Source organism: Pseudoduganella violacea, assembly GCF_014191875.1.
Classification (GTDB): Bacteria; Pseudomonadota; Gammaproteobacteria; order Burkholderiales; family Burkholderiaceae_D; genus Rugamonas; species Rugamonas violacea_A.
Genome location: NZ_JACHXD010000011.1, coordinates 1 through 112563, shown reverse-complemented (window position 1 = coordinate 112563; position 112563 = coordinate 1). Strand labels below are relative to the sequence as shown.

Genomic DNA, 112563 nt, shown 5'->3' with positions numbered 1-112563 from the left:
GCCAGCGCCTGCGCTGGCAGCTCGACCTGCTCGACCAGCGCGGCCGCAGTCTGCGCCGCTGGCGGGGCCAAGCCGCCCTGCGCGGCGCGGAACTGCAACTCGATCCCGCCTGGGCAGCGGGCCGGACCAGCAATGCCGCGGCAGCGCGGCCACCAGCCGGTCTCTACCATCTACGCTTACGCGCCATGCCCGAGCCGCCGGCCCGCGCCGCGCGCGGCAAGGCGACATCGCCAGCACGTCTGGCGTGGCGGGCGGAACAGGCCATCGAACAAAGCTGGCCCATCGCCATCGGCCAGCCGCCGCTGCTGTGCATCGCGGGCGGCAAGGCGCTGCCGCTGGCCGGCCAGGCCGCCGCCGCGCCGCCCGCCGCTGGCCGCGCCGACAAGCCGCTGGCTGAGCTGCCCAGCGCGGACCGGCCCTACACCGTCTACCTCGGCAATCTGCACAGCCAGACCGGCCACAGCGACGGTGGCGGCGAGCTGCCCGGCTGCCACGGCGCGCAGGAGCCGCAAAGCGCAGCAGCCGGTCCGGCGCAAGCTTTTGCCTACGCGCGCGCGCACGGCCTGGACTTCCTTATGACGTCCGAGCATAACCATATGTACGACGGTTCCGAAGGCAGCGATCCGAACGCCGACGCGAGCCGCGCGCGCCAGCTCTACCAAAGCGGGCGGGAACAGACGACGGCTTTCAACGCCGCCCATCCCGGCTTTCTCGGCATCTATGGCATGGAATGGGGCGTCATCAGCAAGGGCGGCCACTTGAATATTTTCAACAGCCCCGAGTTGCTCGGATGGGAGCGCAATGGCGCGGGCGAACTGATGGCCGACACCTTCACCGCCAAAGGCGATTACGCCAACCTGTACCAGTTGATGCGCGAGCGCGGCTGGATCGGCCAGTTCAACCATCCCGGCGACAGCCAGTTCCGCATCGGCGGCCAGGCTTTCGCCTTCAGCGGCGACGGCGACCAGGCCATGGTCTTGTGCGAGGTGATGAACAGCTCGGCCTTCTCCAACCGCAACGATGAGCAGGAGAGCCATCTCAGCAATTATGAAGAGCGTTGCCGCGTGCTGCTGGAAGCGGGCTACCACCTGGCCTTCAGCAGCAACCAGGACAACCACTGCGCCAACTGGGGCGCCGCCTACAGCAACCGCACCGGCGTGCTGCTGCCCGCCGGCGACAGCCTGACGCTGGACAATCTGGTCACGGCCCTGCGGCAGCGCCGCGTCTTCGCCACCATGGACAAGGGCAGCCAACTGGTGTTCAGCGCCAACGGCCACCTGATGGGCGAACGTTTCGACAATAGCGGGCCGCTGCAATTCCAGCTCGGCTACGCCAGCAGCGGCGGCCACTATCCCGTGCGGGTGGAAATCTTTGAAGGCGTGCCCGGCCAGAAAGCCAGCACGCGCCTGCTGGCCCAGGACCGGGACACGCTCACCATCACGCCCACCCACGGCCAGCACTTTTACTACGCTCGTCTGACCCAGGACGACGGCAAGCAGCTCTGGTCGGCCCCGCTCTGGGTGAATCAGCAAGCTCCGCCCTGAGCCGGTCAGGGCGCCACTTTGTTCAAGCGCATTGTGAATTCGCTGCGCCACTGGCCGTCGCGTTTGATCTCGTTGCTGGCCTCGTAAGCCGCGTCGCCGATGCGCTGCCAGGTGGCGCGGTAAGCGAGCTTGCCGCCCGAGGCCGAAACGAACTCCGCCTCCGGGAAGACCAGACGCCCGCCTTCGCCCAGGGCCAGCCCGCGGCCGATGCCGCCCGCGTTCTCGTAATAGATGTAGGCAATCTGCTGCCGCCCATGGTCGTAGAAATACAGGGTCTCGCCCTCATAATCGGGCCGCCCCGGCGCGCACACCACATGGCGGTCGCGCAGGTAGTGGCCGCCATACAGCCATTCGAAGCAATGGGTATCGCTGGCCTTGCCGCCCGGCATATCGCCGCGCCAGCAATGGCCGGCCAGAAAAGCCAGCGGCGCCAGCTTGGCCGCGGCGGCCGGCGCCTCGGCGGCCAGACCCGCCAGCGGCACGGCCGCCAGCCATGCGGCGCCCAAGGGCAGGAGCAGGGACAGGGCGGACGGCGTCCGCGCCAGGGTCAGCGTCTTCATTCTGATTCTCCTTTGAGCCGTCCGGCCCATGCCGGCGCCAAAGCAGTGTAAAACTGACCATTCAAAATAACAAGATTGGTGTAGAGTATCAGCCTCGTTATCCTAGAGGAGATGTGATGCACGCATACCGGAAACTGGCTGGCAGCATGGTATTGGGCCTGGCCGCCGCGAGCGCCCAGGCGCAACAGGCCGATCCCTATCAATGGCTGGAGGAAGTCGGCGGCGACAAGCCCATGGCCTGGGTCAAGGACCAGAATGCCGCCGCGCTGAAAGAGCTGGAAGCCCGCCCCCAGTTCCCGGCCATCCAGGCGCGCCTCAAAACCATCCTCAACTCCAAGGAGCGCATTCCCTTCGTCAAGAAGTACGGCAGCCATTACTACAATTTCTGGAAGGATGAGCAGCATGTGCGCGGCATCTGGCGCCGCACCACGCTGGAACAGTTCCAGAAGGCCGAGCCGGAATGGGAAACCATCATCGACCTCGACAAGCTGGCCGAAGAGGAAAAGGAAAACTGGGTCTGGGCCGGCGTCAACTGCCTCTACCCGAAAGGCGAACGCTGCCTGGTCGCGCTCTCGCGCGGCGGCGGCGACGCCCAGGTGCTGCGCGAATACGATGTGAGCCAACGCGCCTTCGTGGCCGGCGGCTTCGCCCTGCCCGAAGCCAAGAGCGATGTGGCGTGGATCGACCAGGACACGGTCTTCGTCGCCACCGACTTCGGCCCCGACTCCATGACCACCTCCGGCTACCCGCGCATCATCAAGGAATGGAAGCGCGGCACCCCGCTCAGCAGCGCGCGCCAGCTGTATGACGCCAAGCCCGAGGATCTGGCCGCCGGCGCCTACAAGGACTTCACGCCCGGCTATGAAGCCCAGTTCATCACGCGCCAGATCGGTTTCTACAGCAGCGAGCTGTTCCTGTACGAAGGCGGCCAGCTGAAAAAAGTGCCGAAGCCGGACGATGCCAATGCCTACACCGTGCGCGACCAGCTGATGATCGAGCTGCGCTCGGAATGGAAGGTCGAGGGCAAGACCTATCCGCAAGGCGCGCTGCTGGCCACCGATTTCCGCCGCTTCATGCAGGGCGGACGCCAGTTTGACGTGCTGTTCACGCCCTCGCCCACGCGTTCGCTGGACGGCGTGACCGTCACCCGCGGCGCCCTGCTGTTGAACGAGCTGGAAAACGTCAAGAACCGCCTGGTCGAACTCAAGCACGTGGACGGCAAGTGGCAGCGCCGCGCCGTCGAAGCGCCCGCCTTCGGCACGCTGGAAGCGGCCGCGCTCGACCCGGTCGAATCCGACCAGTACTTCCTGACCGTGACCGACTTCCTGAATCCGGCCACGCTCTATCTGGCCCAGGCCGGCAGCGACAAGCGCCAAGCCCTGAAGTCCATGCCGGCCTTCTTCGACGCCAAGCCCTACACCGTCAAGCAGTTCGAAGCGCGCTCCAAGGACGGCACCAAAGTGCCTTACTTCGTGGTCATGAACAAGAACGCCAAGCTGGATGGCAAGAATCCCGCCGTGCTGTATGGCTATGGCGGCTTTGAAGTCTCGCTCAAGCCCTTCTACAGCGGCGTGACGGGCGAGGCTTGGCTCAAGCATGGCGGTGTGTATGTGCTGGCCAATATCCGCGGCGGCGGCGAGTTCGGCCCGCGCTGGCACCAGGCGGCGCTGAAGGAAAACCGCCAGCGCGCCTATGACGACTTCATCGCCGTGGCCCAGGATCTGGCCAAGCGCAAGGTAACGAGCCCACGCCACCTCGGCATCATGGGCGGCAGCAATGGCGGCCTGCTGGTGGGCGCGGTGCTGACCCAGCGCCCCGACCTGTTCAACGCCGTCGTCTGCCAGGTGCCGCTGCTCGATATGCGCCGCTACAGCCGCCTGCTGGCCGGCGCTTCCTGGATGGGCGAGTATGGCGATCCGGACGACCCGGCGCAGTGGGCCTATATCAGCAAATATTCGCCCTACCATAATGTGTCGAAGGACAAGCACTACCCGCGCACCCTGTTTACCACCTCGACTCGCGACGACCGCGTCCATCCGGGCCATGCGCGCAAGATGGTGGCGCGCATGAAGGAACAGGGCCACGATGTGCTGTACTGGGAAAATACCGAGGGCGGCCACGCGGGCGCCGCCAACAACGACCAGCAGGCGCAGATGTGGGCGCTGACCTATACCTTCCTGCTGAACCAGTTGAAATAAGGCGCTGATTGCGGCACTTTGCCGGCCGGCGGGGGGCGCCAAACGTGCGCCACCCGCCGGCCGGCTGTTTTATTCTGAAAAAAATACCTGCAATAAACATTGCCCAATTGATAAAATGTCGGATTTTGTCACCTTGTCCGTCCTTAAATCTTTTGCTTGACTCGTCTTCCTGGTGGAGTATCGTGGACATTCGCAAGAGGCGCTGACAGGGCCGATCAACTTTCAATTGCCGTGGTTCCGCTGTGCAGATTCCCAAAGTCCTCCTTGTAAACGATGATCCCGCCAGCCTGTTTGCGCTGGAAAGCCTGTTGGCCGCCGAAGCCGACCGGCGCGGCTATGAGCTGCATGCCGCCGTCTCGGGCGAAGACGCCCTGCGCGCCGTGCTGCGCCATGAGTTCGCGGTGATCCTGCTCGACGTGAGCATGCCCGGCATGGATGGCTTCGACACGGCGGACGCCATCCGTTCCCACCCGCGTTCGGGCGCGGTGCCCATCATCTTCATCACGGCCCACTATGCCGACGAGGTGAACCGCCTGCGCGCCTACCAGAACGGCGCCGCCGATTACCTGTTCACGCCCCTGGTGCCGCAGATCGTGCAAGCCAAGGTGGCGGTGTTCACCGAACTGGCGCGCAAGAGCATGCAGCTGCGCGACCAGGCCGACGAGCTGCACAAACTGAACCAGAGCCTGCGCGCCCAGCGCCAGCAGGAACTGGAACGCATCGGCCATGAGCTGGAACAGGAAATGGCCGAGCGCCAGCAAGCCGAGCGCCGCGCCGCCGAGCTGCAGACGCGCGACAACCTGACCGGCCTGCTCAACCGCCGCTCCCTGGTGCAGCAGCTGGAACATGCCGTCGCCACGGCCGACCGCCAGCGCGGCGAATTCGCCCTGCTGTTCGTGAACATCAGCCGCTTCCGCCAGGTCAACGACAGTCTGGGTCACGAAGTCGGCGACGAGCTGCTGCGCCATGTGGCGGCGCGGCTGTCGGCCGCCGTGCGCGTGTCCGACGTGGTGGCGCGCCTGGGCGGCGACGAATTCGCGGTGCTCATCGAGGGCAACGGCGCCGGCGCCAATGCGGCGCGCGTGGCGCACAAGATCGGCCAAGCCCATGCCCGGCCCTTCGATATCGGCATCCACCGCCTGAAGAACGTCAGCAGCATCGGCATCGCGCTCTATCCGCATGACGCGGACAATGCCCAGCAGCTGATGAAGCACGCCGACCTGGCCCTGAGCCATGCGCGCGCCAGCCATGCCGGCGGCGACGAGGGCAGCCTGAAATTCTTCCACGATGAGTTGAACCAGCTGGAACGCGAACGCGAGCTGTGGACGTCGGAACTGCGCCTGGCCCTGGTCAGCGGCCAGCTGGAAGTGCTGTACCAGCCCCAGGTCGACCTGGCGACCGGCCGCGCCAGCGGCGTGGAAGCCCAGCTGCATTGGCGCCACCCGCACCAGGGCTTGCTGGCCGCGCCGCGCTTCCTGGCCGATATCCAGGACCGCGCCCTGCTCGACCGGCTGGACGCCTGGCTGGTCGGCGTCGCCTGCGCCCAGGCGGCGCTGTGGCGCGATGGTCCGCGTCCGCCCGGCCTGTCCCTGCCCGATTTCAACGCCGGTAGTGGGGCGCCAGTCAGCGGCGTGGCCGCCGGCTGCGCGCCGCTGCACCTGTCGCTGCGCCTGGCGACCACCCAGCTGCATACCGAAATTCCAGCGCGCCTGCTGGCGGAAATGCGCAAGCACCGCCTGCCGGCCGGCAGCATCACGCTGCAACTGGGCGAGGCCCTGCTGCACGCCCATAACGAGGCGATCGAGGGCGTGCTGCACCAGCTGCAGTCGGGCGGCGTGCGCCTGGCGCTGGACGATTTCGGCCACGCCCACTTCTCGCTGGCGACCTGCCGCAAGCTGGGCCTGGACCAGATGCGCATCGACGCCGGCTTTGTGCGCAATATCGGCACGGTGGAAGGCGGCAGCGATATGGTGGCCGCCATTGTCCACCTGGCGCGCGCCCTCGGCATGCAGGTCATGGCCCTGGGCGTGCAGAATCAGAGCCAGCTGGCCGTGCTGCAGAGCGTGGACTGCGAGCAGTACCAGGGCGACCTGTTCTGCCCTCCGCTGCCGGCGCAGGAAGTGCTGCCTACCTTGTATATGAGCGGACATACCCCTTTACCCCAAGAGGATTTCGTCAATGAATGATATGACCGAACTGCCCGAGGAACTGGACCTGCGCCTGATCTTGTCCACCCTGATGGCGCTGAAAAAAGGCGATTTCTCTGTGCGCATGCCGTCCGACTGGACCGGCGTTTCAGGCAAGATCGCCGATACGCTCAACGACATCATTGAAAACAACGAGAAGCTGGTCAAGGCCGTGACCGACGTGAGCCGCGTGGTCGGCCGTGAAGGCCGCCTGACCCAGCGCGCCGCCGTGCCGACCGTTGCGGGCGGCTGGAGCACCATCATCAGCTCCGTCAACACCCTGATCGACGACCTGGTGCGGCCGACCACGGAAATGGCGCGCGTGATCGGCGCCGTGGCGAAGGGCGACCTGTCGCAGACCATGGCGCTGGAGGTGGACGGCCATCCGCTCAAGGGCCAGTACCTGCGCGCCGCGACCACCGCCAATACCATGGTGGAGCAGCTGTCCTCCTTCTCGTCCGAGGTGACGCGGGTGGCGCGCGAGGTCGGCACGGAAGGTAAATTGGGCGGCCAGGCCCAGGTCAAAGGCGTGGCCGGCACCTGGAAGGACTTGACCGATTCGGTGAACTCGATGGCGGGCAATCTAACCTCCCAGGTGCGCAATATCGCGGAAGTGACCACCGCCGTGGCGAACGGCGACCTGTCCAAGAAAATCACGGTGGACGTGCGCGGCGAGATCCTGCAATTGAAGGACACCATCAACGTGATGGTGGACCAGCTGCGCTCCTTCGCATCGGAAGTGACGCGGGTGGCGCGCGAGGTCGGCACCGAAGGCAAGCTTGGTGGCCAGGCTTACGTGCCCGGCGTCGGCGGCACCTGGAAGGACTTGACCGACAACGTGAACTTCATGGCGTCCAACCTGACCGGCCAGGTGCGGAATATCGCGGCCGTGACCACCGCCGTGGCGAACGGCGACCTGTCGAAAAAGATCACGGTGGACGTGAAGGGCGAGATCCTGGAACTGAAAAACACCATCAATGTGATGGTGGACCAGCTGTCCTCCTTCGCCTCCGAGGTGACGCGGGTGGCGCGCGAGGTGGGCACGGAAGGCAAGTTGGGCGGCCAGGCCCAGGTGAAAGGCGTGGCCGGCACCTGGAAGGACTTGACCGACTCGGTGAACTCGATGGCGGGCAATCTGACCGGCCAGGTGAGGAATATCGCGGAAGTGACGACCGCCGTGGCGAACGGCGACCTGTCCAAGAAAATCACGGTGGACGTGAAGGGAGAAATCCTGGAGCTGAAAAACACCATCAACGTGATGGTGGACCAGTTGAACTCCTTCGCCTCGGAAGTGACGCGCGTGGCGCGCGAGGTGGGCACCGAGGGAAAATTGGGCGGCCAGGCCAATGTGCTGGGCGTAGCCGGCACCTGGAAGGACTTGACCGACGGCGTGAACTCGATGGCGGGCAATCTGACCGGCCAGGTGCGGAATATCGCGGAAGTGACCACCGCCGTGGCGAACGGCGACCTGTCGAAGAAGATCACGGTGGACGTGAAGGGCGAGATTCTGGAACTGAAGAACACCATCAACGTGATGGTGGACCAGCTGTCTTCCTTCGCATCGGAAGTGACGCGCGTGGCGCGCGAGGTGGGCACCGAGGGCAAGCTGGGCGGCCAGGCTTATGTTCCGGGCGTGGGCGGCACCTGGAAGGACTTGACCGACAATGTGAACTTCATGGCTTCCAACCTGACCGGCCAGGTGAGGAATATCGCGGCCGTGACCACGGCCGTGGCGCGCGGCGACCTGTCCAAGAAAATCACGGTGGACGTGAAGGGCGAGATCCTGGAGCTGAAAGACACCATCAATGTGATGGTGGACCAATTGTCCTCCTTCGCCTCCGAAGTGACGCGGGTTGCGCGCGAAGTCGGCACCGAGGGCAAGCTGGGCGGCCAGGCCAATGTGTCCGGCGTGGCCGGCACCTGGAAGGACTTGACCGAGAACGTCAACCAGTTGGCGGCCAACCTGACCAACCAGGTGCGCGCGATTGCGGAAGTGGCGACGGCGGTGACGCGCGGCGACCTGTCGCGCTCCATCCAGGTGGAAGCGCGCGGCGAGGTGTCATACCTGAAGGACAACATCAATGAGATGATCCGCAACCTGAAGGAAACCACGCAGAAGAATGCCCAGCAGGACTGGCTGAAAACCAATCTGGCGCGCTTCACCCGCCTGCTGCAAGGCCAGCGCGACCTGCAGGCCGTGACCAAGCTGATTCTGTCCGAGCTGGCCCCCCTGGTATCGGCCCACCACGGCGTGTTCTATATGATGGACTCGCAGGAATACGATGCCCGCCTGCGCATGATCGCCAGCTACGGCTACCGTTCCAGCCGCAAGCTGCCGACCTCCTTCCTGCCGGGCGAAGGCCTGGTCGGCCAGTGCGCGCTGGAGAAGGTGCGCATCTGGCTGACCGACGTGCCGCGCGACTATATCGTGGTGTCCTCCGGCCTGGGCGCGGCGCCGCCCACCAATATCGTGGTGCTGCCGATCCTGTTCGAGCAGCAGGTCAAGGCCGTGATCGAAATCGCCTCGCTCGACCGCTTCACCGAAACCCACCTCTCCTTCCTCGACCAATTGATGGAGTCGATCGGCGTGGTGCTCAACACCATCGAGGCCAATAGCCGCACCGAATCGCTGCTGACGCAATCGCAGTCGCTGGCCCAGGAGCTGCAGCAGACCAACCAGGAGCTGGCGGAAAAAGCACGCCTGCTGTCCGAGCAGAATATCGAGGTGGAACGCAAGAACCGCGAGGTGGAACAGGCCAAGCTGGCGCTGGAAGACAAGGCCACCCAGCTCGCGCTGTCGTCCAAATATAAATCCGAGTTCCTGGCGAATATGTCGCACGAGCTGCGCACGCCGCTGAACTCCCTGCTGATCCTGGCGCAGCAACTGGCCGACAACCCGGAGGGTAATCTGTCCGGCAAGCAGGTCGAATTCGCCAAGACCATCCACGGCTCCGGCTCCGACCTGCTGACCCTGATCAACGATATTCTCGACCTGTCGAAGATCGAATCCGGCACGGTCACGCTGGACGTGTCGGAATACCGCTTCCTCAATCTGCGCAATTATGTGGACCGCACCTTCCGCCACATGGCCGAGGCCAAGCATCTGGGCTTCTCGGTGGAGCTGGCCGACGCCCTGCCGGCTGCCCTCACCACCGACACCACGCGTCTGCAGCAGGTGTTGAAAAACCTGTTGTCGAACGCCTTCAAGTTCACCAACCACGGCCAGGTCTCGCTGGTGATCGGCCTGGTGCAAAGCGGCTGGAGCAGCGACCACCCGAACCTGGGCCACGCCGACGCCGTGCTGTCCTTCGCCGTCAGCGATACCGGCGTCGGCATCGCGGCCGACAAGCTGCAGCTGATCTTCGAAGCATTCCAGCAGGCCGACGGCTCGACCGCGCGCAAATACGGCGGCACCGGCCTGGGCCTGTCGATCTCGCGCGAACTGGCGCGCCTGCTGGGCGGCGAAATCCGCGTCGAAAGCACGGTCGGCGTGGGCTCGACCTTCACCCTCTTCCTGCCGTACAACCGCTCCGGCTTCATCAACTACGATACCGGCCGCCAGCCGCCGGTGCGCCTGCCGCCCGCGCCGCCGAAAGTGGTGTACACCCCGCCACAGCCGGCCGAACCGGCCGAAGTCGAAGGCGCAAGCGGCTTTGCCGCCGAACAGGAGGCCGACGCCGAAACCTATGGTTCGACCATCGACGACCGCGGCCTGACCGCGCCGGGCGACCCTTCGGTGCTCATCATCGAGGACGACGAACGTTTCGCTAAGATCGTGCTCGATTTCGCGCGCGAGAAGAACTTCAAGGGCATCGTCACCCACCAGGGCGATTCGGCCCTGAGCCTGGCACGCGACTACCTGCCCTCGGCCATCCTGCTCGACCTGGACCTGCCCGATATCGACGGCTTTACGGTGCTCGATCGCCTGAAACGCGACCCGAGCACGCGCCACATCCCGGTGCATGTGATGTCCAGCCTGCGCGAACGCGAGCGCGCCTTGCGCTGCGGCGCCATCTCCTACCTGAACAAGCCGGTCAGCAAGGACGCCTTGCAGGAAGAATTCGCGCGCATCCAGAAATTCCTCTTGGGCGGCAAACGCAATCTGCTGGTGGTGGACGATGAACAGAACCAGCGCGACGCCATCGTCACCCTGATCGGCGACGCCGACCTGCACATCACGGCCGTCGGCACCGGCCAGGAAGCGCTCGACGCGCTACGCACCGCGCGCTTCGACTGCATGGTGCTGGACCTGACCTTGCCCGATATCAGCGGCTTCGACCTGCTCGACCTCATCGGCAAGGACGCCAGCCTGCGCGACCTGCCCATCGTCATCAACACGGCCAAGGAGTTGAACCGCAAGGAAGTGGCAAAGCTCAAGCGCTATGCCAAGACCATCGTCATCAAGGATGCGCGCTCACCCGAACGCCTGCTCGATGAAACCGCCCTCTTCCTGCACCGCTCGCAAGCCAGCCTGCCGGAAGCGCAGCGGCGCATGCTGGAAGAGATCCACGCCGCCGACAGCGGGCTGGCGGGACGCAAGGTGCTGATCGTCGACGACGACTTGCGCAATATCTTCGCCCTGTCCTCGCTGCTGGAGCGCCAGCAGATGCAGGTATCGTTCGCCGAGAACGGACGCGATGGCATTGAGGTGCTGGAGCGCGATCCGACCATCGAGATCGTCCTGATGGACATCATGATGCCGGAAATGGATGGCTACGACACCATGCGCGCCATCCGCCGCATACCCAAGTTCAAGTCACTGCCCATCATCACGCTGACGGCGAAAGCGATGAAGGGCGACCGCGACAAATGTATCGCCGCCGGCGCCTCGGACTACATCACCAAACCGGTCGATGTGGCCCAGCTGCTGTCGCTGATGCGGGTCTGGCTGCATTGATGGCGGCGGAAGGAACAGCCATGGGCGCCTTATCGGACCTGCGCAGCGAAGCCGGCGCGGAGCTGGAGGAACTGGAATTGGACCTGCTGCTGGAGGCGCTGGTGCGCCGCTACGGCTTCGACTACCGCCTGCACGAGCGCGACGCGCTGAAACGCAAGCTGTACGCGCTGATGCACCGGCGCGGCCTGGCGACGCTGTCGTCGCTGCAGGATCGCGCCCTGCACGATCCTGCCAGCGCCAGCGCCCTGCTGCGCGCGCTGAGCGTGCCGCCCGCCACGCTGTTCGACGATCCGCAGGAAGCGTTGCAGCTACGCGGCCTGCTCGACGCCTGCCTGCGCGGCGCCGCCCTGCCGCGCGTCTGGCTGGCCGATTGCGCTGGCGCCGAGCAAGCCTGGACCCTGGCCGTGCTGCTGGAAGAAGAAGGCCTGCTGGCCCGGACCGAAATCCACGCCACTGTCGGCAGCGACGAGCTGCTGGCCGAAGCCGCCGCCTGCCGCATTCCTGTAGAACGGCTGGCGCAGTGCCAGCGCCTGTACGAATACGCGGGCGGCACAGCCAGCCTGACGGTGCACTTCCAGATCGAAGACGGCCACGCCGTATTGCTGCCGCAGCTGCGCAGCCGCATCAGCTGGGCGCAATACAATCTGGTGACGGACGCCTCCTTCAACGAATTCCAGCTCATCGTCTGCCGTCGCGCCCTTCCCGACTTCGGCCCGTTGCTGCGCCAGCGCGTACTGACGCTATTCCACGCCAGCCTCGCTCCACTCGGCATCCTCGGCCTCGACCGCCCCCTCGCCAGCGACGACGCCCACGCCCGCCACTACCAGCAACTCCTGCCCCAGCAAGCCTGGTACAAGCGCATCGCCTGAGATACAACAGAAACTCGTAGTGCGAAAGCGAACCGGCTTATAATCTAGCCATGAGCACCCTGCCCGAAACTCCCAAATTCTTGATGCCACGCGACGCTGACGCGCTAGGTCCGCAGAACGAAGCGGAGGCGCGCCTATACGAGCTCGTTATGGAAGGCATCCGCAGCGGCCCGTCATCCCAAATCAGTATTGAGGAATTGGCTGGCGAATTGCGTGCGCGTATCAACGCCAAGCGATAAGGCCGTGGATTTCAAGCTCGCACAGATCGCCAAAAGCGACGTGCTGGAAATTGCAGACTACTACGCAGATATTTCACCTGAACTGGCTGAACGGTTTGTCGCCGAACTGGAAGCAACGTTGCACGGCTTGTGCTCCCAACCCGGCGTCGGCTCACGCCGTTATGCACACTTTCTACCAGATCGCTCTCTGCGCGTTTGGCAACTCGACCATTTTCCATTCCTGCTGTTCTATCGCGTAGATGGAATATGGATTGACGTGCTGCGCATCCTACACGAGCGGCGCGATTTGTCCGCCAGTCTGATTAGCCTCTGATCCGCTCAGTCCCGCGACTGGCCCGTTTCCAGCATCTTGCGCACTTCGGCAGCCAGTTCCTCGCCTTTTTGCTCGCGCTCGTCGATGGCGCGCGACGGCGGCAGCTCGATGCCGCACTTGACGGCCGGACGCTCGCCGACCTGGGCCAGCCAGCGCTGCAGATGCGGCAAGCCTTCGGTTTCCACGCCCGACCATTTGTGCGTGCGCACCCAGGCCCAGTTGGCGATATCGGCGATCGAATATTCGCTGCCGGCCAGGTATTCGTTATCCTTCAGATGCCCATCCAGCACGCGGAACAGGCGGCGGCTCTCGCCCTGGTAGCGGTCGATGGCGGCCTGGATCTTTTCCGGGAAGTAGCGGAAGAAGACATTGGCCTGGCCCATCATCGGCCCCACGCCGCCCATCTGGAACATCAGCCATTGCAGGGCGCGCGAGCGGGCCTTGGGATCGGCGGGCAGCAGGCGGCCGGCCTTCTCGGCCAGGTAAATCAGGATCGCGCCCGATTCGAATACGGCGAAATCGTCATTGGCACGGTCGACGATGGCGGGAATGCGGCCATTGGGATTGATGGCCAGGAACCAGTCTTGCTTCTGTTCATTGGCCGACAGACTCAGCACGTGCATGGTGTACGGCAATTGCAATTCTTCCAATGCAATGGAAATCTTGTGACCGTTGGGCGTGGCGGCGGTATAAAAGTCGATCATAAATGTCCTTGTCTGCCTGCTGCAATGAAGGGGAAACAGATCATAGCGTCATTCATACACTTTTGCTGGCGAACAAAAAAAGACCGGCCGCAATCTGAGGAGGGAGCCGGTCAAAACGCTATACTTAGCGCGGGGATAGGGGTTCCAACGGGCAACCCACCCATCGGGAAGAAACTGTGCCAGTTAGGGGCAAACTGGCAGCCTGTCGCGCGACAGGGATCGCGCGCTACGGAGTACACTTTGCCATCCTTTCTTTTAAGCAGGCTTAGGACTTCATTAAAAGAAGAAAGCAATTCCCATGAGGACATTTCAATTCCGGCAACTTGGCGTAGGCGGAAAGCTCACCTTCTTTACCTTCAGCCTGGTGAGTCTGATTCTCGCCATCCTCATCGTGCTGATCAGCAGCAGCACCACCGCCCTGCTTGAAGAACGCGAAATCAAGGGACTGAACACCGAACTGCGCGGCGTGCGCGATATGGTGGAAGTCTTCAACGGCGCCGTTACCAGCGAAGCGAACAGCTTTGCCAATGTGCTAGCCGCCTCTTACAGCGGTAAATTCGCGCTCGATCCGGCCCAGACCATCGACGTCGGCGGCAAGCCCTCACCCGCGCTCAGCGACGGCGGCAAGGTGCTGAATATGGACTTCAGCATCCCCGACCGCTTTACCGCGCAAAGCGGCGCCGTCGCCACCGTGTTCGCGGCCAGCGGCGAAGACTTCATCCGCATCTCCACCTCGGTCAAGAAGGAAGACGGCGAGCGCGCCATCGGCACCCTGCTCGACCGCGCCCATCCCGGCTATGCACCGCTGCGCGCGGGCCAGAGCTATACCGGTCTGGCCACCCTGTTCGGCAAGCAGTTCATCACGCGCTACGACCCGATCCGCGACGCGGCCGGCAAGGTGGTCGGCATCCTGTTCGTGGGCGTCGATGTGTCGCGCGAGATCGCGGTGCTGAAAGAACGCATCAAGGCCATCAAGGTGGGCGAGACCGGCTACTTCTATGTGCTCGATTCACGCCCCGGTCCCGACTACGGCAAGCTGATCATCCACCCGGCGCGCGAAGGCGCGAACATCCTGAATTCCAAGGATTCGTCCGGCCATGAATTCATCAAGGAGATGCTGGAGAAGAAAAACGGCGTGATCCGCTACCCCTGGCTGAATCCGGGCGAAACCTCGGCACGCGAAAAGATCGTGGCCTATGGCTGGGTCAAGGACTGGCACTGGGTGATCGGCGGCGGCGCCTATACCGAGGAAATCACGCGCGAAGCGGTCAAGCTGCGCACCCGCTACGCCCTGTTCGGCTTCGGCGCGCTGCTCCTGTTCGCACTCGCCCTGTACTTCGTGGTGCGCAAGATCGTCACCCTGCCGCTGGCCCATGCCCAGGACGCGGCGCGCCAGATCGCCGACGGCGACCTGCGCGTGCGCCTGCGGGCCGAGGGCGACGATGAAATCGGCCGCATGGCCGAAGCGATGAACGGCATCAGCAGCAGCCTGTCCTCCGTGGTGGGGCAGGTACGCTCGGGCGCCGACCATATCGCCACCGCCTCCGGCGAGATCGCCAGCGGCAACCAGGATCTCTCCTCGCGCACCGAGCAGCAGGCCGGCGCGCTGGAGAAGACCGCCAGCTCGATGGAGGAGCTGACCGCCACCGTGCGCCAGAACGCCGACAATGCGCGCCAGGCCAGCCAGCTGGCGCAAAGTGCCTCCGACATCGCCCAGCGCGGCGGCGCCGTGGTGTCGCAGGTGGTGGAAACCATGGGTGCGATCGACGCCTCCTCGCGCAAGATCGTGGACATCATCTCGGTCATCGACGGCATCGCTTTCCAGACCAATATCCTGGCCCTGAACGCCGCGGTGGAAGCGGCGCGCGCCGGCGAGCAGGGGCGCGGCTTTGCCGTCGTGGCGGGCGAGGTGCGCAATCTGGCCCAGCGCAGCGCGGCGGCGGCGCGCGAGATCAAGGAGCTGATCGACGACTCGGTCGGCAATGTCAACGCCGGCAGCAAGCTGGTACAGGAGGCCGGCTCCACCATGGGCGATGTGGTCAGCAGCGTGCAGCGCGTGACCGACATCATGAACGAGATCCGCTCCGCCAGCGAAGAGCAGACGGCCGGCATCGAACAGGTCAACAGCGCCATCGTCAACATGGACCAGGTGACGCAGCAGAACGCGGCCCTGGTAGAAGAAGCGGCGGCGGCAGCCAGCGCCCTGCAGGAGGAAGCAGCCAAGCTGGCGCAGGTGGTGCGCACCTTCCGCATCGGCGGCGAAGCCTGAACGCGGCGCACAAAAAAACGCCCGCATCCACGATGCGGGCCAAGGGATTCAAATCGGGAGAGATTTGAAAGAGCGGGGGAATCATCTCACACGCTTGTTACGCCGGCATGACAAATGCACCATACACTGTCACAATCGGGGGGCTGCGAAACAAGCGTCTTGTTTTCAAGATAGTCCAAGTTCGCCAGGACAAACTCTCCAATACTCACAATGCCCAGTTTTTTCAGGTCGTCCGCAACATTCCTCCTTGCCTTGCTGCTCGCAGCCTGCGCCTCGGCGCCACCACCGGCTACCGACGCCGCGCCCGCGCAGCCGGAACCGGCACTGCAAGGCGCCGACGCCAGCTTCCCTCCCGCCCTCTACCGCCAAGCCAAGGCGGGCGGCCAGCCGGTATTCAAGATCAATGCGGAAGAATCGCTGATCGCCGTCACCGTACGCACCGGCGGCCTGCTGGCACGCATCGGACATGACCATGTGGTGGCTGTGCGCAAGCTGGAAGGCTACGCCGCGCCAGGCCTGCAGCGGGCCGACCTGCGTTTTCGCCTGGATGAAATGACGGTCGACGAAAGCGCCCTGCGCGCCGAAGCCGGCCTGAAAACCTCCCCGTCGGAGGACGCCATCGCCGGCACCCGCCGCAATATGCTGACCCGCACGCTGGACGCGGAACACCATCCCTGGGTGCTGCTGCAGATCTTGCGCAAGGACGATGTGCTGGACGCCGCCGTGACCCTGCACGGCGTCACGCGCAACTACCAGATCCCGGCGCGCATCGCCGTCACGCCGCGCGGCCTGAGCGCCAGCGGCACGCTGGTCTTCAAGCAAAGCGATTTCGGCATCGTGCCCTTCGCCGTGCTGGGCGGCGCGCTGGCCGTGAAGGACGAACTGGAACTGCGTTTCACCGTCACCGCCCGCTGAGGCCCACGCTTAGCGCGCCACGAGCAGGCGCAGGCCCAGACCGACGAAGACGGCGCCCGCCACGCGGTCCAGCCACATGCCGGCGCCAGGATTGCGGTTGATCCACTTGCCAACGGCGCCCGAGAAGTAGCCCAGCATGCCAAACAACAGGCAGCCCTGGGCAGTGAAGATCAGGCCCAGTTGCGCCGTCTGCCAGCTCACGCTGCCCTGCCCCGCTACCACGAACTGCGGCAGGAAGGACAGGAAGAACAGTACTACCTTGGGATTGATGGCGTTGGCAAACAAGCCTTTGCCGAACAGGCGCAGCAAGGATTCGTCCGGCAGCCCCTGTCCTTCGACGCGGGCGCCGCCCCGGCTGCGCAAGGCGCCGATGCCCATCCAGATCAGATATAGGCCACCCGCCACCTTCAGCGCCGTAAAGGCCGGCGGCGAGGCGGCAATCAGCGCGCTCACGCCCAGGGTGGCCAGCAAGGTATGGCTCAAACAACCGAGCGCGCAACCCAGGCCGAAGGCCATGCCCTGCGTGCGTCCGCGCGACATGCCGACACTGAGGACCATCAAATTATCCGGCCCCGGCGACACGGTAATCAGCAGGGCGGCGGCCAGAAAGCCGAAAAACTGTTCAGGCGAAATTAGCACAATAGCATTTCCATCCAACAAAGAAAGTGGAATCATACTAAAAACTGTGTCAGCACCGTTGGCCTTCCTGGCCGCCAGACAGCGCGATGTCGATTAAAATCCTGTCTCTTCCATATTAAAAGTCATAGTCCCAAGCCGTGTCCCGCCTTGCCCGCCGTATCCCGCCGCCAGTCTGGCTGGCCTATCTGGTGCTGTTGCAGCTGTTTTGCGGCGCCTTGGCGTACGCCGCACCGGCCGCGTCCAGCCCTGCGCCGGAACTCGTGCTGGCCGCTGGCGCCAGCCTCGAAGTCGATCTGGCCGGACGCCTGTACCAGGCGCGGGATGAAGCCATGCCGGCCGATGCCGAGCAGGCGCAAGCCTTGCTCGCGCGCTTGAAGCCCGCCGCCAAAGTCGATCTGCTGGGCGGCGCCTACTGGCTGCACGCGCGCGTGCGCAACAGCGGCAATGAAACGGCCTGGGTGCTCGATATCAATGAAACCCTGATCGACCGCATCGACATCCACATCTTCCGCGACGACGGCCAGGTCGAGCGGATGCAAAGCGGCTACCGCGCCAGCCACGAATACTTCCTCCACTACGGCAAACCCTTCACGCTGCTGCCCGGCGAAACCGTCGACGTGCTGCTGCGCTTCGACAGTCCCTACTACGCCCGCGTCCCCGGCTTCGCCTTCGTGCCGCAGGCCGAATACCGCGCCCTGGCGGCGCAAGAGAACACCCTGATCATCGGCTGCCTGGGAGCGCTGGCCTCGATGGCGATCTTTAACTTCTTCATCTATCTGATCACGCGCCAGCGCGCCTCCATCTATTACGCCGCCTATGTGGTGGCCTACGCCATCGGCTGGGCGCTGACCTTCCACCTCGGCACCGATTTGTTCGGCTGGCGCCAGCTGAATGTGCACTACATCTTCTTCTTCCTGCTGCCGGTACTGAGCACCCTGTTCTATACCAATTTCCTGCACTTGAAGGAGAACGCACCGCGCCTGTACCGCGCCAGCTACGCCAATCTGTGGCTGTCGCTGCTGATGCTGCCCAGCTGCTTCCTCGCCCTGTCGTGGGCACACACGCTGGCCACGCTGGCCATCATGATCTGGATGGTCCTGGCGCTGTCCAGCGGCATCGTGGTCTGGCGCAAGGGCTACCAGCCGGCGCGCTTCTTCGTGCTGGGCTTCCTCGCCCTGCTCATGCCTGGGCTGATCGTGCTGCCGAATAATCTGGGCCTGATGCCGCGCGTGTTCGACAATACCCAGCTGGCGGCCCTGCTGGGCGGCACGCTGGACGGCATCCTGCTGGCCTTCGCCCTGGCCGACCAGATCCGCCTGCTGCGCAACAACCTCGAACAGCGCGTGCAGGAACGCACCGCCGAGCTGACCGAGGCCAAGGAGCATGCGGAAGTGGTGAGCCGCCACCGCATCGACTTTCTGTCAGCCATGAGCCACGACATCCGCACCCCGCTGGCGGGCGTGATCGGCATGCTCAAGTTCGCGCTGCGCGACCATTCGGTGCAGGGCCGCACCGAAGAATATCTGCGCATCGGCCTGCAGAACAGCCAGGCGCTGCTCGCCATCCTCAACGACATCCTCGACTTCTCCAAGATCGATGCCGGCCGTCTGAGCATCGAAACCGTGGACCTCGATCTGCAAGCCCTGGTCGACGACGCCATCGGCATCCTGCAAGCCCAGGCCGATGCCAAAAGCCTGCTGCTGCGGCGCGAGCTGGCGCTCGACCTGCCGCGCTATGTGAGAGGCGACCCGACCCGCATCCGCCAGATCCTGCTTAACCTGCTGGGCAACGCCATCAAGTTCACCGACAGCGGCGAAGTGCGGTTGGAAGGCCATGCCACGCCCGGCGCGCAGGGCAAGATCATGGTCAGCTTCAGCATCAGCGACACCGGCCCGGGCATCCCCGCCACTACCCTGCCCCGCCTGTTCCAGAAATTCGAACAGGCCGACCACTCGACCACGCGCCGCTACGGCGGCACCGGCCTGGGTCTGGCCATCTGCAAGGAGCTGGTTCAGCTGATGGGCGGCACCATCCGCGCCGACAGCATGGTCGGCCACGGCTCCACGTTCAGCTTCCGCCTGCCGCTGGAACCGGGCATGCCACCCGAAGCCGATCCCCTCTCGGTGCCGCGCCACGAACGCCACGCCCACAAGCTGCGCGTGCTGTGCGCCGAGGACGTGCGCACCAACCAGATCATCATCAGCACCCTGCTCGAAAGCATGGGTCACTCAGTGCACATCGTCGAAAACGGCGTGCAGGCGCTGGAAGCGCTGACCGCCGCCAGCTACGACCTGGTGCTGATGGATGGCCGCATGCCGCAGATGGACGGCGAGCAGGCCACGCGCCTGATCCGGCGCGGCGGCACGGCCGACTACCCGGTGCGCGACGCCCTCATCCCCATCATCGCCCTGACCGCCAATGCCAGCGACCATGACCGCGCCCGCTATCTGGCGGTGGGCATGGATGGTTTCCTCAGCAAGCCGGTGGACGAACGCCTGCTCTACGACCAGATCGAAAAGACCATCGCCCAGCTGCTTAACTGGGGCCGGCCGTTGCCGGCGCAGGCGCCCTCGCCCTTGCGCGCCGACGCCAAGCCCGCCGGCCTGGATAGCGGCAATCCGCAGGAAGCCAAGTTGGCCGCGCAATTCGGTGTCGCCCCGGCCGAGACGGCGGCCGCGCCGGGCGCCATCCAGATCATGCCGTTGGCCGGCCTCTCGGCCCAGCACATGCTGCGCATCACCAACGCCTTCCTCGACGAAGCCCCGCGCCGCCTGGAGCTGGCGCGCAAAGCCGCCCTGGCCGGCAACGGCCCAGCCGCCTCCTCCGCCTTCCACGCCCTGAAAGGCAGCGCCGGCTACCTCAGCTCCGACGAACTGCACCGCCTCTGTCACCAGCTCGAACAACTGGCCGCCGCCGGCCAGCTCGATCAAGTGCGCGCCCGCCTGCCCGAGCTGCAAACCCGCCTCGACCAAGCCTGCGCCGACCTCCGCACCGACACCCACGTTTGACCCAAATCAAAAAAAGTCCCACCCTGGTGTCAGGCACCACGGTCGGACATTCTTTGCGCAAAATCAAAGAATGTCCACCTCAGGTGCCTGACACCAAGGTGGGACATTACTTGAGCTGGATCAAAGAAGGGGTGGGCTTGGCAGGGCTTGGCGGTGGCGTGTAGCATGCGGGGATGAAGATGAACCATGCTCGCGCCTGGGTGCGCATGCCGTCGGGGAAGCGGCTCGATTTGCTGGATCCGACACCTTTCGATTGGGATGACGCGGATTTGGCGCTGGGTCTGGCGCGCACTTACCGCTGGGGCGGGCATTCGGCTTGGCCCCTGCCTTTGTCGGTGGCCCAGCATTCGATTACGGTGATGCAGTTGCGCCGGCTGTGGTCGGTCTCGCCGCTCGATCCGGTGACGGAGCTGCGCGAGCTGCTGCATGATGCCGAAGAGGGTTTGCTGGGTTTCGATTGCATTTCCGTGCTCAAGCCTTTTCTGGGCGAGAGTTTCCGCGAATTGAGCCAGCGGCTGGAGACGGCCGTATTCCGCCGCTATGGCCTGCCGGCCTGGACCCGCGCTGAGCACCGTATCCACAAGCGCGCCGACCGCATCGCGGCCGCCAGCGAGGCGGTCCATGTGGTCGGCTGGTCGCGACAGGAGGTACGCGGCATCCTGAAGATCCGCAGCGAGCCGTTGCAGGACGATCCTTTGCTGGCTTTGTATGGGGGGCGGCCGTGGGAACCCTGGCCGCCCGATCTGGCCCAGGAGCGCTTTCTGGCCGAATTGCGACGCCTGATGGATGCGATTTGATGCACAAGTGAAAGCTTCTCCTCACAAATCGCCGCTAAGAAGACGTTTTTAAAGCGGATTTTCGAGTTATCCACTTTCGCTGTGGATAAAGATGTGGACAAGCCCATCTTGACAAGCCGGGAGGCCAGCACTGGCGCGGGTTTCAACAAATTGCCCATTCTTCGAGCAATTATTTATCCCTTTAAAATCAATGAGTTGCGCATTGCATTTGCGTTAAATCAAAGCCGTTCGCAAGCACTTGAAAATTTATTTTTCACCGCCCATCTTGGTGCACAACAGACGCTTGAACCCTTTGACAAAAATACTAGCGAGGACTAGTGTCACCACTATGGTAGCTGCGTGATTGACTAGCCAGGGATACTGCATGGACGCGAAAGCAATAGACGACGACGCCAGTACCAACTGGATGATAGAAGATGAGGCTCCCCCGGAGGAGCAAAACCCAGCCGCCAGCCCGGAACCATGGCGCGTCCTGATCGTTGATGATGATGTGGACGTGCATGTGGTCACCAAATTTTCCCTCAGCAACGCCTGCTTCATGGGCCGCCGCCTGAGTTTCCTGCACGCCTATAGCGGCGACGAGGCCATCAATATCCTGCGCAGCACGCCCGATATCGCCCTGATCCTGCTCGATGTGATCATGGAAACCAGCGATGCCGGCCTGAAGGTCGCCACCAAGGTGCGTGAAGTGCTGCACAACAAGCTGGTGCGCATCGTGCTGCGCACGGGCCAGCCCGGCCAGGCGCTGGAGCACAGCATCATCCTCGACTACGACATCAACGATTTCTGGTGCAAGAGCGACCTGACCACGCGCAAGCTGTTTACCACGGTGATTTCCTCGCTGCGCGGCTACGCCGGGCTGCAGGAATCGGAGCAGCGCAGCGCCGCCCTGCAAGCCGCACTGGACAAGGCCCAAGCCCATGAACAGCAGGCGGCGGCGGCCTTGCTGGCCCTGCAACAGGGCGAAAGCTGGTCAGGCGAGCTGAGCATCGGCGAGCCGCCCAGCCGGGTCGCCCTCAACGCCACGCCAAGCTCTGAAAACGGGCAGTTTACGGTCAGCGGGAAAATACTGTAGAATCACTGTACGGACATACAGCTCACTTTCCCCCGCTGTATGTCGTCGATTGGCTCGCGCGGCCACTCTTCTTCCTATTCCCGGCTCAGCTATCTCTTCCTAAGTGACGGATTGTAAAGCGCTTTTTGAAATATCCACATCGATTGTGGATATCTTTGTTGATAAGGCTGGCTTGACAAGGCACACAGCCCGTAACGACGCCATCTATAACAAACTGCTCGTTCGATGGGCAATAATTTTAGCCAATAAAATCAAACACTTAAATTATCACAAATTCTCACACAGCAAGAGTGGCGAAAAATTTACGCTCATTCAAAAAAAGCAATTTTTGTGAATAACATAACACTCCGCCGGAGTGGGCGGAGTGTCGGCGCGGACGGTCTCAATGGACAAGACGGCGCCTCTGTTCGGGTTGCAGCAAGACCCTTTCGATGACTTGGGGATTGATGTTGTGCGACTTCAGGTACTCGATGGCACACACGGTATTGAAGCAGTCCTGTACGGCGATGCCCTTGTCCACGATCGCGCTGCTCTGCAAATCTGTGCGCTGCTGAAACAGCTCGCTTACTTCGGCCAGGTGATGCGGGTGGAGAGTCGAAACGTCCATCATGATCCTTCCAGCGATTAAGTAATTTAGGAATGCTGCCGTTCCCGCGGCAGGTCTGAGAGGAGTATCCGATATCAATTGCCAAAGTCAATGGCAGCTTCCCATGATTCCAGGGATTTTCTTCCAATTTGCAAGCTTGCGCGAAAGCAGCAGCTCGGAATGGACATCGAGCAAGCCACAACTGATAATCCCTGTATGGAAAACAGCCCCGACCGCCCCCGCCCCGAGTCGCTTGCCGACCTCTTCATCTCCTTCACCCTGCTCGCCCTGCAAGGCTTCGGCGGCGTGGTGGCCGTGGTCCAGCGCGAACTGGTCGAGCGCAAGCGCTGGCTGACCCAGGAGGAATTCCTGGAAGAATGGTCGGTCGCGCAAAGCATGCCCGGACCGAATGTGGTCAATATGAGCATGATGATCGGGGCGCGCTATTTCGGCCTGCCGGGCGCGCTGGCGGCCATGGGTGGCATGCTGCTGATTCCGCTGCTGGTGGCCCTGGGCTTGGCCAGCCTGTATGGCGAATTCTCCAGCTATCCGCAAGTGGCGGGCGCATTGCGCGGCATGGCGGCGGTGGCGGCGGGCCTGATCGCCGCCACCGGGATCAAGCTGGCGGCGGCGCTGAAAAACCATCCCCTGCCCTTGCCGCTGACCTTGGGCTTTGCCCTGCTGGGCCTGATCTTCATGGCCGTGCTGCACCTGCCCATGCTGGCGACCCTGATCGGTATCGGCGGCCTGAGCTGCGTGCTCACGTATCGCAGGCTGAAACCATGAATGCGCCCTTGCATATCGTGCTCAGCTGGAGCGACTGGCTGCACCTGTTCGGCCAGTATCTGCTGCTGTCCTGCATGTCGGTGGGCGGCGCGATTTCGACCACGGCCGAGATGCACCGCTTCCTGGTCGAACAGCACGGCTGGCTGACCCAGACCCAGTTCAATGAATCGATCGCCATCGCCCAGGCCGCGCCGGGGCCGAACGTGCTGTTCGTGGCCCTGATGGGCTGGAATGTGGGCCTGAATGCGGGCAGTTACGCGGCCGCCGTGCTGGGTGTGCTCGTGACCATGGTGGGCATCATGCTGCCCAGCAGCGTGGTGGCCCTGCTGGCGGCCGGCTGGGGCCACCGTAACCGTGAGCTGCGCGCCGTGCGCGCTTTCAAGCAGGGCATGGCGCCGGTGGTGATTGCGATGCTGGTCGCGACCGGCTTGATCCTCGGCGGCGCCGATCAGGAGGCCGCCACGCATTGGCCTGTGTGGCTGCTGTCCATCGTGGCCGGCCTCATCGTCTGGCGCACGCGCATCCATCTGCTATGGCTGCTGGCGGCGGGCGCGCTGCTGGGCGCCCTGGGCCTGGTCTGAGACGCGGCGCCGTAAACGCCAACGGCCCGCGCGCGGCGGGCCGTTCCAGGCAGGCGGAAGCGCCCGGCCTTACTCCTTGATCGATTCGATGGCGAAGGTCAGGGTCACGTCGTCGCTGACGGCTGGCGCGTATTTGCCGGCGTTGAACTCGGTGCGCTTGATCTTGGCCACGGCATTGGCGCCACAGGCCTCGCGCTTGAGCATCGGATGCGGGGCGCAGTGGAAGGACGTCACTTCCAGCGTCACCGGTTTGGTCACGCCCTTGACCGTCAGATTGCCTTCGACCGACGCCAGCTTGTCGCCGCTGAAGTTGAATTTGGTGGACTTGTAGCTGATGGTCGGGTACTTGGCGGTGTCGAAGAAGTCCGCGCCTTGCAGGTGGCTGTTGAAGGTGTCGTTGCCGGAATCGACGGATTTGGTGTCGATGGTCACGTCAACGGAACCGGTTTTAGCGGCGCGGTCGATAACGATCTTGCCGCTGGTCTTGTCGAAACGGCCCACCTGGGTCGAATAGCCAAAGTGACTGTATTCGAAGCGCGGATAGGTGTGGTTGCCGTCGATGACGAAGGTTTCCGGGGCGGCGAAGGCGGACAGCGAGAAGCCGGCGGCCAGTGCGAGGGCGAGCAGTTTTTTCATGTGGACTCCGATTAAATGATGGAACCGATTATGCACATGGATGAATATGCGTGTAAAACGCATAATTTACCGTTTTACTATCGAAAAAATCGATAATGCGGATACGCCTGCCAAATATGGATAGCGGCAGTGCCATGATGATAACGCGGGAATGGGGAAAGCCGCCGCCCTGGCGGTTTTAAAGGTGCTCAGGCGGCGGCAGGCTGGCTCAGAGGGTATGGCGGCGGCGCCGATGGGGCGCAGGTTTGCAGCAGGCGGTCCAGCAACTGCTCTTCAAGCGCGGCGAATGCGGCGCTGCCGCGCTGGCGCGGACGGGGCAGATTCACCGTCAGGTCGAGCGCAATGCGGCCATCCTCGATCAGCAGCACGCGGTCGGCCAGGGCCAGCGCTTCCTGCACATCGTGCGTGACCAGCACGGCGGTGAAGCCGCGCTCGCGCCACAGCGTCTCGATCAGCTGCTGCATCTCGATGCGGGTCAGCGCATCGAGCGCGCCCAAGGGCTCGTCCAGCAGCAGCACATTCGGCTCGTGCAGCAGCGCGCGCGCCAGGGCCACGCGCTGGCGCTGGCCGCCCGAGAGTTCGGCCGGCCAGTCGTCGCAGCGGTCGCCCAGGCCGACGGCGGCCAGCGAGGCCGCCGCCGCATACCAGCTGTGGCGCGCGCCCAAGCCCACATTTTCCAGCACGGTCTTCCACGGCAGCAGGCGCGCCTCCTGGAACATGATGCGCAGCTCGGTCTCGACGCGCCCGCCCGCGATATCGACGCGGCCGGCGTCGGCCTGTTCCAGCTGGGCGATGGTGCGCAGCAGCGTGCTCTTGCCGCAGCCGCTGCGCCCGACCACGGCCACGAATTCGCCCGGACGGATGTGCAAGTCCACCTGGTCCAGCACGGGGCGCGTCCGCGTATAGGACTTGCTCAGGCCATGCAGCTTGACGCTGACGCCGAGCCGCGCATTCAGGCTGCGCGCACGCGGCGGCGGCGCGGTTTCGGGCGGGTCAACGTAGTAATACAGATCGGTATCGATGGAAACCGGAGACAGAAGCATCGTTTTCTCCTTAACGGTAAGCTGGATTCCAGCTCAGGAAATGGCGCTCCAAAGCGCGCGCCAGCAGATCGGCAGCCTTGCCCAGCAAGGCGTACAGCAGGATCCCGACCAGCACCACATCGGTTTGCAGGAACTCGCGCGCGTTCATCGTCATATAGCCGATGCCCGCCTGCGCCGAAATGGTTTCGGCCACGATCAGCAGCACCCACACCAGGCCAAGCGCGAAACGCACGCCCACCAGGATGGAAGGCAAGGCACCGGGCAGGATCACATCGCGGTACAAGGCCCAGCCGTGCAGACCGTAGCTGCGCGCCATCTCGATCAGGCTCTGGTCGGCGTTGCGGATGCCGTGGAAGGTATTCAGGTAGACCGGAAAGAACACGCCCACCGCCAGCAGGAACAGCTTGGCGCTTTCGTCGATGCCGAACCACAGGATCACCAGCGGAATCAGGGCCAGCGCCGGTATATTGCGGATCATCTGCAGCGTCGTGTCGAGCAGCGTGGCGGCGCTGCGGAAGCTGCCGGTCAGCAGGCCCAGCGCCAGGCCGCTGCCCGCGCCGATGGCAAAGCCGGTCGTCGCGCGCCACAAGCTCTTGCCGAGGTGCTGCCACAATTCGCCGCTGGCGGCCAAGGTATAGAAGGCCTGCGCCACCGCCCACGGTTCGGGCAGCACGCGGCTGGAGAGCCAGCCGATGCGCGAGGCCAGCTCCCAGGCGATCAGCAGCGCCGCCGGCAGCAGCCAGGGCGCCAGCGCCGCGACCGCGGCATGGTTCCTTAAGCGCCGGCCCATTACGCCGCCCTTCTCGGCAGCAGCTCGGTCGCCATCACTTCGCCGAAAGGTCCGCTCAGCGACTGCTCGCCCGCATGCCCGCCTTTGCCCAGCAGCGGGAACAGCAGCTCGGCGAAACGGTAGGACTCTTCCAGGTGCGGATAGCCGGAGAAGATAAAGGTCTCGATGCCCAGTGCCGCATATTCGCGGATGCGCTCGGCCACTGTTTCCGGATCCCCGACCAAGGCCGTGCCGGCGCCGCCGCGCACCAGGCCCACGCCCGCCCACAGATTGGGCGACACTTCCAGCTTGTCGCGCCGTCCGCCATGCAGGGCCGCCATGCGGCGCTGGCCTTCGGAATCCATGCGCGCAAACACCGACTGCGCCTTGGCGATCACCTCATCGTCCAGATGGCTGATCAGCTCATCGGCGGCGCGCCAGGCTGCCTCATTGGTCTCGCGCACGATCACATGCAGGCGGATGCCGAAGCGCACGGTGCGGCCATGGCGCGCTGCGCGGGCGCGGATGTCGGCGATCTTCTCGGCCACGGCGGCCGGCGGCTCGCCCCAGGTCAAATAAACGTCCATCTGCTCGGCCGCCAGCGCGTGCGCCGCTTCCGACGAGCCGCCGAAGTACAGCGGCGGATACGGTTTCTGCACCGGCGGATACAGCGTCTTGGCCCCTTTCACCTGCAGATGCTTGCCCTCGAAATGGAAGCCTGCTTCGCCGCCCTCGCCCGCCAGCGCGCCGCGCCAGATGCGGATGAATTCGCCGGAGATCTCATAGCGCTCCGCGTGGTCGGCGAACAGGCCATCGGCTTCCAGCTCCTGCGGATCGCCGCCCGTCACCACATTGATCAGCAGCCGTCCATTCGACAGCCGGTCGAAGGTCGACGCCATCCGCACCGCCAGCCCCGGCGTCGAAAGGCCGGGCCGCACCGCCACCAGGAACTTCAGCTTCTTCGTCACATTGATCAGCGAGGATGCGACGATCCACGGATCTTCGCAGGAGCGGCCCGTCGGCAGCAGCACGCCGTCATAGCCCAGCGAATCGGCGGCCACCGCCACCTGTTTCAGATAATCGGCGTCGACGGCGCGCGCCCCCTTGCTGGTGCCCAGATAGCGGCTGTCGCCATGCGTGGGGATGAACCAGAACACATTCAAAGACATCGTCCATCCTCCTCACAGTTGCTGCGCCAGCAGCGCGTCCTTGACCGCGATCGGCTTCGGTATCAGCTTCAGCGCCGCGAAGGCGTCGGCCACTTTCTGCTGCTCGCGGATCACCTCATGCGAAACCGGCTTGACGCCGTAGGCATAGCGCGCCGCCGCCAGCTCCACCACCGAGGTGTCGAGGCCGGTCTGCTGCGCCAGGATCGCCGCCACTTCCTTCTGATTGCGTTTGCCCCACTCGTCCACCGCCGCCAGCTCGTCGATGACGATGCTGACGATCTCGGGATTTTTCTGCGCATAGCTGCGCGAAGCCAGATAGAACTGGTGGTTGGAGACGATGCCGCGGCCATCGGCCAGCACGCGCGCGCCCAATTGCTTCTCGGCCGCCGCCAGGAACGGGTCCCAGATGGCCCAGGCGTCGACGCTGCCACGCTCGAAGGCGGCACGCGCGTCGGCGGGCGGCAGGAATACCGCTTCGATATCGCGGTAAGCCAGGCCGGCCTTCTCCAGCGCCTTGAGCAGCAGGTAATGCACATTCGAACCCTTGTTCAGCGCCACCTTCTTGCCCTTCAGATCGGCCACGCCGCGCAAGGCCGAGTTCTTCGGCACCACGATGGCTTCGCTGGTGGGAGAAGGCGGCTCGTTGCCGACATATACCAGGTCCGCGCCCGCCGCCTGGGCGAAGATCGGTGGCGCCTCACCCACGGTACCGAAATCGATGCTGCCCACATTCAGCCCTTCCAGCAGCACCGGGCCGGCAGGGAACTCAGTCCACTTCACATCGATGCCGCGCGCGGCGAGGCGGCGTTCCAGCGTGCCGCGCCCTTTCAGCAAGGTCAGCGTGCCATATTTCTGCAAACCGATGCGCAGCACCGGCCTGCCCTGCGCCCGCGCACTGCCGGGCAAGCTGCCGGCCACGATACCGGCCACCAGCATGCCCAGCGTACGGCGGCGCAACGCTCTCTTGTTATCTACCTTCATATTGTTCCTTATGCCGCCTGGCTGTTCGCGTTATAGGGATGGTCGCGCAGCGAACGCGCCGGCAAGGCGTGCGGCCCGACCGCGTGCACGCTGGCGCCGCCGGAACGCGCATGGCGCAGCAGGCCAGAGAGCTCCTCAACACCCGACTGCACCCGCGCCGCGATGGTGGGAGCCAGATTCAGCCCGGCATCGTCGTTCCATTGCAATTGATGCGTGGTGCAGAACACGCTGGTCAGCACCTGCTTGGCTTCCAGCGCCTGCAGCACGGGACGCAGCGCATAGTCCAGCGCCAGCAGGTGCGATTGGCTGCCCGCCGTGGCGATGGGCAGGATGTATTTATTGGCAAGGCCATTCTGCGGCAGCAGGTCGAGGAAGGCTTTCAGCGCGCCGCTGTAGGCGGCTTTGTACACCGGCGTGGCAATCACCAGCGCATCGGCCGCCGCCACCGCGGCCAGCGCGCGGCGGATGGTCGACTCTTCGCTGTCGCCATGCAGCAGGGCGCGCGGCGGCAGGTCGCGGATATGCAGCCGCGAATGGCGGTGGCCGCGCGCCGCCAGCAGATCGCCAATGTGCAGCAGCAGCCGGCTGGAATTCGATGGAATGGCCGGACTGCCGGCCAGCAGGAGTATGCTCATCTCGTATCCCCTTCTCGTTTCCACAAAGTTGTCGGTCAATCCAGACTACGGCGGCCGGCGCAAAAGCAAAACGAATTGTTTTGCAATTCCTTATGCGAAAACTTCTCCATATCCAATCGGAATAAGCAAAGAAGTAATTTGTCGTGGACTGCTGAGCCGTTAGCAGCGATACTTTTACCCTCACTATGGATACACACGATTCACCGATGACTATTCCCAGCAAGCTCCGGCCACAAGGAGCCACCCCGCGCGGCAAGGCGCTGATCCGTATCGGCGCCGCCAGCAAGTCTTTCGCCCTGCCCAAGGGCGGCCGTTTCGACGCCGTGCGCAACGTCACGCTGGAAGTCAATGAAGGCGATATCTTTGGGCTGATGGGCAAGAGCGGCGCGGGCAAGTCGACCCTGCTGCGCCTTTTCAATCTGCTGGAACGCCCCGACAGCGGCAGCATCACCATCGACGGCCAGGAGCTGACGGCCCTGGGCAAGAAAGCCCTGCGCGACGCGCGCCAGAACATCGGCATGATCTTCCAGCAGTTCAATCTGCTGCAGAACGCTAGCGTTTTCGACAACGTTGCCTTCCCGCTGCGCATCCACGGCAGCCATGACAAGGCGCAGATCGAAGAGCGCGTGCGCGCCTGCCTCGACCTGGTGGAATTGGGCGACAAGGCCGACACCTATCCGGCCCAGCTTTCCGGCGGCCAGAAACAGCGCGTGGCGATTGCCCGCGCCCTGGCCAGCAAACCGGCCGTGCTGCTGTGCGACGAACCGACTTCCGCGCTCGATGCGGAAACCACGCGCTCCCTGCTGCAAACGCTGAAGGATGTCAACCAGCGCCTGGGCGTGACCATCGTCATCGTCAGCCATGAGCTGGACGTGCTGGGCGCAATCTGCAACCGCGTGGCGGTGATCGAGGATGGCGCCGTGGCCGAAGAATTTGCCTTGAACGACGGCGACGAGACGCCGCGCAAGACGGCGCTGGGCCGCGAGCTGCTGCAGTACGCCCGCGCCGCCAACGCTTCCGCCACCTCCGCCGCCAAGGAGGCCGCCCATGTTTGAGAAACTGCTCCCCCTGCTGCCTGAACTCTGGACCGCCCTCGGCGAAACCATGACCATGCTCGGCATCGGCCTGTCGGCCGCCGTGCTGATCGGCGGCCCGCTCGGCATCCTGCTCTTCCTGGTATCCGAAGGCCAGTCGCTGCAAAACCGCCCCGCCGCCACGATTCTGGGCTGGCTGGTGAACACGGTGCGCTCCTTCCCCTTCATCATCCTGCTGGTGGCGCTCACGCCGCTGACCCGCGTGCTGGCCGGCACCTCGATCGGCCCGCTGGCCGCCGCCGTGCCGCTGTCCTTCGCCGCCATCCCCTACTTTGCCCGCCTGGTGGAACAGAACCTGCGCGAAGTGCCGCGCGGCGTGATCGAAGCGGCGCACGCCATGGGCGCCAGCGAACTGCAGATCGTGTTCCATGTGCTGCTGGTGGAGGCCCGTTCCGGCCTGGTGCTGGCGCTCACGGTGCTGTCGATCAGCTTCCTCTCCTACTCCGCCGTGGCCGGCGTGGTGGGCGGCGGCGGCATCGGCGACCTCGCCATCCGCTACGGCTATTACCGCTTTGAGACCGATGTGATGGTCATTACCGTCGCCATCCTGATCGCCATCGTTCAAGTCATCCAATTCGGCGGCAACCGCCTCGCCAAACATCTCGACAAACGTTAAGGAAAACCATGTCCCGACTTTTCAGCACCCGCCGCAAGCTCATTCTGGGCGCCGTCGCACTGGCCTTCGCCGCCGGCAACGTCGCCGCCAAAGATCCGAAGGATCTCGTGATCGGCACCAGCGCCGGTAAATACGCCGACCAGCTCAAGCTCGGCATCAAGCCTATCCTGGAAAAACAGGGTTACAAGGTCAAGATCGTGGAATTCAACGACTATGTGCAGCCGAACTTCGCGTTGGCCGAAGGCTCGCTGGACGCCAATGTGTTCCAGCACATCGTCTACCTGAACAAATTCGCCACCGAGCATAAGCTGGCGCTGTCGCCACTGATCACGATTCCAACCGCCGCCATCGCGATCTACAGCCGCAAGCACAAGTCGCTGAACGAGGTGAAGGAAGGTTCGACCATCGCCATGCCGAACGATCCGACCAACCAGGCCCGCGCCCTGGTGCTGCTGGACCAACTAGGCTGGATCAAGCTGCGCGCCGACGTCGATCCGCTGCGCGCCTCGGAACGCGATGTCGCCACGAATATCAAGAAGGTCAAGCTGATCGCGCTGGAAGCGGCCCAGCTGCCACGCTCGCTGCAGGACACTGACTATTCCTTCATCAACGGCAATTACGCTGAAGCGTCGGGCATCAGCCTGGCCGAGGCGCTGGTCACCGAGAAGATTTCGCCGAGCTACATCAACCTGGTGGCCATCCGCACGGCCGACAAGGACAAGCAGTTCGCCAAGGACATCGCCGCCGCCTACCGCTCGCGCGAATTCCTCGACATCACCAACAAGTATTTCAAGAACTACTCCAAGACCGACTACCAGCAGGCCATGGAGGCCGCTGCAGTGAAGAAGTAAATTCTCGCAAGCTGATTGAAAAACGGGACGGCTGCGAAGCCGTCCCGTTTTGCATTCCTAGCAGTCGTTGCGCATCTGCGCCTGCGACACGTTGCTGTTGGCCGGGACGCTCTGCGTCAGCCACACATTGCCGCCGATGGTGGAGCCTGCGCCGATGGTGATGCGGCCCAGGATCGTGGCGCCGGCGTAGATGACCACATCGTCTTCCACGATCGGGTGGCGCGGCGTGCCTTTGATCAGCGCGCCCGATGCGTCGGCCGGGAAGCGTTTCGCGCCCAGGGTTACATGCTGGTAGAGGCGCACGCGCTGGCCGAGGATGGCGGTTTCGCCGATCACCACGCCGGTGCCGTGGTCGATGAAGAAGCTGGCGCCGATCTGCGCGCCAGGGTGGATATCGATGCCGGTCAGCGAGTGGCTGATGTCGCAGATCATGCGCGCAATAAATGGCGAACCGAGGCGGTGCAGGCGATGCGCCAAGCGGTAGTGCAGGATGGCGATGGTGCCCGGGTAGCACAGCATGATCTCGGCGATCGAGGTGGCGGCAGGATCGCCCGCATAGGCGGCCTGCACGTCCGACACCAGCAAGGCGCGGATCTCCGGCAAGCCGGCCGCGAACTCGCGCGTGATCTCTTGCGCCTTGTGCGTCAGCTCCGTTTCGTCGAGCGCATCGGTATCGGCCGAAAACAGCAGGCCACGCCGCACTTGCTCCGTCAGGCGGTTCAGCGTGGTGTTCAAGGTGTCGCCAACGAAGTAGTCGATGCTCTCGTCGGTCAGGTTGGGCCGCCCGTAATGGGTGGGGAACAGCACGGCCGACAAGCCGTTGACGATGGTTTGCAGCGCCTCGCGCGACGGCAGCTCGCGCACCCTGCCCTGGTGGCGGATATTGTGCGTGGCTTCGCGCGATACGCGCAGCTGGTGGACGATGGCGTCGAGATTCCACTGGGCCGGCTTGACGCCGGTGCCGTCAAAGGTATCGATGGTCATGGCTAAAATATAAACGCAATTGTTCAGCTTAATGGAAGCCGCGCCGCAAAATGAAGGAAGAATTTCAGCAATCGATATGCGCAATCCGCATATGCAAATCCCTAGCGGCAAGCAAGCCACTGCCGGCTGGCGTAAAATACGTCCCTAACCAATCCTAGCTTATCCATGAATATATTGCTGACGCTCCTGTTGGCGGGTTTGACCATGGTCGGTCCACTCGCCATCGACACCTATTTGCCTTCTTTCCCCGCCATCGCGCAAACCTTCAACGCCAGCCCGATCGCGATTCAGCAGACGCTCAGCCTCTTCCTGTTCACCTTCGCTTTCATGATGCTGTTCTACGGCACCCTGTCCGACAGCTTCGGGCGGCGGCCGGTGATCCTGGTGTCGCTGGTGCTGTACATTGTGGCCTCGGTCGGCGGCGCGATTGCCGGCTCGCTCGGCTTCCTGCTGGCCTGCCGCGTGCTGCAAGGCCTGGCCTCGGGCGCCGGTTCCGTGATCGCCCGCGCCATCGTGCAGGACCGCTTCTCCGGCGCCGAAGCGCAGAAGATGCTGTCGAATATCATGATGTTCTTCGGCCTGGCGCCGGCGATTGCGCCGATCCTGGGTGGCTGGCTGCAAGTGAGCTTCGGCTGGCGCTCGATCTTCTGGTTCCTGGCCGCCTTTGGCGTGGTGATGTTCATCGCCGTCTACCGCTGGCTGCCCGAGAGCCTGGCGGTGAAGGACCGCCATCCCCTGCACCTCGGCACCATCGCCGGCAATTACTGGAAAGTGCTGCGCAACCGTAAATTCCTGATGCTGGCTGTGGCCCTCGGCCTGGCTTTCGGCGGCTTCGCCCTGTATATCGGCTCGGCGGCCTACTTCATCATGACCATCCTGCACCTGCCGGAGACGGCCTTCGCCTGGCTCTTCATTCCGCTGATCAGCGGCATGGTGATCGGCTCCGGCATGGCCGGCAAGCTGGCGCACCGCTACTCGCAGCCGACGCTAGTGTGGATCAGCTATGCGGGCATGGTGGCGTCGGCCCTGGTGAACGTGGCCTATAACTACTTCTTCACCGCCGAAGTGCCGTGGGCCGTGCTGCCGCTGTTCTTCTATTCGCTGGCACTGGCGATTTCCATGCCGCCGATGTCGCTGATGGCGATGAATATGTTCCCGCAAAACAGCGGCCTGGCAGCCTCGATGCAGTCCTTTATCCAGATGACCTTGTTCGCCGCCGTCTCCGGCCTGCTGGCGCCGCTGCTGTTCGACAGCGCGCTGAAACTGGCCGTGGGCGTTGCCGCCCTTCTGCTGGTGAGCTTGCTGGCCTGGGTGCTGGCGCTGCCGGAGAAAAAAACCGCTTAAGGCGGATCAAGCCAGCGCCACCGGTTCAAGGCCAGGGCGCTGGCGTCACATCTTCATATTGCGGACCGCCCTGCTCCGGTTCCGGCACATTCTGCTGTGGCACCAGATGCAGGCGCTGGCCCGGAGGCAGGCCCAGGCTCAGAATCTCCTTGCGGCTCTCCACAAAGTCGGACGAGCTCAGAGGATGCCGCGCATCGGGCCAGTTCGCAATCGCCCAGTCCTGCACCGCTTCAAAGCGGCGCCATACGTCGGCAATGAACTGGCGCCGCTGTTCATCGTTCATATCGCTGTTTTCCATATCGGCCTCCCGCATGAACTTGCAGCGTAAACGGGTAGGCAAGCAATATCTGTACGCCAGCACACGATAGGCGCTCAGCTTTCGTCCAGCTCAGCTCAGCAGGAACGGTACAATGTCGGTGAAGGCGTGGGCGACTACCACCGGGAACAGCAGCCTGCTGCGCCAGTAGTACAGACTAAGCACCAAACCAAAAATCAGCACCGACACAATGCCGAATGGCCCCTGGTAGGTGTGGAATAAGGCACGGATCAGAAGGCTGACCAGGAAGGCCGCAGCCATCCCATAACGCCGCAGGCCGCGCAGCAGGAATCCGAGCAGGAAGGTTTCCTCATATAGGCCATTGATGGCGGCAACGGACAGTATTGTATAGAGACTGATACTGGTCCGAGACAGCGGCATGGCCGGGTCTGCGGCTGCCAGCGGCGATAGCAGTTGGACCATGCCTCCACTCAAGCCAAAGCTAAGCAGATAGAGAACGAATCCCTGCACCAGACCAAACAGGCTGGGGCGCGGCAGCAAGGTAGCTAAAGGGTAGCGGCGTAGCCGGAGCCATGCCAGCGCCAGCACGCCAAGCACGATCTCTGTCAGCAGCACATTCAGCAGATCCTGCTCACTAATGGAAAAGTCAAAGGAACGGAAGGAAGACTCGAAGGCCGCCACGCTTGAGTACAAAATGAAGATTCCGAAGCAAAGGACGCTTAGCGCCAGCGCTTCCAGCAGGCCGGTATGCGGCGCCGCTTCAGCTCGCCTATCCGCTGTAGGGGCGAACAACTCCAGCAAGCTGGGCAAGTGCTCCCTGTCTTGTCCGGCGAGTACACGGTAACGATACCAGCTTGCGCCCAGCGCCAAGCCCAGTGGCCCAGCGCATCCGCCCAGCCATATCCAGCCTGACGACAGCCCCACGGGAAGATCGGCAAACAAAATTTGCAGCAAAATGAGGAGCAGCAAGATGCCAGCAGCCTTCAGCGATGCTGCTGGCGAATAGCGTACCGCAAGCATCCCGCCGAGCACCGCAACGGCAAAGTCCAGGCCTTGAAACAGGAGCCAGGGCGAAAATTTCACCAGCGCGCTTTCCGGCGCATATAAGGAGCTTGCGAATAAGTGATGGCAGATCGCCCCCAATAGCAATAAGCTACCACCGGCGAGCATGGCCTTCCTATGGCTGTGCATTGTCAGGCAGGGGAAGCGGCGACTCGGCTGCTATGGCCCGCCATAATCGTCCACTTACCATCAGCAGAGCTACGCCATACGCGGGTATAGCGCAAATCCTCGCTAAAAGCGTGGCCTTCATAGCTACCCGCAACCATCATCCGCACCGATACGATAGCCAATTGCGCATCGGCTTGAATGTGCTGTTCTGAGGGCTGTAGCAGGTGGAATTTCAGTATGCCGGACCGATGCAGAGCGAGATCGTCTTGCTTTCCACATACCTGCCCTAGATGGTTGGTGAAGGTCAGCTCAGGAGAAATCAGCTCATCCAGCGCAATTTGGTCCGATGCCAGCATGGCGAGCCGCAGGCGTTCCTCAATAGCACGTATCTCTTCTCTTAAATCGGATGACATCGCAACTCCATAGTAAGATCAATATATATGCAGCCAATTGTCCACCTACTGATTGATAACACCGCTCACCGGCCCGCCATTTTCGCAGTGCCGGAAATGAGCCTAAGCTCAAGCCGCGCGACCATGATCGCACATATTTTTTCGTTCAAGATAAATACGGCATATTTAATCGAATATCTGGAGCCGGCGTACTTGATTTGGGTGGCGGAGTCGAAAGAGGATGACGAGCAGCATGGGGGGCCGCAGGATGATCTGGCCCAAGCCGGATACCCGTGCCTGCCTGAAGTACTCAAGAATGCCGCGCTATCCGAGCTGGTCCTGGGACACTACCTCTTGCAGGACTGCTTGGGCAAACTCACATGGGATGGCGTCAGCCCTATTAAATATTGGCTGGATAAGGTGACACTTTGCGAAATTGAAAACGAGTTCGTCATGCTATCGGGAATATGCTATAGCAAGCCACCATGCCAAGGGGATTGATTATGGCGCCGAATACCCTGGCAACAAGTAGCAATTACGCCATCGAGCATGAATATGAGCTTGCGTATCTACGCCTGCCCGGTGGAAGGAAAATCGTGGTTGGCGATTTTTATGGCGATCCCCAGGCAGCGCTGATCGACGCGGATGAAAACTGGTGTGCCATCGGGGGATGCGGGCTGATTATCTATCGGCTGGCGGAACCATTCGATGAATACGCGAATGGAAAACCAAGCAGGCAATACTGGGAATTTAATCGAGAGCCTCCCGACATCTTCTGGATAGAGGAACTCACGCAACTGAACGCCCATGAAATCGCGCTAAGGCTTGATAGCGGCGAAGTCCAAATTGTCACGCTTCCAAATTTTGACGTGAGCGTATAGATGCCTCTGCCAGTTCCAAGGCATAGGCCTGGATGGCGGCGGCCGCGGCCTGTGGCGCTATCTGCAACAGAAAATGGGGGCCATCGAGAGCCGCTATCCGCGTTGCCGGATAGGTGGACGCAATATGCCGGGCCGCGCCGGCCGGCACCACCCGGTCATGCCTGGCCTGCAAATAGAGCAAGGGCACTTGCAAACGCTGCAATTGGGCGCTGACGTCAACCGCCAGAACCGCCTTCAGCCGGGCGCGGAAAGCCGCCGCCGAAACCTGGGCCAGCGCGCCATCCAAGGCGACACGCAATTGGGGAGTGGAAAATCGGCCCATCAGGAAATAGCTGAGGACAGCGTTCGGCAGCAATTTGACGGGCAGAATGTCAGCCAACCCGCGCAGCGGCTTGAACAACGGATGGGGATTGCGCGCGAAGGTGCTGCAGAGTACGACGCCCAGCAATCCATCGGGCTGTGCAGCCGCGAGGGCTATGGCGATTGGCCCCGAAAACGACTCCCCTAGCAAAATGAACTTCCCGTCCACCGGCAAGGCTTGCCGGGCCACTTCCGCCAGTTCCCGGTAGCCAAGCGCCTGGTCGCAGGGATAGGCGACGCGGCGGATATGGAAACTGTCGCCCAGGGCCGCGATCAAGGGTTCGAACAGGGTCGCCGTGCCATCCATGCCGGGCAGCAGGACGAGGGTCAGTTGCGTGTCGGCCTCTACCATCCTAAACCGGCTGGATCTTGTAAGCGCAGCGGCGCGCGCCGTTCAGCACATGCTCGTAGCGCTCGACCTTACAATCCGGCCCCAGCACGCGCTGGAAGACGTCCAGCTCGGAGCGGCAGAATTTCTGGCATTCCTTGGCCGCCGCACAGATCGGGCAGTGGTTCTCGACCAGTACCACGCTGCCGTCCGGTTGCACTTCTGATTCGGCCATATAACCTTCGGCGTCGCGCACCGTGGCCAGCGCTGCGACGCGCTCGGGCAGGTCGCCGCCACTGTCGATATTGTTGCGGTACAGCTCTTCGCTGGCCTGCTCGCGCGCCGCGATCAGCTTGTCCAGCCCTTCTTCGCCGAACAGGCTGCGCACCTGGGTGATCAGTTGCAAGGTCAGGTCGGCGTGGCGGTCGGGGTAACGCGCGTGGCCGGCGGCGGTGAGCAGCCAGCGGCGCGAGGGACGGCCCACTTTTTCGGCGACGTCTTCAAACGTCACCAAGCCTTTTTCCTGTGCCGTTTCGAGCTGGCGGCGCGCGCCCATCGAGGTCAGATCGAGCGTTTCGGCCAGCTGCTGCGCGGTCTGCGGGCCGCGCGTCTTGAGCAGAAAAAGGATGTGGTCAGCAGTATTCATTCTTATAAGTTGTTACAGCACGGCCGGCGCCGCCGCCAATTGCGTACGCCAGCCCTGGATGCGCCAGGCCGCCCACAGCGCCAGCGCGGCGCCCAAACCAAGGATCAGACGCGTATTGAGCAAGGTGAGTACGGAACCAGCCAACGCCATCAGAATATTCGCCAAGCAGAACGTGGTCGCCAGCAGCCCCATCACGGCACCCTGTCCATGGGCGCTGAAGCGTTCGGCCGACCAAGCCTGCACTACCGCATTGTAAAACGCGTTGGGCACGCCGAACAGCATAATTGCGGCCATTCCGAGCCAAATATTGCCAAAAGCGACCATCGCCACGACCAGACCGATACCCGCCGCATACCAGGTAGCGCGTTTCAGCGGCTCATGGCGGCTTGGATTGCCGGCGAAAACAGCCGTCAGCGTCATCAGCCCGCACATGCCGACATTGAAGAAGGCGATGCTGCGTGCATCGTAGTTGGCATTTTCCACCAGCCACAGCGGGTAGAACTCATAAAAAGCGGTGACGCCGCAGGTCAGCGCCAGCTGGACGATGAACAAGGTGCGCAACTCCGGATTGCGCAGCAGATTGAAGGCATGGTTGCGGCGCGCCTCCTGCCACCAGGAGGTGGCGGCGCCGCTAGCCGTTTCGCGTTCCAGCGCGATCGTCACGAGCAGCGCGCCCAGCAGCAGCGCGGCGACGGCGATCCAGAACGGCACCGTGATGCCGAAACCCAGGGTCAGGCCGGCCAGCAACGGGCCGAACAGCCAACCCAGGTGGAAGGCGCCGTTCAGCCAGGACAGGGCGCGGGCGCGCAGCGGGCCGTCAAGCTTTTCCGCCAGCAGGGCGCGGGCAACGGCGCCATTACCTTCCAGCAAACCGGTGATGAAGCGGGCCACGATGAACAGGGGATAGGATTCGAGCACCATGGCGCCCGCCGTCGCGGCATGGCCGATGGCGGCGCCGACCGTGGTCAGCAACAGCACCGAGCGGCGGCCGTAGCGATCGGACAGGGAGCCGAGCACGGCCGAACCGATCAGCAGACCGAGCGGATTCATCATCAAGGCCAGGCCGAACAGCAGTTTGGGCGGCAGGCCGAGGAACTGGGTCAGGCCGTTGCCGGAATCGGTCGCGAACAGCGGCGGCAGAATAGGATAGGGCAGCGAGGTGCCGGTGGTGGACAGCAGCGCCAGCAGGCAGGCCGCCGTAATCAGGAGGATGTTTTTCATGACCGAGATAAATAAACAAATCGTTTTACAAATATACCGCTAATGCGGCATTAAGTAAATTTTTTTGTTTATTTATACGCGATCAAGCGCGGCGCCGGCAGCGCCGCGGCAGAAAGGTTGGACGAGGCTTAGTCGGCCGCCGGCACCTTGCGGTAACCCACGCCAATGCGGTTCCAGCTATTGATGGCATTGATGGCCATGGTGACGGCCACCGATTCCGCCGGGCTGAATTCGGCCAGCAGCGTCTTGTAGTCGGCATCCGGCGCGTGGGTGTGGCTGAGGTCGGTCAGCGCCTCGGTCCAGGCCAGGGCGGCACGTTCGCGCGGGGTGTAGAACGGGGCTTCGCGCCACACCGACAGGGAATACAGACGGCGCTCGGTCTCGCCGGCCTTGCGCGCGTCGGCCGCATGCAGGTCGACGCAGTAGGCGCAGCCATTGATCTGGGAAGCGCGCAGACGGATCAGTTCCAGCAGCGATTCTTCCAGGCCCAGCTTGTTGACGGCGATCTCGAAGTTCAGCATGGCCTTATAGGCTTCGGGATTGGCTTTGTGGTAATCCAGACGTGGTTCCATTTTCTTCTCCTTGAAAAGTGTGTACTGCATGGACTCCATTCTAGAGGCCGGCGGAGCGCGCAAAGGAGCCAATTTCCGGAAAATCAGGCGGTCCAATACCCAATTTTGGAGGCCAATGCTTGCCAAAGTCGACCGGAACAGGCAGGCTTCGCCCATGGAATTACATATCGTGATGGACGGAAGCCGCGATCTGGCGGGCCAGCTCTACCGCCAGCTCAGCGAGGCGATCCGCAGCGGCCGGCTGGCCGACGGCGCGCAACTGCCGCCGACCCGCCTGCTGGCCCAGCAGCTGGGACTGTCGCGCAAGACGGTGTCGCAAGCTTATTCCCGCCTGAGCCTGGACCAGCTCCTGGTTGGCAAAGTCGGCGCGGGCAGCTATGTGCAAGCGCCGCCGGCCGCCCTGCCCCGTCCGCAGACCGTCCAGGATCTGGGCAGCGCCGATATGCTGCGCCACTGGGAAGAGCTGGGCAAGCCGCTGCGCAAAATGAAGATCGCCAGCTCGCGCTATGAATTCGTGGGCGGCCGCTCGACCCCGAACCACTTTCCGGCCGAAGATTGGCGCCGCTGCGTGCTGCACGCCCTGCGCCAGGAAGCGCTGGCGCGTGGCCGCTACAGTCCGCCTGAAGGCCTACCCGCCTTGCGCCAGGCGATTGCCCATCACGCGTCCTTCAGCCGGGGCGTGCTGTGCGGCGCCGGGGAAGTGGTGGTGACGAACGGCGCCCAGCAGGCGCTCGACCTGCTCGGACGCACCCTGCTGGCGCCGGGCAGCGTGGTGGCGATGGAAGAGCCCGGCTATCCGCCCGCGCGCCTGATTTTCAGCAGCCATGGCGCCGACGTGTGCGGCGTGCCGGTCGATGAGGAAGGCATGCGCGTCGATCTGATTCCGGCCAGCGCCCGCCTGATCTATGTGACCCCGGCCCACCAGTTCCCGCTGGGCATGCCGATGAGCATGGCGCGCCGCGCAGCGTTGCTGGCGCGCGCCCGCGACATCGGCGCCATCGTCATCGAGGATGATTACGACAGCAGCTTCCGCTACCAGGGCCGCCCCACCGATTCGCTGCAAAGCATGGACCGGCACGGCCTCGTGGCCTTCGTCGGCACCTTCTCCAAGGTGCTTGGACCGGAGCTGCGGCTCGGTTATATCGTGCTACCACCGGCCATCCAGTCCGCCCTGCTGCTGGTCAAGCGCCTGAGCGACTGGCATACGCCGACGCTGAACCAGCATGCGCTGGCCAAGTTCATTGAAGACGGCTGCCTGGCGCGCCATATCCGGCGCTGCCATGCGGTGTATGCGGCGCGGCGCGCGCGCCTGCAAGCGCTGTTCGACAGCGAGTTGGCGCCCTGGTTCAAGCTGGTGCCGGCCACGGCGGGCTACCATCTGGCCGCCCTCTGCGTGCGGCCGCTGGATATGGAACTGCTGGTCCGGGTCGCGCACCGCGCCGAGGTCGGCCTGTATTCGCTGGCACCGTTCTATGCCGAGGCCCCGCCCCTGCCTGGCCTGTTCATGGGCTATGGCGCCATCGAGCTGCTCGACATCGATATCGCCATCGGCCGTCTGCGCGAAGTGCTGCAGCAGATGGCGTAAAGTCCGTCAGCGCGCGTGCTGCTGCACCCAGGCCAGGATATTATTGACGTCCATCGCACCCGGCTGGCGCGCCACTTCGCGTCCGCCTTTGAACAGGGCCAGGGTGGGAATGCTGCGGATGGCGTAACGCGCCGCCAGATCCTGGGCTTCCTCGGTATTCACCTTCACCACGCGGAAAGCCGGTTCCAGGCGCTGCGCCGCCTGCGCGTAGAACGGCGCCATCTGGCGGCAGGGACCGCACCACGGCGCCCAGAAATCGACCAGCACCGGCAAATCGCTGCGCTCGATATGCTTGAGGAAACGCGCGCTCGACAAATCCACCGGCTGTCCTGTAAATAGCGGCTTCTGGCATTTGCCGCAGACCGGCTCCTCCCGCAGGCGGGCGGCGGGAACGCGGTTGACGGCGTCGCAGTGGGGGCAAACGATGTGCAGCGCCTCGGCCGGCGCGGAGCTTGAAGTAGTCATAGGGTTTCCATCCGGGTTTGCATCTTGGTCGGGCGCAGTGTAACGAAGATTTCGCTTGTTTGCAGAACGGCCGCGTCCGATAATCGGACCTTATGCCTGAGCTGGGAGGGATGCATGCAATTCCTGACGACCGAGCGTTTGCATATTGCCTACAGAGAATACGGCCCGCCGCAAGGCGCGCCCGTCTTTCTGCTGCATGGCTGGCCCGACGATGTGCATACCTGGGATGCGCTGGCGCCGGCCTTGGCCGAACAGGGCTACCGCGTGCTGGCGCCCAGCCTGCGCGGCTGCGGCGATACCCGTTTCCGCGACAGCGCCATCCCGCGCAGCGGCCAGCTCAGCGCGCTGGCCCAGGATGTATTCGATATGGCGCTGGCCCTCGATATCCGCCGCTTCCGCGTGGTCGGCCACGATTGGGGCGCGCGCGCCGCCTACAACGCCGCCCTGCTGGCGCCGGAAAAGGTGGAACGCTGCGTCGGTATTTCGGTGGGCTGGGGCAGCAACGACCCGCACCAGACGCTGAGCCTGGCCCAGGCGCGCAATTACTGGTATCACTGGTATATGGCAACCGAGCGCGGCGCCGTTGCCGTGCGCAAGGAGCGGCGCGAACTGGCCCATCTGCTGTGGCAAACCTGGTCGCCGGGCTGGCAATTCAACGAAGCCGATTTCCGCACCACGGCGCATGCCTTCGACAATCCCGACTGGGCCAGCGTCACCGTGCATTCCTACCGCCACCGCTGGGGCTGGGCGGAATCCGATCCCTATTATTCGGCGCTGGAAACGGAGTTGCGGCGCAATTCCGTCATCACCGTGCCGACCTTGACCCTGCACGGCGCCCTCGACGGCGCCAACGATCCCGCCACCTCCGCGCAGCGCGAACACCTGTTTGCCGCGCCCTACCGCCGCCTGCTGCTCGACGGCGTTGGCCACTTCCCGCAGCGCGAGCAGCCGGCGCGGGTGGCGCAGGAAGTCATTGCCTGGCTGCGCTAAGGCGTCCAGGCACGGCCGCGGCAAAAGGCTCAGGCGTCGTGGCGCGCGCCGTGGCGGCTGCCGCCGCCTTGGCCGCTCGCCACCTGGGCGATGCGTTCCCCGGCCTGTAGCGTTTTCTCGCCGGCCTGCACCGCTTTGTCGACAGCCTGGCCGGCTTTTTCACCGGCTTGGCCGCCGCGCTCGCCATCGTGGCGCGGCTGTCTTTCCTTGCCGTCCGCCTCGCTCATCTCCATGGCCTCGCCCATCGCTTCGCGCGTGCGGCGCACCACGGTGTCGGCCATCTCGTCGATCGGGTCGGCAATGCGCGACAAGGCATCCTGCTGTTTGCGCAGGGCCTTGCCGGTCTCTTCGGAGGCGATACGCGCCACTTCATCGGCCAAGGCCTTGGCCGCGCGCGCCGTACCGGCGCTGTGCTGCTCCACCACCCGCACCAGGCGCACCTGGCCGTCGGCGGCCACGCGCGATATTTCCTGGTTATAGCTGCACAGCTTATCGCTGAAGGGCTCGATACGCGCTGCCGTCATGCTGAACAGGTCGGCCGGCTTTTGCGCGCAAAACATATTGCGCCCGACCTCCGCGCTTTCCTCCAGCATCGACTGCGCCATTTGCAGGCCGATGCTCTGGCATTCCTGCGCCGACTGCATCAGGGTCTTGGACATATCGTTGAAGAAGGCGACTTGCTCATTCATGTGTTCACGGGCTGCGGGAGAAGAAGTAAAGGGATACATGGAAACCTCGAACGGAAAAGGGTTGATCAAGGCCGCAGGCACCTGCACCGGCGGCACAGGAACCCAGACTACGTCAGCGTCCCCGCCCGCGTTTGACGAAAATCAAAGGTGCGCCCTCCTACCTCACGCATGCAACTGAGCCGTAAAGCCAGGGCCCCGTCGCGGCCAGCCTGACTTATTTCTATAGTAAAATTTTCCTCCCCCTTGCTTGCCGGTGAAAGGAACCATGGCTGCTGTGACTTGTCTGCAAAAAATCCTGTTTGGCCCGCCAGGCTGCGGCAAGAGTTTCCGCGTCAGGAAGATCGCCGAAGAGGAACTGGGCATCACCGTGCCTGGCCCGCGCCTGATCGAAACCACCTTCCATCCGGAATATGGCTACGGCGATTTCCTCGCCAAGCTGCTGCCGCAGACCAGCAAGTATCAGCAAAAATACCTGCTCAGCGCGGCCGGGCCGATTCCCGCCACCACCATCCAGGAAGAGGTGGAACGCTCCTCCATCGAATACAATATCCACACCGGGCCGCTGCTCAAAGCCCTGGCCCTGGCCTACGCCGATCCGGGCAAGAATGTCTTGCTGGTGATCGATGAGATCAACCGCGGCAATTGCGCCCAGATCTTCGGCGACATTTTCCAGCTGCTCGACCGCAACGATAGCGGCCGTTCGGAATATGGCGTGGAACTGTGCCAACTCTTCCACGGCGCCCTGCAAAACGAATTGCAGCGGCAGGGCGCACCCGCCAGCGCCTGCCCCGCGCAGAAACTCTATCTGCCGCCCAATCTGTCCCTGATCGGCACCATGAACACCAGCGACGAATCGGTGTATTACATGGACAGCGCCTTCAAGCGCCGTTGGGACTTCGCCTTCATGCCGTGGAGCGGCCAGCCAGGTGGTGTTTTGCATGAACGCCAGCGCAGCTTGACGGTCGAGGGCGTGGACGGCGACTGGATCAGTGTGTTGACCCGGCTCAACGACTACATTGCCGGCAGCTTCCGCGGCCGCAATATCGACGACAAGCAAATCGGCCTCTGGTTCGTCAAAGTCCCCCTCACCGCGCCGGAGAAGCTGGGGGCGGCTCTGGAAGCGCTCAAAGTGAAGCTGGCGCCGCTCGTCGGGAAGTCCGGGCATGGCGAGTGGGTCAAGATTTTCCCCAAGGCGGAATCTTATGGCTTCGGCGAAAATCTGCTCACCGTCAGCGCCAAGGCTGATTTCGAAGCGTTCGGCGCGGGCTGGCCGGCAGACGTCAATCCCTATCAACCGGAATTGCTGGCGGCGAAGCTGATCGAGCATATCGACGCGTTCCTGGACGTGCCCGCGCCCCGCATCACGCTGGAAACCATCCGCAACAAGCTGATGTTCTTCCTTTGGGATAATGTCTTCTCGCGCGACCGCAGTCCCCTGTTTGCCTTGCTGCGCTTGGGCGGCATGGCCGGCGGCGACCCGCGCACCTTCGGTGAATTCGCCACCCCAGAGCACGCGGCCATGCTGCTGGCCGGCCTGCTGGCGCCGGCCGAGACGGCCAGCGCGTGAAGCACAGCGGCTGGCAATTTGAGCTGGAAGCGGCCACGCTGGACTGCACCAGCGAAGCCTATGTCGGCCTGGTGCGCAACGCCGACGGCAGCGCCAGCCTGCGCCTGCCCTACGGCTATCACCCGCAACCCGGCGACAGCAAGGAGCACTGCCTGGGTCATCTGTCCCGCGTGCTGGCCCGCTTCGCGCGCGAATACCCCAAGGAGAACACCAGCAAGCGCGACGGCTATTTGAGGGCGGCGCAGGGACAGGCCAGCCAACCCAGCCGGGAACAGGATCTCGATTACAGCAAGCTCGCCAGCCATATCGCGCTGATCCGGCGCATGAACGATCCCAGCCTGCTGGCCCTGGTGCGCGCGCCCGGCCTCGCGTCCGGCTTCGATGCGCGCCATATCAGCCGCAATCTGGAACGCGCCGTCTACCTGCCGGACCACACGCCCTACTTCGACACCATGCTGATGCAGCCGGCGCGCCTGCAACGCGGCAGCAACGACCTGGTCGGCCTGGCCTGCTGGATCGCCCTGGACGCGCTGCACCATCTCTTTCCCGCGGCCGCCGACCAGGAAATCGCGCCCAGCCTGCTTGAAGAATGGGAAACCCTGGCCGCGCGCTGTGCCGACAGCCAGCATCTGCCCAAGGACGCCTCCCTGTTCGGCGCCGGCCATGAAAGCACCCTGGCCCAGTTGCAGGACGCGTTCGACGCCGCGACCGGCAGCGCGCCGCCCGTGCACGCCGAGGCGCGCGAGCTGGCCGATACACTGGAACAGGTGCTGCATTGCTCGGCCAACGCCGGCGGTGGCGACATCTTCGGCCTGCAAGGCTTCCACCGCGTCTGGGAGGCGGTATGCCTGAACCACGCACTGGCCCATTTTGGCGCCGCGCGCATCCTGAGCTGCGACCACGAGCTGCTGTACCAGGCCACACCGGCCCAGCGCCAGCGCTGGACGCGGACGCGCCATGAACTGTTCGCCTGGAACGGCACCGCCCGCCGCCCCGACCTGGTGGTCGAAGGCGAGGACGGCCGCCTGCTGCTGATCGATTTCAAATATTCCGCCGCCTACGCCCAGGACGCCTTCTTCAAGACCAGGCCGGCCGCGCCCAGCACCAGGCAGCAGCCGAAAACCTGGCAGGACTGGCGCAAATTTTGCGAACAGGCCAAGCTGCACCAGGACATTGCCAGCCTGGAGGCCTATCGCTGGCTGCTGATGCAGCGCCACCTGAAAAGCCATGAAGAGGACCGGATCGATGTCGAAATCTGGGCGCCGGGGCAGGAAGACGGCCAGCGCGCCTGCGCATGGCAGGCCTGGGGCGAGAGCGGCCGCCTGCCCGGCACGACATTCCACCAGTTGTCCGTGCGTACCCTGGCCACGGCCGACATCCTGCGGCACTACACCGCCGGCTTCAGCTTGTTCGCCTGATTCCCCGCCCACTGTTGCGCGTTCGCGCAGAATTTGATGCGCCGTATCATGCGGGCGGGCGGCCCCGGATTATGCTATTTTGACTTTTCCCCCGCGAGGAATCGCCATGGAAGAATTGAGGACTTTCGATTCGGTCTACTGGGTTTTGCAGGCGCTGACGATCGCGGTGCTGGTCATGCACGCCCTGGCCCTGATTCCGCAATGGCACGCCGATTACTACAATGCGCGCTTCATGCGCCGCACCAGCTGGGGCATGATGCTGGCCATCGCCCAGGGCTTGCTGCTGATCCTGAGCATGGAGAATATTCCGCAGCTGGCGCAGTTCGCGCGCGAAACCTTCAGCACCACGCTGTGCCTGGGCCTGGCGCTCGCGCTCAATCTCTTCGTAGCGTTGCAAAATGTGCTGGCGGCGCTGGCCTATGCCGAGCTGCACCATGGCAGCGCGGTGATGGCGCAGCGCATGAGCGCGGGCGTGCGGCCCGCCTTGTGCGGCAGCGCCCTGCTGTCGCTGGGCGCCTATCTGAGTATCCGCGTCTGGCTCTAGCCTCAGTCGGTGCGGCCGGCGCTCACGTCCGGCCACACCACTCTTTCATCGACAGAATACAGGCGGCAGGGCTGCTCGCTGGACGACTGGCAGGCCGCCAGCGCGCGCGCTTCCGGTTCTTCGCCTTCTTCCGCCCAACCCCAGGCGCCGCTGGCGGAAATGGCGAAGGCGCGCGGTGTCATGCGCTTGAGGAAGGCGCGGTATTGCTCGCGCCCGCGCTCCGGCACATAGGGTAAGGCGGCCACATCCTCCAATGCGGCGTAATTGCTGGCGGGCGCGGCCGGCGTGTCGGCCAGCGCATACACCTCGCGGAAGGGCATGCCGATCGCTTGCAGGAAGCGCTCGGCATGGGGCAGCCAGATTTTCTCGCCGTCGCGGCTGGCCAGCATGCGGTGGGCGTCGCTCTTGAAGGCGCCATAGGCCAGCAACTGGGCCTTGCCGCCGCCCCGCGTATACGCCTGGTGCAGGCGGCTGACCAAGGGCGGCGCGAAGAAGGAATCGTTGGCGCCATACAGCCACAGGCTGGGCAGGCGGCTGCGCCGGCCGTAATCGGCAAAGGCTTGCACCAGCGCCTGCTGCCAATCGCAATTGCCGCCGATGGTGCGCAGGCCGCCGGCGAAATTGAGCACGCCGCGCACGCCGGGAATGTCCTGGGTCGCCAGGGCCATGCTGGCCAGGCCGCCATAGGACTGGCCGGCGACCACGATGCGGCGGGCGTCGATCCAAGGCTGCTGGCCGGCGTACGCCAGCACGTCGGCGATATCGGCGGCCTGGGCGTAGCCGTTGGCCGTCATATTGCAGCCGAAATCGCTGTAGCGGCCGCTGGAATTGGCAAAACCGGTGCGCATCGGGACCAGCACCGCATAGCCGCGCCGCACGAAGGCGGCCGCCATATATACAAAGCGGTCGCGCCGCTGCAGGCGCGGATTGCCCGGCGCCTTGCCGTGGTTGATCACGAGCAGGGGAAACGGGCCTGGCCCGTCCGGCTTGAACAGCGTGGTTTCCAGGCGCTCGCGGCCGCCGGGACCGGCCGGCAACATGAGAATCTGTTCGTTCAGGCGCGCGTCGAGCGGCGCCACGCCTTGCGCCAGGCCCGCCGCCGCGACTGCCCCGTCCGCCAGTAAAGCGCAGGCCAGCGCCAGCAGCACAGCCGCCAGGCGGCGCGCCGGCGTTAGCGGCAACGTTTGTGGCAACACAAGGCGGCGCATGGCGGGCAGCCAGCGCAAATAACGCGGGGAATTGATGGCGGTCTCCAGGCGAGCTTGGTGTGCGGCAATAATCTGATTGTGCAATCTGCCTTTTTTCTAGGCAATGGCAGAACTTTAATTGCAGCAGCTTTTCTTGCCTGAACCATGGTTTTGGCGCGCTGCGGCAACACTCGGCGACACTTGCCGCGCACAGGCTGTTGCGCGAACTGCCTATTTTTTAGGCGTTGACGTGCGGCAACCGAACAATCCGTGTACACTGTCCGCTCTTGCCTTAAGGAAATCACGTCATGGCTATTTCCGCTCTCAGCGCCGGCCTGTCCGGCCTTCAAGCCAATCAGAAAGCCCTGGATGTCACGGCGCACAATGTTGCCAATGCGAACACGCAGAACTTCCAGCCGCAGCAGGCCAACTTCCAGGAAACCAATCCGGCCGGCACCGGCGTGACCTTGTCCACTGCCGCGCGCGGCCTGGCGCAGCAGGAAGGCTTGTCCAGCGAAAACATGGCCAAGGACATGAGCAATTCCCTCGTCTACAAAGCCGGCTTCGACCTCTCCGCCAAGGTGGTGCAGGCGGCCGATGAACGCATCGGCACACTGATCGACATCAAGGCTTAACGCCGCCCTCCCGCCGCGCTATGCTGGAAGATATGCCAGCCTAGCGAGGCAACCATGAGTTTCGAACTCCCTTTTTCCGACCGGGAACACGCCGCCAGCCTGCTGGCCGAGCGCCTGTCTTCCCTGCGCGGCCGGCGGCCGCTGGTGCTGGCCATTCCGCGCGGCGCTGTCCCCATGGGCCAGATCATCGCCGAGGCGCTCGATGGCGAACTGGACGTGGTGCTGGTGCGCAAAATCCCTTCCGCCATCGATCCCGAGCTGGCCGTGGGCGCCGTGGATGAGCATGGCAAGCGCGAATTGGCGCCCTACTTCCACCGTACCCGCACCAGCATGGAGTGGGTCGAGCTGCAAACCCGCGAACAGCTGGACCTGATGCAGCGCCGCCGCGCCAGTTATGGCGCCTCGCGCCGCCCGGTCGATCCGGCTGGCCGCCTCGTCATCGTGGTCGACGACGGCCTGGCCACCGGTTCCACCATGGCCGCCGCCCTGCGCGCCCTGCGCGCGCGCCAGCCGGCGCGCCTGGTCGCCGCCGTGCCGGTGGCCGCGCCCGACGCCATCGAGCTGATCGCGCCATTGGCCGACGAGGTGGTGTGCCTGGCCGCGCCCATGCATTTTCTCGCCGTCAGCCGCCACTACGACTACTTCCCCCAGGTCAGCGAAGAGGAGGTGATCGCCATCTTGCGCAGCCAATAATGCTCAACAGGTAAACCAAACCTTGCCGTGCCGCGTTGATGAACCTATCAGATTGGAGACATGCAGATGGGTGGTAAGAGCAAGCGCAGCGCAACGGCAACCGAGGCAGCCAGCCCGGATCTGGAAGTACTGCAAAAACTGCGCATCATTATTCGCGCGGCACAGCGGCATTCGCTGTGGATAGAAAAACAATGCGGGGTCAATGGCGCCCAGTTGTGGATCATGCAGGAATTGGCCGAAACGCCCGACCTGCGCGTGGGCCAGATCACGGCCCGCCTGGCGATCCAGCAGGCCACCACCAGCAATCTGCTGGAAAGCCTGGTGCGCAAGGGGCATATCGTCAAAACGCGCGACCAGCAAGACCAGCGTGTGGTAAAACTCTCCTTATCCGAACAGGGCCGCGCCTTGCTGCAGGCGGCGCCGAAACCGGCGCGCGGCCTGCTGCCGGAGGCGCTGGCCAAGCTCGAACCCGGGCATCTGGCCAGTTTGAACACCGGCTTGCAAGGGCTGCTGGGCAGTATCGAAGTGCTCGATGAAGGCTTCGGGCTGCAGCCCCTGCCCTTCACCATGCAGGAAAGTGGATGAGCACAGACGATAGCGAGAGCAGAAAACACGAGCGCCGCGCCAATGACCGGCGCGGCGACGACCAGCAGCGCCAGCGCCGCAAGGACGACGCGCCGCGCTATCTCGATCCCGGCGAAACCGTCTTCACGCTATGGGGCCGCGTCATCATGGCGCGCTACCGCCGCATCGCGGCCGCCGCCACCCGCCACATCATGCAGCGCCCGCTGCGCATCGGCATCTCGGCGCGCATCTTCCATCCCGAGGCCGGCGCCAAAGGCCTGCGCAGCAAGAACCTGCAGTACCTGGAGGAGTCGATCGCGCAGTGGGTGATGTCGCGCGATGTACTGGTGTTCATGATTCCGACCGTGAATACGGACGGCCTGCTCCACCCCAGCAATATCCGCCTGCGCGACTACGCGCGCCATCTCGATGGCCTGGTGCTGCAGGGCGGCGCCGACGTTTCGCCGCAAAGCTATGCCGAAACGCCGACCCGGCCCGAATGGGGCGGCGACCGCGCGCGCGATATGTACGAACTGGAACTGCTGCACGAATTCGTGGAGGCCGGCAAGCCGGTGCTGGGCATCTGCCGTGGTTGCCAGTTATTGAATGTGGCTTTTGGCGGCAGCCTGTATCAGGACATCGCCACCGACGTGCCGGCCGCCCTGGCCCACGTGCATGACGATTACGACCGCCACCGCCATGAGATCACCTTCCCCGAAGGCTCTTCGCTGGCGAAGATGTTCCGCGGACAGGAGCGCGGGCTGGTGAACTCCATCCACCACCAGGCGGTGAAAACGCTGGGACGCGATATGGCGGTGGAAGCGCTGTCCCATCCCGACGGCATGATCGAGGCGATCCGCTACCGCAAGGCGCCTTTCGTCATGGGCCTGCAATGGCACCCCGAATTCCACCGCGCCGGCGGGCAGGAGCTGCTGGACTGCACTGCCATCCTCGACAACTTCTTGCGCGTGGCGCGCGAAACCCGCTTCTAGGCCTTAGCCCCGGAAACGGGCCACCGCCGCGTCCACGATGCCTTCCACGCTGCCCGTGGCGCTGAACTGGTCACGCAGATACTGGGCATCGCTGCCCATATGCGTGACCTGCATCAGATGGTTCAGCGCCGGCAGGCCGCCCAGCTTCTCGGCATACGGGTCCATGCGGCGCAAGGTGGTCAGGATATCCTCGCGCAGCGACAGGCTCTCATACGTTTTCGGATGCACGATGGTGCCATCGAGGCCGAAGCGGCAAGCCTGGAAGCGGTTGTAGTTGTAGACCAGGTAATCGTCTTCCGCCGGCGGCGCTTCCTTGCGCTCAAGCAGATAGGCGCACAGCGCCTGCAGATAGCAGGCCAGCGCCGCCGCCCGCTCCACCGTCAGCGGCGTGTCGCAGACGCGCAGCTCGATGGTGCCGAATTCCGGCTTGGGGCGGATGTCCCAGTAAAAGTCCTTCATGCTCTTGATGACGCCCGTGTGCTCCATCTTCGAGAAGAAGCTGTGCTCGAACTCGTCCCAGCTCAGGACGAAGGGCGCGCGTCCGCTCATGGGGAAGGCGAACACCGAATTCAGTCGCGCCGAATTGAACAGCGTATCGCCGCCCTGCACGAAGGGCGAGGATGCCGACAGCGCGATGAAGTGTGGCACGTAGCGGCTCAGCGCATGCAGCAGGTAAAGCGCATCGTCGCCCGAGGCGCAGCCGATATGCACGTGCTGGCCGAAGATGGTGAACTGCTTGGCCAGATAGCCGTACAGCGCCGACACTTCCTTGAAGCGCGGCTTGGCGAAGATGCGCCGCTCCGACCACTTCTGGAACGGGTGGGTGCCGCCGCCGCAGATGCCGATATTCAGCGTTTCGCCCGCCGTCACCAACGTATCGCGGATCAGCTGCAGCTGCGCCAGCAGTTCGGCGTGGCGGGTGTGCACGTCCGAGTTAATCTCGATCATGCTCTCGGTGATCTCCGGCGTCACATTGCCGGGGAAAGGCTTGCGGCTCAAGAGATGCAGCAAGTCGGGGCTGGACGCCGTCAGGTCGAAGTCGGAAAAACTGACCAGTTGCAGCTCCAGCTCCACCCCCATGGTCAGGGGGTCGGATGCTTTGAATGCTTCGAGCGCCATATCAGTGTTCCTCCTTGCGCGTGGTTTCATTGGCCCAGATCAGGGCGCGCTGCGTGATGATGGGACCGATCACCTCCATGAACAGGGTCATGCCCGCCAACGCAGCCAGCTCGTCGACCAGCACGATGCCCATGCTCTTGGTCTGCTCCAGCACCAGCACCACAAACACCGACATCGGCGACAGCGCGATGCCGGTCAAGGCGCCCTTGCGCCAGGACGTGCCGCCCACATGGGAGAAGGCCGCCACCACCGCCGCTTTCGCGAGGAAGCGCGCCGTCAGCAAGGCCAGGGCCAGGGTGGCCCCCGCCATCACGCGCTCCCACTCCAGCGTGGACACGGCGAACACGAACAGCAGCACCGTCAGCAACTCGCCGATGGCGCCGAAATTGCGCTCGGTGCGGGCGAAGGTGACGCGGCGGTGGCGCGCCATCAGGCCGAAGGTCAGCGTGGCCAGCACCGGCGACAGTTGCGCCGCATGCGTCAGCGCCACCAGCATGATGACGCCGAGTGCAAAGGCCACCGTGCCGTCCAGCGCCAGCGTGCCGAGCTTGCGCAGCACGGCCGGCACGATAAAGCCGAAGACGGCGCCCAGCACGGCCGACGCCACCAGCTCGATCAGGCTGTGCGAGATCGCCTGCGGCAGACTGCCGGAAGTATCGAAGACCCAGAAGCCGACGATGACCTTGAACACGAACACGGCCAGCACGCTATTGATCGCCACCAGGTGCAGCAGGCGCTCCGTGACCTGGCCCGAGCTTTTCTGCTCGTTAATGATGCGCAGCACGCCGGCCGGCGACGTCGACATGCCGAGCGAAGCGAGCAGCAGCGCCGTCAGCGGCGGCACGCCGCTCATATGGGCCAGCTGATACACGACGGCGAAAGTCAGCGCCGATTCCATCAGACCGCTGACCAGGATCCAGGGATTGACGCGCAGCCAGCGCAGATTCACGCGGTAGCCCAGCTCAAATAGAATCAGGCCGAAGGCCACATTGGCCAGGAAAGTGACCGGACTGCCGCTCTCGGTGGCGAACAGCTCGGGAAAAGCCTGGGCGACGGAAAAGCCCACCAGGCCATACACGCTGATGCGCGGCAAGGTGGTCCAGCGGTGGATGAGTTCCCCGGCCAGCCAGGCCAAGGCGATTGCGACGGGCCAGGCTAATTCGGCCGAGATGGCCTGCAAGTCCAGCGTTACCAGGAAGTCTGGCATGGTTTCCTCCTATTGTTGATTGCTTCGCGCCGGGCAGGATCGGCGACTTACATTGGCGCAAATGTAATTGATTATCCCCAAGGATGCAAGCTGCACACAATTCAATAATGACTGTATTGCAATGTCCCGGACGCTGGCGCACCGTAGAGTTTGGCCCCGGCAGCAGGCCGTGCACACCGCATCCTGGCGGCAGGTACAATGGCGGCTTCAGAACGAAGGGACACCCATGCTCCAGCTTCTTAGCGAACACGCTTGTTTCGGCGGCGTTCAGCGTTTTTACCAGCACGATGCGCGCGCAATCGGCCTGCCGATGCGCTTTTCCGTCTTCATTCCGGCGCAAGCCATGGATGCGCGCCTGCCCGCCCTCTTCTACCTGGCCGGCCTGACCTGCACGGAAGAAACCTTCATGATCAAGGGCGGCGCCCAGCGCGTGGCGGCCGAGCTGGGCCTGATCCTGATCGCGCCCGACACCAGCCCGCGCGGCGCGAATCTGCCCGGCGACAGCGAAGCCTGGGATTTCGGCGTCGGCGCCGGCTTCTATCTCGACGCCACGCAAGCGCCATGGGCCAAGCACTACCGCATGGAAAGCTATGTCCACGAACTGCGCGAGCTGCTCGCGGCCGAGCTGCCGCTCGACCCGGCCCGCATCGGCATTTTCGGCCACTCGATGGGCGGCCATGGCGCCCTGACGCTGGCGCTGAAGCGTCCCGACGTGTTCCGCTCCGTCTCCGCCTTCGCCCCGATTGCCGCTCCGGCACGCTGTCCCTGGGGCCGCAAAGCCTTCAGCGGCTATCTGGGCAGCGATGAAGATGTCTGGCAACAGCATGACGCCAGCGCCCTGATGTCCGGCCTGCGAACGCCCTACCCGCAAGGCATCCTGATCGACCAAGGCCTGGACGACAAATTCCTCGCCGAACAGTTATATCCGGAAGCCTTCGAAGCCGCCTGCGCCCAAGCCGGGCAGCCGCTCACCCTGCGCCGCCACGCCGGCTACGACCACGGCTACTACTTCATTGCCACCTTCATGGAAGACCACCTGCGCTTCCACGCCCGCAATCTGGCAGGGAGCTGACTCAGGACAGCTGCCGGGCCGAATGGTTGCGCGGGGTGGCGTCTTCGTGGAACAGGTCGGCCAGGTATTCGCATAACTCGTGTTCCGCCACATCATTCGGGACGATGAAATCGGCTGGGCGGCGCTTGCCTTCCGCGCCGAAATAGAAGGTGTGCCACGCGCCCGGCGTGCCACGAATAGCGATGAGATTGCCGAAAATATTGAAGCGAAGTTCCTTCATTGATGCCGTCCTAAAGTGAATGAAAGACCGCCGCCATCGCCAAGGCGGCAGCCCGATATCAGCGGATCACAGCTTGATTTCCGTGCCCAGCTTTTGCAGCAGTTGCGCGATCCACTGCGGGTGGGCGGGCCAAGCGGGGGCGGTGACGAAAACGCCGTCGGTGATGGCGCCGTCGATGGGGATGTCGGCATATTCGGCGCCAGCCAGTTTCACCTCGGGGGCGCAAGCGGGATAGGCGCTGATCTTGTGTCCCCGGATCACATCGGCCGCGGCCAGCAGTTGGGCGGCGTGGCAGATGGCGGCCACCGGTTTGTTGGCCTGCGCGAAGCCCTGGATCAGGCTGATAACCTGGGGATTCAGGCGCAGATATTCGGGCGCGCGGCCGCCGGCAATCACCAGCGCGTCGTAGCGCGCGGCATCGGCCTCATCGAAGCTGGCATTCAGGGAAAATTGGTGGCCCGGCTTTTCGGTATAGGTCTGGTCGCCCTCGAAATCGTGAATGGCGGTCTTGACCTTGTCGCCGGCTTTTTTGCCGGGACATACCGCGTGCACGGTATGCCCGACAGCCTGCAGTGCCTGGAACGGCACCATGGTTTCATAATCCTCGGCAAAATCACCCGTCAGTAACAGAATTTTCTTTGCAGCCACGGTCATCTCCTCCGGTATCAAAAACGCAATAGGAGAGACGATCATAGCCCACTTCCGTTACCGCGGGCTTTGCGGCGGATTTATTTGTGCAGCACCTTGCGGATGGTTTCGGCCAGATCCTCGGCGACGAACTTGGCGACATACGCGTCGGCGCCCACGCCTTTCACGTGGTCCTCGTTGGTCTTGCCGGACAGCGAGGAATGGATCACCACCGGAATCTTGCTGAAGCGCGGGTCCTGCTTCACCATGCGGGTCAGCGTGAAGCCATCCATCTCCGGCATTTCCAGGTCGGTCAGCACCAGGGCCACGCGCTCGTCGACCGCGATGCCCTCGGCCTTGCAGCCGTCGGCGATGTGCTGCAGCTTTTCCCAGGCTTCCTTGCCGGTCTTGGTCATCACGAACGGCGCGCCCATCGCTTCCAGGCCGCGCTCGATCAGATTGCGCGCCACCACGGAATCGTCGGCCGCCAGGATGAAGGTGCCCGGCTTCAGGCCCAGCTTCGGACCGATGGTGTCGGGATCGACATCCTTGCCCTCGGTCGGCACCATCTTGCGCAGAATGGTTTCCACGTCCAACACCTGGGCCAGGCGGGTGGCGTTCACGTCGCCATCGAGGCGGGCAATACTGGTGACCATGCCGCCGGCATTGCTGTTTTCCGCGCTCAGCACCTGGCTCCAATCCAGGCGCACGATTTCATCCACCGACTCCACGGCAAAGGCCTGCGTGGTACGCGCGAATTCCGTCACCAGCATGATGTTCAGCCCCGTCTTCGGCTTCACGCCCACGATGGCCGGCAGATCCAGCACCGTGATGATCTGGCCGCGCAGATTGACCACGCCCAGGGTGTGCGAAGGCGAGCCGGCCACCGCGGTCACCTGCGGCATGGCCACGATCTCGCGGATCTTGAAGACATTGATTCCGTAGAGTTCGGAATGGTCGCCGTTCTCGTCCGCGCCGAGGCGGAATAACAGCAGCTCGAATTTGTTGGAGTTAGTCAGGTTACTGCGTTCGTCAACTTCTTGTTGAACTGAATTCATTGTTCATCTCCAATTTCGATAGCTAGTTCCGCCTTGCGCGAAACTGTAAGTGCAGTATAACGGCATGCCTGCAGATACAGCCAGTCAGAGCAAGCGTGAAATCGGATTGCGGGGGCAGATACAACAGTTGGCGTGCAGAAAAATCAACCCATCTAGCCAAATCGATAGCAAAATGGGCAGCGGCTTTTATTCAGCATCCCATTCGCTGCGCAGCAGCGCGTAGATGAATTCGTCGCCCCACACGCCCTGATGCCGGTTGCTCTGGCGCAGATGTGCTTCGCGCCGCATGCCTAGTTTTTCGGCAATGCGGGCCGAGGCGGCATTCATGGTGTCGAGGCGGGCAAAAATACGGTGGAAACCCAGTTCGCCAAAGCCGAAATCGCGCATGGCGCGCGCCGCCTCCAGCGCGAAGCCCTGGCCACCGAAGGCTGGATTGAACACATAGCCCAGCTCGCCTTGCAAGGCAGCCTTGTTGCCCAGTTTGAGCAATACCTCGCCGACCACGGCGCCATCCTCGCGGCGGCACACAGCCAGCGTCAGCTTGTCGCCATCAGCCGCGAAAGGCGCGGTGCGCACGGTTTCAAAGCATGCGCGCATCGCCTCGCCTTCGGGCGGATCGTTGTACAGAAAGCGGTAGACCTCGGGCAGGCAGCGATACGCGCGGAAGCCATCGAAATCGCCGGCGGCGAATTTGCGCAGCAAGAGGCGGGGCGTGTGCAGCTCGGGATTGGCGCAGGAAAGAAGCATGTCTTCAGTATAACATTGTCGATGTTCCGGCGCCGGAATGCAAAAAAGGAAGCCGAAGCTTCCTTTTTTCTGAATTTTGGAGCGGGAAAAGAGTCTCGAACTCTCGACCTCAACCTTGGCAAGGTTGCGCTCTACCAACTGAGCTATTCCCGCAAACGAGGCATGATTATGACAGAACGGCTGGCAAAATGCCAGCCCCATTTTCCGCTGCGGCCGAGTCCGTGTCCACCTTGGTGCCTGGCACCAAGGTGGACACGGACTCGGCTTTAACCAGGGGCAAGGATGTCGACTATATAATGTGGCTCGCCGTCGCGCCGCGCGGGATTTTTCTATAGGGTTCAATGGAGTCGATCGAAATCGTTTTGGCCATGCTGCTGGCCGTCATTGCCAGCGCCTACCTGGTGCGCTTGCTGCCGGTGTCGCTGCCGTTGCCGCTGGTGCAGATTGCGCTGGGCGCGCTGATCGCCGCGTTTACCGGCCATGGCGTCACGCTGGACCCTGAAATCTTTTTCCTGCTCTTCCTGCCGCCCCTGCTCTTCCTGGACGGCTGGCGCATCCCGAAAAGCGGGTTGCTGCGCGATAAGGTGGTGATCCTGGAGCTGGCCCTGGGCCTGGTGGTGTTCACCGTGCTCGGTGCGGGCTATCTGATCCACTTGCTGATTCCGGCCATGCCGCTGGCGGTGGCGTTTGCGCTGGCCGCCATCGTCTCGCCCACCGATCCGGTGGCCGTCTCCTCGATCGCCTCGCGCGCGCCGATTCCCAAACGCCTGATGCATATCCTCGAAGGCGAATCCCTGCTCAACGACGCCAGTGGCCTGGTGTGCTTCCGCTTTGCCGTGGCGGCGGCGCTGACGGGCGCGTTTTCCGTGGCCCAGGCTTCGATCACCTTCCTCTGGCTGGCCGGCGCCGGCGTCGCCATCGGCCTGGGCGCGACCGTCATCGTGACCTGGGTGCAGCGCTGGCTGACCCGCCATTTCGGCGAACCGAATGGTTCGCCCATTCTTGTCAACCTCTTGATTCCTTTCGGCGCCTATATGGTGGCCGAGCACTATCACGCTTCGGGCATCTTGGCGGCGGTGGCGGCCGGCATCGCCATGAGCTATGTGGAGCTGAGCGGCCACACGCTGGCGGCGACCCGCATCCAGCGCTCGGCAGTGTGGGACACGGTGCAATTCTCGCTGAACGGCGTGATGTTCGTGCTGCTGGGCGAACAACTGCCCGACATCCTGCACGGCGCGCGCGCCTCGCTGGAGCAGAGCGGCCATGTGAATCCCTGGTGGCTGGTGCTGTACGCCTTCAGCGTCAGCCTCGGCCTGCTGGCCCTGCGCTTCATCTGGGTCTGGGCCACGCTGCGCATCACCCTGTACAAGAAGGGCAAACGCGGCGAGCATGCGCAGCGTCCGCATTGGCGCCTGTTGCTGGCCACCTCGCTGGCCGGCGTGCGCGGCGCCATCACGCTGGCCGGCGTGATGACCCTGCCCCTGACCCTGCCCGACGGCTCGCCGTTTCCGGCGCGCGACCTGACCATCTTCCTGGCCAGCGCGGTGATCCTGATTTCCCTGCTGGCCGCCAGCATCGGCTTGCCGCGCCTGCTGGCCGGCATGCAATTCCCGCGCGAACCGGCCGAACAGCAGCAGGAAGATCTGGCGCGGCGTGAAGCGGCGGCCGCCGCCATCGTCGCCATCGAAGCGGCCCAGGTGGAACTGATGCCGCTCAGCGCCGATCCGGAAGTCTATCCGCAAGCGGCGGCGCGCGTGATCGCCCTTTATCAGCATCGCCTGAATGTCGGCACCTCGCTGGGCGACGACGCGGTCAAGTTCCGCAAGCGCGACCAGGCCGAGCGCGCGCTGCGTCTGGCGGCCTTGCAGGCCGAACGGCGCGCCATCTTCAACCTGGCGCGGCACGACCGCCTGTCCGACGAGCTGTCGCGCAAACTGGTGCGCGAACTCGACCTGGCCGAAGCGCGCTACCGCTAAACATCGCCGCCCCCTCGCTTTGACCCAGCGCAAACAATGTCCCACCCTGGTGTCAGGCACGGAGGTCGGACATTCTTTGATCTAGCGCAAAGAATGTCCCACCCTGGTGCCTCGGCGGCCCCGCCTGACACCAGGGTGGGACATTGCCTGATGCAGATCAAAGGTGCGGCTTAGTTGAGGACTTTGCGGTTGCGCTTGGAGCGGTACATTTCGGCGTCGGCCATTTCGAAGGCTTCTTGCAGGTCGTAGCCGGATTTGCGCATGGCCATGCCGAGCGAGGCGCGTACGCCGTGCCCGGCCAGGGTTTCTTGCAGGCGCTGCAGCATGGCTTGGGAGTCGAAATAGTCGCATTCGACCATCAGGATGGCGAATTCGTCGCCGCCCAACCGGGCCACCACGTCAGAGGCGCGCGTGACTTCGCTCATGGCTTGTCCGGCGCGCCGCAGCAGCAGATCACCAGCCGCGTGGCCCTGGGTGTCATTGATGAATTTGAGGTCGTCCAGGTCGAGCGAGACCACGCAGGCCGGATGGCCGTAGCGCCGGCAACGCTCTTCCTCGCGCGCCAGCAGCATGTCCCAGCCGCGCCGGTTGTAGAGGTCGGTCATGCCATCGCGCGTGGCGTCGACTTCGGCCCGTTCGGCGCGACGCACGGCGTCGGCGGTGCTTAACTCGCTTTCGAGCAGGCCGCTCAGCAGCTCGGCCAGCAGCAGCAGCATGGGCTGCTCTTCGCGGATGCGTTCGGGCTGGGGTTCGGGATCGATGGCGCACAAGGTGCCGAACAGGCTGCCGTCGGCGCGCCGCAGCGGGACGCCGACATAGGCGCCGATCGGCACCTGCTGCCCGATCGGGGCGGCGGCGTAGGCCGGCACGGCGCTGGCCTGGGGCGCGATATTCGGTCCCAAACCTTGCGCCATGCGCGAGCAGAAGGAGTCGGACCAGCAAAACACTTTGCCGGGAGTGACGCCGTAACCCTGGTCCAGAGTGTGCAGCACAATCCAGTCGTTGCCTTCGGTGCGCGTCACCATCCAGAGCTGAAAACCGAGCCGCTCGCGCAGGAAGGCCATGGTGGCCCTGGATGCTGCGGCAAAATCGTTGACCATGCTTGCCTCGCCGGGGATTGAGTTCAAGATGCAGACGACCAGCCTGCATTATGCACCCAAAGCCGGCGGCAAGGCTATTTGGTCAGGGTCAACAGATATTGCGCGGGACCGGGCAGCAGCGGCGTTGGCCTGCCTTTGACCCAATCCTCGTGCCCGGCCAGGAAGAAGGGCGACAGCGGGTGGCCACTCTGCCCGCCCGGCATATTGAAGATGCCCTGCTCTTCGCGTCCCGGCGACACAGTCAGCCGTTCGGACTGGCCAAAAGTGCGCCCCGCCACGCGCGGCATATTGCTGTCGCCGGGCAGTTGGTCGGGCGGCACGCTGAGCCACTGGCGCAGCGCCGGCACGGCGCCGGCGATCGGGTGGGCGATGCCGGCCGTGTTGCGCGCGCCCCAGGTCGCGGCCGACAGCGGCTTGCCGTCCGGCGCCAGCTCGGCCGCTGTGCGGTCCAGGGCCGCCAGTTGCAGCGCCGTCCAGCTGGCGTACTGCGAAGGCAACCAGCCGGGCGGCTGCTCGTCCAGCAAGCGCGCCAGCACCGCCGGCCAGCGCGCCGTGGCGGTGGAGATGCGCGCTTCCTCGTCGAGCTTGTGCAGATCGGCGTTAGCGGCGCCATACAGCAGCTCGTACAACGACCACATGAAGCCGCGCGTGATGCGGTAAGCCGTGGAATCGACGCTGGCGTGGCCGCTCCAACCGGTTTTCAGCAGGCGGACCAGTTCGGCGCGTTTCGGATCGCTGCTGGCGCCCGGCGTGGCCAGCGCCGCCAACGCGCGCTCGCGCCAGCCGGCCATAAACAGGGCGCGGTCGTCCAGCATCACGCCATACACGGCGCGCTCGTCGGCCTGGGCGCCCAGCGCTTTCAGGCTGGCGCTCACCTGCTGCGAACGCGCGCCCAGATCGAGGCCACCGTCGCCCAGCAGCTCCGCGCCGGGGCCAAGCAGTTGGCGGCTGTTGGCCGTGTGCAGCTGGCCGCTGGCCGGGTTGCGCACCACCGGATAGTTCTGCGGCGCCAGCCAGCCGGACCAGCCCACGCCCACCGTGTCCGCCGCCAGCGGGAAGGTCGAGGCCAGGCCGGGCGCGGCGCGGCGCGGCAGCAGGCCTGCAATGGTCCAGCCGATATTGCCCTTGTCGTCGCCGCCGACGAAATTCTGCGCCGGGATGCCCATGGTGGCGGCGATGGCCAGCGCCTCGTCCAGATTATTGGCCGCCTCCAGCTTGCGCATATTCACATTGACCGCACCCGGCGCGTGTGCCGTCCAATGCACGGCGTAAGTGCGCCCACCCGCCTGGCGCAGCGGCCCGGCCGAGCTTTCGCGCACCGTCAATGGTTCCGCCGCGGCGCCTTTGACGAGGATGGTTTCCTGCCGCACCACCAGCTTTTCCCAGTCGCCGCCGGCCAGCTTGACCTGCCCCGGTTTCGCCGCGTCCTCCTCGGCCGCGATCAAGTCCAGATAATCGCCATAGCTGTTGGTAAAGCCCCAGGCTACGCGGCCATTGCTGCCGACCACGATCAGCGGGGCGCCGGGCAAGGTCACGCCGACCAAACGGCGCGTGCCGCCGGCCGCGTCGGGGATCGCCAGCACCGCGCGATACCAGGTATTCGGCAGCTTGATGCCAAGGTGCATATCGTCGGCCACGATGGCGCCGCCACCACCATTGCGGCTGCCCGCCAGCGCCCAGTTATTGCTGCCTACGGAGTCGACGAAATCGATGGCGGCCACCTCATCGCCATTCTTGGCGGCCGACTTGCCCCACCAGCCGGGCGCGCGCTCGGGCAGCGGCGCGGGCGGCGGCGGCGCCACGCCATCGAGCGGCGTATCCCAGGCGGTCGACTCGGGCAACAGGAAGGCCAATTGCTCGGCCGAGCTGTTGTCGCGCAGCCAGCCGCGCGCCAGCTCGCGCGCTTCCAGCCGGCCTTGCAGGTCGAAGTACATGGCCCAGATCACGAGCAGGGAGTCGGCCGGCGTCCAGGCGCGCGGGCTCAGGCCGATCAAGCCATATTCGAAAGGACGGGTGCCGAGCGCGTTCAAGCCCTCATTGGCGCCGGCCGCGTAGCGTTCCAGCAGGGCGCGGTCGGCCGGGGCCATGGCGGCGACAGCCTGTTCGGCGCGGGCGCGGAAGCGGTGCAGGCGGTTAGGCCGGTCCACCACCAGCGCCTTGGGGCCGAACAGTTCGGACAGTTCGCCGGCCGCCACGCGGCGCAACAAGTCCATCTGGAAGAAACGGTCCTGGCCGTGCACAAAGCCGGTGGCGTAGGCGACATCGAGCCGGTCGCTGCCCGAGATGGTGGGAACGCCCTGGGCGTCGCGCGCGATGGTGACGGTGGCCGTCAACCCCGCCGCGGTGCGCCGCCCGTCGAGTTGGGCCAGGCTGCCGCGCAGGAAGAACCAGGCTGCCAGCAAGGCCAGCACCAGCAGCGCCAGCAACAACAGCACGCCGCGTTTCACCCATCGTCCCACACCGCCTGCGCTCCTCACGGCCATAGCCTTCTCCAGCTTAGATTAACCCAGGTGGAATCTTGCCAGAAATCCAATGGCGGCGCGGGGAAAAATTTGTAAATAGCCTTAAGCCGCGCGTGCGGACTAAGGGCGAATGCCGCTGGCGTCAATGCGCAAGGTGGCGGGATCGGTGCGCAGCACCAGTTTCAAGCTTTCCTGGGCCGAATTGCGCATGTTCTCGTACACATCCGGTGGTTGCGGCTGCTGCTGGTGCGATTTGTGCGCCAGTGCCATAAAGGTGCCGAGCATGGCGCTCTGTTCGAAAACATCGCGGAGTTTTTCCTGGTCCTGTTTTTTGCCGAGTTCGCGCAAGCCGGCCTGGGCGCGGAACTGGCGTGCCACGGCGGCGAAGGCTTCATCGGAGACTTCAGTATTCTTCAGCACCATGTAATTCCCCACTACAAATGCGGCAAGGCCGCCGGCCAGATCGCGTGGCGTCCAGCCCATTTTCTTTTCGATCTTGAGGTAAATATCCATGCTTTGCACATAGATCCGCGCCATCTCTGCGCGCTTATCCGGCGGGAAGTGCAGCGACAGTTGCTGCGCATTGGCCTCGACCGCCGGTTTGGCGCGGGACACCGCCGGCGCCACCGTCTTGTGCGCCGCTTTTTCCTCGGCCACGGGTAGACGCAAGTCCGGCGCAGGCCAGACCACCACATTGTTGTAGCTCATGCCGAAGCCGCAGCATTGGCCATAGCTCAAGGGCGTGACGCCCGCCATCAGCATCATGAATAGCACGATGTGTTTCATCGCTCTCTCCTCACAGGTCGGGAAGCGATGAAGAATAAACAAGAAAACGCGGCCGATACAGCGATTTTCGGCGCATGCAACACTTGCACCTTACATGGCGCGACGCGGCATGGATCTCTGTTACAGTAGATCGATCAGCCACTTTGCGCCGTGCGCCCTGCGACGATGATAGCTGCGCCAATGCCCGACAATGAAGCCGAGCGGCTTAGCGCCTTGCTCGCCTTGCTGATACTCGACACGCTACCCGAGGAGCGCTTCGACAAGATCGTTTCCTTCGCAGCGGCGGAATTCGACGTTCCCATCGCCCTGATCTCCCTGGTGGATACCGACCGGCAGTGGTTCAAGGCCGCCATCGGCCTCGGTGCGACTTGCGAAACGGGACGCGATATCTCCTTCTGCGGCCACGCCATCATGCGCGGCGACATCATGGTGGTGCCGAATGCGCTGGACGATGCGCGCTTTCACGACAATCCGCTGGTGAGCGGGCCACCGCACATCCGTTTCTATGCCGGCGCGCCGCTGATCCTGCCCTCGGGCTATGCGCTGGGCACCCTGTGCATCATCGATACCCGGCCGCGCACGCTGGACGGCATCGAGCTGGCCATTCTGTCCACCCTGCGCAGCCTGGCGGTGCAGGAACTGATCAAATCGGAGGCACGCCATGCCGGATAAAAGCGCGACGCCCCGCATGTTGCTGGTGGAGCCGGAAGCCATGCTGCGGCGGACGGTCGCCCTGACCGCGCGCAGCCTTGGCATGGCCGAAATCCGCGAAGCGGCCAGCGTGCAGCAGGCACGCCAGCTGCTCAAGGAAGAAAAATACGACGGCGCCGTGATCGCCATCGATTCCGACGCCGCCTATGATCTGAGCCTGGTGGCCCAGGTGCGCGAGGGCGGCAGCGTGAGCCGCCCCAGCATGCCGATCGCCGTGATGACCGAACGCTGCACGGCCGAACTGCTCGGCACCTTGCGCCTGCAACAGATCGACCGCATCATCGTCAAACCCTTCCGCGCCCGCACCCTGCTCGACGCCTTCGGCGCGCTGGAAGCGGCATCCGTCGCCTGAGTTACAGCGTCAGGCGGCGCAAATCCCAGCGCAGCGGCAGCGCCTGCGCGCGCCAGACGATCCGGCGCGGACGGAAACGCCACATGCGCTCCGCGCCGGCGAAAACCGCTGCCGCTTTTTGCGCGTCCAATTCGATTTCCACCTCGCCGCTCATCTGCAGCAGGCCGCCGCTGGCAAAGTCGGGGAAGACCAGGCCGGCGCGCCCGTTCAGCAGCATATTGCCCAGGGTGCTGAAGAAACGGTTGCCGGCGTAATCGGGCACGCTCAGTGTGCCGTCTTCCGCCAAGTGCACAAAGCCCGGCGCCCCACCCCGGTGCGACACGTCGACGCGGCGCGCGCCCTGGTCGGCATAGCTGGCGACAAAGAAAGTGCCGGCGCCCTCGATCAGGCGGCGCGCGGCCCGCACGGCGGCGGCGCTATCGGCCGGATCGCCGGCGCCGGGCAGGCGCAGACCGGGCAGCCGGCGCGCCGCTTCGGGCGCCGGCGCATCGATGGCGCGCGTGAAGCTGAAGTCGCGCACATGGATGTATTGCGGGCAGTTGCCGAAGGATTCATCCACATCGAGCATGAAGCCCTGGTCCGAGCGGCCCCGCACGCGGCCATTCAAGCGGTTGCGGCGGCGCGTGTGCAGCTCGATGCCGAGCAGGCCGATGGCCGCCCCCTCCTCCATGCCCGCATCGGCCGGATCGTCGGGCGCGCGGCCCAACCGCACGCTCAAATGTTCGGGATCGGGCGATTGCAGAAAGCCCGCTTCGCCGGCGCGCAGCGTGGCCCAGACATCACCCGCGCCATCCACCGCTCCCACCACGATGAAGGGCAGTTGCGGGAAGAACTGGCGGTGCTGCTCCGGCATGAAACGCCGGATGACCTTGCGCCCCACCTCGTCCATGCGCTCGGCCGCGCCGATGCTGCGCTGGATCGCCTGTTCGCCCGCATGCCAGGGCGAAGCTTCAGCTGTGTCGTCCTGCGGAATGCCTGCCCTGTCATTCATGGCGCGCTCCTCAGGCAGCCAGGCCGACCGGCGATTTGACGAAAGGCGCGAAGCCGGACAACGCTTCAATCCGGGCCAGCCAGGCGCGCACCTGGGGATAGGCCGCCAGATCGACATTGCCTTCGGGAGCGCGGGCGATATAGCTGTACAGTGCCACATCGGCGATGGTCGGCGTGGCGGCGGCGATCCACTCGCGGCCCGCCAGGCTGGTTTCGATCAGGGCCAGGATGCGGTGGGCGCGCGCAATGCTGTCGGCCGGGTCTTGCGGACGCTTGAACAAGTTGATGATGCGCGCCGTGGCCGGGCCAAAGGCGATTTCGCCCGCCGCCACCGACAGCCAGCGCTGCACCGCCGCCGCGCCCTGCGGCGTCTCCGGCAACCAGCTGGCGTCGCCGTAGCGCTTGGCCAGGTAGACCAGGATGGCGTTGGAATCGGCGATGTATTCGCCCTCGTCTTCCAGCACCGGCAACTGGCCGAAGGAATTCTTGGCGAGGAAGTCCGGCGCTTTATGCTCGGATTTGAGCAAGTCCACCAGCACCAGCTCGAAATCGAGCTTGAGCAGGGACAGGAACAGGTGGGCGCGATGAGAATGGCCGGACAGCGGGTGGTAATACAGCTTCATGGCGAATCCCTTTCATGGACACGGTTGCGATAAGCAGCAGTGTGCATTGTTTCCCAGCGCGAGAGAATATGCGCCAGATAGAATTCACTATTCCACCAAATGGAATTCTGAAATCAGGGCGGCAGCACCTCGAACAGTAGGAATTGCGTGACCTGGGCGCGGCGGAAGTTATCGTCTGAGACCAGCAGCAAGGTCTCATGGCCATTGGCCAGGCGCGGTCCCCAAGCCACGGCTTCCAGATTATCGACGCGCGGCAGGCCCAGGGAATTCAGATCCAGCAGCAGGCGCTTGCTCGCCGGCCGCACGCTGCCCTCGGGCGCATTCAGGAAGGACGGCACATCGCGCACATCGCTGGCGGCCGCCGTATCCGTCTCGTACAGGCGCACGAAATTCAGGTAGCTGCCGTCGGCCTGCTCCACCCCGGCGCGCTCCAGCACCAGCAGGCGGCTGTCGTCGACGGCCAGGATTTCGGATATGCCGTTATCGGCTTCCTTGCCCGGCGCGGGCGCCTGCGCAATCGGCTCGATCGGATAGGCATACTGCGTCAGCAGCGCGCCATGGCGGTCGAAGCGGCTCAAGCGCGTCAACGCCCCTTTCTGCGGCGTCGGCAGGGCGCCGTCCTGATAGAGCGGCGCCTCCAGCGCCAGCCAAAGCGACTTGCCGTCCGGCGCGAACGAGAAGCCCTCGAAAGCCGCGTTCTCGCGCACCCCGTACTCGCGACCGGGGTAGACCTTGAACATCTCCGGCAAAGGCAGGCTGCCCAGCAGCTTGCCGTCGCGCGCGGCATGGCGCAGATACGGGTCCAGGCCGCGCCGCCGTTCGCCCTCGCTGGCATACCAGATGCTGCCGTCGAGCGGATCCACGCGGATGCTCTCCAGATCGGGCACATCGCCGCCGGCCACGCCCGCATTCGGATAGGTCGTGCCGTCGGCCTGCAGGAAATAGTCCACCTGCGTGACCGTCACCGGCGCGAACGTGCCGGCGTCGAAATGCAACTTGACCCGGTAAAAGCGCGCCGGATTGATCGACGAGCGGTCATCGCTGACCAGCACCCAGTCGCCGCTGCGCGCATCGTAATCGGCGCCGGACAAGCCGCCCACCGTCGTCCCGGCGAACTGCTGGCGATGCGCGATGCGCTGCTCGCCGATCAGGCGCAGGCTGCCGATGGCGCGTTCGCCGCGCGCCGCCTGAATATCCGGCGGCACATGCACCTTGCCCCGCACCGGTCCCGAAGGCGGCGGCCCGCCCGCCGTCACGCAACCGCTCAATACCAACGCCGCCAGCAAAGCCGGCAAGCAGCCAATTTTTCTCATATCACCAATCCATTCAAAATAACGATCGCCCCACCTGATGGCAGAGCCTGTGTCCGATTGGGGTCAGACCCCAATCGGACACAGGCTCTGCCATTATGACTTGCGCAGGCGCTTGTGCATATTGCGCAGGGAGAGCCAGACGGCTGCGGCGACGAAGGGCACGAGAATGCCCATCACCAGCTCGGGACTGCCGACCCAGCCCACAGCTTTCGCGCCTTTGGCCGAGTAACCGGCCAGGCCGATCACATAATATGAAATCGCGGCGACCGACAAGCCTTCCACCGCCTGCTGCAGCCGCAATTGCTGCAGGGCGCGCGCATTCAGCGATTGCAGGATCTGCCGGTTCTGCGCTTCCTGCACGATGCCGACCCGCGTGCGCAGCAGGTCGTTGCTGTTGGCGATGCGGCGCGCCAGCGCTTCCTGCCGCCGCGCGACGGCCTGGCAGGTGTCCATGGCCGGACGCAGGCGCCGGTCCATGAATTCCTGCACCATGGGAATGCCTTCCATGCGGCTTTCGCGCAATTCCTCGATGCGCGCATTCACCAGCCGGAAGTAAGCCTTGGAAGCGGCGAAGCGGTAGCTGTTCTCCAGCGACAGCTTCTCGATGCGCGCCGCCAGGTGGGTGATCTGCTCCAGCAAGGCTTGCTCCACCGCGCCATCGGTGGCCATGCCGTCGCCGGCCGCGCCATCCGACTGCACCATGGCGGCGGCCAAGGTCACGAGCTGGCCTTCGATGGCGTTCAGGGCCGGCGTGGCCTGGCGCGCATACGGCAGGCCAAGCATGGCCATCATGCGGTAAGTCTCGATTTCCAGCACGCGCTGCACCAGGCGGCCGGCCTGCTGCTGGCGCATCGCGCCTTCTCGTATGACGAAACGGCTGAAGCCATCGGACTGGATCACGAAATCGGTCCACAGCTCGCCGCCATGCTGCAACTGGCTGCCAGCCAGCCCGGCGCTTTCGAAGACCGATTGCAAGGCCTTGGCAAACACCTCGGACGAGGCGGCGCTGCGGTCCAGCGCCACGTGCGCCGCCACCATCAGCTTGCCGTACAGGCCAAGCAGCCATTGCTGCGGCAGATGGCGGATCGGCATGCTTTCGAAGGACTGCGCCAGCGGCGGCGAATGTTCCACATGCTCGGCGAAGGTGTAGGTGGCGAACTCGGTATGCAGCTCCCATTTCAGGCGGAAGCGGCCGAAGTCATGAAAAAAATAGCTGGCGTCCGCGCCCGGCGCGGCCACGCCGAAATGCGCGCACAGATCGGCCAGCAGCGCATGCTGGGCGCCGGCGTTGCTGGTCTGCTGATCGGGATCGGCATAAACGGCGAAGTGGGAGACCAGTTCGGGCGCGTCCAGCTTGAGAAAGGGACGCGAGTGGATTTCCGCTGCGAGCGGCACGCGCAGCGCGTGGTTCAGGCTCGAATAGACGATGGTCATGGACTGTAGATTTCCTTGGCGGCCGCGCGCACCGCCTGCAGCAGCAGGTCGGCGCCGGGCGACAGCAAATGGTCGTGGTGGCGGATGATGCCGAAAGCGTCCATCTTCCATGGCAGCGCGATCGGCAGGATGCCCAATACGCCCGTCGCCACATAATGCTGCGCCACGGCGGCCGGCATCACGTGCACGGCGTCGGTCTGCTGCAGCAGCGCAGTGACCAGCAGCAGTGCCGTGGTGTCGACCACATTGGCCGGCGGTTCCAGGCCGGCGCGGCGGAACATCATATCGCAGCGGTTGCGCAGGACGCTGCCTTGCGGCGGCAGTATCCAGGGCTGGCTAGCCAGGTCTTTCAATTGCAAGTCCTGCGCGGCATGCAGCGGATGGCTGGCGCGCGCGACCACGCACGAGGGTTCCTCGGTCAGTTCCTCGTAGATCAGGCCGGAGCCGTTATCGCGTTCCACGATGCGGCCGATCATGAAATCCAATGTGCCCTGTTCCAACTGCTCCAGCAGCACATGGCTCGGTTCCAGGCGCACCCCGATGCGCAGCAGCGGCGCGTGCTGTTTCACGCGCGCGATGGCTTGCGGCAGCAGGGTGATGCCGGGAGTCATAATGGATCCTACCTCAACCTGGCCGCCCAGGCCGGACTTCAGCGCCAGCACGTCGTCATGCGCCAGCGAGAGGCTGGTCAGCGCCATGCGCGCATGGCGGATCATGGTTTCGCCATAGATGGTCGGCTCCATGCCGCGCGGCAGGCGCTCGAACAGGCGCACGTCGAGCATTTCCTCCAGATCCTTCAGCTGCTTGGAGGCGGCCGGCTGCGTCATGTGGAGCGTCTCGGCGGCGCGGTGGATATTGCGTTGCTCATCGAGCGCGATCAAGAGCAGCAATTGCCGCGTCTTCAGGCGCGCCCGCAAGAACCAGTTCGGGTTGAGGGTATCCATGAGCAAATCATAACATTGCCCATATTGAAACCGGACTCTAGGTTTTAGGGAAGGCGCCGGCGTTCGCTTCGCGCGCTACTCGTATTGTGCAAGTTCTTCTTCCAGGCAGGACTTCAGTTCAGCGGGCGCAATCCACGCACCGCGCATGGCGGGAGTCGGGAAGACCGCAATCGACAAGCCCTTGCCGGCCATATCCGGCAGCCAGTCTTCGACGAAGCGGTAGATATCGATGACCGCCGGCTCGCAATCGGACCAGTCACCCGTGGCACAGGCCTTGGCAAAATCGGGATGCGGCCAGACGGCGAAGCCGGTCGCCTGCGCATTGTCGGAGAGGGAAACCCAGCCCTTTTCGTTCTTCAGTCCCCACAAGGTTTCGCTATCGGCGGCCTGCGCGATCAGATGGTCGAAGCGCACCGGTCCCGGAGCTGCCAGCAAGGAGGCGAATTTTTTGGGGTGCATCGGTTGGCCCATTCAAACGCCCTTGTCCTCGTCCGGCGCGCGGAACAGGTCTTCCAGCGCGGCCAGGGACTTTTTCTCGGCCTTGGCGACACCACGGCGGCCGCTGAATTCTTCTTCGATATTGTCGCGGTAGTAGCTCCATGCCGACGCGGAGGTCGACAAGCGCCGCCAGACTTCGGCGCCCACGCCCGAGTAATCGATGGCGCTGCCGTCATCGAATTCCACCCGCAGCTGGCGTTCGCGCGGCTCGTAGCCGATGGCGCGCAGTTTGCCTGCGTTGATACGTTTCATTTCCATGCTTGACTCCTGTTCAGTGCTGCAGCATCGGACGATATCATAAGACCATATGGCGAGACGGCGAAATGTCTTTTCCATTTTGACAAACTGCGCTATCCTGCTCCGCGAGCAAGCGGCCATGCCGTTTGCGCGGTGGCCGCAAGCCATCGCAGTATCGGAAATGTTCGGCCCCGCAAAGGCCGGCGCCGATGGAGCCGGCGCCCGGAACCTCTCCGCTTCGCGCCCTCCACGCCTCCAGACGCCTGAAGCGACATCGTTTATGAAGACCATTGCAGTCATCGGCGGCGGCATTACCGGCGTCACCAGCGCTTATGCCCTCGCCAAACGCGGCTTCCAGGTCACGCTGTTCGAACGCCAGCGCTACCCTGCGATGGAAACCTCCTACGCCAACGGCGGCCAGCTTTCAGCCTCCCATTCCGAAGTGTGGAACCACTGGTCCATCATCGCCAAAGGCATGCGCTGGATGTTCAGGAGCGACGCGCCGCTGCTGGTCAATCCCAAGCCCAGCTGGCACAAGCTGTCCTGGTTCGCCGAATTCATCGCCGCCATTCCGCGCTATCGCGAGAACACCATCGCCACGGTCCAAATGGCGATCGCCGCGCGCGAGCACCTGTTCCATTGGGCGCATGAGGAAAATATCGACTTCGACCTGAAACGCGAAGGCATTCTGCACATTTACCGCGACCAGGCCGGCTTCGAGCGCGCCGCCAAGGTGAGCCGGCTGCTGGCCCAGGGCGGCTTGCAGCGCCATGCCGTCACGTCCGAGGAAATGCGCGCCATCGAGCCGGCGCTGGCGGGCAGCTATTACGGCGGTTTCTACACCGAGAGCGATTCCAGCGGCGACATCCACAAATTCACCACCGGCCTGGCGCAAGCCGCCGAGCGCCTGGGCGTGGAGATTCGCTGCAACCAGGATGTGCGTTCAGTCGCCGTGGACGGCGGGCGCGCCCGCGTCACCGCCGTTTGCGATGGCGACGCCGCCACCGCTGTTTTCGACGGCGTTCTGATTTGCGCCGGCACGGCAAGCCGCGCCTTCGCCGCCGCCCTGGGCGACCATGTCAATGTCTACCCGGTCAAAGGCTATTCGATCACGGTGAATCTGCAGGACGAAGGCAGCCGGCGCGCCGCGCCCAATGTCAGCCTGCTGGACGAGGCCACCAAGCTGGTGGCCAGCCGCTTCGGCGCGGATCGCCTGCGCGTGGCGGGCAGTGCTGAATTCAATGGCTTTAACCGGGACATCCGTGCCGACCGCATCCAGCCGCTGGTCGACTGGGTAAGGCAATGCTTCCCGGATGTGGATACGCGCAGCGTGGTGCCGTGGGCCGGCCTGCGGCCCATGATGCCCAATCTGATGCCGCGCGTGGGACGGGGCAAGGCGCCCTGCGTTTTCTACAATACCGGCCACGGACACCTGGGCTGGACGCTGTCCGCCGCCACGGCCGATATGGTGGGCGACATCATCGAGCAAGCGCTGGGCCAGGGCGCGTCCAGCGCCGCGCTACGCCCGGGCTTCGCTTAGTGCCGGCCCTTGTGCTTGGCGCGGCGGCGCTTGCTCCAGATGACCAGTCCCGTCGCAAAGAAGACCAGGGGCATCAGGCCAAACACGCTGATGAAAGCCCGTCCCGCCGTGCCGAACGCTTCTCCGCTATGCAATGGGAACAGCCAGTTCACCACCGCCTCCCCGCCTTGCGGGCGCAGGGGATCGGCCATCTTCAGCACGTCGCCACTGCGCGAATCGATGCTGACGCGGGTAGCGCCATCGCCTTCGCGCAGTTCGCCGGGCTGGCGCAAACGCACTTCGTAGGGCGCGTCGGCCTTGGCCGGCAGGCTTAAGCGCGACACCCGTCCCTGAGGAATCGCCGCCTGCGCGGCCCGCACCGCATCGGCCGGCGCGATCAGCGGCAGCGACTTATCGCTGCGGTTGACAGCCTTGCCGGCCGGCGGCAAGGGTGCTACGGCATTGATTACCGGCGCGATCCACGCCGGCTGATTGAAATGCGCGCCGGAGAAGCCCAGCACCAGCAGTACCGGCACGGCAAAAAAGCCCGCCGCGCGATGCAGGCTGAAATTGAAGCGCGGCCAGGAGCCGCCATGGCGCACCGTCAGCGCCATGCGCCATGCCGAACGCGTGGCTTTCGGCCACCAGACAAACAGGCCGCTCAGCGCCACCCCCAGCATCGCGACGCCAGATGTGGCAATCAGCATCTTGCCGGTTTCGCCGGCCACCAGATAACGGTGTAGATGGAATAAGGTCGGCATCAGGAGCTGGCGCGAAAATCCCAGCTCGCCCCATACGCGCTCGCCCGTCACGCGCAAGGTGAAGGGATCGACCATCACCTGCCGGAACTGCTGCAGGCAATAGGTTCCTTCTGGGCGCAGCTTATACCAGGCCACCGCCACCTCCCCCGCTTCGCCGGGGAAGATGATCTGCGTGGCCTTGCCGTAGGCGGGATCGTTCAGCAGACGCTCATGCACCGCCTGCACCATGGCCGGCGTGACCGGCAGCGGCGCGCCGGCTTGCATGCCGGGCGGCGGCGCGACCCGCATCAGGTCCGCGTTCAGGGTGTGGTCGATTTCGTGCAGCCAAGCGATGGCGGCGCCGGTCAATCCCAGCACCACGAACACCGAACCGAAGACGAGGCCCAGCCAAAGGTGGACGGTGCGCAGCAGATCCTTGGCGCGCGCCAGCCGTCCTGGCTTGCGGGCGGGATGCGCCGCCCGCCGCGGCGCCGGCGCGACCGCTGCCTGCGGGCCGCCTCTTGCTACCTCTGCCGCATCCTTCGCGGCGCTCATGCCTTGCATTGCTTACTCTGCCAAATGGGTGGAAATGAGAATTATACGCATTTCCACCAAGCAGATTTAACCTTCCTTGCCGTCGATGCGGGGCTGGCCCAGATAGCGCGCATATTTCGCCAGGAAGAGCCAGAAGGCCAGCGTCCAGCCAACGGTGGCCAGCACCATCAAGCCTTCGCGCAATTCCGGCTGCGTCAGCAGGGAAGCCAGCACGCGCGCCACCGCGCCCACCTGGATCGCCATATACATCCAGAACTCGGTGCGGCCCGCCAGCAGCGGACGGCCGGTGTGGCCCAGCGACGTGCGCGTCATCATGCCGATGATCAGGCCAGCCATCGAACCCACGGTCAAGGCGTGGAAGGCGGCGCTGGCGCTCACCATGCCCAGCGCGGCCAGCGCCAGCAGGGTGAAGCCGACGCCGATCCAGCCATAGGACAGGTGCAGCACCCACAGCAACGGCACGCGCGCGGTGCGCTGCGGTTGCCAACCGGCCAGGCGATACAGCAGCACCAGGCCGGCCGCCACGCACAGCGGCGCCACCAGCCAGCCGGGCAACGCGGCCACCCAGGCCAGGGCCGAGGCGATCAGCAGGCCGACCGACACCTTGTCCAGGGTCGGCACCACTTTCGGCACCGTGCCGGGCGCGCCGTTACGGGTGAACATGGGGATCACGCGCGTGCCGATCAGCGATTCGATCAGCACAATCATCAGGATCGCGCCATGTGCGGGCGCCATCAGCGGCAGCGACAACCAACCCAGCCAGACCGCGTGGTACAGCGCATTGGCCAGCGTCAGCAGCGACAGCAGCACCACGAACATATAGTTGCGGCTATTTTTCGAACGGCGCATCACCTGCCACAGCGGCCAGATGGCGCAAGGCAGGAACAGCAGGTCGACCAGCGCGCCCACCGCGCCGCCCACCGTCAGCAGCGCCACGCGCCCCGCCAGCCAGAGCGCCACCAGCGCCGCCAGATGGCCGCGCACCGGCGTCCACAAGCCGGTCCAGTTGCGTCCCGCCGTGAACAGAAAGCCCACCACCACGGCAATCGCCATCCCGAAAATCATCTCGTGCATATGCCAGGCCAGATCGACCTTGGCTAGCACCGGCAGCCAGCCGTAATAGCGCGCCAGCCAAAGCGGCACCGCCAGCGCCGCCAGCAGGGCCGAGGCCAGATAGAAAGGACGGAAACCCAGATTCCAGACCGGGTGTCCAAACAGCCCGCCGCTGCGTGGGACGGGTTCGGGTTCTTCTACTTGCATGAGACTCATAAGGCACTCCAGACGAGCATCGGCATTGCGCCGCGACAGTCAAGATTGTGGGCGGCGTCCCGGCGCTTGTGAAGCGGCGCCGGACAAAAGGATGATACAAATTAAGGAAATCAAATATACCGGCTGTAGAAGCCCGCCAGCCCTCGACGCGCGCGCCGTGCTGACTTACGCTTGCATCCATGCGCTGAAGGCATGCGAGTCCCATCCTTCCAGCCCCACTTATCCGATCAACAGGAGCAGCAAGAATGCAAACCACTGTACTGAACATCGTCGGCATGAGCGACGCCGAAAAAGCCCAAGCCGTCGCCGCCACCCTGCAAGCGATGGCAGGCGTCTCCGCCATCAACATCACCACCGCGCGCGGCCAAGCTGAAATCAAATACGACGGCGCCGTCGTCTCGCCGCAAATCCTGGCCGACCAGCTGAGCCGCGCCGGCTACCCAGCCCAACCCGAAGGCGCCTCCAGCGGCTCTTGCTGCGGCGGTTGCTGCGGCGGCTAAGCGCCCGCAAACAGTTCCATTTGTCGTATCTTTCGGCGGCCGCGTGCCGCCGTTTTTTCGTCCCTAGTGCTCAGTCCGTGTCCACCTTGGTGCCAGGCACCAAGGTGGACACGGACTCGGCTGTAGGCGGCGTTAGCGGTCGGCTTGCAGGCGGTGTTCGACGGCGTAGACGGCCGCCTGCACGCGGCTGCTCAGGTTGAGCTTTTTCAGCACGTTCTGCACGTGGATCTTGACCGTGCTTTCCGCCAGGTCGAGCGTGCGCGCGATGGACTTGTTGCTCTCGCCCTGGGCCAGGCAGGCGATGATCTGCTTCTCGCGCGGGGTCAGCTTGTCCAGCTCCGAGGCGGCCGGCGCGCCGCCCTGCAACTGCGCCACCAGCTTGCCCGTCATCGCCTCGGCCACCACGGTTTCGCCGGCGGCTGCGCGGCGGATGGCGCGGATCAGGTAATCGGTGTCGATATTTTTCAGCAGATAGCCGCTGGCGCCGGCCTTCAGCGCCACCGACAGGTCTTGCGCGTCTTCCGACACGGTCAGCATCACCACCGCGCTATCCGGGCAGTCCTGCAGGATCAGCTGCAGCGTCTCCACGCCCGACATGCCCGGCATGTTCAGATCCAGCAGGATCACGTCCGGCTGCAGTTGCTGCGCGCGTTTAATGCCTTCCACACCGTCGGCCGCCTCGCCCACCACCTGGAACTCGGCGTTCCGCGTGAGCAGGGACTTGATGCCGCTGCGGAACAAGGTATGGTCGTCCACCAGCAAAACGCTAATGGGTTTGTCCGCCTGCTCCATATACTGTCTCCTGTTATAAATTAAGCCGCGCGGCGCTGGGCGCGCGCTAAAGTCAATTGCACCGTGGTGCCCAAGCCCACACTGGAACGCACATCCAGCTCGGCGCCGATGCGCGCCGCGCGTTCGCGCATGATGTGGATGCCCACGTGTTCCTCGCTCTTCGCCGACAAGGTCGCGGCGTCGAAGCCGCGCCCATTATCGTGGATCGAGAGCGAAAAGTCCTGATGGTCCTGCAGGCCGATTTCCACCTTGGTCGCCATCGCGTGCTTGCGCACGTTCGACAAGGCTTCCTGGACGATGAACAGCAGCTGCAATTGCTGCTCGCGCGGGAAAGGCGCGCCCTCGCCGTCCGAAATCAGATCGACCTCGATGCCGGTCTGGCGGCGGAATTTGTCGATGGTCGTCTCCAGGGAGCCGGTCAGGCTGCCCTCGGCCAGCTTGCTGCGGAAGTTGTGCAGCAGCTCGCGCACATCCTCGTAGCTCTCCTGCACCCCGGCGCGCAGCTGGGGCACGATTTCAGCCACATCGCCGATTTCTCCCTGCTTGAGCGACTGCTCCAGCATCTGCACCTGCAGGTTCAGGAAGTTCAGGCCTTGGGCGATGCTGTCGTGCAGGCCCTGGGCCACCAGGTTGCGTTCCTCCGAAATCGCCATTTCGCGCTCGCGCGTCGCCAGGCGCATATTCTCGATGGCGATGCCAAGCTGCTGGCCCAGCGTCTCCAGCAGCTCCTTCTCGTGCGGGTTGAATACCTTGGGCTGGCGGAAGTGCAGGTTGAAGAAGCCCACATGCTGGCCATGGGCGAAGATGTGAAAGACCGAAACCGTGACAAAGCCCTCGCGGTAGCACTGCTTCTCGTGCGCCTGGTCGATGCGGCGCATATCGTGGACCACGGCGATGCGCTTTTCCACCGCCTCGCCGCACAGGCAATCGCCCACCTTCAGGCAATGCTCCGATTCCACCAGTTCGTCCGAAACGCCGTGATGCACCAGCATATGCACATTGCCGCGCTGAGCGTCGATGATGCGCACCGAGCCGCCATCGGCCTTGAAATATTCGCTGATGCGGTGCAGGAAGCCTTCGCATAACTCCTCCGCCGGCTGCGGACGTTGCAAGAAGGCCGAGCAATCGTAAAGCAATGCCAACTCGCGGTTCTGCTCTTCCAGCGCCTGGGTCTTGACCTTGACCAGCGCCTCCAGATTGCCGTACAGGTCTTGCAGGCGGTCGCCCATCTGGTTGAAGCCTTGCGCCAGCTGGCCGAATTCATCGTCGCTGTCCACGTCCAGGCGCACCTCAAACTGCGCCTCGCGCATGCGGCTCATGCCCTCGTAAAGGCGCGTGACCGGCTCGATAATCAGGCTGAAAAGCAGGAAGATGATGCTGATCGTCGTCACCAGCGCGAGGCCCAGCAAGGCAAGCTGCGAGCCGCGCAACCAGAAGGTACGCAGCTCGCTATCCTGCTCGATCAATTTGACCAGCGTATTCACCTGGGCCACGAATTGGTCGGCCTCTTTCTGGAAGGTGCGGATCGCATCCGGATCGGCCACCTCCTGCGCCAGGATAGCGCGCGACATAGGGCGCAAGCCGTCCTGCCAATGGCGGGTAATGGTCGAGAAGCTGTTGCGGATTTTCGTGTTCGGCGGCAGGAACAGCGGACGCTGAGGATCGCCCTGGCGCAGCAAGGCCAGCGTGCCGTCGATGCGGCCGATCTGCTGCGTTGCCGCATTGCGCACCAGGCCCAATTCATCGCCGGTTTCCAGGCGGCCCAGCAAGGCGCTGAGCCGATAACTGTTCATGCGCAGGCTGCCCGTATCATTGATCGCCGCCGCGCTCCCCTCCAGCTGCCAGGACAAAAACAGCGTCGACCCGATAACAGTCAGCGCCGCCGCCAAAAACAGCAGCAAAGCCCCTACCAATTTCGTCGACAACTTTTGCCAAGCAGGCAACACCGGACTATTCACCATCCCAAACTCTCCTCTACAGCCCAGTATACACGCCCTAGCTTTGAGCTAAATCAACAAATGTCCCACCCTGGTGTCAGGCACCAGGGTGGGACATTCTTTGATTTTTCTCAAAAAATGTCCGGTTCCGGTGCCTGACACCAGGGTGGACATTCTTTGAGGCAGATCAAGCCTTCGCTGTGGCGCTAGCCGCCGGTCTGGGACATGAAGCGGATGATCTTGCCGGGCTGGCGGGTGAAGTCGTGTTGCTGTGGCTTCAGTTCGATGGCCTGGCGGATCGCGTGCTCCAGATCGGCGTCGCTGGCGCCTCCTCGCAGCAGGGGGCGCAGTTCAAATTTTTCTTCCTGTCCAAGACAGAGGTAGAGCGTGCCGTCGACCGACATGCGGATGCGGTTGCAGCTGGCGCAGAAGTGCTGCGACATCGGGGTGATGAAGCCGACGCTCGCGCGCCCATCCCCGGTCGCCAGATAACGCGCGGGACCGCCGCCCAATTCCACCGCCTGCGGCACCAGACCAAACTGCTTGCGCAGCCTTTCCTGCACCGGTTCCAGTCCCATGTACGCCGCATTGCGTCCGGTTTCGCCCATCGGCATGGCTTCGATCAGGCGCAGCACGAATTCGTTCTCGATGCAGAAGGCGACCAGATCGTCGATTTCGGCGTCGTTCACGCCGCGCATGGCCACCATATTGATCTTGATGGGGGCGAAGCCGGCGGCCTTGGCCACTTTCAGGCCTTCCAGCACATCGGGCAGGCAGTCGCGCCCCGTGATTTTGGCCACGCAGTCGCGGTCCAGCGAATCGAGGCTGACGTTCAGCCGCGCGACGCCGGCGGCGCGCAAATCGGCCGCATGCCGCGCCAGTTGGGTACCGTTGGTGGACAGCGATAAATCGCGCAGTCCGGGCAGCGCCGCCAGCCGCGCCGCCAGTTCCGGCAGACGGCGCCGCATCAGCGGTTCGCCGCCCGTCAGCCGCACGCGCGAGGTGCCAAGGCGGGCGAAGATGCCGATCACCCTTTCCATTTCGTCAAAGGTGAGCCAGTCGGGCGGGTCTTCAAACCCCTTGAATCCCGTGGGCATGCAATAGGTACAACGCAAATCGCAGCGGTCGGTCACGGACACGCGCAGATAGTCGATGGACCGTCCAAACCGGTCGCTTAACATCTCGGGTTCCTCATATCTCACAGGAGAATTGTATCGGTCCATCCCGCTCTTGCCATCGCCCAGGATGAACTAGGCCGGCTAATCCAAAAGAACTAGCCGGCCTCTAAATCGCATTTCGCTACCCTGCCCTTTGCTACTGGACTAGCGGGCTGGCGACGCCTTCCAGCGTGATGCCTTCGATCTGCGCCTTGCCCACCAAAATCTGCAGGTACTGGTGCAGGGCGCGCTGCCAGGACTGACGCGACAGCTCGTCGGCGATCTGGGCGCGGACGGTTTCATACGGCAGCAGATAGCCGTCGATGCGGCGCATCACCTGGACGATGTGCAGGCCGAAGCGGGTTTCCAGCAGCCGTCCATGCAGCTCGCCGGGGGCGAGGCGGAACAGCAGGCTGTCGAATTCCGGCACGGTCTGGCCGCGTCCCAGCTGTCCCAGGCTGCCGCCGATGGCGCCGGACGGGCAGTTGGAATATTGGGTCGCCAGTTCGGCAAAGCGCTCCGGACGCTCCTTGAGTTCCTCCAGGATGGCGCCGGCGGTGTCGCGCAGCAGTTCCAGCGGCGCGTTCGGCGCCACCTGGAACATGATGTGGCGCGCTTCCACCAGCTCGCCGCGCATGAAGCGCTGACGTTGCGCTTCGTAGTAGCGCAGGCAGGCTTCCTCGTCGGCTTCCGGCACTTTCACTTCCTGGTCGAACAGGGCTTCGATGCGGTCGTCCTCATCTTCGCCCGGCAGGCCGAGGCGCTGCGCCTCCTGCAGCAGCACGCTGCGCAGCACCAGCTCATGCACGCTGCTTTTCAGCGGGTTGGCGGCGCCCTGGTGGTGCGGCAGCTCGGCCTCAATCTCTCGATCGCTGATATCGATTCCGTTGACAGCAATTCCCATCTTTGACTCCTTAGCGCGGACGCACCAGTTGATATGCGCGGCGCAGATACACCACGGCGCCGAAACCGCTCCACACATGCACCAGACGGGTGAAGGGGAAGATCACGAACAGCGACATGCCCATGAACAGGTGCAGCTTGAACAGCACCGGCGCGTCGGCCACGAAGCTGGCGGCGTCACCGCGGAAGGTCAGCACGTGCTGGGCCCAGCTCATGAGCTGCACCATCATGTGGCCGTCCAGGTGCGAGGCCGAGACGAAGATGGTGGACAGGCCAAGCAGCAGCGTGGCAAAGATCCACAGCAGCACGATCTTGTCTTTCACGGTCGTGACGGCGCGCAGGCGGTCGTTGCCCAGGCGACGGCTCAGGAGCAGCAGGATGCCGATCAGGCACATGCTGCCCATCACGCCGCCGGCGGCCATGGCGAAGACTTGCTTGGCGCCGTGCGGCACGCCCAGCGCATCCCATACCCACACAGGGGTCAGCAGGCCGGCCGCATGACCGAAGAACAGGCCGATGATCCCGATGTGGAACAGGGTGCTGCCCATGCGCAGGCTGCCGCGGTGCAGCACCTGGCTCGACTCGGACTTCCAGCTGTATTGCTCGCGGTCGAAGCGGATCAGGCTTCCCAGCAGGAAGATCGCCAGCGCGATATAGGGATAAATCCCGAAAATGAATTGGTGTAGATAGTCCATTTGTATCTCCTCTATTGCTATGCGGCCCGGGAGGCGCCATGCGTCCCCCTTGGATAGAAATTGACCGGCTGGACGCCGCCCGCCGCCTTGCGCAGCAGCGGCTCGACGCCATCCACGCCGGGGCCGAAGGTTTCCAGCGCCTCGTCCATATCGTTGACCGGCGGTTCGCTCAGCTCTTCGGCCGCGACCGGGCTGCATTGCTCCAGCAGCGCGAAAATGCCGGCATACGGACTGTCGTTGGCGCGCAGCTTGCGGCCGATATGGGCCAGCACATGCACCGCGTCCGACAGCAGGCGGCCGGCTTCGGCCTCGTCCTGCTGCGACAGGAACTCCAGGAACAGCGGCACATAGTCCGGCAAGTCATTGCCCTGCATTTCCAGGCCATGCTTGCGGTACTCGGCCATCAGGTCGACCATGGCCTGGCCGCGATCGCGCGACTCGCCGTGGATATGCTCGAACAGGTGCAGCGAGTGCGAAGGTGTGCGGTCGAAGGTGCCCACATAATTCTGCTGCACTTCGATCAGGCCATGGCCGCGCAGGTAGGCGAACAGCGGCGCCAACGCCTCCGCCCAGCCGTCCTGCTCCGCCGCCATGTCTTCCAGCAGCGGCAGATGCTCGATCAGCTCCGGCTCCGGATAGAGCAGCAGGGCCGACAAGACCTTGAACTGTTTCATGACACCTCCTGCGCTTTCTTGCGGGACTTCGGCATCGACATGAAGATGGTCGAACCGTGTTTCTTCTTGCCGAACAGGGTGGTATCGCTGACGCCGTCCGAGCAGCCGTTGCCGAAGCTGAAACCGCAGGAGCCTTTTTCGTTGAAGCTGTCCTCCACCATCTCCTTATGGCTGCTCGGGATGACGAAGCGGTCTTCGTAATTGGCGATGGCCATGATGTGGTACATGTCTTCCACCGTGGCCGCGCTCAGGCCGACCTGTTCCAGCACCGCCAGATCCGGCTTGCCTTCCACGCTCTTGCTGCGCATATAGGCGCGCATTGCCAGCATGCGGTCCAGGGCGCGGATCACCGGCGGCTGGTCGCCCGCCGTCAGCAAGTTGGCCAGGTACTGCACCGGAATGCGCAGGGACTTGGTGTCCGGCAGGATGCCGTTCATGCCCATCTTGCCCGATTCAGCGGCCGACTGGATCGGCGACAGCGGCGGGATGTACCAGACCATCGGCAGGGTGCGGTATTCCGGATGCAGCGGGAAAGCGACCTTCCATTCCATCGCCATTTTGTAGACCGGCGATTTCTTGGCCGCTTCCAGCCACTGCTCGGGAATGCCCTGGCGGCGCGCCTCGGCGATCACTTCCGGATCGTTCGGATCGAGGAAGAGGTCGAGCTGCGACTGGTACAGATCGCGTTCGTCGGCCACCGAGGCCGCCGCTTCGATCTTGTCGGCGTCGTACAACATCACGCCCAGATAGCGGATACGGCCCACGCAGGTTTCTGAACACACGGTCGGCTGGCCCGCTTCGATGCGCGGGAAGCAGAAGGTGCACTTCTCGGCCTTGCCCGAGGACCAGTTGTAATAGATCTTTTTGTAGGGGCAGCCGGAGATGCACATGCGCCAGCCGCGGCATTTGTCCTGGTCGATCAGCACGATGCCGTCGTCTTCGCGCTTGTACACGGAGCCGGAGGGGCAGGACGCCACGCAGGTCGGGTTCAGGCAGTGCTCGCACAGGCGCGGCAGGTACATCATGAAGGTGTTCTCGAAGGTGCTGTACATCTCCTTCTGCATATTGTCGAACAGCTTGTCCTTGCTGCGGTTGGCGAATTCGCCACCCAGGTCGTCTTCCCAGTTCGGACCCCATTCGATCTTTTCCATCTTCTTGCCGGTCAGGACCGAGATCGGACGCGCGGTCGGCGGCGTCTGCGACAGCGGCGCGTTCTGCAGGCGCTCGTAGTCATAGGTGAACGGCTCGTAATACTCGTCGATGGCCGGCAGATTCGGGTTGGCGAAGATATTGGCCAGAATCTTCAGACGGCCGCCTTGGCGCGGCTCGATCTTGCCGTCGCTATTGCGTTTCCAGCCGCCCTGCCATTTGTCCTGGTTCTCCCAATGTTTCGGATAGCCGATGCCCGGCTTGGTTTCCACGTTGTTGAACCATGCGTACTCCACGCCGTCACGGCTGGTCCACACGTTCTTGCAGGTGACTGAGCAGGTATGGCAGCCGATGCATTTGTCCAGGTTCAGGACCATGCCGATTTGTGCTCGAATTTTCATGCTTTGCTCCCATTCTTGGACTCGTCGAGCGGACCTTCCATCCAGTCGACCTTATTCATTTTGCGCACCAGGACGAATTCATCGCGGTTGGCGCCGACCGTGCCGTAGTAGTTGAAGCCATAAGCCAGCTGGGCGTAGCCGCCGATCATATGGGTCGGTTTCGGCATGGCGCGCGTCACCGAGTTGTGGATGCCGCCGCGCTTGCCGGTGGTTTCTGCGCCCGGCACGTTGACGATTTTTTCCTGGGCGTGGTACATGATGGTCAAGCCTTCAGGCACGCGCTGGCTGACGATGGCACGCGCCGTCAGGGTGCCGTTCACGTTGAACACCTCGATCCAGTCGTTGTCGATGATGCCGGCCTTCTGCGCGTCGATCTCCGACAGCCACACGTGGGGACCGCCGCGCGACAGCGTCAGCATGCGCAGGTTGTCCGAGTAGGTGGAGTGGATACCCCACTTCTGGTGCGGCGTGATGAAGTTCAGCGCGATCTCCTGGTTGCCGTTCGGACGGGCGCCCAGCAGGGCTTCCGTGGTCTTGGTATCGACAGCCGGTTTGTACACGCACAGGCCTTCGCCGAAATCACGCATCCAGCGGTGATCCTGGTAGAACTGCTGGCGGCCCGTCAGCGTGCGCCATGGGATCAGTTCATGCACGTTGGTGTAGCAGGCGTTGTAGCTGACTTCTTCCGACTCCAGGCCCGACCAGGTCGGCGAGGAGATGATCTTGCGCGGCTGCGCCTGGATGTCGCGGAAGCGGATCGAATCGTGTTCGCGCGGGATCGCCAGGTGGGTGTGATCGCGGCCGGTCGCTTCGGACAGCGCAGCCCAGGCTTTCACGGCCACGTGGCCATTGGTTTCCGGCGCCAGCGAGAGCACCATCTCGGCCGCGTCGATCGCGGTGTCGAGGCGCGGCTGGCCCTTCGATACGCCCTCTTCCTGCACCGTGCGGTTGATGCCGCGCAGGATCTCGACTTCGTGGCCGGTTTTCCAGCTGATGCCCTTGCCGCCATTGCCGATGCTTTCCAGCAGCGGGCCGACGGAGGTGAATTTCTTGTACACGTCCTTGTAATTGCGCTCGATGACCTTCATGGTCGGCATGGTTTTGCCGGGGATCGGGTCGCATTCGCCCTTGCGCCAATCTTTCGGATCGAAAGGCTGGGCCAGTTCGTCCGGCGAATCGTGCATCAGCGGGGACAGCACGATGTCCTTCTGCGTGCCCAGGTACTCGCCGCCGATCTCGGAGAACTTCTTGGCGATGCCCTTGTAGATTTCCCAGTCGGTCTTGGCCTGCCACAGCGGCTGCACCGCTTCCGACAGCGGGTGGATGAAGGGGTGCATGTCCGAGGTGTTCAGATCGTCCTTCTCGTACCAGGTGGCGGTCGGCAGCACGATATCGCCGTACAGGCAGGTGGTGGACATGCGGAAGTCCAGCACCACCAGCAGATCAAGCTTGCCCTCGCCGGCCGGACGCACGGTGACATCGCGCGGTTTCAGGCAATCGTCCTCGTCGCTCATCACGCCGTTCTGGGTGCCGAGCAGGTATTTCAGGAAGTATTCGTGACCCTTGCCGGAGCTGCCCAGGATGTTCGAGCGCCAGACGAACATATTGCGCGGGAAGTTGTCCGGATGGTCGGGATCGTCGCAGCTGAATTTGAGCTTGCCGGACTTCAGGTTCTCCACCACGTAGGCGGCGGGGTCCTTGCCCTCGGCTTCGGCGGCACGCACCACTTCCAGCGGATTGGTTTGCAGCTGCGGCGCGGACGGCAGCCAGCCCAGACGTTCGGCCTTGGCGTTGTAATCCAGGATGGTCATATCGCCCAGATTGCCCTCGGCGGTCGGCGACTGGATTTCCGACATGTCCAGCTTCTCGTGGCGCCACTGGCCGGTGTGGTTGTAGAAGAAGGAGGTGCCGTTCATCTGGCGCATTGGACGGTTCCAGTCCAGCGCGAAGGCCAGCGGGGTCCAGCCGGTCTGCGGACGCAGCTTCTCCTGGCCCACATAGTGCGACCAGCCGCCGCCCGATTGGCCCACGCAGCCGCACATCATCAGCATATTGATGATGCCGCGGTAAGCCATGTCCATGTGATACCAGTGGTTCAGGCCAGCGCCCACGATGACCATGCTCTTGCCATGGGTCTTGTCGGCATTCTCGGCGAACTGGCGCGCCACGGTGATGACGTCGGCCGCTTTCACGCCGGTGTGTTTTTCCTGCCATGCCGGGGTGTAAGGAATGTCATCGGCATAGCTGGTGGCGACGTTGCCGCCGCCCAGGCCACGGTCCACGCCGTAGTTGGCCATCGACAGGTCGAACACAGTGGCGACCAGCACGCTGCTGCCGTCGGCCATGGTCAGACGTTTGACCGGCACATTGCGCTGCAGGACGTCACTGGCGTCGCGGCCGCCGAAATAGGCGAAACCGACCGACGCGATTTCATCGGCGCAGTCGATCAGGGACAGGCGCGGGTCGATGGCCTGGCCGCTGCGGCCAGTCTTCTGCTCCAGGTTCCACTTGCCTTTTTCTCCCCAGCGGAAGCCGATGGTGCCGGCCGGCGCCACGATCTCGCCGGTGGCGCTGTCGATAACCAGGGTTTTCCAGTCCGGATTGTTTTCCTCGTCCAGATTGTTTGCCAGGTGGGAGGCGCGCAGGAAGTATTCAGGCGCCAGGATGCCGTTCTGTTCGACCAGGCGCACCAGCATCGGGAAGTCGGTGTATTGCTTGGCGTAGTCGCGGAAGTAGGCGGACTGGCCTTCGCTGTGGAATTCCTTCAGGATGACGTGGCCCATGGCCATGGCCAGCGCGGCGTCGGTGCCCTGCTTCGGCGCCATCCAGATATCGCTGAACTTGGCCATCTCGCCGAAGTCGGAAGATACGGCTACCGTTTTCGTGCCCTTGTAGCGCACTTCGGTGTAGAAGTGGGCGTCCGGGGTACGGGTCATCGGCACGTTGGAGCCCCAGACCATCAGGAAGGTGGAGTTGTACCAGTCGGCCGATTCCGGCACGTCGGTCTGCTCGCCCCACACTTGCGGGCTGGCTGGCGGCAGGTCGCAGTACCAGTCGTAGAAGCTCAGCGCCACGCCGCCGATCAGGCTCAGATAGCGCGTGCCGGAAGCGTAGCTGACCATGGACATGGCGGGAATCGGCGAGAAGCCGACGACGCGGTCAGGGCCGTATTTCTTGATCGTCAGCACATTGGCGGCGGCGATCATCTCCGTGGCTTCATCCCAGTTGGCGCGCACGAAGCCGCCCAGGCCTCGGATGGACTTATAGGCTTTGGAGCGTTCCGGGTCCTGGCTCACGTATTCCCAGGCCGCGATCGGGTCCATGGTCTTGCGCGCCTCGCGCCACATATCCATCAGGCGGCCGCGGATCATCGGGTATTTCACGCGCTGGGCGGAATACACATACCAGGAATAGCTGGCACCGCGCGGGCAACCCCGCGGCTCGTGGTTCGGCAGGTCGGGACGGGTGCGGGGATAGTCGGTCTGCTGGGTTTCCCAGGTAATCAGGCCGTTCTTCACATAGACTTTCCAGCTGCAGGAGCCGGTACAGTTCACACCATGGGTGGAACGGACGATCTTGTCATGCTGCCAGCGCTGGCGATATGCGTTTTCCCACGTGCGATCCTCCTCCACCACCACGCCATGGCCGTTGGAGAAGCTCTCCTTCGGCTTGGCGAAAAAATTCAAACGGTCCAGAAAGTGACTCATGCTACCTCCCTAAATACGGTCCACCATCAATAGGGCCAGTCTACTTAGGAGGTCAAGCTGTGGGAATCCGCAAGAAGTTGATGCAATGGCTCGAGAAGTACTAGGGCGACTAGCTATTTGTGACTAGCTCGATGGCGGCCTTGCGGCGCGGCCGCCAGCCTTTTTCACTTGACATTTTGATACGCAACGCCGGCCGGCAACGTGAAACGCACCGCCACGCCGCCCTCGATGCGCAGGGTGATGCTGATCTCGCCGCCGATGCGGGCGATGCGTTCGCGCATGCCGATAATGCCCCAGTGGCCGGCCAGGCCGGCTTGCGCCACCTCGGGCGCGATGCCGATGCCGTCGTCGCGCACCTGGCACTCCACCGCGTCCATTGTGAAGCGCAGCTGCACGGCGATGCGGCTGGCGCGCGCATGCTGGACGCTGTTCAGGACAGCCTCGCGCAGGACATAGAACATCTCTTCCGCCGCCTCGCAGCGCAAGGGGCGCGGCTCACCCGCCGTCGACAGATGCAGCAGGTTGGCCGCCTCCGGCGCCACCTTGACGACAGCGTCATATAGCTCGGTCAGCAAGGTGCTGCTTTGCGGTTCGCGGCGCAGCGCCACCACCTCGTCGCGCGTATTCTCGACCAGCCATTCGGCGTCGCTCAAGGCCCGGTCCAGCAGCTTTTGCGTTTCCGGCTCATCCTTCAACCGCACTTGCACCAGCTGGAAGCGCAGCAGCAGCGCTTGCACGCCTTGCAGCAGATTGTCGTGCAGCGAGCGCGCGATGCGTTCGCGTTCGTTGAGTGTGGCGTCCAGGCGCGCTGCGACCTGCTCGCCGGCGCGGCGGTGCAACAGCGCGACCCGCCAGCGGTACAGCCAGACCAACGCGCCCAACACGGCCAGGACCGCCAACGCGCGGAACCAGGCGGTTTGCCATATGGAGGGCTTGATCTCGAAACGCAGCTCGGCCCCTGTCATATTCCATATCCCGTCCTCGTTGGCGGCGATGACGCGGAAGCGGTACTGGCCGGGAATCAAGTTGGTGTAATGGGCGCTGCGCTCGCGCTCGACCTCGCGCCAGTCGGCGTCCACGCCATCCAGCCGGTAGCGCAGGCGCACCCGTTCCGGAATGGACAAGGCGGTTGCCGTGAAGGCGATATCGACAGCGGTGGTACGCTCTGGCAGCTGTATGCCGTTCGCCGGCTCATAGACGCTCTGGCCCGCACGCAGTTGCTCGACAATGACGCTGGGCGGACGCTGATTGCGGCTGATCGCAGCCGGATCGATCCAGCCCACCTGGGAGAAAGTGGCGTAGTAAATACGTCCGCCATTTGCCACCGTCAGCGACGGCAGTGGACGGATCGCTGCCGCCAGCCCATGCAATCCATCTTCGAAGTTAAACAAGTCCCATTCGACAGGCTGGCGGGGATCGCGCCAGAAGCGTTCCAGCTCTGCGGCCGTCACGCGGAACAAGCCATCGTCGCCATGCAGCCAGAGATTGCCCATCGCGTCGCTCACCATGCCGGTGTTGCGGCGGAAGCTCTCCTTGCGCTTGGGCTGCAAAGCATGCGCCCTGTCGCCATCGATCCAGGCCACGCCGAAGTCGCCACCGGCCAGCAGCCTGCCCCGGTATTCGAACAGGCTCAATATATTGCCGATCTTAAGACCGGCATCTGGAGTCAGCAACTTGAAGCCGGTGGCCGTCAATTCACCGAGGCGGTTGCCGGTGAGGCCCAGCCATACCCGGCCGCTGGAGGTGGTCAGCATGCCGATGGGCGTAGGATCGGCGATGCCTACCAGGCCGCCATCCCGCGTCCAATGGCCTTCCTTGAAGCGCCATAGTCCACTGCGGATGATGGATACCAGCAGTTGGCCATCGCTGCCGGCGCTCATGCTCTGGATGTCGCGCCGGCCAGCCAGCTCTGGCGGCAGCTCCCAACGGCGCACTTCCTTGCCATGGTATTCCCAGAGCCAGGGCTTGCTGGCGACCCAGACATGGTCTTCGGCCTGGCGATAGAGGACGGCAGGTTTGTTTGGCGCCATCGGCTGCATGAGGCCATCGGTCCCCATCTTCGCAAGCGGCGCACTCTCTCCGCCCAGCCATAATTCATCGCCCAGCCCACGCTGCGCCAGCCAGTAGTAGCCGTCACTGGCTGTATCGACCAGATGGATGCGGTGGCGCCGGTAGCGCTCCACCCCATCCATTGTCGTGACCCATAGATTGGCTTCCCGGTCCAGAAAAGCGCCCAGGGGAATGCCATCCGACCGGCTGTCGTTGGCAAAAATCTCCACCGCCTGCAGCACGCCGTCCGGCCGGTAAGCCATGCGCGCAAAACCATTGTCGCGCGCGGCCCATAGGCTGCCATGCGGTCCATTGAACAGAAAATACTTGTAGCGCGCGGGTTCATCGACCCGGATCGGCCGGGGAGCCCGGAATGCGGACAGCTCCATGAAGCCGGTGCCGGGCAGCAGCGCAATCACACGTCCGCCCACGGAAGTCGTTTTCACCGGATTCAGATCGATGACATGGCGAAAATCGTCTGAACCGAGCGGCATGGTGTAGTAGCCGTGGTTGATGTTGGCCCATAAAGTGCCGTCGCTGTCGAATTTGATATGCGAGGCCAAGCCCGGCAAAGACTTGTCCTGGCCGAACGGTCCCAGCGCCCCTTGCGCAGACGTACCAGGCCCGAATTGGTCGCCGCATGCAGGACGCCCTGCCTGTCGATAGCAAGGCTCAGCGTCGAACCGGCCGGATAATCCTTACCGGCCACATAATGCGTGGCACCCGAACGGGTGAAAACGCTCAAGCCGCCGAACTGGTAGGCCAGGGCCAAACCGCCAGGCATGACTTTCATGGCCGAGATATTGACCGAAGGGATGCGCTGCCCATAAATGGATGTCGCGCGCCGGAAGCGAATGCCGTCGAAACTGTAAATCCCATTTGGCGAGGCAAACCACAGCATGCCATCGTCCGTCTGGGCCAGGGTTGTCACCTGCTGCGGCGCGCCGTCCGCCAGCGTCCAGCGCCGCCGCTCGTAGGATTCCTTATCGGCCGTGGGCGCCGCATGGGCGGCAAGGGATAGCCAGCAAAGTAGTAAAGCCAGGAACACGGACGGCAAAGCATCTCCATTTCATCGTGAAAGCGAAGGTGCGGAGTATACCGTTTTGCCCGGCAGCGACGGCTTCAGTCGCGGATGCCCAGCAGGGCCAGGCTGTAGGGCATGGTCTGGATGCCGTTGCGGCTGGCGTAATCCAGCGCGCGCTGCTTATCCGCGAAGGCCAGCAAGGGCTGGCGCGGCTGGCGGCCGATGTATTGGGCCTGCGCGGCGGGAATCCAATGTTCGCCGGACGCCCCGCTGTCGCGCACGAACATGGTGCTGATATGGCCGCGCTGTTCCTGGGCCGATGCGAGGGCGAACATTTCGGCCAGGTCGCAATGGAAGCTGGGAGCCGCGCCCCGGTAGTGGATCTGGCCCTGCGCGGCGCAGCGCATACCGGACGGCGCGGAGACGGCCGCCGCCTGGCTATCGCCGGCATGCGTCTGCCAGAAGGCCAGCAGCAGAACCGCGCCGATGGCGGCCAGCTGCATGGCGTAGGTACGCAGCGTGGTTTTCATGGGCGGCCGCCAAGTCAGCCGGTGCAGGTGCAGGCGGCGCCGGCGCCGCAGCCGCCCGCCTGGCCGGCGCTGCCGGCGCCCTGCTGCGCGGCGGCCGGTCCGCCATGTTCCGGACTGCGGGCCGGCGGACCAAGCTTGCGCTCGATCGGGCAGACCAGCGGCAGGAAGCATTCCTGGCGCGCGGAATAGGCCATCAAGGCGCCGCTTTGCATGTCGAAGTACCAGCCGTGCAGTTTCAGCGATCCCTGTTCGACGCGGCGCTTGACCCAGGGATAGGTCAGCAGGTTTTCCAGCGATTGCAGGATGCTGGCCTGTTCGCAGGCGGTGTGCTGGTGTTCCAGGCTGCGATGCGCCAACTCGTGCTTGACGCGGCGCGCCACCGGTTCGGCGATGCGCATCCACTGGCCGACAAAATCGGTTTCCGCCGCCGGCGCACCTGGCGACATCAGAGCGCGGATGCCGCCGCAGCGGGCGTGGCCCAGCACGATCACGCGCGCCACCTGCAGATTGCAGACGGCGAATTCGATGGCCGAGCTGACGCCGGGCGGCGCTGTCGGCGTGCAGGGCGGCACCAGATTGGCGATATTGCGCACCACGAACATATCGCCCGGGTCGCTGCCGGTCAACAGCATGGGGTCGACGCGCGAATCGCAGCAGCCGATCAGCAGCGTGGTAGGGTGTTGGCCGTCACGCAGGGTGTCGTAAATGGTTTGCGGCTCGCTGAAATACTGTTCCTGGAAACGGCTGAAGCCGCGCACGAATTTTTCGATATCTTCCATCACTACTCCATTTCTGCCGCCGGCGCGGCGCCCCGGGTGGCGGATTTGCGTGACAGCAGCGCGCTGGCGTCGCCAAACGCCTGGATCGTGGCGCCGGCTTGTGCCATGGCCGCCGCGCGCTTGCTGCGACCAAGCGGCTGGCCGGCCTGGCGCGGGGCCGGAGCCACCGTGCCGCCGGTGTTCAGACGGAAGACCGCCACCACGCCACGCAGACGGTCCGCCCGCTCTTGCAGCGCTTGTGCGGCGGCGGCCACTTCTTCCACGCGCGCGGTGTTTTCGCGCGTGCCCTGGTCCATGCCGCTGATGGCGTTGTTGACCTGTTCGATGCCGGCGGTCTGGTCGCGGCTGGCGTCGCTGATGCCGCGCATGATGTCCGTCACCTGCTCCACGCTGCTCAGGATGTCGGACATGGTGCCGCCGGCCTGGTCGGCCAGTTGCGCGCCGGCGATGGCTTGCTGGCGCGATTCGGTGATCAGTTCGCGGATCTGGCCGGCCGCCTTGGCCGACTGCTGCGCCAACTGCTGCACTTCGCTCGCCACCACGGCAAAGCCCCTGCCCTGCTCTCCGGCGCGCGCCGCTTCCACGGCGGCGTTGAGCGCCAGCAAATTGGTCTGGAAGGCGATGTTGTCGATCACGCCGATGATGTCGGCAATGCGGGCGGCGGACTGGTTGATCGACCCCATGGTCTGCACCACCTGCTCAACCACGGCGCCGCCCTTCTGCGCCACCGCCGATGCTGACTGCGCCAGCTGGTCGGCCCGCTGCGCGCTGCTGCCGTTCTGGCGCACGGTCACGGTGAGCTGGGCCATCGAGGCGGCGGTCTGCTCCAGCGCGGCGGCCTGTTGCTCGGTGCGCAGGGCCAGATCGGCGTTTTCCTGGGCGATGCCGCGCGCGGCGCTGGCGATGGCGTCGGTGCCGTCGCGCACGTCGCCAACGATGCGGGCCAGGCTGCCGTTCATATCCTTCAGCGAGGAAATCAGCTGGCCGGTTTCGTCGCGCGCATGCACTTCAATATGCTGGGTCAGGTCGCCCTCGGCCACGGCGCGCGCCACGCGCACCGCCTTGTCGAGCGGACGCACGATGGCGCGCTGCAGCAAGATGCCGATCACGCCCGACAGCAGCAGGCCAAAGGCAATGGCGACCAGGCAGCTGGCGCGCACGCGCTGGTAAATAGTCTGGGTGTTTTCGAATTCCCTCTTCGCCTCGCTCAGTTGCAACTGCATCAGGGCGTCCACATGCTTGCGCACGGGGGCGAAGTAGTCGCGAATAGGGCCGTGTACCAAGCTGCGGGCCAAGGCGTGATCCTGGGCGCGCAAGGCGGCGATGGCCGGCTTCAGGCCTTGCGCCACGAACAGGCCGCGGGCGGCGACGAATTCGCGCGCCAGCTTGCCCTCCTCCTCGGTCAGACCGCTGGCCATATAGGCCGTGGTCAGGTCGCCGATCTCACGCATGCGTTGTTCGACCTCGCGCATCTCGCTTTCGACCTGCGCAGGCTCGGCATCCACCGATTCGGCGATGGAGAGCTGATTGCTCAGCACCAGCCGCACGATCTGGTCCAGCTTGGCCATCGGCAGCATGCGGTCTTCGTAGTTGGCGCGCAGCGCGTTATTGGCCGCCGCCAGGCTGACCAGGCCGACGATGCCGCCCGCCACCAGCAGCACGGAGAGAAAGGTAATGACGAACGCAAGCCGCATCCGTATCGTCAGATGCTTCAGATTATTCAGCATGCCTACCTCAGCCCGCGCAGAGACGCAGTTTGTCCGGGTCGAGGATGGTGACGCGCCGTCCTTTGAAGGAAATCAGCTGCTGGCCGCTCAGCTCCGACATGATGCGCGAGAAGTGCTCGGGCGTCAGGTTCAAGCGCGAGGCCAGCACGGCCTTGGCGACCGGCAGCGTGATCTCGGTGCTGCCCGGCTGCTCTTTCAGCAGGTAGGCGCTGACACGCTGGGTGCCGGAGCGCAGGGAATACGATTCCAAGTCGCACATCAGGGCGTGCATGCGCTGGCTCAGGCCCGCCAACATCTTGCAGGCGAAGCCGGGATCGTTCTGGATCTCGCGGAAGATGGTGGGCTTGGCCACGTGCAGCAGCAGCGAATCGGCCATGGCTTGCGCCGACACGATGTAGGGACTTCCCATGAACATCAGCGCTTCGCCGAAGCTGTGGCCGGGGCCGACCAGTTCGATCACTTTCTCGGCGCCGTTGACCGACACGAAGGACAGCTTAACCTGGCCATACACCACGGCGTGGAAGCCGACGCAGGGATCGCCACGCTGGAAGATGGTTTCGCCGCGCGCCACATGGCATTCGGTGGTTCCCAGCGCGATGCGGTCCAGCTCTTCGGGGCGCATCGAGTTAAACAGGGGTACGCGGGCTAAGAATGCCTGTACCTTGATCTTGGTCTTATCCATAGCAAATCCTTAAATCGTTGTCGAGTAACGCAACGGCGCCGGGCCTTCCATCCGCACGGCCGACAGATACTGGTCGAACACCATGCAGATATTCCGGATCAGCAGGCGTCCCCGCATCTTCACCTTCATGCTGCGTTCACTCACGCTAAGCAGGCCTTGCTCCTCCAATTGGCGCAGCTGTTCCAGCTCGGAGGCGAAGCACTGTTCGAAGGACAGGCCTTCGGGCAGCGCCACGGTGTCGAAATCGAGTTCAAAGTCGCACATCAGGCGGCCGATGATGTCGCGCCGCAGCAGGTCTTCCTGGTTCAGCGAGATGCCGCGCGCGATCGGCAGTTCGCCGCGATCGAGACGGTTGTAGTAGGCCGCCAGGGTTTTCTCGTTCTGGCTGTAGCAGCCGCCCACGGCGCTGATGGACGACACGCCCAGCGCCACCATATCGGCGTTGGCATGGGTCGAATAGCCCTGGAAATTGCGGTGCAGGCGGCCTTCGCGCTGGGCCAGCGCCAGGTCGTCTTCCGGCTTGGCGAAATGGTCCATGCCGATGTAGACGTAGCCGGCCTCGTTCAGCTTCTTGATGCACAGGCCGAGCATTTCCAACTTGGCTTCCGGCGAAGGCAGTTGCGAGCTCTCGATCAGGCGCTGCGACTTGAACAGATGCGGCAGGTGGGCATAGTTGTAGACGGCGATGCGGTCGGGATTGGCGTCGATCACCTTGTCCAGCGTGGCGCTCATGGTCTGCACCGTCTGCAGCGGCAGGCCGTAGATCAGGTCGACGCTGATGGAGCGGAAGCCGGCCGAACGGGCGGCGCGCATCACATGCAGGATCTGGCGTTCCGACTGCACGCGGTTGACGGCGCGCTGCACATTCGGATCGAAGTCCTGGATGCCAAGGCTGATGCGGTTGAAGCCTTGGCGGCGCAGTGTGTGGATGCGCAGCGCCGAGACGGTGCGCGGATCGACTTCGATCGAGTACTCGCCCTTCTCGTCCGGCGCGAAGCGAAAGCGCGCGCGCAGGCCGGCCAGCAGGTTCGACATCTGCTCGTCGTCGAGGAAGGTGGGCGTGCCGCCGCCGAAGTGCAGCTGCTCGACGCGGTTGCGGCCTGCGAACAGGGCCGCCTGCAGCTCGGTTTCCTTTTCCAGGTACTGCAGGTACTGCACCGACTTCGTGCGATCCTGGGTGATGATCTTGTTACAGCCGCAGTAGTAGCACAGCGAGGCGCAGAACGGTATATGCACGTACAGCGACAGGCCGTGCTCCATGCCGCCCCGGCTGCGCGCCACGGCGGCGCGGTAGTCGGCCGGGCCGAAGCCCGGGATGAAGCGGTCCGCCGTGGGATACGAGGTGTAGCGTGGACCATTCTTGCTCATGCGCCGCACCAGGGCGGCGTCGAATTCTACCTGAGGCACCAGCGGAATGACGCCGCGCCTACTGGGGGAAGGATCGTTCAGCATGGCATTGCCGCACCTTTCCGCGCATAGCACCACCAGGTGATGGCTATGCAGCTTGCATAGAAGGCGATGAAGCCCCACAACGCCGCTTCGGCACTGCCGGTCAGCGCAATCGAAGTACCGTAGCTCTTCGGAATGAAGAAGGCGCCATAGGCCGCCACGGCGGAGGTAAAGCCCAATACCGCCGCGCCTTCCTTGTTCGCTTCCACCACTGCCTGCTCCTGCTCGGCCTTGCTCTTGCCGGCGGCGGCGCGTTGGCGCTCGGTCAGGAAGATCACGGGAATCATGCGGAAGGTCGAAGCGTTGCCGACGCCGGTGCCGGCAAACAGCAGCATGAACATCCAGAAGAAACCGGTGAAGCTGCCCGCCACGCCGGCATCGGCGTTGGGCAGGAAGGCGATCACGCCCATTACGGCGCCAATCATGCCGGCGAAGGTCCAGACGGTGACGCGGGCGCCGCCAAGCTTGTCGGAGATGACGCCGCCCACCACGCGCGCCAGGGCGCCGACCAGGGGGCCGAGGAAGGCAAACTGCAGCGGGTTCACATCGGGGAACTGGGTCTTGATCAGCAGCGGGAAGGCAGCCGAGTAGCCGATGAAGGAACCGAAAGTGCCGGTATAGAGCCAGCACATCAGCCAGTTATGCTTGCGCTTGAAGATCACGGCCTGCTCGGCGAAGGAAGCCTTGGCCGACGCCAGGTCGTTCATGCCGAACCAGGCCAGCACGGCGCTGGTCAGGATGAAAGGCACCCAGATAAAGCCGGCGTTCTGCAGCCAGATTGGCTTGCTCTCGCCCGCTTTCACCAGCATTTGCGGTTCGCCGCCCAGGGCGCCGAAGACGCCGGCGGTAATCACCAGCGGCACCACGAACTGCACCACCGACACGCCCAGATTGCCCAGGCCTGCGTTCATGCCGAGCGCATAGCCTTTCTGCGCTTTCGGGTAGAAGAAGCTGATATTCGCCATCGAGGAGGCGAAGTTGCCGCCGCCCAGGCCGCACAGCAGGGCCAGAATCAGCATGGTCGGATAGCCGGTGCTCACGTCCTGCACCGCGAAGCCGATGCCGGCCGCTGGAATCAGCAGCGAGGCGGTGGAAATCGTGGTCCATTTGCGGCCGCCGAAAATCGGCACCATGAAGGAGTAGAAGATGCGCAGCGTCGCGCCGGACAGGCCAGGCAGCGCCGTCAGCCAGAACAGCTGGTTGGTGCTGTACTTGAAGCCGATGTTCGGCAGATTAACCACCACCACGCTCCATACCATCCAGACCGCGAAAGCCAGGGCAAGCGCAGGGATCGACAGCCAGAGGTTGCGATTCGCGGTACTGCGGCCCTTGTTTTGCCAGAAGCCGGTCAGTTCCGGCTCCCATGTGGTGATCACATATTTGCTCATGATTTAGTCTCCAGGATTTAAGCAGCGGCCGGCAGCGCAACAGGAGCGGATGCAGCCGGTTTGAACGAGTAGTGCATCCACACCAGGGACACGCAGACGGTGCCGTACAACAGCATGAAGGCGCTGGAACGCACGCCGGTCAGGTCGACCAGGGCGCCGAACATGATCGGCAGCACGAAGCCCCCCAGGCCGCCGGCCAGACCCACCACGCCCGAGACAGCGCCGATATTGCCGCTGAAGTCGTCCGCGATGAATTTGAAGACGGATGCCTTGCCGATGGCCATGGCGGTGCCGACGATGAACAGCAGGCCGGTGAACACCAGCGGCGATACCGAGATATCCATGGTCATGTCGCCGTTGACGGTTTTGATGACCATGCTGGTTGGCGGATAGGACAGCAGGAAGAAGCACACCCAGCACACCCACATCACCCACCAGGTCACTTTGTGGGCGCCGTAGCGGTCGGAGATCCAGCCGCCCAGGGCGCGCAGCACGCCGCCCGGCAGCGAGAAGCAGGCCGCCAGCAGGGCCGCCAGTTGCAGATTGAAGCCGTATTCGCTGACGTAGTATTTGGTCATCCACAGCGCCAGCGCGACATAGCCGCCGAACACTACGGAGTAGTACTGGCAATAACGCCATACACGCGGGTCTTTCAGCATTTTCAGCTGGGCGCCCAGCGAGGCGTCGCCGCCTTTGACCTGGTGCGAAGGATCGGTATAGCTGAACTGCCAGAAGATCAGGGCCGTCAGCGCCATCGCCACCGCGTACACGGTCGGCAGCATCTGCCAGCCGTAGGCGCCGATGATGGCGGGCGCGACGAACTTGGTCAGGGCCGAGCCGGAGTTGCCGGCGCCGAAAATGCCCATGGCCAGGCCTTTGCGCTTGGGCGGGAACCAGCGCGCCACATACGGCGTGCCGACCGAGAAGGAACCGCCCGCCAGGCCGACGAACAGGCCAAGCACCAGGAAGTGCCAGAACTCGGTGGCGATGCTGATCATCCAGATCGGCACCACGGTCGCCAGCATCAGCAGGAAGAACACGATGCGGCCGCCGTGCTTGTCGCACCAGATGCCCAGCGGGACGCGCACCAGCGAGCCGCTCAGGACGGGAATGGCGGCCAGCAGGCCGAATTGGGTTTCGTTCAGATTGAGCTGCTTCTTGATGGGGATGCCCAGGACGGCGAACATCATCCAGATTGCGAAGCAGATGGTGAAGGCAAACGTGCTGGCCACCAGCACGGATACCGCTCTGTTGTCTTTTTCTTTGCTCACGTCGTTTCTCCCTGCACTATCGGATGACGACAGAGTAATTTTTCGCAAGCTTATGCGCCATTCGTCTAAGGGAGGTTTTTCCAATTCATGCTGCTTAGGGTGCTAGTACTAAATGACTAGGCAGCCCTAATCAGATCGGCCAGCGTCACTCTGTCAAGCACCGACAGGTAAGCCCCGGTGGCCGCCGACAGCACGCCTTTCAGGCCGCACCAGGGCGCGTTGGCGCAGGCGTTGGCGCTGCTGCCGAAACAGGCGGCCATCTCGAAATCGCTCTCGGTGGTGCGCACCACCTGGCCGATATTGATGCCATGCGGTTCGCCGCGCAGGCGGATGCCGCCATTGCGCCCCCTCACGGTTTCCACCATGCCGCAGCGGCCCAACTGGTGCACCACCTTGGTCAGATGGTTTTTCGATATGCCGTGCAGCACGGCGATGTCCTGGATCGTCACCAGGCGGCCACGGTGGACGCCCAGGTAAATCAAGGTACGCATGGCGTAGTCGGTGTATGCGGTCAGTCTCATGGCCTTATTCCATATAGCTTGCTTGCTCGGTATGGATTATTCCGAAGCCTGGAGCATTTGTTGATGACCTATCTTAAGAAAAACATAGATTCTTTATACTTCTTTTCTGAAGATGCCTAAACTGCTCGCATACCACCTTCCCTTCAACCATAACAATGAGGAAACCATGCCATGCACGCTACGCGCAAACTCTGGACTTGGTTAGCAGTTATCTGCGCCCTGTCTTTCGCCGTCCTGGTCTGGGTCGGCAAGGAGATTTACCTTGCTGCTCCACCAATACCTAAGCAAGTCATCAGCCTGAAAGGGGACGTTCTGTTCTCCGAGGGCCAAGTGCAGCGTGGCCAGGAAGCCTGGCTCGCCGCCGGCGGCCAGCAGCTCGGCTCCGTGTGGGGACACGGCAGCTATGTTGCTCCCGACTGGTCGGCCGACTGGCTGCACCGCGAAGCCGTCGCCCTGCGCGATATCTGGGCCCGCAAACAACACGGCGCGCCCTACGAGCAGTTGAGCGTGGAGCAGAAAGCCGGCCTGGATGCGCGCCTGAAGACCGAGATGCGCCAGAACGGCTATGACGCCGCCACCGGCGCCATCTCGCTGTCCGAGGAACGCGCCCAGGCGGTGCAGGAAGTGGCTCGCCACTACATCGGCCTGTTCGGCAACGATGAAGACCTGAACCTGCTGCGCATCCAGTACGCGATGAACGCCAACTCGCTGACCGACCCTGACGACCTGAAAGCCCTGCCGGCCTTCATCTTCTGGTCCTCGTGGTCGGCTGCCGCCAATCGCCCTGACGGCAGCGGCATCAGCTACACCAGCAACTGGCCGCACGAACCGCTGGTGGACAACCGTCCTACCGCGGGCACCGGCATCTGGTCCATCGCCTCCGTGATCCTGATGATCGCCGCCATCGCTGGCATGATCTTCGTCCACGCCAAAGCCGGCGAAGAAGCCGATCCTGAAGCGCCGAAGGCCGATCCCTTCTTCAACCTGAAAGCCACGCCGTCGATGCTGGCCACGAAAAAATACTTCTTCGTGGTGATCGCACTGATCCTGGCCCAGGTTGGCATGGGCGTCGTCACCGCCCACTATGCGGTGGAAGGCCAAAGCTTCTTCGGCTTCCCTCTGGCTGAAATCCTGCCCTTCACCGTCAGCCGCACCATCCACACCCAGTTCGCCGTGCTGTGGATCGCCACCGCGTGGCTGGCTACCGGCCTGTATATCGCACCAGCCATCTCCGGCCATGAGCCGAAGTTCCAGAAGCTGGGCGTGAACCTGCTGTTCTACGCGCTGCTGTTCATCGTGGCCGGCTCCACCATCACCGGCTGGCTCGGCACCCTGGGCCACAAAGGCAACGAGTTCGCCTTCTGGATCGGCAACCAAGGCCTGGAATTCACCAGCATGGGCCGCGTATGGCAGATCCTGCTCTTCGTCGGCCTGCTGTTCTGGGCTACCCTGCTGGGCCGCGCCCTGTGGCCTGCTCTGACCAAGCCTTCCGAAGGCCGCGGTCTGATCGTCATGGTCTTCCTGGCTGCAGTCTGCATCGGCGGCTTCTACGCCACCTCGCTGACCTGGGGCCGTCATACCCACTACGCGATCATCGAGTACTGGCGCTGGTGGCTGGTCCACCTGTGGGTTGAAGGCTTCTTCGAAGTGTTCGCCACCGCCGTTATCGCACTGCTGTTCACCCGTCTGGGCCTGATCCGCGCCGCGACCGCCAACAGCGCCATCGTGCTGGAAACCATCGTGTTCCTGACCGGCGGCATCCTGGGCACCCTGCACCACCTGTATTTCACCGGCACGCCAACCTATGTGATCGCCCTGGGCGGCATGTTCTCGGCACTGGAAGTGGTACCGCTGTCGATGCTCGGCATCGAGGCATGGAACAACTACCGCCGGTCCAAATCGGCGCCGTGGGTGCAGAGCTATCGCTGGGCCATCCTGTGCTTCATCGCAGTGGGCTTCTGGAATCTGGTCGGCGCCGGCCTGCTGGGCTTCGCCATCAACACCCCGATCGCCCTGTACTACGTGCAAGGCCTGAACCTGACGGCAGCCCACGGCCACGCCGCCCTGTTCGGCGTGTACGGCATGCTCGGTATCGGCCTGATGCTGTTCTGCCTGCGTGGCCTGACCGACCGCCTGGCATGGTCCGACCGCCTGCTGGCGCCAACCTTCTGGCTGCTCAACATCGGCCTGGCCATGATGGTGTTCATGTCCGTCCTGCCGGCCGGCATCTACCAGGCCGCGGCCAGCATCACCGAAGGCATGTGGTTCGCCCGCTCGCCTGAAGTGATCCACTCGGTCGTGATGGAAACGCTGGTGTGGCTGCGCGTACCGGGCGACATCGTGTTCACCTGCGGCACCGGCTTCCTGACCCTGTTCGCGCTGCGCCTGATCGGCAAGCGCAAAGAAGCCGCCAGCGGCGCCGCCGTCGGCAGCAAGGTCTAATCTGATTTAAGCCAAGGGGAATCCATGTTCACGCATGGGTTCCCATTTTTTTTCATCGAGGAGTTTTTCATGCACGATTGTTCCCAGCCCACCGCCGCCGGCATTTACGCGTTCGACGCGCGCGGCATCGCCAAGCGTTTCCGCCACGCCGCCATCTTCGGCGCGCTCGACGCGCTCAATCCGGGCGAGGTAATGCGCTTCTGCAACGACCACGATCCGATCCCGCTGCTGCACCAGATCGACCAGCACTTCGGCCAGCATGTGCGCATCTCTTACGTCTCGCGCAATCCGGGCGAAATCATCATCGACTTCCTGATCGCTTCCTGAGCCATCTTTAAGCCTCTTCTAAGCGCTTCTTAAGCGCGTCAGCGTCGCATCCTCGCGGGCTTAATGGTAAGCTGCGGGGATGGACTACTACACCCTCAAACACATCCACATGGGCTGCGCTGCCTTAAGCGGCAGCCTTTTTCTTTTGCGCGGCAGCTGGATGCTGCTCGACTCGCCCAAACTGCAGCAGCGCTGGGTCAAGGTGATGCCGCACATCGTCGACAGCCTGCTTTTGCTGAGCGCATTGGCGATGGTTTTTCTCAGCGCGCAGTACCCTTTCGTGCAAGGCTGGCTCACCGCAAAAGTACTAGCTCTGTTGGTCTATATCGGCCTCGGAACGGTGGCTTTAAAACGCGGCAAAACCAAGTCCGCCCGAGTGGCGGCGCTGGTTGGCGCCCTAGTCACTTTTGCCTATATCGCCGCAGTTGCCGTCAAGAAGACACCATTTCCCTTCCTTTGAATCCCCAAGAATCCGTAACTTAGATCATGGCTGGGCTTCTCACCCGCTCGTAGGATGGTAACGACATCAGGTGCTTTTGGATGTCGACATAACCAAACTAGAAGGTGAGAAGAAAATGAAGAAGAAATACGGTATCGCTCCTGCAATGTTCGCATGCCTGGCTGGCGCCTTCGCGATGGCGCCCTTCGCTGTCCAGGCAGCGCCTGAGCTGCCAATCGTTCAACATGAACTGGTAGCGCCACCTAAGGTCCCACCACGCATCACCCGCAAAACCCCAGCCCGCGTCGTGGTGCACATGACCGTGGAAGAGTTCGAAAAAGAAATCGCTCCCGGCACCAAGTACACCTTCTGGACTTTCGGCGGCACCGTTCCGGGCAAGATGATCCGCGTGCGCGAAGGCGACACGGTGGAACTGCACCTGAAGAACCTGGCCGAAAACAAACTGCCGCACAATATCGACCTGCACGCCGTGACCGGCCCAGGCGGCGGCGCCGAGCGCACCCTGATCGCTCCCGGCAATGAAGCCATCTTCACCTTCAAAGCGCTGAACCCAGGCCTGTACGTGTATCACTGCGCCACCGCGCCAGTGGCCATGCACATCGCCAACGGCATGTACGGCATGATCCTGGTCGAGCCGAAAGAAGGCATGGCGCCGGTCGACAAGGAATACTACGTGATGCAAGGCGACTTCTACACCGCCGGCAATTACCGCGCGCCTGGTCTGCAAGCCTTCGACATGCAGAAGTCGATCGACGAGAAGCCAACCTATGTGCTGTTCAACGGCGCCGACGGCGCGCTGACCGGCGAGAATTCGCTGACCGCCAATACCGACGAGAAGATCCGCATGTTCTTCGGCGTGGGCGGTCCGAACATCACGTCGAGCTTCCACATCATCGGCGCCATCTTCGACAAGGTCTATCTGGAAGGCGGCAAAAACTTCCAGGAAAACGTGCAGACCACCATGGTGCCTGCCGGCGGCGCAACCATCGCCGAGTTCAAGACCAAGGTGCCGGGCAACCTGACCCTGGTCGACCACTCGCTGAGCCGCGCTTTCCACAAGGGCGCCATCGGCCTGCTGAAAGTGACCGGTCCTGAGCGTCCTGAAGTCTTCGGCCCAAGCGTGAAACGTCCACTGACCGACAGCACCGTGAACAAGACCGAGCCGGCGGCCAAGCCAGTACCGCAAGCGGCCAAGCCAGCCGCAGCGGCTCCCGCGTCGGCCGCCGCCAAACCGCAGCAGCACGCGCGCGGCAAAGCCGTGTACGAAGCTAACTGCGCCGCCTGCCACCAAGCCGACGGCAAGGGCGTGGACGGCGTGTTCCCGCCGCTGGCGAATTCGGACTTCGTGCAACAGCGTCCGGACGAACTGGCCGCCATCATCAGCCAGGGCCGCAGCGGTGAGCTGGTCGTCAACGGCAAGCGCTATAACGGCGTGATGCCGCCGCAAGACCTGAACGATGAAGATGTAGCTTCGGTCATCAACTACATCAGCGCCGGCATGAACCGCGGCAAAGAAGTGGCAACGGCCGAACAGGTACGCACCCAACGTAAAGCCAAGGTGCAATAATGGCCACCCCGCGCGGTTCCCTTCTGCGCGGGCTGGGCAGCGCCGCCGTGCTGCTGGTGCAGTTGCTTGCACCAGCCGGCGCGGTGGCCGCGGCGGCGGACGATGGCGCCCTGAGCGCCACGCCCGCCGCCAGCTACCGCAAAGTGCCTGGCGGTTCGCTGCGCAGCGTGCTGCCGGCCGATGGCGTGGATGCCCCGGCTACCGTCGCCCCCTTCCTGCTGCGGACCAATCCCGTCAGCGTGGAAGAATTCAAGAACTTCCTGGCCAGCCATCCCGAATGGCAGCGCAGCCAGATCCCCCGCCTGTTCGCCGCCCCCGCCTACCTCGCCGCCTGGCAGGGCGATATGGACAGCGCTCCCCTGCAAGCCAATTCCCCCGTGACCCAGGTCAGCTGGTATGCCGCCCGCGCTTTCTGCGAGGCCGAAGGCGCCCGCCTGCCGCGCTGGTACGAATGGGAATTCGCCGCCGCCGCCAGCGCCACCCGCGCCGACGCGCGCGAGGACGATGAATGGCTGCTGAAGATCCTGAGCTGGTACGAACGGCCGGGCAATGTGCGTCCCGGTCCGGTGGGACTGGACGAGGCCAATCTGTATGGCATCCACAATCTGCATGGCCTGATCTGGGAATGGGTGGACGATTTCAGCGGCCTGTTCGTCAACGCCGACAGCCGCGCCAAGGGCGAGCAAAAAACCATGGAGTTCTGCGGCGGCGCCGCCGTCTCGCTGGCCGACCGCCGCAACTACGCCATCCTGATGCGCCTGGCCCTGCTGGCCGCGATGGAAAGCAATCAGCACGGCGCCAATCTGGGCTTCCGCTGCGTGCGCGACGTGCAGCCCGAAACGGCCGCCGCGCAATAAGCTAACAAGGAGTACATATCATGCAAAGACGCGATTTCCTGCACGCCGCCAGCGCCGCCCTGGCTTTGGGCGGCGGTCTTGGCCTGCCCTCGCTGGCCGGCGCTTTCTCCCTGCCCGGCTTTGCCAATTCGCTGCCGGGCGATTCCCTGTACCGACTGGACGCCCAACTGACCGACCAGGATGGCAAGCGTTTCCGCCTGGCCGACCTGGCCGGCCGCCATATGCTGGCCACCATGTTCTACGGCGACTGCAACACGGCCTGCCCCATCATCATCGAAAACCTGCGCCAGACCATTACGGCCTTGAAAGCGCCATCCGGCAAACTGGGCGTGCTGATGGTCAGCCTCGACTCCATGCGCGACGCGCCGCCCACCCTGGCCAAGCTGACCAGCACCCACAAGCTGGACACCGCCATCTACCGCCTGGCCGTGGCCAAGGACGAGATGACCACGCGCGCCGTGGCGGCCGCGCTGAACGTGAAATTCCGCGTGCTGGGCGGCGGCGACATCAATCATAGCAGCCGCATCTCCCTGCTCGATCCGCAAGGCGTGGTGGTCGCTTTCAGCTCGGTGCTGGACGTCTCGCCCGACCCCGAACTGCTGCGCGCGACGCGCAAGGCGCTGAAATTGACCTGAATCAAGGATTTTCAACACCGCAACAGTTTACCTTTGACCACGCCATATTTAGCCACTAATCTCTACGCATGCACTAAATCTAGTGTTTTACGGAGAGATTATGGCTACCGACGTGGTACAGATTACGAGCAATATCATCAAGCGCGACGGCCGCAGCGAAGCCTTCGACGCCGCCAAGATCACGGCCGCCCTGCGCAGTGCCGGCCAGGCCAGCGGCGAGTTCAATGCCGACGAAGCGGAAATCCTGTGCCAGCAGGTGCTGCTGCGCTGCGCCGCCCTGACGCCTTCGCGCATGAGCGTGGAGCAGGTGCAGGACATCGTCGAAGGCGTGCTGTATGATGCCGGCCACCGCAAAACCCTGCGCGCCTACGTCGTCTACCGTGAGCAGCACAGCAAGCTGCGCCAGGACCGCAAGTCGCTGGTGGACGTGGAATCCTCAATCAACGAATACCTTAACCAGCAGGACTGGCGCGTCAACGCCAACGCCAACCAGGGCTACTCGCTCGGTGGCCTGATCCTGAACGTGTCGGGCAAAGTCATCGCCAACTATTGGCTGAACCACGTCTATCCGCCGGAAGTGGGCCAGGCCCACCGCGAAGCCGACATCCACATCCACGACCTCGATATGCTGGCCGGCTATTGCGCCGGCTGGTCGCTGCGCACCCTGCTCAACGAAGGCCTGAACGGCGTGCCGGGCAAGGTCGAAGCCGGCCCCGCCAAGCATATGTCGAGCGCCGTCGGCCAGATCGTCAACTTCCTCGGCACCCTGCAGAACGAGTGGGCCGGCGCGCAAGCCTTCAGCTCCTTCGACACCTATATGGCGCCCTACATCCGCAAGGATAAGCTGGACTACACCGCCGTGCGCCAGTACATGCAGGAGCTGATCTACAACCTGAACGTACCGTCGCGCTGGGGCACCCAGACCCCGTTCACCAACCTGACCTTCGATTGGGTCTGCCCGGAAGACCTGCGCGAACAGATCCCCGTCATCGCCGGCCAGGAAATGCCGTTCAGCTATGGCGATCTGCAGGTCGAGATGGACATGATCAACCGCGCCTACATCGAAGTGATGATGGCCGGCGACGCCAAGGGCCGCGCCTTCACCTTCCCGATCCCGACCTATAACATCACGCCGGACTTCGACTGGACCAGCCCGAACGCCGAGCTGCTGTTCGAGATGACGGCGCGCTACGGCCTGCCCTACTTCCAGAACTTCATCAATTCGGAACTGAAGCCGAATATGATCCGCTCCATGTGCTGCCGCCTGCAACTGGACCTGCGCGAACTGCTCAAACGCGGCAACGGTCTGTTTGGCTCGGCCGAGCAAACCGGCTCCCTCGGCGTGGTCACGGTCAACTGCGCCCGCCTCGGTTATCTGCATAAAGGCGACGAAGCCGGCCTGCTGGCCGCCCTCGACCGCCTGCTGGAACTGGGCAAGGTCAGTCTCGAAATCAAGCGCAAGGTGATCCAGCGCCATATGGACAATGGCCTCTTCCCTTATACCAAGCGCTATCTGGGCACGCTGCGCAACCACTTCTCGACGCTGGGCGTGAACGGCATCAACGAGATGATCCGCAACTTCAGCGGCGACCAGGACGACATCACCACGGCCGAAGGCCGCGCCCTGGCCATCCGCCTGCTCGACCACGTGCGCGCCCGCATGCTGGAGTACCAGGACGAAACCGGCCATATGTACAACCTGGAAGCCACGCCGGCCGAAGGCACGACCTACCGCTTTGCCCGCGAAGACCGCAAGCGCTTCCCGGACATCCTGCAGGCCGGCACGGTGGACATGCCCTACTACACCAACTCCTCGCAGCTGCCGGTCGGCTTCACCGACGATCCGTTCGAGGCACTGGAACAGCAGGACGAGCTGCAGCGCAAATACACCGGCGGCACCGTGCTGCACCTGTATATGACCGAGGCGCTATCCACCTCCCAGGCTTGCAGCTCGCTGGTGCGCCGTTCGCTGGAACGATTCGGCCTGCCCTATATCACGGTGACGCCGACCTTCTCGATCTGCCCGAAACATGGCTACTTGAGCGGCAAGCACCAATACTGTCCGAAATGCGATGCAGAACTGCTCGCCCGCAAGCAGCGTGAAGCTGCCTAACCTTGAAACCACTGAAGGAGAAATCATGACCGATCTGAGCCAGGCCACCCATCTTGCCAACGCCGCCGTCACCCTGAGCGACGCCGAGCGCCAGCCCTGCGAAATCTGGACCCGCGTGATGGGCTACCATCGTCCGGTCTCTTCGTTCAACACGGGCAAGAAGGGTGAGTTCCATGAACGCAAATACTTCCGTGAATCCCGTGCAGCCGCCTGCCACAGCTGAACGCTCGGCCAACGCGCTAAAGGTGGGCGGCGTCACGCCGTTCACCGCGACCGACTTCCCAGGCAAGCTGGCGATGGCGGTCTTTGTGCACGGCTGCCCCTGGCGCTGCGGCTATTGCCACAATCCCGAGCTGCAGCGCCGTCCCGAGCAATCGGCGATCGCCTGGCAGGAAGTCTTGGAACTGCTGGAGCGGCGCAAAGGCTTGCTGGACGGTGTGGTGTTCAGCGGCGGCGAGCCGACCATCGATCCGGCGCTGGAAGCGGCAATCGCCGAAGTCAAAGGCCTCGGTTACGCGGTCGGCCTGCACACGGCCTGCATCTATCCGCAACGGCTGGCGCAGATCCTGCCGATGCTCGATTGGGTGGGTTTCGACATCAAGGCCAATGAGCGCCTGTATCCCGGCATCACGGGCGTTCCGGGCAGCGGCTCGGCGGCCTGGGACTGCGCGCGCCGCATCATCGCCAGCGGCGTCGATTACGAATGCCGCACCACCGTCCATCCCCAACTGCTGCTGCCCGAGCAGATCTACGAACTGGCTTTCGACCTGGCCAGCATGGGCGTGCGCAATTTCGTGCTGCAGGAGTTTCGCCAGGAAGGCTGCGGCGACGCGGCCCTGAACGCCAGCGCCCTCCCAGGCTACCCCGGCACCGACCTGCTGCGCCGCATCGCGCCGCTGTTCGAGCGCTTCCAGTGGCGGGGTGCCGCGTAGAAGGAATCATGCAATAGTTCCGCGATGCCTATTCTGGCTTCGCGGCTATTGCAACCACACCGTCGTCGTAACCAACGCAGTAGCACTGACCAACCCTTGGGTTGGTATTCCAGTTGGATGAGTCGTGGATAACCAAGACATCGGGTTCAACTTCCTGGACAACCCGGCTTGCGTCCGCATACAGAATTTCGCCAGTGTAGAGATGATTGTCGCTCAACAGATTGGCAATGCGTGTTTGAGAATATGAGCGCAAGGCAGTGAGCAATTCATGTCGTAACGTACCGTCCTCATTACGTGCGGCGCGATGCGATCGGATGCCGTTGCAAACCCTACGCTTATCGTCTTCACCGGGGTAGTCGACGCCAAGGTCAGCTCTGCCTTCGATGATATCGAGGTCGAGCAAACCTGCCTCCAAACCAGCATCGATCCATCGGAAATCGTTCTCCGCGCTGCGTACATACTTGGAAATCGCAGTGTCGTTCACATCGAGGAAGTAGGCGCGAATACCTCCGAACTCCAGCATCACCAACGGAAAAGCTGCCGGCAATGACGAATTCCGTGTGCGGGCCACACTTCGCGGCCGCTTCTAAGGCAAGCTGGATCTGCTCACGTCGCATCCGCTAATGTTTGGAACTTACGCACGGATGCAACGAAAGGGGAATTCTGGCGTAATGCAGCCGCACGGGGCGAGCGCTCTTCAAGAATCTGAGCTGCCTGCAGGGGATGCAGTAGCAACTCTTTCCATGCGTCGATATAGTCCTGACTACACAAATTCCCTCGCTCCCATAACGCGACCTGCTCATATGCAAGAGCTAGAACCACGTCCGCACCAGTTGCGACGCCACCGCGCAGCGCGAGAGCTACCGGACGATGTTTTTCGAGGCGACGCTCGTTCACATCGGCGACCGATACTACGGCTTGCGCTGGATTATGGTGGTGATTTTCCATCAGATAGCTTTACGATTCAAGGACTTGGCATGGATTCCACGTCCTCATCGTAGCACAATTTCGCTCAAAAAATGAGCAGCGCAAGACACCTTTGAGTTTGAATGGACGGCCATCAGCCGCTACTTCCGATCACTTTCCTGGACAGTTAAACCACAGCAGCGCTGAACGACTCGGGCCGCCGCGCAAGCAGATGGGACAGCCGTTGAAGACCCGCCTGCAAGCGTCCGCGGTTCCTGATGCTACCCAAAGAAATCCGGATGGCATTCACGGAAGCGCCGCCGGTAGCGAATGTCTCCGCCGGCGTGACTGCGATGCCTTCGCTGTCGGCTGCGCGCGCCAGCTGCGAGGAGTTCCAATACGCCGGTAATTCGAGCCATACATGCAGGCCGTCTCCGGCGCCGCTGTAGCGCCCCGCCAGAATATCCCGGGCCATGCGGTGGCGCAGGCGCGCCTCGGTGCGTACGCCTTCCATCAATCCATCAGCCGAGCCGTCGAGTATCCACTGAGTGGCCAGGGCGGCCGTCAGAGGAGCGGCCATCAGCGCAAATGCTCTTAGCGCAGCCAAGAAACGTTCGCGTTCGTGCGGGTCGCGTATCAGCACGAAGGCGACACGCAAGCCGGGCGTCAGACATTTCGACAGGGTTGAGATGTAGTACACCTGTTCCGGGGCAAAGGTGGCTATCGGCGGTGGCGGGGCATCGGCAAGAAGCCAATAGGGATCATCCTCGACGATACGCACATTGCAGCGCCGCGCGATGCTGGCAAGCTCCCTGCGCCGGTGTTCCGGAATGGTGATGGCGGTCGGGTTCTGTAATGTCGGATTGAGGAAGACCAGCCCAGGTTTATGCTGGCGGCACGCCTCCTCCAGCATCTCAGGCACCATCCCGTGCTTGTCCGCTTCCACCGCAATGAGGAGCCGGCCGAATTGGGTCGCCGCCGCACGCAAGCCGGGGTAACTCATTGTCTCGGCCAGGATGACATCGCCAGACTCCGTCAGCGCGAGGATCAATGCGGCGATCGCCGCTTGCGCGCCCGGACAAACAACGAGCTGCCGCGCATCCAGATGCCCGAACATCGGTTCGAGCCATTTAGCTCCAGCCTTGCGGTCGGAATCGCTTCCCCCGGCCAGGTGGTAAGTCATCAGCAATTCATTGTCGGCCCTCATCAGTACTTGAGACAAACCCTGCTTCAACATATCGTCGAAGTCCACGCCCTCCGGCGGTGGCGGGGTATTCATGCTCAGGTCGAGGATCGAGGTCAATTCGACTTTCGGCGCCGCGACATAAGTGCCTCGGGCGCCGCGGCCTTCCAACAAGTTGCGGCGTCTGGCCTCGTCGTAGGCGCGCGTGATCGTCGTCAGGTCGACGTCCAGCTGTGCCGCCAACTGGCGCTGCGGAGGTAGACGGTCGCCCGGTTTCAGCGAGCCATCTGCCACTGCCGCCTGCAAGGCATCCGCAATTTGCAAGAAACGTGGCCCGCCATTCACGGCCAATCGCGGCAACCAAATCGGCACATTTTCATCTTGTATGGTTTTCAACTGGGACAGTTTGTCTCTATGTATGGAAATTGCTTTTAAGTAGTATGCATCAGAACGAGCAGCAATACCATCCTTGCATGACTCAAGCAATACGCTGAAGCTGTGCTACTCACGATAGATACTATCAAGTAAAAACCTGGAAAGACTCAACATTATGGAATGGACCCCGATAGTCTTCGTTACGTTCAAGGCGCTCGTGCTCTGCACGGGGATGTTCTTCGCCATCAAGTGGCATTACGATCAAGGGAAGAAGGGGAAGCAGACGGAGAGGCGCGCGGTGCTGCGCGCAAGCGGCAAGGTGGCCGCAGGCTTCATGGTATCGCTCCTGGGCCTGGGGCTCCTCACCTTCTTCCTTAGCAGGATGTTCGGTTTGGACTTGACCCTTCCCTGATGGCACAGAATAGTCGGCCGATATTCACCTGGCAGTAATGCGTCGAAGCGGCCATAGCTCGAGTAGTACAGCAGAGCGCACCAAAGCAGGCGCGGCGAGCGCCTGCCTCCGACTAGGTGCAACGACCGCCAGCGGCAGCAATGGGGGTGTACTGAATTCTGTGTAAACGGGTTTTCGTTTAACCCTGCGGCACCCGGTCTTCAAACTGGATGGCGAAGCGGTTCAGTGCAGCTTTCCAGTCCCGTATCGGCATCGTCCATTTCTTGCTGATGTTGTTCAGCGCCAGATAAAACAGCTTGCTCACAGCCTCATCGGTCGGAAAGGAACTGCGGGTCTTCGTGACTTTTCGCAGGCTCATATTAATCGATTCAATCGCGTTCGTGGTGTAAATCACCTTACGGATTTCCGGCGGGTAGTCGAAGAACGGGATGACGCGCTCCCAGCTGCGGCGCCATGACTGACTTATTGGTTTATACTGTTTATCCCATTTTCTCTCAAATTCCGCCAGCCGGAGCTCAGCCTCGTCGGCGGTTGCCGCGCTGTAGATTAGCTTCAAATCGGCGGCCACTTCCTTCTGCGCTTTCCAGGGAACGAAGTTCAAGCTGTTGCGTACCATATGCACAATGCACAGTTGAACGGCGGCCTGCGGATAGACCGCCTCGATGGCGTCCGGGAAGCCTTTTAAACCGTCGACGCATGCGATGAAGATATCCTGCACGCCGCGGTTTTTGAGTTCGGTCACGACCTGTAGCCAGAACTTGGCGCCTTCGGTTTGAGAGATCCAGAGGCCCAAGACTTCCTTGTGGCCTTCCATGTTGACGCCGATGGCCAGGTAGAGCGCCTTGGTGCGCACCGCGCCGTTGTCGCGTACCTTGACGTGAATGCAGTCGAGATACAGGATCGGGTACACGGCGTCGAGCGGGCGGGCCTGCCAGAGCTTCACATCCTCGCTGACGGCGTCCGTGACGCTGGAAATGAGGGTCGGTGACACCTCGGCACCGTACATCTCCTCCAGGTGGCTTTGAATCTCCCGCACGCTCAGCCCGCGCGCGTAGAGCGAGATGATTTTGTCGTCAAAGCCGGCCCAGCGAGTTTGGTTCTTGACCACGATTTGCGGCTCGAATGTCCCCTGGCGGTCGCGGGGCACGTCCAGCGGCAGGGCGCCAAAGTCGCCCTTGAGGGTCTTGGTGCTATGGCCGTTGCGGGTGTTGCCGGTGTTGTTGGTCACCTCGCCGCTCTTATCATGGCCCAAGTGATCGGTCATTTCGGTCTCCAAGGCGCGCTCCACCAGCATCTTGGTGAGCTGCTTGAGCAGGCCGTTTTCACCGATCAGGTCCTCCGGCTTCTGATAGTTCGCCAGCAGGCTGTCGGCCAGTTTGAGCAGCTCCGGATCGGGCTTAGCCCGCTTGTTACGCTTTACAACGGTCATTAAATCTCCTTGAGGCGGCAGTGTCCTGCCAAATGACCGTTTACACAACATTATTTACACCCTCGCAGCAATAGGTAGAACTTCTCCTCAGCCGTTCGCATCATTTGGTGTGATAGACCTTGATGATGCGCCCATCCTGTTTTGATATTACAGCAGTGGCAACGCCACCAACCCAGCCGCCTGGCACACTCCCCGTAACAGTCCACAGACCGCCTTTCAATATGGCGTTATATGGCTTTTCCGACGCAATTTGCTTCTCCCCATAAATAGGGTTCCAGACCGCAACCGCAATTGAAATGGCTGTCGCCGCATCAGGCACCATCCCTACCTTCGGTTTAAAGCCAGGAGTATTTTCGGACTCTTTGAGCGCTCTTGACGCTGCCGTATCTGCAGAGGCAAAGGTAGATACCGTCAGAGCCGCAAGCAGCAATAGAATATTTGTCTTTTTCACGTGTATCAGAATTTGGGATTACCTAGGGAAGCACTGATTAATTCATCAGGCGCTGCTCCGCGCGGCAGTCGGACCTGAGACAATAGCGGCATCCCCACTGTTCGCCATCGGCCATG

Annotated in this window: 108 protein-coding genes and 1 tRNA gene (1 of these 109 only partly in view); 46 read left to right on the top strand and 63 right to left on the bottom strand. The window is 63.6% G+C overall.

Annotated elements, in window-relative coordinates; all coding sequences use genetic code 11:
- A protein-coding gene (locus FHS03_RS19145; protein WP_371871738.1) for a CehA/McbA family metallohydrolase crosses the window boundary here: on the top strand, window positions 1–1544 show its 3' portion. The gene continues 193 nt to the left of window position 1, outside the view; 1544 of the gene's 1737 nt are visible here — the last part of the coding sequence; its start codon lies off the left edge, out of view; it ends in the stop codon at window positions 1542–1544.
- 5 nt (window positions 1545–1549) lie between these two features.
- Here the strand turns inward: FHS03_RS19145 and FHS03_RS19140 are convergent, their stop codons facing one another.
- On the bottom strand, window positions 1550–2104 hold the full coding sequence (locus tag FHS03_RS19140; RefSeq protein WP_183442543.1) for a hypothetical protein: 555 nt from the start codon (window positions 2102–2104) through the stop codon (window positions 1550–1552).
- A gap of 116 nt (window positions 2105–2220) precedes the next feature.
- On the opposite strand from FHS03_RS19140, the gene FHS03_RS19135 reads away from it, so the two are divergent.
- The 6 genes from FHS03_RS19135 (at window position 2221) to FHS03_RS19110 (ending at window position 12806) form a co-directional block, all read left to right on the top strand.
- Window positions 2221–4302: a prolyl oligopeptidase family serine peptidase gene (locus FHS03_RS19135; RefSeq protein ID WP_183442542.1), complete on the top strand. Its 2082-nt coding sequence runs from the start codon at window positions 2221–2223 to the stop codon at window positions 4300–4302.
- Between the two features lie 242 nt (window positions 4303–4544).
- Complete coding sequence (locus FHS03_RS19130; protein ID WP_183442541.1) at window positions 4545–6488, top strand: putative bifunctional diguanylate cyclase/phosphodiesterase; 1944 nt, start codon at window positions 4545–4547, stop codon at window positions 6486–6488.
- Window positions 6481–11385, top strand: coding sequence for a hybrid sensor histidine kinase/response regulator (locus FHS03_RS19125; protein WP_183442540.1), 4905 nt, complete (start codon window positions 6481–6483; stop codon window positions 11383–11385). Before FHS03_RS19130 ends, FHS03_RS19125 begins: the two co-directional genes overlap by 8 nt.
- Window positions 11386–11405: 20 nt before the next feature.
- A complete protein-coding gene (locus FHS03_RS19120) occupies window positions 11406–12254 on the top strand; it encodes a CheR family methyltransferase (protein ID WP_183442539.1) in 849 nt (282 codons plus the stop codon).
- A gap of 50 nt (window positions 12255–12304) precedes the next feature.
- On the top strand, window positions 12305–12493 hold the full coding sequence (locus tag FHS03_RS19115) for a hypothetical protein (RefSeq protein ID WP_183442650.1): 189 nt from the start codon (window positions 12305–12307) through the stop codon (window positions 12491–12493).
- 4 nt (window positions 12494–12497) lie between these two features.
- Entirely contained in the window at window positions 12498–12806 is a 309-nt protein-coding gene (locus FHS03_RS19110; protein ID WP_183442538.1) for a type II toxin-antitoxin system RelE/ParE family toxin, read from the top strand.
- Window positions 12807–12811: 5 nt separating this feature from the next.
- Here the strand turns inward: FHS03_RS19110 and FHS03_RS19105 are convergent, their stop codons facing one another.
- Window positions 12812–13510: a glutathione S-transferase family protein gene (locus FHS03_RS19105; protein ID WP_183442537.1), complete on the bottom strand. Its 699-nt coding sequence runs from the start codon at window positions 13508–13510 to the stop codon at window positions 12812–12814.
- A 298-nt stretch (window positions 13511–13808) separates the two neighbouring features.
- Here FHS03_RS19105 and FHS03_RS19100 point away from each other — a divergent pair, with 298 nt between their 5' ends.
- Window positions 13809–15779, top strand: a complete 1971-nt coding sequence (locus tag FHS03_RS19100) for a methyl-accepting chemotaxis protein (protein ID WP_183442536.1) — start codon at window positions 13809–13811, stop codon at window positions 15777–15779.
- 252 nt (window positions 15780–16031) lie between these two features.
- The gene (locus FHS03_RS19095) at window positions 16032–16694 is read left to right on the top strand and encodes a YceI family protein (RefSeq protein WP_229426287.1); all 663 of its coding nucleotides are present in this window, start codon (window positions 16032–16034) and stop codon (window positions 16692–16694) included.
- Window positions 16695–16703: 9 nt separating this feature from the next.
- Here the strand turns inward: FHS03_RS19095 and FHS03_RS19090 are convergent, their stop codons facing one another.
- The gene (locus FHS03_RS19090) at window positions 16704–17369 is read right to left on the bottom strand and encodes a LysE family translocator (RefSeq protein ID WP_183442534.1); all 666 of its coding nucleotides are present in this window, start codon (window positions 17367–17369) and stop codon (window positions 16704–16706) included.
- Between the two features lie 101 nt (window positions 17370–17470).
- On the opposite strand from FHS03_RS19090, the gene FHS03_RS19085 reads away from it, so the two are divergent.
- The 4 genes from FHS03_RS19085 to FHS03_RS19070 all read left to right on the top strand — a co-directional run bounded on the left by FHS03_RS19085 (window position 17471) and on the right by FHS03_RS19070 (window position 22213).
- The gene (locus FHS03_RS19085; protein WP_371871737.1) at window positions 17471–20341 is read left to right on the top strand and encodes a hybrid sensor histidine kinase/response regulator; all 2871 of its coding nucleotides are present in this window, start codon (window positions 17471–17473) and stop codon (window positions 20339–20341) included.
- A gap of 173 nt (window positions 20342–20514) precedes the next feature.
- Window positions 20515–21138, top strand: a complete 624-nt coding sequence (locus FHS03_RS19080) for a phosphohydrolase (RefSeq protein ID WP_371871736.1) — start codon at window positions 20515–20517, stop codon at window positions 21136–21138.
- 93 nt (window positions 21139–21231) lie between these two features.
- Window positions 21232–21456, top strand: a complete 225-nt coding sequence (locus FHS03_RS19075; protein ID WP_183442532.1) for a hypothetical protein — start codon at window positions 21232–21234, stop codon at window positions 21454–21456.
- A 46-nt stretch (window positions 21457–21502) separates the two neighbouring features.
- Window positions 21503–22213, top strand: a complete 711-nt coding sequence (locus FHS03_RS19070; RefSeq protein ID WP_229426286.1) for a response regulator — start codon at window positions 21503–21505, stop codon at window positions 22211–22213.
- A 382-nt stretch (window positions 22214–22595) separates the two neighbouring features.
- Here the strand turns inward: FHS03_RS19070 and FHS03_RS19065 are convergent, their stop codons facing one another.
- A complete protein-coding gene (locus tag FHS03_RS19065) occupies window positions 22596–22823 on the bottom strand; it encodes a hypothetical protein (protein WP_229426285.1) in 228 nt (75 codons plus the stop codon).
- Between the two features lie 156 nt (window positions 22824–22979).
- Here FHS03_RS19065 and FHS03_RS19060 point away from each other — a divergent pair, with 156 nt between their 5' ends.
- Together FHS03_RS19060 and FHS03_RS19055 are read left to right on the top strand one after the other, a co-directional pair.
- A complete protein-coding gene (locus FHS03_RS19060) occupies window positions 22980–23585 on the top strand; it encodes a chromate transporter (protein WP_229426284.1) in 606 nt (201 codons plus the stop codon).
- Complete coding sequence (locus FHS03_RS19055) at window positions 23582–24166, top strand: chromate transporter (RefSeq protein WP_183442531.1); 585 nt, start codon at window positions 23582–23584, stop codon at window positions 24164–24166. The genes FHS03_RS19060 and FHS03_RS19055 overlap by 4 nt, the downstream gene beginning before the upstream one ends.
- A 69-nt stretch (window positions 24167–24235) precedes the next feature.
- Here FHS03_RS19055 and FHS03_RS19050 read toward each other — a convergent pair whose 3' ends face one another.
- The 6 genes from FHS03_RS19050 to ssuE all read right to left on the bottom strand — a co-directional run bounded on the left by FHS03_RS19050 (window position 24236) and on the right by ssuE (window position 29399).
- Window positions 24236–24802: a YceI family protein gene (locus FHS03_RS19050; protein WP_183442530.1), complete on the bottom strand. Its 567-nt coding sequence runs from the start codon at window positions 24800–24802 to the stop codon at window positions 24236–24238.
- Window positions 24803–24990: 188 nt separating this feature from the next.
- The gene (locus tag FHS03_RS19045) at window positions 24991–25845 is read right to left on the bottom strand and encodes an ATP-binding cassette domain-containing protein (RefSeq protein ID WP_183442529.1); all 855 of its coding nucleotides are present in this window, start codon (window positions 25843–25845) and stop codon (window positions 24991–24993) included.
- Between the two features lie 10 nt (window positions 25846–25855).
- Window positions 25856–26635 carry an aliphatic sulfonate ABC transporter permease SsuC gene (gene ssuC / locus FHS03_RS19040; protein ID WP_183442528.1) on the bottom strand — a complete coding sequence of 260 codons (780 nt, stop codon included), beginning with the start codon at window positions 26633–26635 and terminating at the stop codon, window positions 25856–25858.
- Window positions 26635–27783: an FMNH2-dependent alkanesulfonate monooxygenase gene (gene ssuD / locus FHS03_RS19035; RefSeq protein ID WP_183442527.1), complete on the bottom strand. Its 1149-nt coding sequence runs from the start codon at window positions 27781–27783 to the stop codon at window positions 26635–26637. Before ssuD ends, ssuC begins: the two co-directional genes overlap by 1 nt.
- A 12-nt stretch (window positions 27784–27795) precedes the next feature.
- Window positions 27796–28764 (bottom strand): sulfonate ABC transporter substrate-binding protein, encoded by a 969-nt coding sequence (locus FHS03_RS19030; RefSeq protein ID WP_183442526.1) that lies wholly within the window; start codon window positions 28762–28764, stop codon window positions 27796–27798.
- An 8-nt stretch (window positions 28765–28772) separates the two neighbouring features.
- A complete protein-coding gene (gene ssuE / locus FHS03_RS19025; RefSeq protein WP_183442525.1) occupies window positions 28773–29399 on the bottom strand; it encodes an NADPH-dependent FMN reductase in 627 nt (208 codons plus the stop codon).
- 206 nt (window positions 29400–29605) lie between these two features.
- Between ssuE and FHS03_RS19020 the strand changes: the two genes are divergently transcribed.
- Genes FHS03_RS19020 through FHS03_RS19010 form a run of 3 tightly spaced genes read left to right on the top strand, consistent with a single transcriptional unit; the run spans window position 29606 to window position 31960 of the window.
- A complete protein-coding gene (locus FHS03_RS19020; RefSeq protein ID WP_183442524.1) occupies window positions 29606–30454 on the top strand; it encodes a methionine ABC transporter ATP-binding protein in 849 nt (282 codons plus the stop codon).
- Window positions 30447–31109 (top strand): methionine ABC transporter permease, encoded by a 663-nt coding sequence (locus FHS03_RS19015; protein ID WP_176347681.1) that lies wholly within the window; start codon window positions 30447–30449, stop codon window positions 31107–31109. The genes FHS03_RS19020 and FHS03_RS19015 overlap by 8 nt, the downstream gene beginning before the upstream one ends.
- 8 nt (window positions 31110–31117) lie before the next feature.
- A complete protein-coding gene (locus FHS03_RS19010; RefSeq protein WP_183442523.1) occupies window positions 31118–31960 on the top strand; it encodes a MetQ/NlpA family ABC transporter substrate-binding protein in 843 nt (280 codons plus the stop codon).
- Between the two features lie 57 nt (window positions 31961–32017).
- Here the strand turns inward: FHS03_RS19010 and epsC are convergent, their stop codons facing one another.
- Window positions 32018–32944, bottom strand: a complete 927-nt coding sequence (epsC, locus tag FHS03_RS19005) for a serine O-acetyltransferase EpsC (RefSeq protein ID WP_183442522.1) — start codon at window positions 32942–32944, stop codon at window positions 32018–32020.
- Window positions 32945–33109: 165 nt separating this feature from the next.
- On the opposite strand from epsC, the gene FHS03_RS19000 reads away from it, so the two are divergent.
- Window positions 33110–34288 (top strand): multidrug effflux MFS transporter, encoded by a 1179-nt coding sequence (locus FHS03_RS19000; RefSeq protein ID WP_183442521.1) that lies wholly within the window; start codon window positions 33110–33112, stop codon window positions 34286–34288.
- Between the two features lie 25 nt (window positions 34289–34313).
- Here the strand turns inward: FHS03_RS19000 and FHS03_RS18995 are convergent, their stop codons facing one another.
- The 3 genes from FHS03_RS18995 to FHS03_RS18985 form a co-directional block, all read right to left on the bottom strand.
- On the bottom strand, window positions 34314–34586 hold the full coding sequence (locus FHS03_RS18995; protein WP_229426283.1) for a hypothetical protein: 273 nt from the start codon (window positions 34584–34586) through the stop codon (window positions 34314–34316).
- 90 nt (window positions 34587–34676) lie between these two features.
- The gene (locus FHS03_RS18990; RefSeq protein WP_183442520.1) at window positions 34677–35735 is read right to left on the bottom strand and encodes a CPBP family intramembrane glutamic endopeptidase; all 1059 of its coding nucleotides are present in this window, start codon (window positions 35733–35735) and stop codon (window positions 34677–34679) included.
- A 23-nt stretch (window positions 35736–35758) separates the two neighbouring features.
- A complete protein-coding gene (locus FHS03_RS18985; RefSeq protein ID WP_183442519.1) occupies window positions 35759–36148 on the bottom strand; it encodes a nuclear transport factor 2 family protein in 390 nt (129 codons plus the stop codon).
- A gap of 27 nt (window positions 36149–36175) precedes the next feature.
- Here FHS03_RS18985 and FHS03_RS18980 point away from each other — a divergent pair, with 27 nt between their 5' ends.
- A complete protein-coding gene (locus FHS03_RS18980) occupies window positions 36176–36628 on the top strand; it encodes a hypothetical protein (RefSeq protein WP_183442518.1) in 453 nt (150 codons plus the stop codon).
- 2 nt (window positions 36629–36630) lie between these two features.
- A complete protein-coding gene (locus FHS03_RS18975; protein ID WP_183442517.1) occupies window positions 36631–37008 on the top strand; it encodes a hypothetical protein in 378 nt (125 codons plus the stop codon).
- Here FHS03_RS18975 and FHS03_RS18970 read toward each other — a convergent pair.
- The 4 genes from FHS03_RS18970 to FHS03_RS18955 all read right to left on the bottom strand — a co-directional run bounded on the left by FHS03_RS18970 (window position 36977) and on the right by FHS03_RS18955 (window position 40135).
- Window positions 36977–37720 carry an alpha/beta fold hydrolase gene (locus FHS03_RS18970; RefSeq protein ID WP_183442516.1) on the bottom strand — a complete coding sequence of 248 codons (744 nt, stop codon included), beginning with the start codon at window positions 37718–37720 and terminating at the stop codon, window positions 36977–36979. The two genes, FHS03_RS18975 and FHS03_RS18970, sit on opposite strands and share 32 nt — an antisense overlap.
- A gap of 1 nt (window position 37721) precedes the next feature.
- The gene (locus tag FHS03_RS18965; protein WP_183442515.1) at window positions 37722–38342 is read right to left on the bottom strand and encodes a helix-turn-helix transcriptional regulator; all 621 of its coding nucleotides are present in this window, start codon (window positions 38340–38342) and stop codon (window positions 37722–37724) included.
- A 12-nt stretch (window positions 38343–38354) separates the two neighbouring features.
- The gene (locus FHS03_RS18960; protein ID WP_183442514.1) at window positions 38355–39563 is read right to left on the bottom strand and encodes an MFS transporter; all 1209 of its coding nucleotides are present in this window, start codon (window positions 39561–39563) and stop codon (window positions 38355–38357) included.
- A gap of 128 nt (window positions 39564–39691) precedes the next feature.
- Window positions 39692–40135, bottom strand: a complete 444-nt coding sequence (locus FHS03_RS18955) for a carboxymuconolactone decarboxylase family protein (protein ID WP_183442513.1) — start codon at window positions 40133–40135, stop codon at window positions 39692–39694.
- Window positions 40136–40289: 154 nt separating this feature from the next.
- Here FHS03_RS18955 and pdxR point away from each other — a divergent pair, with 154 nt between their 5' ends.
- Complete coding sequence (pdxR, locus tag FHS03_RS18950; protein WP_183442512.1) at window positions 40290–41720, top strand: MocR-like pyridoxine biosynthesis transcription factor PdxR; 1431 nt, start codon at window positions 40290–40292, stop codon at window positions 41718–41720.
- A gap of 6 nt (window positions 41721–41726) precedes the next feature.
- Here pdxR and trxC read toward each other — a convergent pair whose 3' ends face one another.
- On the bottom strand, window positions 41727–42185 hold the full coding sequence (gene trxC, locus FHS03_RS18945; RefSeq protein WP_183442511.1) for a thioredoxin TrxC: 459 nt from the start codon (window positions 42183–42185) through the stop codon (window positions 41727–41729).
- 114 nt (window positions 42186–42299) lie between these two features.
- Between trxC and FHS03_RS18940 the strand changes: the two genes are divergently transcribed.
- Window positions 42300–43175 carry an alpha/beta fold hydrolase gene (locus FHS03_RS18940; RefSeq protein ID WP_183442510.1) on the top strand — a complete coding sequence of 292 codons (876 nt, stop codon included), beginning with the start codon at window positions 42300–42302 and terminating at the stop codon, window positions 43173–43175.
- Window positions 43176–43204: 29 nt separating this feature from the next.
- Here the strand turns inward: FHS03_RS18940 and FHS03_RS18935 are convergent, their stop codons facing one another.
- Window positions 43205–43864, bottom strand: a complete 660-nt coding sequence (locus FHS03_RS18935; protein ID WP_183442509.1) for a phasin family protein — start codon at window positions 43862–43864, stop codon at window positions 43205–43207.
- Between the two features lie 265 nt (window positions 43865–44129).
- Here FHS03_RS18935 and FHS03_RS18930 point away from each other — a divergent pair, with 265 nt between their 5' ends.
- The 3 genes from FHS03_RS18930 to FHS03_RS18920 all read left to right on the top strand — a co-directional run bounded on the left by FHS03_RS18930 (window position 44130) and on the right by FHS03_RS18920 (window position 47393).
- On the top strand, window positions 44130–45431 hold the full coding sequence (locus tag FHS03_RS18930) for an AAA family ATPase (RefSeq protein WP_183442508.1): 1302 nt from the start codon (window positions 44130–44132) through the stop codon (window positions 45429–45431).
- A complete protein-coding gene (locus FHS03_RS18925) occupies window positions 45428–46849 on the top strand; it encodes a hypothetical protein (RefSeq protein WP_183442507.1) in 1422 nt (473 codons plus the stop codon). The genes FHS03_RS18930 and FHS03_RS18925 overlap by 4 nt, the downstream gene beginning before the upstream one ends.
- A gap of 106 nt (window positions 46850–46955) precedes the next feature.
- Window positions 46956–47393, top strand: coding sequence for a hypothetical protein (locus FHS03_RS18920; RefSeq protein ID WP_183442506.1), 438 nt, complete (start codon window positions 46956–46958; stop codon window positions 47391–47393).
- 2 nt (window positions 47394–47395) lie between these two features.
- Here the strand turns inward: FHS03_RS18920 and FHS03_RS18915 are convergent, their stop codons facing one another.
- Entirely contained in the window at window positions 47396–48433 is a 1038-nt protein-coding gene (locus FHS03_RS18915) for a dienelactone hydrolase family protein (protein WP_371871741.1), read from the bottom strand.
- Window positions 48434–48888: 455 nt separating this feature from the next.
- On the opposite strand from FHS03_RS18915, the gene FHS03_RS18910 reads away from it, so the two are divergent.
- The 4 genes from FHS03_RS18910 (at window position 48889) to FHS03_RS18895 (ending at window position 51464) form a co-directional block, all read left to right on the top strand.
- Window positions 48889–49215, top strand: a complete 327-nt coding sequence (locus tag FHS03_RS18910; RefSeq protein WP_183442504.1) for a flagellar basal body protein — start codon at window positions 48889–48891, stop codon at window positions 49213–49215.
- Window positions 49216–49269: 54 nt separating this feature from the next.
- Window positions 49270–49908: a phosphoribosyltransferase gene (locus FHS03_RS18905; protein ID WP_183442503.1), complete on the top strand. Its 639-nt coding sequence runs from the start codon at window positions 49270–49272 to the stop codon at window positions 49906–49908.
- A 66-nt stretch (window positions 49909–49974) separates the two neighbouring features.
- A complete protein-coding gene (locus tag FHS03_RS18900) occupies window positions 49975–50493 on the top strand; it encodes a MarR family winged helix-turn-helix transcriptional regulator (protein ID WP_183442502.1) in 519 nt (172 codons plus the stop codon).
- Entirely contained in the window at window positions 50490–51464 is a 975-nt protein-coding gene (locus FHS03_RS18895; RefSeq protein WP_183442501.1) for a gamma-glutamyl-gamma-aminobutyrate hydrolase family protein, read from the top strand. Before FHS03_RS18900 ends, FHS03_RS18895 begins: the two co-directional genes overlap by 4 nt.
- Window positions 51465–51467: 3 nt before the next feature.
- On the opposite strand, the gene FHS03_RS18890 is transcribed toward FHS03_RS18895, so the two are convergent.
- Together FHS03_RS18890 and FHS03_RS18885 are read right to left on the bottom strand one after the other, a co-directional pair.
- Window positions 51468–52583, bottom strand: a complete 1116-nt coding sequence (locus tag FHS03_RS18890) for a YbdK family carboxylate-amine ligase (protein ID WP_183442500.1) — start codon at window positions 52581–52583, stop codon at window positions 51468–51470.
- A 1-nt stretch (window position 52584) separates the two neighbouring features.
- Window positions 52585–53790 carry a cation:proton antiporter gene (locus FHS03_RS18885; protein WP_183442499.1) on the bottom strand — a complete coding sequence of 402 codons (1206 nt, stop codon included), beginning with the start codon at window positions 53788–53790 and terminating at the stop codon, window positions 52585–52587.
- Between the two features lie 226 nt (window positions 53791–54016).
- Here FHS03_RS18885 and fghA point away from each other — a divergent pair, with 226 nt between their 5' ends.
- Complete coding sequence (gene fghA / locus FHS03_RS18880) at window positions 54017–54862, top strand: S-formylglutathione hydrolase (protein WP_183442498.1); 846 nt, start codon at window positions 54017–54019, stop codon at window positions 54860–54862.
- Between the two features lies 1 nt (window position 54863).
- Here fghA and FHS03_RS18875 read toward each other — a convergent pair whose 3' ends face one another.
- The 5 genes from FHS03_RS18875 to FHS03_RS18855 form a co-directional block, all read right to left on the bottom strand.
- Complete coding sequence (locus FHS03_RS18875) at window positions 54864–55082, bottom strand: DUF7661 family protein (RefSeq protein ID WP_183442497.1); 219 nt, start codon at window positions 55080–55082, stop codon at window positions 54864–54866.
- A gap of 66 nt (window positions 55083–55148) precedes the next feature.
- Window positions 55149–55730 carry a DJ-1/PfpI family protein gene (locus FHS03_RS18870; protein ID WP_183442496.1) on the bottom strand — a complete coding sequence of 194 codons (582 nt, stop codon included), beginning with the start codon at window positions 55728–55730 and terminating at the stop codon, window positions 55149–55151.
- Window positions 55731–55810: 80 nt separating this feature from the next.
- Window positions 55811–56767: a chemotaxis protein gene (locus FHS03_RS18865; RefSeq protein WP_176347652.1), complete on the bottom strand. Its 957-nt coding sequence runs from the start codon at window positions 56765–56767 to the stop codon at window positions 55811–55813.
- Window positions 56768–56953: 186 nt separating this feature from the next.
- Complete coding sequence (locus tag FHS03_RS18860; protein ID WP_183442495.1) at window positions 56954–57514, bottom strand: GNAT family N-acetyltransferase; 561 nt, start codon at window positions 57512–57514, stop codon at window positions 56954–56956.
- 77 nt (window positions 57515–57591) lie between these two features.
- Window positions 57592–57667, bottom strand: a tRNA-Gly gene (locus tag FHS03_RS18855).
- Window positions 57668–57855: 188 nt separating this feature from the next.
- Between FHS03_RS18855 and FHS03_RS18850 the strand changes: the two genes are divergently transcribed.
- Window positions 57856–59490, top strand: a complete 1635-nt coding sequence (locus FHS03_RS18850; protein ID WP_050407286.1) for a Na+/H+ antiporter — start codon at window positions 57856–57858, stop codon at window positions 59488–59490.
- A gap of 170 nt (window positions 59491–59660) precedes the next feature.
- On the opposite strand, the gene FHS03_RS18845 is transcribed toward FHS03_RS18850, so the two are convergent.
- The 3 genes from FHS03_RS18845 to FHS03_RS18835 form a co-directional block, all read right to left on the bottom strand.
- The gene (locus FHS03_RS18845; protein ID WP_183442494.1) at window positions 59661–60590 is read right to left on the bottom strand and encodes a sensor domain-containing diguanylate cyclase; all 930 of its coding nucleotides are present in this window, start codon (window positions 60588–60590) and stop codon (window positions 59661–59663) included.
- A 74-nt stretch (window positions 60591–60664) separates the two neighbouring features.
- Window positions 60665–63073 carry a penicillin acylase family protein gene (locus FHS03_RS18840; RefSeq protein WP_183442493.1) on the bottom strand — a complete coding sequence of 803 codons (2409 nt, stop codon included), beginning with the start codon at window positions 63071–63073 and terminating at the stop codon, window positions 60665–60667.
- A gap of 99 nt (window positions 63074–63172) precedes the next feature.
- Window positions 63173–63838, bottom strand: a complete 666-nt coding sequence (locus tag FHS03_RS18835) for a DUF6683 family protein (RefSeq protein ID WP_183442492.1) — start codon at window positions 63836–63838, stop codon at window positions 63173–63175.
- A gap of 165 nt (window positions 63839–64003) precedes the next feature.
- On the opposite strand from FHS03_RS18835, the gene FHS03_RS18830 reads away from it, so the two are divergent.
- Together FHS03_RS18830 and FHS03_RS18825 are read left to right on the top strand one after the other, a co-directional pair.
- Entirely contained in the window at window positions 64004–64510 is a 507-nt protein-coding gene (locus tag FHS03_RS18830; RefSeq protein ID WP_183442491.1) for a GAF domain-containing protein, read from the top strand.
- Window positions 64500–64901, top strand: coding sequence for a response regulator (locus FHS03_RS18825; protein WP_183442490.1), 402 nt, complete (start codon window positions 64500–64502; stop codon window positions 64899–64901). Before FHS03_RS18830 ends, FHS03_RS18825 begins: the two co-directional genes overlap by 11 nt.
- Window position 64902: 1 nt before the next feature.
- Here the strand turns inward: FHS03_RS18825 and FHS03_RS18820 are convergent, their stop codons facing one another.
- The 7 genes from FHS03_RS18820 to FHS03_RS18790 form a co-directional block, all read right to left on the bottom strand.
- The gene (locus FHS03_RS18820; RefSeq protein WP_221208184.1) at window positions 64903–65892 is read right to left on the bottom strand and encodes a pyridoxamine 5'-phosphate oxidase family protein; all 990 of its coding nucleotides are present in this window, start codon (window positions 65890–65892) and stop codon (window positions 64903–64905) included.
- 10 nt (window positions 65893–65902) lie between these two features.
- The gene (locus FHS03_RS18815) at window positions 65903–66514 is read right to left on the bottom strand and encodes a glutathione S-transferase family protein (protein ID WP_183442488.1); all 612 of its coding nucleotides are present in this window, start codon (window positions 66512–66514) and stop codon (window positions 65903–65905) included.
- Window positions 66515–66627: 113 nt separating this feature from the next.
- Complete coding sequence (locus tag FHS03_RS18810; RefSeq protein ID WP_183442487.1) at window positions 66628–67827, bottom strand: esterase-like activity of phytase family protein; 1200 nt, start codon at window positions 67825–67827, stop codon at window positions 66628–66630.
- Between the two features lie 93 nt (window positions 67828–67920).
- Window positions 67921–69261: a DUF3422 family protein gene (locus tag FHS03_RS18805; RefSeq protein WP_183442486.1), complete on the bottom strand. Its 1341-nt coding sequence runs from the start codon at window positions 69259–69261 to the stop codon at window positions 67921–67923.
- Window positions 69258–70205 carry a LysR family transcriptional regulator gene (locus FHS03_RS18800; protein WP_183442485.1) on the bottom strand — a complete coding sequence of 316 codons (948 nt, stop codon included), beginning with the start codon at window positions 70203–70205 and terminating at the stop codon, window positions 69258–69260. The genes FHS03_RS18805 and FHS03_RS18800 overlap by 4 nt, the downstream gene beginning before the upstream one ends.
- A 75-nt stretch (window positions 70206–70280) precedes the next feature.
- The gene (locus FHS03_RS18795; RefSeq protein ID WP_183442484.1) at window positions 70281–70664 is read right to left on the bottom strand and encodes a DUF2750 domain-containing protein; all 384 of its coding nucleotides are present in this window, start codon (window positions 70662–70664) and stop codon (window positions 70281–70283) included.
- Window positions 70665–70676: 12 nt separating this feature from the next.
- A complete protein-coding gene (locus FHS03_RS18790; protein WP_183442483.1) occupies window positions 70677–70961 on the bottom strand; it encodes a KTSC domain-containing protein in 285 nt (94 codons plus the stop codon).
- Between the two features lie 259 nt (window positions 70962–71220).
- On the opposite strand from FHS03_RS18790, the gene FHS03_RS18785 reads away from it, so the two are divergent.
- Complete coding sequence (locus tag FHS03_RS18785) at window positions 71221–72480, top strand: D-amino acid dehydrogenase (RefSeq protein ID WP_183442482.1); 1260 nt, start codon at window positions 71221–71223, stop codon at window positions 72478–72480.
- Here the strand turns inward: FHS03_RS18785 and FHS03_RS18780 are convergent.
- Together FHS03_RS18780 and FHS03_RS18775 are read right to left on the bottom strand one after the other, a co-directional pair.
- Entirely contained in the window at window positions 72477–73754 is a 1278-nt protein-coding gene (locus FHS03_RS18780; RefSeq protein WP_183442481.1) for a PepSY-associated TM helix domain-containing protein, read from the bottom strand. The two genes, FHS03_RS18785 and FHS03_RS18780, sit on opposite strands and share 4 nt — an antisense overlap.
- Before the next feature lie 66 nt (window positions 73755–73820).
- Window positions 73821–75023, bottom strand: coding sequence for an NnrS family protein (locus tag FHS03_RS18775; RefSeq protein ID WP_183442480.1), 1203 nt, complete (start codon window positions 75021–75023; stop codon window positions 73821–73823).
- 245 nt (window positions 75024–75268) lie between these two features.
- Between FHS03_RS18775 and FHS03_RS18770 the strand changes: the two genes are divergently transcribed.
- Window positions 75269–75523, top strand: a complete 255-nt coding sequence (locus FHS03_RS18770) for a heavy-metal-associated domain-containing protein (RefSeq protein ID WP_176347632.1) — start codon at window positions 75269–75271, stop codon at window positions 75521–75523.
- A 132-nt stretch (window positions 75524–75655) separates the two neighbouring features.
- Here FHS03_RS18770 and FHS03_RS18765 read toward each other — a convergent pair whose 3' ends face one another.
- From FHS03_RS18765 to FHS03_RS18685, 18 genes are all read right to left on the bottom strand, one after another.
- Window positions 75656–76315 carry a response regulator gene (locus FHS03_RS18765; protein ID WP_050407268.1) on the bottom strand — a complete coding sequence of 220 codons (660 nt, stop codon included), beginning with the start codon at window positions 76313–76315 and terminating at the stop codon, window positions 75656–75658.
- Window positions 76316–76335: 20 nt separating this feature from the next.
- The gene (locus tag FHS03_RS18760) at window positions 76336–78276 is read right to left on the bottom strand and encodes a type IV pili methyl-accepting chemotaxis transducer N-terminal domain-containing protein (RefSeq protein ID WP_183442479.1); all 1941 of its coding nucleotides are present in this window, start codon (window positions 78274–78276) and stop codon (window positions 76336–76338) included.
- 182 nt (window positions 78277–78458) lie between these two features.
- Complete coding sequence (gene moaA, locus FHS03_RS18755; protein WP_183442478.1) at window positions 78459–79433, bottom strand: GTP 3',8-cyclase MoaA; 975 nt, start codon at window positions 79431–79433, stop codon at window positions 78459–78461.
- A 133-nt stretch (window positions 79434–79566) separates the two neighbouring features.
- Entirely contained in the window at window positions 79567–80313 is a 747-nt protein-coding gene (locus tag FHS03_RS18750) for a peptidylprolyl isomerase (protein ID WP_183442477.1), read from the bottom strand.
- 10 nt (window positions 80314–80323) lie between these two features.
- Complete coding sequence (gene narI / locus FHS03_RS18745) at window positions 80324–81007, bottom strand: respiratory nitrate reductase subunit gamma (RefSeq protein ID WP_050407264.1); 684 nt, start codon at window positions 81005–81007, stop codon at window positions 80324–80326.
- 17 nt (window positions 81008–81024) lie between these two features.
- Window positions 81025–81681, bottom strand: a complete 657-nt coding sequence (gene narJ, locus FHS03_RS18740; RefSeq protein WP_183442476.1) for a nitrate reductase molybdenum cofactor assembly chaperone — start codon at window positions 81679–81681, stop codon at window positions 81025–81027.
- A complete protein-coding gene (narH, locus tag FHS03_RS18735; RefSeq protein ID WP_183442475.1) occupies window positions 81678–83231 on the bottom strand; it encodes a nitrate reductase subunit beta in 1554 nt (517 codons plus the stop codon). Before narH ends, narJ begins: the two co-directional genes overlap by 4 nt.
- The gene (locus FHS03_RS18730; RefSeq protein WP_183442474.1) at window positions 83228–86938 is read right to left on the bottom strand and encodes a nitrate reductase subunit alpha; all 3711 of its coding nucleotides are present in this window, start codon (window positions 86936–86938) and stop codon (window positions 83228–83230) included. Before FHS03_RS18730 ends, narH begins: the two co-directional genes overlap by 4 nt.
- A gap of 164 nt (window positions 86939–87102) precedes the next feature.
- Window positions 87103–89550, bottom strand: coding sequence for a sensor histidine kinase (locus FHS03_RS18725; protein ID WP_229426297.1), 2448 nt, complete (start codon window positions 89548–89550; stop codon window positions 87103–87105).
- Window positions 89439–90044, bottom strand: a complete 606-nt coding sequence (locus FHS03_RS28230) for a hypothetical protein (RefSeq protein ID WP_229426281.1) — start codon at window positions 90042–90044, stop codon at window positions 89439–89441. The genes FHS03_RS18725 and FHS03_RS28230 overlap by 112 nt, the downstream gene beginning before the upstream one ends.
- A gap of 65 nt (window positions 90045–90109) precedes the next feature.
- Entirely contained in the window at window positions 90110–90541 is a 432-nt protein-coding gene (locus FHS03_RS18720; RefSeq protein WP_183442472.1) for a nitrous oxide reductase accessory protein NosL, read from the bottom strand.
- A gap of 14 nt (window positions 90542–90555) precedes the next feature.
- Entirely contained in the window at window positions 90556–91320 is a 765-nt protein-coding gene (locus FHS03_RS18715; protein WP_183442471.1) for a carbonic anhydrase, read from the bottom strand.
- A 2-nt stretch (window positions 91321–91322) separates the two neighbouring features.
- Window positions 91323–93047, bottom strand: a complete 1725-nt coding sequence (locus FHS03_RS28435) for a methyl-accepting chemotaxis protein (RefSeq protein WP_183442470.1) — start codon at window positions 93045–93047, stop codon at window positions 91323–91325.
- A gap of 7 nt (window positions 93048–93054) precedes the next feature.
- The gene (locus tag FHS03_RS18705) at window positions 93055–93729 is read right to left on the bottom strand and encodes a Crp/Fnr family transcriptional regulator (RefSeq protein WP_050407258.1); all 675 of its coding nucleotides are present in this window, start codon (window positions 93727–93729) and stop codon (window positions 93055–93057) included.
- Window positions 93730–93738: 9 nt separating this feature from the next.
- Window positions 93739–95181 (bottom strand): oxygen-independent coproporphyrinogen III oxidase, encoded by a 1443-nt coding sequence (gene hemN, locus FHS03_RS18700; protein ID WP_183442469.1) that lies wholly within the window; start codon window positions 95179–95181, stop codon window positions 93739–93741.
- Window positions 95175–96566 (bottom strand): NarK family nitrate/nitrite MFS transporter, encoded by a 1392-nt coding sequence (locus tag FHS03_RS18695; protein ID WP_183442468.1) that lies wholly within the window; start codon window positions 96564–96566, stop codon window positions 95175–95177. Before FHS03_RS18695 ends, hemN begins: the two co-directional genes overlap by 7 nt.
- A 17-nt stretch (window positions 96567–96583) precedes the next feature.
- Window positions 96584–97837 carry an MFS transporter gene (locus FHS03_RS18690; protein WP_371871735.1) on the bottom strand — a complete coding sequence of 418 codons (1254 nt, stop codon included), beginning with the start codon at window positions 97835–97837 and terminating at the stop codon, window positions 96584–96586.
- A gap of 116 nt (window positions 97838–97953) precedes the next feature.
- Window positions 97954–98358: an RrF2 family transcriptional regulator gene (locus FHS03_RS18685; protein WP_183442467.1), complete on the bottom strand. Its 405-nt coding sequence runs from the start codon at window positions 98356–98358 to the stop codon at window positions 97954–97956.
- Between the two features lie 171 nt (window positions 98359–98529).
- Here FHS03_RS18685 and FHS03_RS18680 point away from each other — a divergent pair, with 171 nt between their 5' ends.
- The 9 genes from FHS03_RS18680 to FHS03_RS18640 all read left to right on the top strand — a co-directional run bounded on the left by FHS03_RS18680 (window position 98530) and on the right by FHS03_RS18640 (window position 107691).
- Window positions 98530–100800 (top strand): nitric-oxide reductase large subunit, encoded by a 2271-nt coding sequence (locus FHS03_RS18680; RefSeq protein ID WP_183442466.1) that lies wholly within the window; start codon window positions 98530–98532, stop codon window positions 100798–100800.
- Between the two features lie 69 nt (window positions 100801–100869).
- Window positions 100870–101127 carry a DUF2249 domain-containing protein gene (locus FHS03_RS18675; RefSeq protein WP_183442465.1) on the top strand — a complete coding sequence of 86 codons (258 nt, stop codon included), beginning with the start codon at window positions 100870–100872 and terminating at the stop codon, window positions 101125–101127.
- A 79-nt stretch (window positions 101128–101206) separates the two neighbouring features.
- Window positions 101207–101587 carry a SirB2 family protein gene (locus FHS03_RS18670; protein ID WP_183442464.1) on the top strand — a complete coding sequence of 127 codons (381 nt, stop codon included), beginning with the start codon at window positions 101207–101209 and terminating at the stop codon, window positions 101585–101587.
- Between the two features lie 175 nt (window positions 101588–101762).
- Window positions 101763–103154 carry a copper-containing nitrite reductase gene (nirK, locus tag FHS03_RS18665; RefSeq protein WP_443094315.1) on the top strand — a complete coding sequence of 464 codons (1392 nt, stop codon included), beginning with the start codon at window positions 101763–101765 and terminating at the stop codon, window positions 103152–103154.
- Window positions 103154–104011 (top strand): formylglycine-generating enzyme family protein, encoded by an 858-nt coding sequence (locus FHS03_RS18660; protein ID WP_183442462.1) that lies wholly within the window; start codon window positions 103154–103156, stop codon window positions 104009–104011. The genes nirK and FHS03_RS18660 overlap by 1 nt, the downstream gene beginning before the upstream one ends.
- Window positions 104012–104031: 20 nt before the next feature.
- Entirely contained in the window at window positions 104032–104646 is a 615-nt protein-coding gene (locus tag FHS03_RS18655) for an SCO family protein (RefSeq protein WP_183442461.1), read from the top strand.
- Between the two features lie 100 nt (window positions 104647–104746).
- The gene (locus tag FHS03_RS18650) at window positions 104747–106759 is read left to right on the top strand and encodes a ribonucleoside triphosphate reductase (protein WP_183442460.1); all 2013 of its coding nucleotides are present in this window, start codon (window positions 104747–104749) and stop codon (window positions 106757–106759) included.
- 25 nt (window positions 106760–106784) lie between these two features.
- A complete protein-coding gene (gene nrdD / locus FHS03_RS28430) occupies window positions 106785–106982 on the top strand; it encodes an anaerobic ribonucleoside-triphosphate reductase (RefSeq protein WP_183442459.1) in 198 nt (65 codons plus the stop codon).
- 22 nt (window positions 106983–107004) lie between these two features.
- Window positions 107005–107691, top strand: coding sequence for an anaerobic ribonucleoside-triphosphate reductase activating protein (locus FHS03_RS18640; protein ID WP_223306078.1), 687 nt, complete (start codon window positions 107005–107007; stop codon window positions 107689–107691).
- Between the two features lie 28 nt (window positions 107692–107719).
- Here the strand turns inward: FHS03_RS18640 and FHS03_RS18635 are convergent, their stop codons facing one another.
- The 3 genes from FHS03_RS18635 to FHS03_RS18625 form a co-directional block, all read right to left on the bottom strand.
- Window positions 107720–108238 carry a KfrB domain-containing protein gene (locus FHS03_RS18635; protein WP_183442457.1) on the bottom strand — a complete coding sequence of 173 codons (519 nt, stop codon included), beginning with the start codon at window positions 108236–108238 and terminating at the stop codon, window positions 107720–107722.
- Between the two features lie 59 nt (window positions 108239–108297).
- A complete protein-coding gene (locus FHS03_RS18630) occupies window positions 108298–108639 on the bottom strand; it encodes a hypothetical protein (RefSeq protein WP_183442456.1) in 342 nt (113 codons plus the stop codon).
- Between the two features lie 145 nt (window positions 108640–108784).
- On the bottom strand, window positions 108785–110167 hold the full coding sequence (locus tag FHS03_RS18625; protein WP_183442637.1) for an aminotransferase-like domain-containing protein: 1383 nt from the start codon (window positions 110165–110167) through the stop codon (window positions 108785–108787).
- 163 nt (window positions 110168–110330) lie between these two features.
- On the opposite strand from FHS03_RS18625, the gene FHS03_RS18620 reads away from it, so the two are divergent.
- Window positions 110331–110567: a hypothetical protein gene (locus FHS03_RS18620; RefSeq protein ID WP_183442455.1), complete on the top strand. Its 237-nt coding sequence runs from the start codon at window positions 110331–110333 to the stop codon at window positions 110565–110567.
- A 178-nt stretch (window positions 110568–110745) separates the two neighbouring features.
- Here FHS03_RS18620 and FHS03_RS18615 read toward each other — a convergent pair whose 3' ends face one another.
- Both FHS03_RS18615 and FHS03_RS28670 read right to left on the bottom strand, forming a co-directional pair.
- The gene (locus FHS03_RS18615; RefSeq protein WP_183442454.1) at window positions 110746–111996 is read right to left on the bottom strand and encodes an IS256 family transposase; all 1251 of its coding nucleotides are present in this window, start codon (window positions 111994–111996) and stop codon (window positions 110746–110748) included.
- Between the two features lie 100 nt (window positions 111997–112096).
- A complete protein-coding gene (locus tag FHS03_RS28670) occupies window positions 112097–112447 on the bottom strand; it encodes a YbbC/YhhH family protein (RefSeq protein WP_183442453.1) in 351 nt (116 codons plus the stop codon).
- Between the last annotated feature and the right edge of the window lie 116 nt (window positions 112448–112563).

What these genes read in the sequence shown, in the direction of transcription:
- FHS03_RS19140 (WP_183442543.1), bottom strand. Translation starts at nt 2,104, where the DNA reads ATGAAGACGCTGACCCTGGCGCGGACGCCGTCCGCCCTGTCCCTGCTC.
- FHS03_RS19135 (WP_183442542.1), top strand. Translation starts at nt 2,221, where the DNA reads ATGCACGCATACCGGAAACTGGCTGGCAGCATGGTATTGGGCCTGGCC.
- FHS03_RS19125 (WP_183442540.1), top strand. Translation starts at nt 6,481, where the DNA reads ATGAATGATATGACCGAACTGCCCGAGGAACTGGACCTGCGCCTGATC.
- FHS03_RS19120 (WP_183442539.1), top strand. Translation starts at nt 11,406, where the DNA reads ATGGGCGCCTTATCGGACCTGCGCAGCGAAGCCGGCGCGGAGCTGGAG.
- FHS03_RS19115 (WP_183442650.1), top strand. Translation starts at nt 12,305, where the DNA reads ATGAGCACCCTGCCCGAAACTCCCAAATTCTTGATGCCACGCGACGCT.
- FHS03_RS19105 (WP_183442537.1), bottom strand. Translation starts at nt 13,510, where the DNA reads ATGATCGACTTTTATACCGCCGCCACGCCCAACGGTCACAAGATTTCC.
- FHS03_RS19100 (WP_183442536.1), top strand. Translation starts at nt 13,809, where the DNA reads ATGAGGACATTTCAATTCCGGCAACTTGGCGTAGGCGGAAAGCTCACC.
- FHS03_RS19090 (WP_183442534.1), bottom strand. Translation starts at nt 17,369, where the DNA reads ATGATTCCACTTTCTTTGTTGGATGGAAATGCTATTGTGCTAATTTCG.
- FHS03_RS19080 (WP_371871736.1), top strand. Translation starts at nt 20,515, where the DNA reads ATGAAGATGAACCATGCTCGCGCCTGGGTGCGCATGCCGTCGGGGAAG.
- FHS03_RS19070 (WP_229426286.1), top strand. Translation starts at nt 21,503, where the DNA reads ATGGACGCGAAAGCAATAGACGACGACGCCAGTACCAACTGGATGATA.
- FHS03_RS19065 (WP_229426285.1), bottom strand. Translation starts at nt 22,823, where the DNA reads ATGATGGACGTTTCGACTCTCCACCCGCATCACCTGGCCGAAGTAAGC.
- FHS03_RS19060 (WP_229426284.1), top strand. Translation starts at nt 22,980, where the DNA reads ATGGACATCGAGCAAGCCACAACTGATAATCCCTGTATGGAAAACAGC.
- FHS03_RS19055 (WP_183442531.1), top strand. Translation starts at nt 23,582, where the DNA reads ATGAATGCGCCCTTGCATATCGTGCTCAGCTGGAGCGACTGGCTGCAC.
- FHS03_RS19050 (WP_183442530.1), bottom strand. Translation starts at nt 24,802, where the DNA reads ATGAAAAAACTGCTCGCCCTCGCACTGGCCGCCGGCTTCTCGCTGTCC.
- FHS03_RS19045 (WP_183442529.1), bottom strand. Translation starts at nt 25,845, where the DNA reads ATGCTTCTGTCTCCGGTTTCCATCGATACCGATCTGTATTACTACGTT.
- ssuC (WP_183442528.1), bottom strand. Translation starts at nt 26,635, where the DNA reads ATGGGCCGGCGCTTAAGGAACCATGCCGCGGTCGCGGCGCTGGCGCCC.
- ssuD (WP_183442527.1), bottom strand. Translation starts at nt 27,783, where the DNA reads ATGTCTTTGAATGTGTTCTGGTTCATCCCCACGCATGGCGACAGCCGC.
- FHS03_RS19030 (WP_183442526.1), bottom strand. Translation starts at nt 28,764, where the DNA reads ATGAAGGTAGATAACAAGAGAGCGTTGCGCCGCCGTACGCTGGGCATG.
- ssuE (WP_183442525.1), bottom strand. Translation starts at nt 29,399, where the DNA reads ATGAGCATACTCCTGCTGGCCGGCAGTCCGGCCATTCCATCGAATTCC.
- FHS03_RS19020 (WP_183442524.1), top strand. Translation starts at nt 29,606, where the DNA reads ATGACTATTCCCAGCAAGCTCCGGCCACAAGGAGCCACCCCGCGCGGC.
- FHS03_RS19015 (WP_176347681.1), top strand. Translation starts at nt 30,447, where the DNA reads ATGTTTGAGAAACTGCTCCCCCTGCTGCCTGAACTCTGGACCGCCCTC.
- FHS03_RS19010 (WP_183442523.1), top strand. Translation starts at nt 31,118, where the DNA reads ATGTCCCGACTTTTCAGCACCCGCCGCAAGCTCATTCTGGGCGCCGTC.
- epsC (WP_183442522.1), bottom strand. Translation starts at nt 32,944, where the DNA reads ATGACCATCGATACCTTTGACGGCACCGGCGTCAAGCCGGCCCAGTGG.
- FHS03_RS19000 (WP_183442521.1), top strand. Translation starts at nt 33,110, where the DNA reads ATGAATATATTGCTGACGCTCCTGTTGGCGGGTTTGACCATGGTCGGT.
- FHS03_RS18995 (WP_229426283.1), bottom strand. Translation starts at nt 34,586, where the DNA reads ATGGAAAACAGCGATATGAACGATGAACAGCGGCGCCAGTTCATTGCC.
- FHS03_RS18990 (WP_183442520.1), bottom strand. Translation starts at nt 35,735, where the DNA reads ATGCTCGCCGGTGGTAGCTTATTGCTATTGGGGGCGATCTGCCATCAC.
- FHS03_RS18985 (WP_183442519.1), bottom strand. Translation starts at nt 36,148, where the DNA reads ATGTCATCCGATTTAAGAGAAGAGATACGTGCTATTGAGGAACGCCTG.
- FHS03_RS18980 (WP_183442518.1), top strand. Translation starts at nt 36,176, where the DNA reads ATGCAGCCAATTGTCCACCTACTGATTGATAACACCGCTCACCGGCCC.
- FHS03_RS18975 (WP_183442517.1), top strand. Translation starts at nt 36,631, where the DNA reads ATGGCGCCGAATACCCTGGCAACAAGTAGCAATTACGCCATCGAGCAT.
- FHS03_RS18970 (WP_183442516.1), bottom strand. Translation starts at nt 37,720, where the DNA reads ATGGTAGAGGCCGACACGCAACTGACCCTCGTCCTGCTGCCCGGCATG.
- FHS03_RS18965 (WP_183442515.1), bottom strand. Translation starts at nt 38,342, where the DNA reads ATGAATACTGCTGACCACATCCTTTTTCTGCTCAAGACGCGCGGCCCG.
- FHS03_RS18960 (WP_183442514.1), bottom strand. Translation starts at nt 39,563, where the DNA reads ATGAAAAACATCCTCCTGATTACGGCGGCCTGCCTGCTGGCGCTGCTG.
- FHS03_RS18955 (WP_183442513.1), bottom strand. Translation starts at nt 40,135, where the DNA reads ATGGAACCACGTCTGGATTACCACAAAGCCAATCCCGAAGCCTATAAG.
- pdxR (WP_183442512.1), top strand. Translation starts at nt 40,290, where the DNA reads ATGGAATTACATATCGTGATGGACGGAAGCCGCGATCTGGCGGGCCAG.
- trxC (WP_183442511.1), bottom strand. Translation starts at nt 42,185, where the DNA reads ATGACTACTTCAAGCTCCGCGCCGGCCGAGGCGCTGCACATCGTTTGC.
- FHS03_RS18940 (WP_183442510.1), top strand. Translation starts at nt 42,300, where the DNA reads ATGCAATTCCTGACGACCGAGCGTTTGCATATTGCCTACAGAGAATAC.
- FHS03_RS18935 (WP_183442509.1), bottom strand. Translation starts at nt 43,864, where the DNA reads ATGAATGAGCAAGTCGCCTTCTTCAACGATATGTCCAAGACCCTGATG.
- FHS03_RS18930 (WP_183442508.1), top strand. Translation starts at nt 44,130, where the DNA reads ATGGCTGCTGTGACTTGTCTGCAAAAAATCCTGTTTGGCCCGCCAGGC.
- FHS03_RS18920 (WP_183442506.1), top strand. Translation starts at nt 46,956, where the DNA reads ATGGAAGAATTGAGGACTTTCGATTCGGTCTACTGGGTTTTGCAGGCG.
- FHS03_RS18915 (WP_371871741.1), bottom strand. Translation starts at nt 48,433, where the DNA reads ATGTTGCCGGCCGGTCCCGGCGGCCGCGAGCGCCTGGAAACCACGCTG.
- FHS03_RS18910 (WP_183442504.1), top strand. Translation starts at nt 48,889, where the DNA reads ATGGCTATTTCCGCTCTCAGCGCCGGCCTGTCCGGCCTTCAAGCCAAT.
- FHS03_RS18905 (WP_183442503.1), top strand. Translation starts at nt 49,270, where the DNA reads ATGAGTTTCGAACTCCCTTTTTCCGACCGGGAACACGCCGCCAGCCTG.
- FHS03_RS18900 (WP_183442502.1), top strand. Translation starts at nt 49,975, where the DNA reads ATGGGTGGTAAGAGCAAGCGCAGCGCAACGGCAACCGAGGCAGCCAGC.
- FHS03_RS18895 (WP_183442501.1), top strand. Translation starts at nt 50,490, where the DNA reads ATGAGCACAGACGATAGCGAGAGCAGAAAACACGAGCGCCGCGCCAAT.
- FHS03_RS18890 (WP_183442500.1), bottom strand. Translation starts at nt 52,583, where the DNA reads ATGGCGCTCGAAGCATTCAAAGCATCCGACCCCCTGACCATGGGGGTG.
- FHS03_RS18885 (WP_183442499.1), bottom strand. Translation starts at nt 53,790, where the DNA reads ATGCCAGACTTCCTGGTAACGCTGGACTTGCAGGCCATCTCGGCCGAA.
- fghA (WP_183442498.1), top strand. Translation starts at nt 54,017, where the DNA reads ATGCTCCAGCTTCTTAGCGAACACGCTTGTTTCGGCGGCGTTCAGCGT.
- FHS03_RS18875 (WP_183442497.1), bottom strand. Translation starts at nt 55,082, where the DNA reads ATGAAGGAACTTCGCTTCAATATTTTCGGCAATCTCATCGCTATTCGT.
- FHS03_RS18865 (WP_176347652.1), bottom strand. Translation starts at nt 56,767, where the DNA reads ATGAATTCAGTTCAACAAGAAGTTGACGAACGCAGTAACCTGACTAAC.
- FHS03_RS18860 (WP_183442495.1), bottom strand. Translation starts at nt 57,514, where the DNA reads ATGCTTCTTTCCTGCGCCAATCCCGAGCTGCACACGCCCCGCCTCTTG.
- FHS03_RS18850 (WP_050407286.1), top strand. Translation starts at nt 57,856, where the DNA reads ATGGAGTCGATCGAAATCGTTTTGGCCATGCTGCTGGCCGTCATTGCC.
- FHS03_RS18845 (WP_183442494.1), bottom strand. Translation starts at nt 60,590, where the DNA reads ATGGTCAACGATTTTGCCGCAGCATCCAGGGCCACCATGGCCTTCCTG.
- FHS03_RS18840 (WP_183442493.1), bottom strand. Translation starts at nt 63,073, where the DNA reads ATGGCCGTGAGGAGCGCAGGCGGTGTGGGACGATGGGTGAAACGCGGC.
- FHS03_RS18835 (WP_183442492.1), bottom strand. Translation starts at nt 63,838, where the DNA reads ATGAAACACATCGTGCTATTCATGATGCTGATGGCGGGCGTCACGCCC.
- FHS03_RS18830 (WP_183442491.1), top strand. Translation starts at nt 64,004, where the DNA reads ATGATAGCTGCGCCAATGCCCGACAATGAAGCCGAGCGGCTTAGCGCC.
- FHS03_RS18825 (WP_183442490.1), top strand. Translation starts at nt 64,500, where the DNA reads ATGCCGGATAAAAGCGCGACGCCCCGCATGTTGCTGGTGGAGCCGGAA.
- FHS03_RS18820 (WP_221208184.1), bottom strand. Translation starts at nt 65,892, where the DNA reads ATGAATGACAGGGCAGGCATTCCGCAGGACGACACAGCTGAAGCTTCG.
- FHS03_RS18815 (WP_183442488.1), bottom strand. Translation starts at nt 66,514, where the DNA reads ATGAAGCTGTATTACCACCCGCTGTCCGGCCATTCTCATCGCGCCCAC.
- FHS03_RS18810 (WP_183442487.1), bottom strand. Translation starts at nt 67,827, where the DNA reads ATGAGAAAAATTGGCTGCTTGCCGGCTTTGCTGGCGGCGTTGGTATTG.
- FHS03_RS18805 (WP_183442486.1), bottom strand. Translation starts at nt 69,261, where the DNA reads ATGACCATCGTCTATTCGAGCCTGAACCACGCGCTGCGCGTGCCGCTC.
- FHS03_RS18800 (WP_183442485.1), bottom strand. Translation starts at nt 70,205, where the DNA reads ATGGATACCCTCAACCCGAACTGGTTCTTGCGGGCGCGCCTGAAGACG.
- FHS03_RS18795 (WP_183442484.1), bottom strand. Translation starts at nt 70,664, where the DNA reads ATGCACCCCAAAAAATTCGCCTCCTTGCTGGCAGCTCCGGGACCGGTG.
- FHS03_RS18790 (WP_183442483.1), bottom strand. Translation starts at nt 70,961, where the DNA reads ATGGAAATGAAACGTATCAACGCAGGCAAACTGCGCGCCATCGGCTAC.
- FHS03_RS18785 (WP_183442482.1), top strand. Translation starts at nt 71,221, where the DNA reads ATGAAGACCATTGCAGTCATCGGCGGCGGCATTACCGGCGTCACCAGC.
- FHS03_RS18780 (WP_183442481.1), bottom strand. Translation starts at nt 73,754, where the DNA reads ATGAGCGCCGCGAAGGATGCGGCAGAGGTAGCAAGAGGCGGCCCGCAG.
- FHS03_RS18775 (WP_183442480.1), bottom strand. Translation starts at nt 75,023, where the DNA reads ATGAGTCTCATGCAAGTAGAAGAACCCGAACCCGTCCCACGCAGCGGC.
- FHS03_RS18770 (WP_176347632.1), top strand. Translation starts at nt 75,269, where the DNA reads ATGCAAACCACTGTACTGAACATCGTCGGCATGAGCGACGCCGAAAAA.
- FHS03_RS18765 (WP_050407268.1), bottom strand. Translation starts at nt 76,315, where the DNA reads ATGGAGCAGGCGGACAAACCCATTAGCGTTTTGCTGGTGGACGACCAT.
- FHS03_RS18760 (WP_183442479.1), bottom strand. Translation starts at nt 78,276, where the DNA reads ATGGTGAATAGTCCGGTGTTGCCTGCTTGGCAAAAGTTGTCGACGAAA.
- moaA (WP_183442478.1), bottom strand. Translation starts at nt 79,433, where the DNA reads ATGTTAAGCGACCGGTTTGGACGGTCCATCGACTATCTGCGCGTGTCC.
- FHS03_RS18750 (WP_183442477.1), bottom strand. Translation starts at nt 80,313, where the DNA reads ATGGGAATTGCTGTCAACGGAATCGATATCAGCGATCGAGAGATTGAG.
- narI (WP_050407264.1), bottom strand. Translation starts at nt 81,007, where the DNA reads ATGGACTATCTACACCAATTCATTTTCGGGATTTATCCCTATATCGCG.
- narJ (WP_183442476.1), bottom strand. Translation starts at nt 81,681, where the DNA reads ATGAAACAGTTCAAGGTCTTGTCGGCCCTGCTGCTCTATCCGGAGCCG.
- narH (WP_183442475.1), bottom strand. Translation starts at nt 83,231, where the DNA reads ATGAAAATTCGAGCACAAATCGGCATGGTCCTGAACCTGGACAAATGC.
- FHS03_RS18730 (WP_183442474.1), bottom strand. Translation starts at nt 86,938, where the DNA reads ATGAGTCACTTTCTGGACCGTTTGAATTTTTTCGCCAAGCCGAAGGAG.
- FHS03_RS18720 (WP_183442472.1), bottom strand. Translation starts at nt 90,541, where the DNA reads ATGAAAACCACGCTGCGTACCTACGCCATGCAGCTGGCCGCCATCGGC.
- FHS03_RS18715 (WP_183442471.1), bottom strand. Translation starts at nt 91,320, where the DNA reads ATGGAAGATATCGAAAAATTCGTGCGCGGCTTCAGCCGTTTCCAGGAA.
- FHS03_RS28435 (WP_183442470.1), bottom strand. Translation starts at nt 93,047, where the DNA reads ATGCTGAATAATCTGAAGCATCTGACGATACGGATGCGGCTTGCGTTC.
- FHS03_RS18705 (WP_050407258.1), bottom strand. Translation starts at nt 93,729, where the DNA reads ATGGATAAGACCAAGATCAAGGTACAGGCATTCTTAGCCCGCGTACCC.
- hemN (WP_183442469.1), bottom strand. Translation starts at nt 95,181, where the DNA reads ATGCTGAACGATCCTTCCCCCAGTAGGCGCGGCGTCATTCCGCTGGTG.
- FHS03_RS18695 (WP_183442468.1), bottom strand. Translation starts at nt 96,566, where the DNA reads ATGAGCAAATATGTGATCACCACATGGGAGCCGGAACTGACCGGCTTC.
- FHS03_RS18685 (WP_183442467.1), bottom strand. Translation starts at nt 98,358, where the DNA reads ATGAGACTGACCGCATACACCGACTACGCCATGCGTACCTTGATTTAC.
- FHS03_RS18680 (WP_183442466.1), top strand. Translation starts at nt 98,530, where the DNA reads ATGCACGCTACGCGCAAACTCTGGACTTGGTTAGCAGTTATCTGCGCC.
- FHS03_RS18675 (WP_183442465.1), top strand. Translation starts at nt 100,870, where the DNA reads ATGCACGATTGTTCCCAGCCCACCGCCGCCGGCATTTACGCGTTCGAC.
- FHS03_RS18670 (WP_183442464.1), top strand. Translation starts at nt 101,207, where the DNA reads ATGGACTACTACACCCTCAAACACATCCACATGGGCTGCGCTGCCTTA.
- nirK (WP_443094315.1), top strand. Translation starts at nt 101,763, where the DNA reads ATGGCGCCCTTCGCTGTCCAGGCAGCGCCTGAGCTGCCAATCGTTCAA.
- FHS03_RS18660 (WP_183442462.1), top strand. Translation starts at nt 103,154, where the DNA reads ATGGCCACCCCGCGCGGTTCCCTTCTGCGCGGGCTGGGCAGCGCCGCC.
- FHS03_RS18655 (WP_183442461.1), top strand. Translation starts at nt 104,032, where the DNA reads ATGCAAAGACGCGATTTCCTGCACGCCGCCAGCGCCGCCCTGGCTTTG.
- FHS03_RS18650 (WP_183442460.1), top strand. Translation starts at nt 104,747, where the DNA reads ATGGCTACCGACGTGGTACAGATTACGAGCAATATCATCAAGCGCGAC.
- nrdD (WP_183442459.1), top strand. Translation starts at nt 106,785, where the DNA reads ATGACCGATCTGAGCCAGGCCACCCATCTTGCCAACGCCGCCGTCACC.
- FHS03_RS18630 (WP_183442456.1), bottom strand. Translation starts at nt 108,639, where the DNA reads ATGGAAAATCACCACCATAATCCAGCGCAAGCCGTAGTATCGGTCGCC.
- FHS03_RS18620 (WP_183442455.1), top strand. Translation starts at nt 110,331, where the DNA reads ATGGAATGGACCCCGATAGTCTTCGTTACGTTCAAGGCGCTCGTGCTC.
- FHS03_RS18615 (WP_183442454.1), bottom strand. Translation starts at nt 111,996, where the DNA reads ATGACCGTTGTAAAGCGTAACAAGCGGGCTAAGCCCGATCCGGAGCTG.